Source organism: Kribbella amoyensis, assembly GCF_007828865.1.
Taxonomy (GTDB): domain Bacteria; phylum Actinomycetota; class Actinomycetes; order Propionibacteriales; family Kribbellaceae; genus Kribbella; species Kribbella amoyensis.
Genome location: NZ_VIVK01000001.1, coordinates 3734699 through 3846846, shown reverse-complemented (window position 1 = coordinate 3846846; position 112148 = coordinate 3734699). Strand labels below are relative to the sequence as shown.

Annotated in this window: 113 protein-coding genes and 1 pseudogene (2 of these 114 running past the window's edge); 45 read left to right on the top strand and 69 right to left on the bottom strand. The window is 70.7% G+C overall.

Annotated features, from left to right (window positions below; all coding sequences use genetic code 11):
- The 8 genes in view from FB561_RS18235 to FB561_RS18200 are tightly spaced (at most 5 nt apart) and all read right to left on the bottom strand, a layout consistent with a single transcriptional unit that may run on beyond the window.
- Positions 1 to 243, bottom strand: partial view of an SDR family NAD(P)-dependent oxidoreductase gene (locus FB561_RS18235; RefSeq protein ID WP_145808228.1) — the beginning only. It extends 495 nt beyond the left edge of the window; 243 of the gene's 738 nt are visible here — the first part of the coding sequence; its start codon is at positions 241 to 243; the stop codon falls past the left edge of the window.
- Positions 240 to 1133 (bottom strand): carbohydrate ABC transporter permease, encoded by an 894-nt coding sequence (locus FB561_RS18230; RefSeq protein WP_145808225.1) that lies wholly within the window; start codon positions 1131 to 1133, stop codon positions 240 to 242. The genes FB561_RS18235 and FB561_RS18230 overlap by 4 nt, the downstream gene beginning before the upstream one ends.
- A complete protein-coding gene (locus FB561_RS18225) occupies positions 1123 to 2037 on the bottom strand; it encodes a carbohydrate ABC transporter permease (protein ID WP_337692315.1) in 915 nt (304 codons plus the stop codon). Before FB561_RS18225 ends, FB561_RS18230 begins: the two co-directional genes overlap by 11 nt.
- Positions 2038 to 2039: 2 nt before the next feature.
- Positions 2040 to 2903 carry an SMP-30/gluconolactonase/LRE family protein gene (locus FB561_RS18220; protein ID WP_170284698.1) on the bottom strand — a complete coding sequence of 288 codons (864 nt, stop codon included), beginning with the start codon at positions 2901 to 2903 and terminating at the stop codon, positions 2040 to 2042.
- Positions 2900 to 3985: an enolase C-terminal domain-like protein gene (locus tag FB561_RS18215; protein WP_170284697.1), complete on the bottom strand. Its 1086-nt coding sequence runs from the start codon at positions 3983 to 3985 to the stop codon at positions 2900 to 2902. The genes FB561_RS18220 and FB561_RS18215 overlap by 4 nt, the downstream gene beginning before the upstream one ends.
- 5 nt (positions 3986 to 3990) lie before the next feature.
- Positions 3991 to 5196, bottom strand: a complete 1206-nt coding sequence (locus FB561_RS18210) for an ROK family protein (RefSeq protein WP_145808219.1) — start codon at positions 5194 to 5196, stop codon at positions 3991 to 3993.
- On the bottom strand, positions 5193 to 6518 hold the full coding sequence (locus FB561_RS18205; protein ID WP_145808217.1) for an ABC transporter substrate-binding protein: 1326 nt from the start codon (positions 6516 to 6518) through the stop codon (positions 5193 to 5195). Before FB561_RS18205 ends, FB561_RS18210 begins: the two co-directional genes overlap by 4 nt.
- Complete coding sequence (locus FB561_RS18200; RefSeq protein WP_145808215.1) at positions 6515 to 8038, bottom strand: sulfatase-like hydrolase/transferase; 1524 nt, start codon at positions 8036 to 8038, stop codon at positions 6515 to 6517. Before FB561_RS18200 ends, FB561_RS18205 begins: the two co-directional genes overlap by 4 nt.
- 196 nt (positions 8039 to 8234) lie before the next feature.
- Here FB561_RS18200 and FB561_RS18195 point away from each other — a divergent pair, with 196 nt between their 5' ends.
- The 5 genes from FB561_RS18195 (at position 8235) to FB561_RS18175 (ending at position 12409) form a co-directional block, all read left to right on the top strand.
- Positions 8235 to 9350 carry a sensor histidine kinase gene (locus FB561_RS18195; protein ID WP_145808213.1) on the top strand — a complete coding sequence of 372 codons (1116 nt, stop codon included), beginning with the start codon at positions 8235 to 8237 and terminating at the stop codon, positions 9348 to 9350.
- Positions 9347 to 9949 carry a response regulator transcription factor gene (locus tag FB561_RS18190; RefSeq protein ID WP_145808211.1) on the top strand — a complete coding sequence of 201 codons (603 nt, stop codon included), beginning with the start codon at positions 9347 to 9349 and terminating at the stop codon, positions 9947 to 9949. The genes FB561_RS18195 and FB561_RS18190 overlap by 4 nt, the downstream gene beginning before the upstream one ends.
- Before the next feature lie 120 nt (positions 9950 to 10069).
- Complete coding sequence (locus FB561_RS18185; RefSeq protein ID WP_145808209.1) at positions 10070 to 10954, top strand: ABC transporter ATP-binding protein; 885 nt, start codon at positions 10070 to 10072, stop codon at positions 10952 to 10954.
- A 27-nt stretch (positions 10955 to 10981) separates the two neighbouring features.
- On the top strand, positions 10982 to 11698 hold the full coding sequence (locus tag FB561_RS18180; protein ID WP_145808207.1) for an ABC transporter permease: 717 nt from the start codon (positions 10982 to 10984) through the stop codon (positions 11696 to 11698).
- 33 nt (positions 11699 to 11731) lie between these two features.
- Entirely contained in the window at positions 11732 to 12409 is a 678-nt protein-coding gene (locus tag FB561_RS18175; RefSeq protein WP_145808205.1) for a GOLPH3/VPS74 family protein, read from the top strand.
- A gap of 6 nt (positions 12410 to 12415) precedes the next feature.
- Here FB561_RS18175 and FB561_RS18170 read toward each other — a convergent pair whose 3' ends face one another.
- The 4 genes from FB561_RS18170 to FB561_RS18155 all read right to left on the bottom strand — a co-directional run bounded on the left by FB561_RS18170 (position 12416) and on the right by FB561_RS18155 (position 15008).
- Positions 12416 to 13264 carry a hypothetical protein gene (locus FB561_RS18170; protein WP_145808203.1) on the bottom strand — a complete coding sequence of 283 codons (849 nt, stop codon included), beginning with the start codon at positions 13262 to 13264 and terminating at the stop codon, positions 12416 to 12418.
- A complete protein-coding gene (locus FB561_RS18165) occupies positions 13261 to 13797 on the bottom strand; it encodes a SigE family RNA polymerase sigma factor (protein WP_145808201.1) in 537 nt (178 codons plus the stop codon). The genes FB561_RS18170 and FB561_RS18165 overlap by 4 nt, the downstream gene beginning before the upstream one ends.
- A 188-nt stretch (positions 13798 to 13985) precedes the next feature.
- Positions 13986 to 14498 (bottom strand): MauE/DoxX family redox-associated membrane protein, encoded by a 513-nt coding sequence (locus FB561_RS18160; RefSeq protein ID WP_145808199.1) that lies wholly within the window; start codon positions 14496 to 14498, stop codon positions 13986 to 13988.
- 36 nt (positions 14499 to 14534) lie between these two features.
- Positions 14535 to 15008 carry a TipAS antibiotic-recognition domain-containing protein gene (locus FB561_RS18155; RefSeq protein ID WP_145808197.1) on the bottom strand — a complete coding sequence of 158 codons (474 nt, stop codon included), beginning with the start codon at positions 15006 to 15008 and terminating at the stop codon, positions 14535 to 14537.
- A 140-nt stretch (positions 15009 to 15148) separates the two neighbouring features.
- Here FB561_RS18155 and FB561_RS18150 point away from each other — a divergent pair, with 140 nt between their 5' ends.
- The gene (locus FB561_RS18150; RefSeq protein WP_145808195.1) at positions 15149 to 17287 is read left to right on the top strand and encodes a hypothetical protein; all 2139 of its coding nucleotides are present in this window, start codon (positions 15149 to 15151) and stop codon (positions 17285 to 17287) included.
- A 54-nt stretch (positions 17288 to 17341) separates the two neighbouring features.
- Here the strand turns inward: FB561_RS18150 and FB561_RS18145 are convergent, their stop codons facing one another.
- Positions 17342 to 18037 carry a GOLPH3/VPS74 family protein gene (locus FB561_RS18145; protein ID WP_238334890.1) on the bottom strand — a complete coding sequence of 232 codons (696 nt, stop codon included), beginning with the start codon at positions 18035 to 18037 and terminating at the stop codon, positions 17342 to 17344.
- Between the two features lie 130 nt (positions 18038 to 18167).
- Complete coding sequence (locus tag FB561_RS18140; RefSeq protein WP_145808193.1) at positions 18168 to 18443, bottom strand: DUF1876 domain-containing protein; 276 nt, start codon at positions 18441 to 18443, stop codon at positions 18168 to 18170.
- Positions 18444 to 18692: 249 nt separating this feature from the next.
- Here FB561_RS18140 and FB561_RS18135 point away from each other — a divergent pair, with 249 nt between their 5' ends.
- The 5 genes from FB561_RS18135 (at position 18693) to FB561_RS18115 (ending at position 25259) form a co-directional block, all read left to right on the top strand.
- Positions 18693 to 19190, top strand: a complete 498-nt coding sequence (locus FB561_RS18135; protein WP_145808192.1) for a S26 family signal peptidase — start codon at positions 18693 to 18695, stop codon at positions 19188 to 19190.
- A gap of 1 nt (position 19191) precedes the next feature.
- Positions 19192 to 19719, top strand: coding sequence for a MauE/DoxX family redox-associated membrane protein (locus tag FB561_RS18130; protein ID WP_145808190.1), 528 nt, complete (start codon positions 19192 to 19194; stop codon positions 19717 to 19719).
- 5 nt (positions 19720 to 19724) lie between these two features.
- The gene (locus FB561_RS18125; protein WP_238334889.1) at positions 19725 to 21575 is read left to right on the top strand and encodes an ABC transporter ATP-binding protein; all 1851 of its coding nucleotides are present in this window, start codon (positions 19725 to 19727) and stop codon (positions 21573 to 21575) included.
- A gap of 334 nt (positions 21576 to 21909) precedes the next feature.
- Positions 21910 to 22455, top strand: a complete 546-nt coding sequence (locus FB561_RS18120; RefSeq protein ID WP_145808188.1) for a thioredoxin domain-containing protein — start codon at positions 21910 to 21912, stop codon at positions 22453 to 22455.
- 47 nt (positions 22456 to 22502) lie between these two features.
- Positions 22503 to 25259 carry an AfsR/SARP family transcriptional regulator gene (locus tag FB561_RS18115; protein ID WP_145808186.1) on the top strand — a complete coding sequence of 919 codons (2757 nt, stop codon included), beginning with the start codon at positions 22503 to 22505 and terminating at the stop codon, positions 25257 to 25259.
- Positions 25260 to 25274: 15 nt separating this feature from the next.
- Here FB561_RS18115 and FB561_RS18110 read toward each other — a convergent pair whose 3' ends face one another.
- The 3 genes from FB561_RS18110 to FB561_RS18100 form a co-directional block, all read right to left on the bottom strand.
- Entirely contained in the window at positions 25275 to 28169 is a 2895-nt protein-coding gene (locus tag FB561_RS18110; RefSeq protein WP_170284696.1) for a helix-turn-helix transcriptional regulator, read from the bottom strand.
- 67 nt (positions 28170 to 28236) lie between these two features.
- Positions 28237 to 29751, bottom strand: coding sequence for an MFS transporter (locus FB561_RS18105; protein WP_145808182.1), 1515 nt, complete (start codon positions 29749 to 29751; stop codon positions 28237 to 28239).
- 54 nt (positions 29752 to 29805) lie between these two features.
- The gene (locus FB561_RS18100; protein WP_145808180.1) at positions 29806 to 30132 is read right to left on the bottom strand and encodes a YciI family protein; all 327 of its coding nucleotides are present in this window, start codon (positions 30130 to 30132) and stop codon (positions 29806 to 29808) included.
- Between the two features lie 233 nt (positions 30133 to 30365).
- On the opposite strand from FB561_RS18100, the gene FB561_RS18095 reads away from it, so the two are divergent.
- Entirely contained in the window at positions 30366 to 31178 is an 813-nt protein-coding gene (locus FB561_RS18095) for a 2-oxo acid dehydrogenase subunit E2 (protein ID WP_202880650.1), read from the top strand.
- On the opposite strand, the gene FB561_RS18090 is transcribed toward FB561_RS18095, so the two are convergent.
- From FB561_RS18090 to FB561_RS18075, 4 genes are read right to left on the bottom strand one after another with little or no spacing between them, the layout of a single operon-like run.
- Positions 31171 to 31746 carry an Asp23/Gls24 family envelope stress response protein gene (locus FB561_RS18090; RefSeq protein WP_145808178.1) on the bottom strand — a complete coding sequence of 192 codons (576 nt, stop codon included), beginning with the start codon at positions 31744 to 31746 and terminating at the stop codon, positions 31171 to 31173. The two genes, FB561_RS18095 and FB561_RS18090, sit on opposite strands and share 8 nt — an antisense overlap.
- Position 31747: 1 nt before the next feature.
- Positions 31748 to 32662: a DUF6286 domain-containing Asp23/Gls24 family envelope stress response protein gene (locus FB561_RS18085; RefSeq protein ID WP_145808176.1), complete on the bottom strand. Its 915-nt coding sequence runs from the start codon at positions 32660 to 32662 to the stop codon at positions 31748 to 31750.
- The gene (locus FB561_RS18080; protein ID WP_145808174.1) at positions 32655 to 32837 is read right to left on the bottom strand and encodes a hypothetical protein; all 183 of its coding nucleotides are present in this window, start codon (positions 32835 to 32837) and stop codon (positions 32655 to 32657) included. The genes FB561_RS18085 and FB561_RS18080 overlap by 8 nt, the downstream gene beginning before the upstream one ends.
- A 52-nt stretch (positions 32838 to 32889) precedes the next feature.
- Positions 32890 to 33390, bottom strand: a complete 501-nt coding sequence (locus FB561_RS18075; protein ID WP_145808172.1) for an Asp23/Gls24 family envelope stress response protein — start codon at positions 33388 to 33390, stop codon at positions 32890 to 32892.
- A gap of 202 nt (positions 33391 to 33592) precedes the next feature.
- Between FB561_RS18075 and FB561_RS18070 the strand changes: the two genes are divergently transcribed.
- Genes FB561_RS18070 through FB561_RS18060 form a run of 3 tightly spaced genes read left to right on the top strand, consistent with a single transcriptional unit; the run spans position 33593 to position 35153 of the window.
- Positions 33593 to 34201, top strand: a complete 609-nt coding sequence (locus tag FB561_RS18070; RefSeq protein WP_145808170.1) for an RNA polymerase sigma factor — start codon at positions 33593 to 33595, stop codon at positions 34199 to 34201.
- Positions 34192 to 34767, top strand: a complete 576-nt coding sequence (locus FB561_RS18065; protein WP_145808168.1) for an Asp23/Gls24 family envelope stress response protein — start codon at positions 34192 to 34194, stop codon at positions 34765 to 34767. Before FB561_RS18070 ends, FB561_RS18065 begins: the two co-directional genes overlap by 10 nt.
- Positions 34764 to 35153, top strand: a complete 390-nt coding sequence (locus tag FB561_RS18060) for an Asp23/Gls24 family envelope stress response protein (protein ID WP_145808166.1) — start codon at positions 34764 to 34766, stop codon at positions 35151 to 35153. The genes FB561_RS18065 and FB561_RS18060 overlap by 4 nt, the downstream gene beginning before the upstream one ends.
- Positions 35154 to 35193: 40 nt before the next feature.
- Here the strand turns inward: FB561_RS18060 and FB561_RS18055 are convergent, their stop codons facing one another.
- Both FB561_RS18055 and FB561_RS18050 read right to left on the bottom strand, forming a co-directional pair.
- On the bottom strand, positions 35194 to 36534 hold the full coding sequence (locus FB561_RS18055) for an FAD-dependent oxidoreductase (protein WP_145808164.1): 1341 nt from the start codon (positions 36532 to 36534) through the stop codon (positions 35194 to 35196).
- A gap of 94 nt (positions 36535 to 36628) precedes the next feature.
- Positions 36629 to 36982: a DoxX family protein gene (locus tag FB561_RS18050; RefSeq protein ID WP_145808163.1), complete on the bottom strand. Its 354-nt coding sequence runs from the start codon at positions 36980 to 36982 to the stop codon at positions 36629 to 36631.
- A gap of 136 nt (positions 36983 to 37118) precedes the next feature.
- Between FB561_RS18050 and sigJ the strand changes: the two genes are divergently transcribed.
- Positions 37119 to 37988, top strand: coding sequence for an RNA polymerase sigma factor SigJ (gene sigJ / locus FB561_RS18045; protein WP_145808162.1), 870 nt, complete (start codon positions 37119 to 37121; stop codon positions 37986 to 37988).
- Positions 37989 to 38005: 17 nt separating this feature from the next.
- Here sigJ and FB561_RS18040 read toward each other — a convergent pair whose 3' ends face one another.
- On the bottom strand, positions 38006 to 38593 hold the full coding sequence (locus FB561_RS18040; RefSeq protein WP_145808160.1) for a TetR/AcrR family transcriptional regulator: 588 nt from the start codon (positions 38591 to 38593) through the stop codon (positions 38006 to 38008).
- Between the two features lie 90 nt (positions 38594 to 38683).
- Here FB561_RS18040 and FB561_RS18035 point away from each other — a divergent pair, with 90 nt between their 5' ends.
- Together FB561_RS18035 and FB561_RS18030 are read left to right on the top strand one after the other, a co-directional pair.
- Positions 38684 to 39121, top strand: a complete 438-nt coding sequence (locus tag FB561_RS18035; protein WP_145808158.1) for a hypothetical protein — start codon at positions 38684 to 38686, stop codon at positions 39119 to 39121.
- A complete protein-coding gene (locus FB561_RS18030; protein WP_202880649.1) occupies positions 39118 to 39612 on the top strand; it encodes a nitroreductase/quinone reductase family protein in 495 nt (164 codons plus the stop codon). Before FB561_RS18035 ends, FB561_RS18030 begins: the two co-directional genes overlap by 4 nt.
- A gap of 118 nt (positions 39613 to 39730) precedes the next feature.
- Here the strand turns inward: FB561_RS18030 and FB561_RS18025 are convergent, their stop codons facing one another.
- The 3 genes from FB561_RS18025 to FB561_RS18015 all read right to left on the bottom strand — a co-directional run bounded on the left by FB561_RS18025 (position 39731) and on the right by FB561_RS18015 (position 42256).
- Positions 39731 to 40918 (bottom strand): GDSL-type esterase/lipase family protein, encoded by a 1188-nt coding sequence (locus FB561_RS18025; protein ID WP_145808156.1) that lies wholly within the window; start codon positions 40916 to 40918, stop codon positions 39731 to 39733.
- 15 nt (positions 40919 to 40933) lie between these two features.
- Positions 40934 to 41497 (bottom strand): TetR/AcrR family transcriptional regulator, encoded by a 564-nt coding sequence (locus tag FB561_RS18020; RefSeq protein ID WP_145808154.1) that lies wholly within the window; start codon positions 41495 to 41497, stop codon positions 40934 to 40936.
- Positions 41498 to 41593: 96 nt separating this feature from the next.
- A complete protein-coding gene (locus tag FB561_RS18015) occupies positions 41594 to 42256 on the bottom strand; it encodes a TetR/AcrR family transcriptional regulator (protein ID WP_202880648.1) in 663 nt (220 codons plus the stop codon).
- Between the two features lie 151 nt (positions 42257 to 42407).
- Here FB561_RS18015 and FB561_RS18010 point away from each other — a divergent pair, with 151 nt between their 5' ends.
- The 3 genes from FB561_RS18010 (at position 42408) to FB561_RS18000 (ending at position 44891) form a co-directional block, all read left to right on the top strand.
- Positions 42408 to 43760, top strand: a complete 1353-nt coding sequence (locus tag FB561_RS18010; RefSeq protein ID WP_238334887.1) for an MFS transporter — start codon at positions 42408 to 42410, stop codon at positions 43758 to 43760.
- Positions 43761 to 43878: 118 nt separating this feature from the next.
- On the top strand, positions 43879 to 44082 hold the full coding sequence (locus FB561_RS18005) for a hypothetical protein (RefSeq protein WP_145808148.1): 204 nt from the start codon (positions 43879 to 43881) through the stop codon (positions 44080 to 44082).
- Positions 44082 to 44891, top strand: coding sequence for an amidase (locus FB561_RS18000; RefSeq protein WP_145808146.1), 810 nt, complete (start codon positions 44082 to 44084; stop codon positions 44889 to 44891). The genes FB561_RS18005 and FB561_RS18000 overlap by 1 nt, the downstream gene beginning before the upstream one ends.
- Positions 44892 to 44994: 103 nt before the next feature.
- On the opposite strand, the gene FB561_RS17995 is transcribed toward FB561_RS18000, so the two are convergent.
- Positions 44995 to 45822, bottom strand: a complete 828-nt coding sequence (locus FB561_RS17995) for an oxidoreductase (RefSeq protein WP_145808144.1) — start codon at positions 45820 to 45822, stop codon at positions 44995 to 44997.
- Between the two features lie 122 nt (positions 45823 to 45944).
- Here FB561_RS17995 and FB561_RS17990 point away from each other — a divergent pair, with 122 nt between their 5' ends.
- Entirely contained in the window at positions 45945 to 46487 is a 543-nt protein-coding gene (locus FB561_RS17990; RefSeq protein WP_145808142.1) for a TetR/AcrR family transcriptional regulator, read from the top strand.
- Positions 46488 to 46523: 36 nt separating this feature from the next.
- On the opposite strand, the gene groL is transcribed toward FB561_RS17990, so the two are convergent.
- The 9 genes from groL to FB561_RS17945 form a co-directional block, all read right to left on the bottom strand.
- Positions 46524 to 48215 (bottom strand): chaperonin GroEL, encoded by a 1692-nt coding sequence (gene groL, locus FB561_RS17985; protein ID WP_145808140.1) that lies wholly within the window; start codon positions 48213 to 48215, stop codon positions 46524 to 46526.
- A 14-nt stretch (positions 48216 to 48229) separates the two neighbouring features.
- Positions 48230 to 49255 (bottom strand): NAD(P)-dependent alcohol dehydrogenase, encoded by a 1026-nt coding sequence (locus FB561_RS17980; protein WP_145808138.1) that lies wholly within the window; start codon positions 49253 to 49255, stop codon positions 48230 to 48232.
- Complete coding sequence (locus tag FB561_RS17975; RefSeq protein WP_145808136.1) at positions 49252 to 49968, bottom strand: iron-sulfur cluster assembly protein; 717 nt, start codon at positions 49966 to 49968, stop codon at positions 49252 to 49254. Before FB561_RS17975 ends, FB561_RS17980 begins: the two co-directional genes overlap by 4 nt.
- A complete protein-coding gene (locus tag FB561_RS17970) occupies positions 49968 to 51011 on the bottom strand; it encodes an amidohydrolase family protein (protein ID WP_145808135.1) in 1044 nt (347 codons plus the stop codon). Before FB561_RS17970 ends, FB561_RS17975 begins: the two co-directional genes overlap by 1 nt.
- Positions 51012 to 51035: 24 nt before the next feature.
- Positions 51036 to 51410, bottom strand: a complete 375-nt coding sequence (gene mimD, locus FB561_RS17965) for a propane 2-monooxygenase effector subunit MimD (protein ID WP_170284695.1) — start codon at positions 51408 to 51410, stop codon at positions 51036 to 51038.
- Complete coding sequence (locus FB561_RS17960) at positions 51407 to 52582, bottom strand: ferritin family protein (RefSeq protein ID WP_145808133.1); 1176 nt, start codon at positions 52580 to 52582, stop codon at positions 51407 to 51409. The genes mimD and FB561_RS17960 overlap by 4 nt, the downstream gene beginning before the upstream one ends.
- Positions 52579 to 53652: an NADH:ubiquinone reductase (Na(+)-transporting) subunit F gene (locus FB561_RS17955; RefSeq protein ID WP_145808131.1), complete on the bottom strand. Its 1074-nt coding sequence runs from the start codon at positions 53650 to 53652 to the stop codon at positions 52579 to 52581. Before FB561_RS17955 ends, FB561_RS17960 begins: the two co-directional genes overlap by 4 nt.
- Positions 53653 to 53734: 82 nt before the next feature.
- Positions 53735 to 55384: a ferritin family protein gene (locus FB561_RS17950; protein WP_145808129.1), complete on the bottom strand. Its 1650-nt coding sequence runs from the start codon at positions 55382 to 55384 to the stop codon at positions 53735 to 53737.
- A 208-nt stretch (positions 55385 to 55592) separates the two neighbouring features.
- Positions 55593 to 55838: a hypothetical protein gene (locus tag FB561_RS17945; RefSeq protein ID WP_145808128.1), complete on the bottom strand. Its 246-nt coding sequence runs from the start codon at positions 55836 to 55838 to the stop codon at positions 55593 to 55595.
- Positions 55839 to 56030: 192 nt separating this feature from the next.
- Between FB561_RS17945 and FB561_RS17940 the strand changes: the two genes are divergently transcribed.
- The 4 genes from FB561_RS17940 (at position 56031) to FB561_RS17925 (ending at position 62299) form a co-directional block, all read left to right on the top strand.
- Positions 56031 to 57821 (top strand): sigma-54-dependent Fis family transcriptional regulator, encoded by a 1791-nt coding sequence (locus tag FB561_RS17940; RefSeq protein WP_170284694.1) that lies wholly within the window; start codon positions 56031 to 56033, stop codon positions 57819 to 57821.
- A gap of 121 nt (positions 57822 to 57942) precedes the next feature.
- Positions 57943 to 58479: a hypothetical protein gene (locus FB561_RS17935; protein WP_145808124.1), complete on the top strand. Its 537-nt coding sequence runs from the start codon at positions 57943 to 57945 to the stop codon at positions 58477 to 58479.
- 120 nt (positions 58480 to 58599) lie between these two features.
- Positions 58600 to 60009: a glucose-6-phosphate dehydrogenase gene (locus tag FB561_RS17930; protein WP_145808122.1), complete on the top strand. Its 1410-nt coding sequence runs from the start codon at positions 58600 to 58602 to the stop codon at positions 60007 to 60009.
- 163 nt (positions 60010 to 60172) lie between these two features.
- Positions 60173 to 62299, top strand: a complete 2127-nt coding sequence (locus FB561_RS17925) for a winged helix-turn-helix domain-containing protein (protein WP_145808120.1) — start codon at positions 60173 to 60175, stop codon at positions 62297 to 62299.
- 2 nt (positions 62300 to 62301) lie between these two features.
- On the opposite strand, the gene FB561_RS17920 is transcribed toward FB561_RS17925, so the two are convergent.
- The 7 genes from FB561_RS17920 to FB561_RS17890 all read right to left on the bottom strand — a co-directional run bounded on the left by FB561_RS17920 (position 62302) and on the right by FB561_RS17890 (position 73871).
- Positions 62302 to 63855 carry a GMC family oxidoreductase gene (locus FB561_RS17920; protein ID WP_145808118.1) on the bottom strand — a complete coding sequence of 518 codons (1554 nt, stop codon included), beginning with the start codon at positions 63853 to 63855 and terminating at the stop codon, positions 62302 to 62304.
- A 10-nt stretch (positions 63856 to 63865) separates the two neighbouring features.
- Complete coding sequence (locus tag FB561_RS17915) at positions 63866 to 65230, bottom strand: NAD(P)/FAD-dependent oxidoreductase (protein WP_145808116.1); 1365 nt, start codon at positions 65228 to 65230, stop codon at positions 63866 to 63868.
- Between the two features lie 95 nt (positions 65231 to 65325).
- A complete protein-coding gene (locus FB561_RS17910) occupies positions 65326 to 66363 on the bottom strand; it encodes a cytochrome d ubiquinol oxidase subunit II (RefSeq protein ID WP_145808114.1) in 1038 nt (345 codons plus the stop codon).
- Entirely contained in the window at positions 66360 to 67799 is a 1440-nt protein-coding gene (locus FB561_RS17905; protein WP_145808112.1) for a cytochrome ubiquinol oxidase subunit I, read from the bottom strand. Before FB561_RS17905 ends, FB561_RS17910 begins: the two co-directional genes overlap by 4 nt.
- A 103-nt stretch (positions 67800 to 67902) precedes the next feature.
- Positions 67903 to 70431: a helix-turn-helix transcriptional regulator gene (locus tag FB561_RS17900; protein WP_145808111.1), complete on the bottom strand. Its 2529-nt coding sequence runs from the start codon at positions 70429 to 70431 to the stop codon at positions 67903 to 67905.
- Positions 70432 to 70560: 129 nt separating this feature from the next.
- Positions 70561 to 72168, bottom strand: a complete 1608-nt coding sequence (locus FB561_RS17895; protein ID WP_145808110.1) for an MFS transporter — start codon at positions 72166 to 72168, stop codon at positions 70561 to 70563.
- A gap of 104 nt (positions 72169 to 72272) precedes the next feature.
- Positions 72273 to 73871 (bottom strand): MFS transporter, encoded by a 1599-nt coding sequence (locus FB561_RS17890; RefSeq protein WP_202880647.1) that lies wholly within the window; start codon positions 73869 to 73871, stop codon positions 72273 to 72275.
- Between the two features lie 185 nt (positions 73872 to 74056).
- Here FB561_RS17890 and FB561_RS17885 point away from each other — a divergent pair, with 185 nt between their 5' ends.
- The 4 genes from FB561_RS17885 (at position 74057) to FB561_RS17870 (ending at position 77140) form a co-directional block, all read left to right on the top strand.
- On the top strand, positions 74057 to 75241 hold the full coding sequence (locus tag FB561_RS17885; RefSeq protein WP_145808106.1) for an acyltransferase family protein: 1185 nt from the start codon (positions 74057 to 74059) through the stop codon (positions 75239 to 75241).
- A gap of 10 nt (positions 75242 to 75251) precedes the next feature.
- Positions 75252 to 75866, top strand: a complete 615-nt coding sequence (locus tag FB561_RS39005; protein ID WP_145808104.1) for a TetR/AcrR family transcriptional regulator — start codon at positions 75252 to 75254, stop codon at positions 75864 to 75866.
- Positions 75867 to 75933: 67 nt separating this feature from the next.
- A complete protein-coding gene (locus tag FB561_RS17875; RefSeq protein WP_145808102.1) occupies positions 75934 to 76518 on the top strand; it encodes an ArsR/SmtB family transcription factor in 585 nt (194 codons plus the stop codon).
- Positions 76519 to 76564: 46 nt separating this feature from the next.
- Entirely contained in the window at positions 76565 to 77140 is a 576-nt protein-coding gene (locus FB561_RS17870) for a mycothiol transferase (protein WP_145808100.1), read from the top strand.
- A 4-nt stretch (positions 77141 to 77144) separates the two neighbouring features.
- On the opposite strand, the gene FB561_RS17865 is transcribed toward FB561_RS17870, so the two are convergent.
- On the bottom strand, positions 77145 to 78074 hold the full coding sequence (locus tag FB561_RS17865; protein ID WP_145808099.1) for an AEC family transporter: 930 nt from the start codon (positions 78072 to 78074) through the stop codon (positions 77145 to 77147).
- 133 nt (positions 78075 to 78207) lie between these two features.
- Between FB561_RS17865 and FB561_RS17860 the strand changes: the two genes are divergently transcribed.
- Together FB561_RS17860 and FB561_RS17855 are read left to right on the top strand one after the other, a co-directional pair.
- On the top strand, positions 78208 to 78753 hold the full coding sequence (locus FB561_RS17860; RefSeq protein WP_202880646.1) for a YbhB/YbcL family Raf kinase inhibitor-like protein: 546 nt from the start codon (positions 78208 to 78210) through the stop codon (positions 78751 to 78753).
- 131 nt (positions 78754 to 78884) lie between these two features.
- Positions 78885 to 79460 (top strand): HdeD family acid-resistance protein, encoded by a 576-nt coding sequence (locus tag FB561_RS17855; RefSeq protein ID WP_145808097.1) that lies wholly within the window; start codon positions 78885 to 78887, stop codon positions 79458 to 79460.
- A gap of 10 nt (positions 79461 to 79470) precedes the next feature.
- Here the strand turns inward: FB561_RS17855 and FB561_RS17850 are convergent, their stop codons facing one another.
- Complete coding sequence (locus FB561_RS17850; protein WP_145808095.1) at positions 79471 to 79737, bottom strand: GNAT family N-acetyltransferase; 267 nt, start codon at positions 79735 to 79737, stop codon at positions 79471 to 79473.
- A gap of 12 nt (positions 79738 to 79749) precedes the next feature.
- A complete protein-coding gene (locus FB561_RS17845) occupies positions 79750 to 79989 on the bottom strand; it encodes a hypothetical protein (protein WP_145808093.1) in 240 nt (79 codons plus the stop codon).
- A 54-nt stretch (positions 79990 to 80043) separates the two neighbouring features.
- Between FB561_RS17845 and FB561_RS17840 the strand changes: the two genes are divergently transcribed.
- Positions 80044 to 80526, top strand: coding sequence for a winged helix-turn-helix transcriptional regulator (locus FB561_RS17840; RefSeq protein WP_145808088.1), 483 nt, complete (start codon positions 80044 to 80046; stop codon positions 80524 to 80526).
- A 169-nt stretch (positions 80527 to 80695) separates the two neighbouring features.
- Here the strand turns inward: FB561_RS17840 and FB561_RS17835 are convergent, their stop codons facing one another.
- The 7 genes from FB561_RS17835 to FB561_RS17805 all read right to left on the bottom strand — a co-directional run bounded on the left by FB561_RS17835 (position 80696) and on the right by FB561_RS17805 (position 87061).
- The gene (locus FB561_RS17835; protein ID WP_145808081.1) at positions 80696 to 81328 is read right to left on the bottom strand and encodes a class I SAM-dependent methyltransferase; all 633 of its coding nucleotides are present in this window, start codon (positions 81326 to 81328) and stop codon (positions 80696 to 80698) included.
- 37 nt (positions 81329 to 81365) lie between these two features.
- A complete protein-coding gene (locus tag FB561_RS17830) occupies positions 81366 to 81605 on the bottom strand; it encodes a hypothetical protein (protein ID WP_145808073.1) in 240 nt (79 codons plus the stop codon).
- Between the two features lie 44 nt (positions 81606 to 81649).
- Positions 81650 to 82735, bottom strand: a complete 1086-nt coding sequence (locus tag FB561_RS17825) for a baeRF2 domain-containing protein (protein WP_145808066.1) — start codon at positions 82733 to 82735, stop codon at positions 81650 to 81652.
- A 34-nt stretch (positions 82736 to 82769) separates the two neighbouring features.
- Positions 82770 to 83894: an NAD(P)/FAD-dependent oxidoreductase gene (locus FB561_RS17820; protein ID WP_145808059.1), complete on the bottom strand. Its 1125-nt coding sequence runs from the start codon at positions 83892 to 83894 to the stop codon at positions 82770 to 82772.
- A gap of 86 nt (positions 83895 to 83980) precedes the next feature.
- On the bottom strand, positions 83981 to 84688 hold the full coding sequence (locus FB561_RS17815; RefSeq protein WP_238334886.1) for a hypothetical protein: 708 nt from the start codon (positions 84686 to 84688) through the stop codon (positions 83981 to 83983).
- A gap of 290 nt (positions 84689 to 84978) precedes the next feature.
- Positions 84979 to 85776, bottom strand: a complete 798-nt coding sequence (locus FB561_RS17810) for a sigma-70 family RNA polymerase sigma factor (RefSeq protein ID WP_238334885.1) — start codon at positions 85774 to 85776, stop codon at positions 84979 to 84981.
- 118 nt (positions 85777 to 85894) lie between these two features.
- Entirely contained in the window at positions 85895 to 87061 is a 1167-nt protein-coding gene (locus tag FB561_RS17805) for an APC family permease (RefSeq protein ID WP_238335177.1), read from the bottom strand.
- A gap of 145 nt (positions 87062 to 87206) precedes the next feature.
- On the opposite strand from FB561_RS17805, the gene FB561_RS17800 reads away from it, so the two are divergent.
- Positions 87207 to 87644 (top strand): SRPBCC family protein, encoded by a 438-nt coding sequence (locus FB561_RS17800; protein WP_145808052.1) that lies wholly within the window; start codon positions 87207 to 87209, stop codon positions 87642 to 87644.
- Positions 87641 to 88471 (top strand): SDR family NAD(P)-dependent oxidoreductase, encoded by an 831-nt coding sequence (locus FB561_RS17795; protein ID WP_145808051.1) that lies wholly within the window; start codon positions 87641 to 87643, stop codon positions 88469 to 88471. Before FB561_RS17800 ends, FB561_RS17795 begins: the two co-directional genes overlap by 4 nt.
- 21 nt (positions 88472 to 88492) lie before the next feature.
- Here the strand turns inward: FB561_RS17795 and FB561_RS17790 are convergent, their stop codons facing one another.
- On the bottom strand, positions 88493 to 89332 hold the full coding sequence (locus FB561_RS17790) for an SDR family NAD(P)-dependent oxidoreductase (RefSeq protein ID WP_170284692.1): 840 nt from the start codon (positions 89330 to 89332) through the stop codon (positions 88493 to 88495).
- Positions 89333 to 89404: 72 nt separating this feature from the next.
- On the opposite strand from FB561_RS17790, the gene FB561_RS17785 reads away from it, so the two are divergent.
- Entirely contained in the window at positions 89405 to 90811 is a 1407-nt protein-coding gene (locus FB561_RS17785) for an FAD-dependent oxidoreductase (RefSeq protein WP_145808047.1), read from the top strand.
- Between the two features lie 55 nt (positions 90812 to 90866).
- On the opposite strand, the gene FB561_RS17780 is transcribed toward FB561_RS17785, so the two are convergent.
- Positions 90867 to 91694, bottom strand: a complete 828-nt coding sequence (locus FB561_RS17780) for an SAM-dependent methyltransferase (RefSeq protein ID WP_145808045.1) — start codon at positions 91692 to 91694, stop codon at positions 90867 to 90869.
- 491 nt (positions 91695 to 92185) lie between these two features.
- Between FB561_RS17780 and FB561_RS17775 the strand changes: the two genes are divergently transcribed.
- The gene (locus FB561_RS17775) at positions 92186 to 92419 is read left to right on the top strand and encodes a DUF397 domain-containing protein (RefSeq protein ID WP_145808043.1); all 234 of its coding nucleotides are present in this window, start codon (positions 92186 to 92188) and stop codon (positions 92417 to 92419) included.
- Positions 92420 to 92836: 417 nt separating this feature from the next.
- Here the strand turns inward: FB561_RS17775 and FB561_RS17770 are convergent, their stop codons facing one another.
- Entirely contained in the window at positions 92837 to 93025 is a 189-nt protein-coding gene (locus FB561_RS17770) for a hypothetical protein (protein WP_145808041.1), read from the bottom strand.
- A gap of 26 nt (positions 93026 to 93051) precedes the next feature.
- Complete coding sequence (locus FB561_RS17765) at positions 93052 to 93246, bottom strand: hypothetical protein (RefSeq protein WP_145808039.1); 195 nt, start codon at positions 93244 to 93246, stop codon at positions 93052 to 93054.
- Positions 93247 to 93869: 623 nt separating this feature from the next.
- On the opposite strand from FB561_RS17765, the pseudogene FB561_RS17760 reads away from it, so the two are divergent.
- A pseudogene (locus tag FB561_RS17760) lies at positions 93870 to 94553 on the top strand (helix-turn-helix domain-containing protein); the annotation flags it as partial.
- Between the two features lie 131 nt (positions 94554 to 94684).
- Here the strand turns inward: FB561_RS17760 and FB561_RS17755 are convergent.
- The 6 genes from FB561_RS17755 to FB561_RS17730 form a co-directional block, all read right to left on the bottom strand.
- Positions 94685 to 95311 carry a DUF2461 domain-containing protein gene (locus FB561_RS17755; protein ID WP_145808038.1) on the bottom strand — a complete coding sequence of 209 codons (627 nt, stop codon included), beginning with the start codon at positions 95309 to 95311 and terminating at the stop codon, positions 94685 to 94687.
- A 13-nt stretch (positions 95312 to 95324) separates the two neighbouring features.
- The gene (locus tag FB561_RS17750) at positions 95325 to 96014 is read right to left on the bottom strand and encodes a GAF and ANTAR domain-containing protein (RefSeq protein WP_145808036.1); all 690 of its coding nucleotides are present in this window, start codon (positions 96012 to 96014) and stop codon (positions 95325 to 95327) included.
- 147 nt (positions 96015 to 96161) lie between these two features.
- On the bottom strand, positions 96162 to 97295 hold the full coding sequence (locus FB561_RS17745) for an epoxide hydrolase family protein (RefSeq protein ID WP_145808034.1): 1134 nt from the start codon (positions 97293 to 97295) through the stop codon (positions 96162 to 96164).
- A 54-nt stretch (positions 97296 to 97349) separates the two neighbouring features.
- Positions 97350 to 97616: a hypothetical protein gene (locus FB561_RS17740; protein ID WP_238334884.1), complete on the bottom strand. Its 267-nt coding sequence runs from the start codon at positions 97614 to 97616 to the stop codon at positions 97350 to 97352.
- Between the two features lie 299 nt (positions 97617 to 97915).
- A complete protein-coding gene (locus FB561_RS17735; protein WP_145808030.1) occupies positions 97916 to 101020 on the bottom strand; it encodes a hypothetical protein in 3105 nt (1034 codons plus the stop codon).
- A gap of 66 nt (positions 101021 to 101086) precedes the next feature.
- Positions 101087 to 101494 carry a MarR family winged helix-turn-helix transcriptional regulator gene (locus FB561_RS17730; protein WP_170284691.1) on the bottom strand — a complete coding sequence of 136 codons (408 nt, stop codon included), beginning with the start codon at positions 101492 to 101494 and terminating at the stop codon, positions 101087 to 101089.
- Positions 101495 to 101567: 73 nt separating this feature from the next.
- Between FB561_RS17730 and FB561_RS17725 the strand changes: the two genes are divergently transcribed.
- Genes FB561_RS17725 through FB561_RS17715 form a run of 3 tightly spaced genes read left to right on the top strand, consistent with a single transcriptional unit; the run spans position 101568 to position 103411 of the window.
- The gene (locus FB561_RS17725) at positions 101568 to 101975 is read left to right on the top strand and encodes an ester cyclase (RefSeq protein WP_145808026.1); all 408 of its coding nucleotides are present in this window, start codon (positions 101568 to 101570) and stop codon (positions 101973 to 101975) included.
- Between the two features lie 45 nt (positions 101976 to 102020).
- Positions 102021 to 102422 (top strand): ArsR/SmtB family transcription factor, encoded by a 402-nt coding sequence (locus FB561_RS17720; protein WP_145808024.1) that lies wholly within the window; start codon positions 102021 to 102023, stop codon positions 102420 to 102422.
- Entirely contained in the window at positions 102419 to 103411 is a 993-nt protein-coding gene (locus FB561_RS17715; RefSeq protein WP_145808022.1) for a cation diffusion facilitator family transporter, read from the top strand. Before FB561_RS17720 ends, FB561_RS17715 begins: the two co-directional genes overlap by 4 nt.
- On the opposite strand, the gene FB561_RS17710 is transcribed toward FB561_RS17715, so the two are convergent.
- On the bottom strand, positions 103365 to 103883 hold the full coding sequence (locus FB561_RS17710) for a GNAT family N-acetyltransferase (RefSeq protein ID WP_145808020.1): 519 nt from the start codon (positions 103881 to 103883) through the stop codon (positions 103365 to 103367). The two genes, FB561_RS17715 and FB561_RS17710, sit on opposite strands and share 47 nt — an antisense overlap.
- Before the next feature lie 104 nt (positions 103884 to 103987).
- Here FB561_RS17710 and FB561_RS17705 point away from each other — a divergent pair, with 104 nt between their 5' ends.
- Positions 103988 to 104272, top strand: coding sequence for a DUF1905 domain-containing protein (locus tag FB561_RS17705; RefSeq protein ID WP_145808019.1), 285 nt, complete (start codon positions 103988 to 103990; stop codon positions 104270 to 104272).
- 44 nt (positions 104273 to 104316) lie between these two features.
- Here FB561_RS17705 and FB561_RS17700 read toward each other — a convergent pair whose 3' ends face one another.
- Positions 104317 to 105180, bottom strand: a complete 864-nt coding sequence (locus FB561_RS17700; protein WP_145808017.1) for an SDR family NAD(P)-dependent oxidoreductase — start codon at positions 105178 to 105180, stop codon at positions 104317 to 104319.
- 53 nt (positions 105181 to 105233) lie between these two features.
- Between FB561_RS17700 and FB561_RS17695 the strand changes: the two genes are divergently transcribed.
- Positions 105234 to 105818, top strand: coding sequence for a TetR/AcrR family transcriptional regulator (locus tag FB561_RS17695; RefSeq protein ID WP_145808015.1), 585 nt, complete (start codon positions 105234 to 105236; stop codon positions 105816 to 105818).
- Between the two features lie 3 nt (positions 105819 to 105821).
- Here FB561_RS17695 and FB561_RS17690 read toward each other — a convergent pair whose 3' ends face one another.
- The 3 genes from FB561_RS17690 to FB561_RS17680 all read right to left on the bottom strand — a co-directional run bounded on the left by FB561_RS17690 (position 105822) and on the right by FB561_RS17680 (position 109637).
- Positions 105822 to 107420 (bottom strand): ABC-F family ATP-binding cassette domain-containing protein, encoded by a 1599-nt coding sequence (locus tag FB561_RS17690; protein WP_145808013.1) that lies wholly within the window; start codon positions 107418 to 107420, stop codon positions 105822 to 105824.
- Positions 107421 to 107547: 127 nt separating this feature from the next.
- Entirely contained in the window at positions 107548 to 108951 is a 1404-nt protein-coding gene (locus FB561_RS17685; protein ID WP_145808011.1) for a sensor histidine kinase, read from the bottom strand.
- A 2-nt stretch (positions 108952 to 108953) separates the two neighbouring features.
- Complete coding sequence (locus tag FB561_RS17680; protein WP_145808009.1) at positions 108954 to 109637, bottom strand: response regulator transcription factor; 684 nt, start codon at positions 109635 to 109637, stop codon at positions 108954 to 108956.
- Between the two features lie 166 nt (positions 109638 to 109803).
- Here FB561_RS17680 and FB561_RS17675 point away from each other — a divergent pair, with 166 nt between their 5' ends.
- Together FB561_RS17675 and FB561_RS17670 are read left to right on the top strand one after the other, a co-directional pair.
- The gene (locus tag FB561_RS17675) at positions 109804 to 111594 is read left to right on the top strand and encodes an ABC transporter substrate-binding protein (protein WP_145808007.1); all 1791 of its coding nucleotides are present in this window, start codon (positions 109804 to 109806) and stop codon (positions 111592 to 111594) included.
- A 4-nt stretch (positions 111595 to 111598) separates the two neighbouring features.
- Positions 111599 to 112148: the 5' portion of an ABC transporter ATP-binding protein gene (locus FB561_RS17670; RefSeq protein ID WP_145808005.1), read on the top strand. Its footprint extends 431 nt past the window's final position; only the first 550 of its 981 coding nucleotides appear in the window; it begins with the start codon at positions 111599 to 111601; the stop codon falls past the right edge of the window.

Here is a 112148-nt window from a genome sequence, read left to right as displayed (position 1 = left end):
TGTCACCAGTCCGCAGACCTGACCGAGACCAGTCGCGGCCTCCAGCGCGCAGCTGATGGTCGACTCGTCGCGCACGTCGCCGACGACCCACTCCGTCGATCCGAAGACATCGAGCCCGGCCGGGCGGTCCACCAGGTCGACGCCGACCACCGCCCAGCCGTGTTTCGCCAGCGTCGTCACGACCGCTGAGCCGATCCCACCCCCGGCGCCGGTGACCAGGGCGACTGGTACCGGCGGGCTCATCCCTTCAGGCCCGAGGTGGCGACGCCGTCGACGATCCGGCGCTGGAACGTGACGAACAGGACCAGCGGCGGCACCAGCGCCAGGGTGCTCATGGCAAGCATCGGGCCCCAGGACGAGTCACCGGTGGAGTCGAGGAACTGCCGCAGCCCCAGCGGTACGGTGAACAGCTCGACGTCGTTCAGGTAGATGAGCTGCTTGAAGAAGTCGTTGTACGTCCAGATGAAGGTGAAGATCACCGTGGTCACCAGGGCCGGCCGCAGCAACGGGAAGACGATGTGCCGGTAGATCTTCCACGGCGAGCACCCGTCCAGCCGGGCCGCCTCGTCCAGCTCCTTCGGCAGCGAGCGGATGAACTGCACCATCAGCAGCACGAAGAACGCGTCGACGGCGAAGAAGTGCGGCACGAACAGCGGGTAGAACGTGTTCACCCAGCCCAGCTTGTTGAACAGGATGTACTGCGGCACCAGCGTGACGTGGGTCGGCAGCATCAGCGTGACCAGCATCGTCGCGTAGGCGATCCGGCGGCCGATGAAGTTCAGCCGCGCGAACGCGAACGCCGCGAGACTGCAGGAGAACACGTTGCCGATGATCGCCGCCACCGAGATGAACAGCGAGTTCTCGACGAAGATGCTGAACGCGGTGGAGACACCCTTCCAGCCCTCGGCATAGTTCGACGGCTCGAAGTGCCGTGGGATCAGGCCGGGCTGGGAGAAGATCTCGTCGGTCGGTTTGAAGGAGCTGGCCACCATCCACACCAGGGGATAGAGCATCACGAGGGTGACCACGACGAGCGCGAAGTGCGCCAGCAGCCGGCGGCCCGGTGCCCAGCGGCGGGTGGCCGGACGCGCCTCGGCGTCGTCGGAGATCGCGGTGAGTCGCTCAGTCGCCATAGTGCACCCAGTACCGGCCGAAGAGGAAGTTGACGGCCACCACGGCGCCGGCCAGCAGCACCAGCATCCAGGCCATCGCGGCGGCGTAGCCCATGTCGAAGTTCACGAAGCCCTCCTGGTAGAGGTACAGCGAGTAGAACAGCGTCGAGTCGGCCGGTCCGCCGGAGCCGTCGCTGATGATGAACGCCGGTGCGAACGCCTGGAACGACCGGATCAGTTGCAGGGTCAGGTTGAAGAACACGATCGGGCTCAGCAGCGGCATCGTGATGCTCCAGAACTGCCGGTACCGGCTCGCCCCGTCCACCTGGGCGGCCTCGTAGAACTCCCGCGGGATCTGCCGCAGGCCGGCCAGGAAGATCACCATCGGGGCGCCGAACTGCCAGACCTCGAGGGCGATCAGCGTACCGAGCGCGGTATGCGGCTCGGAGATCCACGACGGCCCGGTGATCCCGACCAGGGCGAGGATCTGGTTCACGAGGCCGTCGCCGTTGAACACTTTCCGCCACAGCACCGCGATCGCGACGCTGCCGCCGAACAACGACGGCAGGTAGATCGCCGAGCGGTAGAAGTCGAGTCCGCGCAGACCGCGGTTGAGGACGACGGCGACCGCGAGGGCGAAGGCGAGACTGAGCGGAGTGCCCACGACCACGTAGATCGCTGTCACCTTCAGCGACTGCAGGAACAACGGGTCGTCGCCGAACATCCGGCCGAAGTTGCCCCAGCCGATCCACTTCGGCGCGGTCAGCAGGTCGTACTTGGTGAAGGCGAGGTACAGCGACATCAGCATCGGTCCGGCGGTGAACGCCAGGAACCCGATCAGCCAGGGCGCCAGGAACAGCAACGCCCACCCGTTCTGGTACCTCGTTCGTCGCCCGCCGCGCATCGCCGGGAACGCAACAGCCACGATCACTCCTCTCCGACTCGTGTCAACTCGACCCCGACGGCCCCCACCCGCCCGGCGTCCCACACCCGCCCGGACTCCGGGAACCGCTGCAGTGCGGGAGCGTCCAGCCGCTTGGTCCCGGTGGTCACCACCAGCCGGTCCCGGTCGGGCCCGGCGAAACAACAGCTCGTCGTCAACGGCACCGGGACGTCGACCCGGTGCAGGACCCGTCCCGACGGCGAGAAGCAGGTGACGTGCCCACCACCCGCGAACGCGCTCCACAAGTTGCCGTCGACATCGACCGCGAGCCCGTCGGGTGCACCGTCCGACCCGTCGGCCTCGACCACCGTCCGCGGCTCCACCGGATCGCCGTCCGGACCCACGGTCCACGCGGTGATCCGTCCAGGTCGCGTCTCGGTCGTGTGCATGACCGTGCCGTCCGGGCTCCACCCCATCCCGTTGGGAATGGTCCCGCCGTCGATCACCTGACGGACGCGTCCGTCGGGCTCGCGGACGAAGTAGGCACCGGCCCCCGCGGTCCAGTCGTACGCCATGCTCCCGACCCAGACGCGTCCACGGGGATCGGTGACCGCCTCGTTCAGCCGGACGGCGTCCGAGTCCAGCAACCGGGTCCGCTCACCGAACCCGTCCACCTCGGACCACTCGACCAGGTCGGTGCCGAGTGCGACCACGTACGTCTTGTCGTCGACCGCGAGCGCTCCGGCGAGCGGTGCGCCGAGGTGCGTCGTCCGCGTCCTCCAGTCGGTGCCGTGGAGCGTCGCGTGGTGCAAGGTGCCACCGTCGATGTCGACCCAGGTGAGGGTGCCGGTCGCGGCGTCCCAGCGCGGGCACTCGCCGAGCGTCGACACGGGTCCGAACCAAGTCACAGCGCTTCCTTCGTCGTCGTCGGTCGGGTCATGGCCGTGCCGATCCCGATCCCCGGACCGATCGGCCGCAGGGTGCCGTCGAGCACCGTCTCGGCGGGTTCGATCAGGGTGAGCCGGTCCGCCTCGCCCCAGGCGTACTCGAGCCACGTGCCATCGCCACCGAGGGCGGCCAGGTGAGCGGCATGCGCGGTACCGACCGGGCCACTCGGGTTGTGGAAGGTCAACCGCGTCTCCCCCACGGCCTCGGCGATCCGGGCCACGCCGTCCGGTCCACCGGCATGCTTCGGATCGACGAGCCAGTACCGCAGCGCTCCGCCGGCACACGCTGCCGCGGCGACCACGGGATCCCACACGTGCTCCCCCGCGGCCAGTGCGAGCCCGCCCTCGGCGGCCGATTCCAGCCCCGATCGGTCAGCCACCAGGTCCTCGACCCAGTACAGCGCCAGCCCGGCCAGTTCCCGCGTCACCACGGCGAGGTGGTCGGCGGGCACCCGGTGATGGCAATCCACCATCAGCTGGACGCCGGCTGGGATCGCCGATCGCACCCTGGCCACCAAGTCGAGCGCGAACGCGATCAACCGCGTACCCGACAGCCCAGCCGCGTGGGCGTCCAGGAAGGGCGCCACCTTCACAGCCGTGAATCCGTTGCCTATCGCGCACAACGCCTCGGCGACGATCGCGGCCGGCCCGTCCGCACCGAACCGCCGGTTGAGATTGGCGTACAGCCGCACCGGCCGAGGTGCACCCAGCCCCAGGGACTCGGACAAGGCCCGCCCCTCGATCCGGGCGACCAGGTCGGCGAACGCGGCCTCGTACCCACCGAGCACGGTCGACCACAGGAACCCGTCACCGGCAAGGCGCCGCCGCACCAGCTCGTCCTGCATCGCGACCCGCGCCTTCTCCACCGGCAGGCCCGTGATCAAGAAACCCACCGACCGCGCCGCCGCGACCAACGCATCCACCGGCGCGCCGTCGGACAGTTCGCCGACGCCCCGGATGCCGTCGGCAACCACCTCGACCATCGTCCAGGTACTCCGGCGCGACGCTCGATGCGACCACACCACCGCGGACTCGACGTCCATCCTCATCACCCGTACCGCAGTTCGAGCAGCCCGGGCACGAACTCGGCCGGCGCCGCGTAGATCCGGTCCAGGACCACACTCGCGGCGGACACGGCCACGCCATCGGTACCGAAGGCGCTCAGCCGGACCACCGAGTCCACGTCGACCCGTCGCTTGTCCCGCAGGTACGCGCGAGCGCCCCGCTGGACCGACTTCAGGTACTCCGGTGCGTCGACCACACCCCCGCTGACGACGACCACCTCGGGATCGAGCATGTCGATCAACGTCCCGGCGGCCACACCGACCAACTCGGCCCGCGCCACCAGCAACCCATCGGCGGCGACGTCCCCGTCCCGCGCGAGCTGGACGAGATGTTCCAGGGTCCCGCGGGGACCGATCAGGTCGGACCGTCGGGCATGCGCGAGGACCGCCAGGTCGCTGGCCGCCCCGTGCAGACAGTCCCGCCGTCCGCACGAGCAAGGCTCCTCGGCGGCCACCCCGACGGAGAGGTGATCCACTGTCCCGGCCGCGGCGCTGTACCCCGGGAAGACGCGGCCGCCGAGGACGAAGCCGGCACCCACGACGTTCCCGACGAACAGCCCGATCAGGTCGTCCACGCCCTGGGCGCCGCCGAACCAGCGCTCGGCCATCGTCAGCGACCGGAAGCTCGAGTCGACCTCTGTCGGCAACCCCAGGCCGTCCGCGAGGACCTCGCGCAGCGGCACGTTCCGCCACCGCAGCACCCGGTGATCCCGGACCACCCCGGCCTCCCGGTCGACCCAGCCACCGGTGCTCGCGCCGACGCCGAGGACCGAGCCCGGGTTCCGGCCGATCAGCTCCTGGATCCCCTCGACGGCCTGCGCCACCAGGAGTTCGAACCCGCGCCGGCCCCGATGCGGCAGCCGTACCTCGGCCAGCAGGGTCCCGCGCAGATCCAGCAGGCACACCGTCGTCCGCCGGAGACCGAAGTGCACCCCGACCACGCGGTGGGTCCGCTCGTCCACCACCATCGGGGTCCGCGGACGTCCCAGCGCCCCGTGCCCCGACTCGGCCGGCAGCTCCCGCAGCAGGCCCGCCTCGGACAGCAGACTCGTCAGCTTCGTCATCGTCCCGGTCGCCATCCCGGTCCGCCCCGACAGCTCCGACCGTGCGATCGGTCCGTGCCGCATCACCGTCCGCAGGATCGCGGAGTAGTTCTGCTGCCGGACGTCGAACGGCTGGACCGATCTCACTTGAGGGCGGCCTTCGCGTCCGAGAAGAACTTGGTCACCGCCTGCGGCACCGTGCTCCTGCCGAACCCGACCACCTCGTTCACGTTCGGGAGCGAGGTCTGCAGCAGCTTGCTGGCGCCGGGCGGGTACATCTGCAGGGCGGCCGGGCCCTTCGACGCGACCAGCGCGTAGTTGTCCAGCACCAGCTTGTTCAGCCCGGTCGCCGACGACGCCACCTTGGTCCGGATGTCCGCCGGGATCGGGACGCCGCGCGCCAGCCCCATCGCGTTCGCCGCGTCCGGCTGGCTGGTCAGGTACTTCAGCATCGACACCGCGCCCTCGATGTTCTTGGACTTCGGCGAGATCGCGAACCAGCCGGCCGGGATGATGTTCGTCCCGGGCTCGGAGCCAGGTCCGCCGGACGGGAACGTGCCCAGGCTCAACGTGTCCTTGGTCAGGCTCTGCATCGACGGCAGGCCCCGCGAGGTGGCCGTCCCGGTGTACGCCGCCTTGCCGACCGTCACCGGGTCGTTCTGGAACCCGGTCGACGCGGCCGTCAGCGCCATCGGGACCGCGGCGCCGCTACCGCGCAGGTCCTGCCAGAGCTGCACCCACGCGGCCAGGTCGTCCTCGCCGAACCCGAGCGAGCTCCCGTCGGCGAACAACGCCTTGCCCCGGCCGCGCAGGAAGGACTCGAACGCGATCGCGTTACCACCGAGGTCCGCCGTGCCTGCCAGCTTGCGCCCGCTCTTGTCCCAGACCTCGGCCATCGTCGCCTTGTACCGGTCGAGGTTCCAGTCCGTACTCGGCGCGACCAGACCGAGACCCTTGAGCTTGGTGGTGTTGACGATGATGGCCGGCTGCGTCGCGGCACCGAGCAACGCGAAGTAGTACTTGCCGTCGGCCTTCGTCGTGGTGGCCACGTAGTCCGGCATCGAGTCCAGGCCGAGGTCGTCCTTGTACTCGTCCAGCGGCGCCACCGCACCACGCTTGATGTACTCCATCAGGTACGGCAGGTGGATCTGGAACACGTCCGGAGGGTTGCCCCCGGCAACGCGGGTCGCGAGCTTGTCGTAGTACCCGGAGAAGCCGGAGTACTGCGGGTTGACCTTCGCCGCGCCCTCGCTCTGCTGGTACAGGTCGAGGGCAGCGATCAGCTTCTTGTTCTGGTCGCCTTCGCCCCAGAACATCATGTCCAGCGCCGCGTCCGAGCCGCCGGAGGACGACTTGTCCCCGCCGCCGAGTCCGCGGGCGCAGGAGGAGACGGCGGCGACTCCGGCCGCCGCGGCCCCGAACCGCAGCAGCGATCGCCGGGAGAACTGGGTGCCGTTGATCGACGTCATGAGGTGCCCTTCGCTTTCGATGCGGGGACGGCGGATCCGTCCGTCGGGGTGACGCCCTTGCGGACCAGCGCCGCGGCGTCGGGCAGTACGTCGGCCACCTCGTCCGCCAGGAGCCCGGCCAGCAACGCTGCCGTCGACGCTCCCTCGGCCGTGGCCGCGATGTTGCGCTGCTCCCAGGGGTCGGCAGCCAGGTCGTACAACTCGGCCTCGTCGTGCGACCGGAAGACGTACCGGTGCCCGGCGGTCCGGACGGACAGGTTCAGGCTGTCCCGCGGGTACTGCCAGTCGGCCGCGTGGAACGGATCCCCGTTCCCACCGGGGCGGCCGTCGTGGAGCATCGTCTCGGCGGTGACGTACTCGCGGATCGGGGCGGCCGCGTCGTTGCCGAGCATGCTCGCGAACGACAGGCCGTCCCGCGGTTCGTCCCACCGGACACCGGCCAGTTCGCTCAGCGTCGGCGCGACGTCGACCAGGGAGACGAAGTTGGCGTTCCGGCTCTGTGAACCGTCGGGGTGCCGCACGATCAGAGGGACCCGCAGGTCTTCCTCGTAGTGCAGCCAGTGGCCCTTCTCCATCAGGCGATGCGCGCCCATCATGTCGCCGTGGTCCGAGGTGAACACGACCACGGTCCGATCCCACTCGCCGGTGTCCTCGAGGTACTGGCGGATCCGCCCGAACTGCGCGTCGACGAGCGCGCACAACCCGAGATAGTGGCTGGTGACCTCGATCCACCCCTGCTCGTCGAGCGCCTCGAAGTCGCGGGCGAAGTGCGACTCCCGGACCTCGCGCGGCTTGGTCGCGGTCCCGGTGGACCAGCTCTCCGGCAGTCGGACCTGGTCACGATCGATGAGCCGGTCGTACGGGCTGGGAACGAGCATCGGGAAGTGCGGTGCGTTCATGGAACAGACGGCGAGCCAGGGCCGGTCCGCCGGTCGCCGCTCGAGTCCGGCGAGGAACGTGTCGCACTGCCACGTCTCCAGGAACGAGTCCAGCGGAACGCTCGAAGTGGCGTACGGTCGCTCGCGCAACGCGGCGAGGTCGCTCGTGGTCAGGTTCTCGATGTGGTCGGGGTCGAACGTGTACCCACGCTCGCCGGCCCAGGCGCGGTAGTCCTCGATGTACCGACCACGGTCCTGCCCCCGGAGTACGGCGGGGATCGCACTCGTGTCGGCCCAGCCCATCCGGTCGGGCGTCGTCCCCGGAACGTGCCATTTGCCGTTGTAGTGCGTGTGATAACCGGCCGCGGCGAACGCCTGCGCGACCCCGGCCGACTGCAACCGCGGCTCGATCGGCCGCCAGTTCCCCAGTACCCCGTGGTGCCGCGGCATCAGCCCGGTCCACAGACTCGTGCGCGCCGGACAGCACAACGGGAACGGCGTGTAGCAGGCGTCGAAGACGGTGGACTCCCCCGCCAGCGCGTCCAGGTTCGGCGTCCGCGCGGCCGGGTTCCCGGTCCAGCCCATCGTGTTCCAGCTCTGCTCGTCGGCCATCACGACCAGTACGTTCGGACGATCGGCCACGCGGTCCACCTCGCTGCTCGAAGGCTTAACTTCCAGCTGAAGTTAATTAGCCGCGCGAGCCCTGTCAACAGCTCGGCGCCCATTAACTTCAACCAGAAGGAAATCCGAGCGGCACTGACTCCCGGACTGGCCCGGCCGGAATGTGACGCCACGTCACTAGGCCGACGCGTGGAACGGCGACATACTCTTGCGAACGATGACGAACGGATCGAAGGCGAAGCTGCGGCGGCTGAACCTGTCCATGCTGCTGCCGGTGGTCGCCGCGGCCGGGGTGCTGCACGTCGCGATCGACTCCCGGACCTGGTGGCACGCGGTGGTGCTCGGGGCCGGGGTCGCCGCGGGGGTGCTGGCCTTCGTCCGGTGGACCTCCGGCCGGGTGATGACCGTCGCCGTGCCGTGCCTGGTCGTCGCCGGCGCGGTCTGGCTGGCCGGGGCGACGGTGATCCACAGCGGCGGCGCGTTCATCGGGCTGCTCATCGTCGGCCCGCTCGTCGTTCCGGAGCTCGGCCGGTACCGCCGGGCCGCGGCGGTCGGGCTCGTGGTCCTCATCGCGGTGCTGGGGTCGGCGAAACTCTGGATCGCGCCGGACGGGTTCCGCGGCGACCTGATCGGGTACGTCGTCGTGCCCGCGGCGATCACCGCCATCGTGACCGGGCTGATGTTTCCCAACCACTCCTTCTACGACGTGGTCCGGGAGCTGGAGGAGTCGCGGGAGCGGGAGGCCGAGCTGGCGGTGATGCGCGAGCGGGTCCGGTTCGCCGGCGACCTGCACGACGTCCAGGGGCATACCCTGCACGTGGTCAAGCTGAAGGTCGCGCTGGCCCAGAAGATCCTCCGCACCGACGCCGATCAGGCCGAGCAGGAGCTGCGGGAGATCCACGCGTTGGTCGTCGACACGATCGCCCAGACCAAGGCGCTCGCGTACGGTCAGCGCCAGCTCAATCTCCAGGCCGAGTTGGAGAACGCGAAGAACCTGCTCGAAGCGGCCGGTGCCAAGGTCGTGATCGAGCGGGACGGCGAGCCCGATCCGGGCTGGAGCGACTCGTTGAGCCAGGTGCTCCGCGAGTCCACCACCAACATCCTGCGGCACGCACGCGCCAGTACCGTCCGGATCGAGCTGGGAGCGGCCGGGCTGGTGATCACCAACGACGGTGCCGAGCTGGATCGCAGCCCCGAGCTGCGGGGCCTGGCCGCGTTGCGGGAACGCGTCCTGGACAGCGGCGGTCGGCTCGTCGCGGACCAGCAGGGCGAGGAGTTCCGGACGGCCGTGACGTTCGGAACGCCGGCCGCGGACGGTGGTGGCTCGCGATGATCAGGATCGTGCTGGCGGACGACGAGGCCCTGTTGCGCAAGGCCCTGGCGAAGCTGTTGCCGATGGAGGCCGGGATCGAGGTGGTCGCCGAGGCCGCCGACGGCGCGGAGGCGGTGACCGCGACGGCACGGCACGATCCCGATGTGCTCGTGATCGACCTGGAGATGCCGGGAACCGACGGGCTGGACGCCGTGGCCGAGATCCGGCGGACCCGGCCGGACCAGGTGATCCTGATGCTGACCCGGCACGCCAAGCCAGGGGTACTCCGGCGGGCTCTCAAGCTCGGGATCCAGGGGTTCGTCAGCAAGTCTGCGGAACCGGCCCACATCGCCTCGGTGATCGGCATCCTGCACGACGGCCGGCGCTGGATCGACCCCGAGGTGTCGGCGCGCGCCGTGGTCGACGACAACCCGCTGACCGACCGCGAGCTCGACGCACTCCGGCTGACCGCCGAGGGGTACTCGGTGGCCGATATCGCGACCCGGCTGTTCCTTGCCGAAGGCACCGTTCGGAACTACCTCTCGAACGCGCTGCGCAAGACGCAGGCCAAGAACCGGCACGAGGCGGCCCGCTACGCCCGCGAGCACGACTGGCTGTAGTTCCCCTGCCCGGTCAGCAGACGTGTGACGTGGTGTCACAGTGGTGGCCCGACCGGAGTCACAAACGGCGGTGACGCAGCGGCACTGTGGTCACAAGGGCACTTCGGCTGAGATGGAGACATGCCCTCCACAGCAGTCATCGAAGTCGAAGGACTCAACGTCACCTACGGCGAGTTCCAGGCCGTCCGCGACCTCTCGTTCCAGGTCCGCAAGGGCGAGCTGTACGCCCTGCTCGGGACCAACGGCGCCGGCAAGACCTCCACGCTGGAGGTGATCGAAGGACATCGCACGGCGGCCTCGGGCTCGGTCGAGGTCTTCGGCCGCACCCCGCGGAACCGGCTGCAGACCCGGCCCCGGATGGGGATCATGCTGCAGGAGAGCGGGTTCTCCCCCGACCTGACCGTGCGCGAGACGGTGCACTTGATCGGCCGGCTCTCCCGGCGGACCGACGACGTCGACCGGGTCCTGACCCTGGTCGAACTGAGGCACAAGGCAACGACCCGGGTCTCCCAGTTGTCGGGCGGTGAGAAGCGCCGGCTGGACTTCGCCACCGCGGTGTACGGCGGCCCGGAGCTGATCTTCCTCGACGAACCGACCACCGGGCTGGACATCCAGTCCCGCGACGACCTCTGGGAAGCGGTCGACCGGCTCCGTGACGACGGCTCGACCGTCGTCCTCACCACGCACTATCTCGAAGAGGCGCAGCAGCGCGCCGACCGGATCGGCCTGATGCACAAGGGCAGGTTCCACCGCGAGGGAACGGTCCGCGAGCTGACCAGTACGCTCCCGGCGGTCATCACCTTCCGGCTCCCCGACGACGCACCCGCTCCCCCGTTGCGGGCCGGCCGGACCGAGCACGGCGCCTACCGCATCGAGACCTTCGAGCTCGAGCCGGACCTCCGGACGTTGCTCAACTGGGCACACAGCGCCGCCGTCCCGCTGGCCGAGCTCGAAGCCGGGCCGACCCGGCTCGACGACATCTTCCGGTCGATCGACCGCGCCTGACTCCAATCCCGCAGACAAGGATCGATCATGTTCGACATCGCCCTGAGCGAGCTCGCCCAGACCTTCCGCAACCGTTCCGTGCTGATCACCAGCTTCTTCATGCCAGTGGCCGCCAGTGTGTTCTTCATCTGGCGCCACGAGGTGTTCGAGACCGTCGGCCGCGGCTTCATCGCGGCCCTGGTCGTCTTCACCATCGCCGCCTTCGGCCTCTACGCCGGCGCCGTCACGTCGCTGGCCGCGCGCCGGCAGAACCTGTTCCTCAAGCGGCTGCGGTCGACCGCGGTCAGCGACGCCGGGATCCTGGTCGGCATGGTGCTGCCGGCCACGGTCATCGCCGTGATCCAGACGACGCTGATCCTCGTGGTCCTCGCGGCCGTGACGAACCGGCCCAGCGACCTCGTCCTGATGGTGCTGGCGTCGGTCCTGGTGCTCGCCATGATGATCGGCCTCGGGCTGGCGACGGCGGGCGTCACCCGCTCGCCCGAGCACGCCCAGGTGACGACGCTCCCGATCAGCCTCGGCGTGATCGCGATCGTGAACTGGGTCGCCATCACCGGGACCGATTCGCTGACGATGCTCAAGCGCCTGGCCCCGGGTGGCGCGGCCACCGAACTACTCACCCGCGCCTGGGACGGCGGAGTACCTGGCGCCGACGTCCTGGTGCTCGTCGCGCCGACGCTGGCCTGGGTGGCCGTCTCCGGAGCCCTCGCCCTGAAGTACTTCCAGTGGGAACCCCGCCGCTGAGCCCAGCCGACCTTGATCCCCAGGAGGACCACCATGACCAAGCCTGAGAATCCGACCCTCGCAGAGGACCTTCTGCTCCTGCTCTTCCAGCCGCGCTCCGGCACGATCGCGGGCGAGAACACCCTGTTCTACGTACTGGGTGGAGCGGTACTCGCCGACCTCGCGATGCACGGGTACGTGACCATGAACGAGCCCGGCGGCAAACTAGAGACCTTTGGGGACCAGGTCCCAGCCGATCCCAGCCTGCGCTCGGCCTGGGACACCATCGACGAGAGGCCCCGCCGGGTCCAGACCGTGCTCGCGACCATCGGCCCGGTCCTGCGGGGCCCGTTGCTCCAGCGGCTGATCGACCGAGGTGACCTCGATCAGGTCGAACGCAAGTCGCTGCTGGTCTTCACCAGGAAGGTGCTGACGGAGGGGACCACCGGGCGCCGGGAGGAACTGCTCGCGGCAGTCCGGGGAACCCTCGTGGACGGGGTCGAACCGACGGCCCGGGTGGCGGCGCTGGCGGCCCTGATCTCGGGCAGCGGCACGCTCCCCCAGTTCCACCCCGACATCCCGTGGAACTCCGCGGTCATCTCCCGCGCCATGGAACTCGAACAGGGGAACTGGGGCGCCCGAGCAGCCGCCGAAGCCGTCACCCGCACGATGACGGCCGTCGTCGTCAACAGCGCCGTCATCGCCACCACCGTGCCGACGAACAACGCCTGAGGTGGATCAGCGCAGCGGGTCGGTCGCCGGTCCGCCCTGGTCCGCGGCGGGGAACTGGGCCGTCACCCGGCCCGCGTCGTCGTAGGCGAAGACGTACGCATCGGCCGGGAGCCGGCTGCCGACCGGCTGGTAGGTCGCGACCGCCATCGTCCAGCCGGGGATGCCGGCGAGGCGGTACAGCTTGGCCTCGTAGTACCTGTCGCCGTCGGTGTAGATCACTCGCCGTGGCGCGCCGCGGAAGACGCTGGTCACCACCTTGTTGCCGGCCGCATCGATCGACGACTGGATCCCCGGCACGCGGTCGTCACCGAGGTTGGTGTTGCCGACCGTGCCGCGGCAGCCGAGCGGTTCGAAGGTACCGCCCGTCGTCGCGTCGTAGGCGGTGATGCACCACTGCGTCCCACGGGTCTCGAACCAGTACTTCGCCGCGATCGCGACCTTGCCGCGGATCGGTACTGTCCCGACCGGCTTCGCCCCGATCGGGCCACCCGGCGTCCAGGAGGTGCGGGCCTTCGGGATCGGCTGGCTGGAGGCGGTCCGGGGTAGCGTCTCCGGGCCCGAAGGCAGGCCGGACGACGCGCTCGCCGATGCCAACGGCTGCACCGACGGCTGCACCGACGGCGTCGCCACCGGGCCGGCCGGACCCGCGACCTGGGGTTCGCCTTCGTCGCCCGCCGCGGCCAGGAATCCGCCTACCGCGACCGATGCGACCGCCACCGACGCCACCGCCGTCGCGGCGACACCGCGGGCCCGGCGACGCTTCGCCCCGGCCATCAGGGTGCCCGGGTCGAGCCCCGGTCCGTCGTCGTCGCGCAGCGCCCGCAGCGCCCTCGTCTTCGTCTCCAGGTCGTTCATGCTTCTCCTCCTGCCATCGAATGCGCGAGTTCCGGGGCCAGCCGCAACTTCCCCAAGGCCCGCGCGGCCGTGCTCTTGACGGTGCCGACCGCGATGCCGAGCACGGCCGCGGTCTCGGCCTCACTGAGGTCCTCGACGTACCTGAGCACCACGACGGCACGCTCCCGCTTGGTCAGGGCGCCGAGCGCGGCCTCGACGTCCGTCCGCCGCTGCACGCCGAGCCCGACGTCCTCGACGGGCGGGGCCGGTGAGTCCAGGTCCAGTTCGGCCGGGCCGCCGACCGGGCGTTCCCGCCACGAGCGACGCCGCAGCCAGGACAGATGGTGGTTCACCACCGCCTGCCGGACGTAGCCGAACGGGTCGCCGAGCTCGATCCGGTGCCAGCGCAGGTACGCCTTCTCGAGCGCCGTCTGGACCAGGTCCTCGGCGAGGCGCTGGTCACCGCAGAGCACGTAAGCGAACCGGACCAGCCGCCCGGATTTCGCGGCGACGAAGGCCGTGAAGTCCTCGTCGCGCGCGGCGCCATCCGTCATCCGTCACTCCCTCAGTAGCCGTACGCCCTAAAGACGCCAGGCCCCGGCGGGAGGTTCTGTCCGGCCGCGGACTTTCAGTCCTCGGGGTACGGCATCCGCCGCCGCGCGAACGGTCACGGCAGATGAGCGAGCCGATCCGCCGTCCAGAAGACCTCGCCGACCGTCAGCTCTCCGCCGAGCTCGGCAGCCTACCGCCCGCCGAAGCGCCTGCGAGCCGGTCCGCCGAAGAGGTCGACGACCTGATCGAGGTTGGCGAACAGGAGGCTGCCGACGAGACCTGACGAGGCGGCGAGAGCTAGTTCGGAGGAGGAGGGGTCGCCTGGTGCGGAGGCGGTGAGGACGCCGGTCAGGGCGATCAGGAGCAAGGTGGCCTCGCGGAAGGCGGGGCCGGTCAACTCGTCGGGCCGCAGGCGGGCACCTCGTACCGCGATCGCGGTCAGCCACAGGAGCAGGAGGCTAGCGGCCGCGGTACCGGGGCGGGTGGATCCGAGGACGGGCGAGAGCGCGAGCAGCAGGACGACGGTGACCTCCGCGCCGGTCGTCAGCACAGCGACGCGGTGGGCGTACGCGGTGGGGACTCCCGAGGCGATCACCGAGGCCCTGTACTGGCGGAAGCCCGTGCGACCGACGAACTTGCTGCTCGACGAGACCAGGAAGACCACCGCCAGCAGTACGCTCGACGCGCTGTTCACCGCGACCATCCCGTGAGCCTCACAGGCGCCACTGTCATTGCTCTGTCATTCGGCTGTCCGGGGTGCCCAGCCGGCTCGGCAGGCGTTGGCCTTGATTGCTAGCTGCAACCATCCGGCCGCGCCCGGACGCGTGCTTTCCTCGAGTCCTTCCCGGAACCGCGGGTCCTGCACGTACAGGACGCTCTTGGCAACGTGGAACTCGTGGTCCATCGGGTAGAACCACCGGGAGACGTGCAACCGCTGTGCCTCCGCGACGTCCATCGCGTCCTCGCTGTCCGGACCGACCCCGGCGTCCATCAGTTCGGCGATGCGGGTGTTGATGACGGCACCGTCCGCGTTGATCCGCTGCCACTCCGCCTTGCCGTACCGGGCGACCCGGCGCGCGGATTCGGCGTACGCCGGGCTGTCGCCCCAACGGCGCTCGACCTCGTCGAAGGACGCTTCCGCCTGGTCCGCGAAATCGCCCCACACTTCCTGCTTCTCGGCGTCGGACAGCGGCGACTGGATGCGTCTGGTCATGGCCCGGGAGCCTAGGTGTTGCCGTTGCGGCAGCTTCAACCCCGATTCCGGCGGTCAGGTGTCCAGTTCCTGACGTCGTACTGGCGCCGGCTGCCCCGGGAGCGGAAGGGTTGAGGCAGTCGAGGGAACGGGAAGGGCGTATGACGAACAGCAACGCCGACAGTGACCGCAACACCGACAAGCTCGCCGAGGCGACCGGGTTCCAGGAGCAGGCGCCGTACGACGCTTCGATCGACCTGCGCACCGACTTCGTGATGGTGTACGGGTTGAACGACACCACGCCGGAGCGGATCGCGCGCTGGCGTGCGGCCGGGTACCGGGTGCACCTGATGACCGGGATCTCCTGGGGCACGTACCAGGACTACCTGGACGGCCGGTGGGACGGCTCGGACCACTGGGCCGACGCGCAGACCGCGGGGGACGGGTCACCGATCCTGCACGGCCACAGCACCGACATCCCGTACATGGTGCCGACGTTCGGCTTCACCGAGTACCTGGTGCGGAAGCTGCGGCCGATCATCGAGCTCGGGGTCGAGGGCATCCACCTGGAGGAGCCCGAGTTCTGGGCCCGGGCGGGGTACTCGGAATCGTTCAAACGGGAGTGGCAGGCCTTCTTCGGAGAGCCGTGGCAGCCCCCGCACAGTACGGCCGAGGCGCACTTCCGCTCCGGCCAGCTCAAGCAGCACCTGCTCTCCCGCAGCCTGGACCGGGTCACGTCGGTCCTCCGCGACGAGGCGCTCCAGCAGGGCCGCCAGGTGCGCTTCTACGTCCCGACGCACAGCCTGCTGAACTACACCCAGTGGCAGATCATCAGCCCCGAATCCCGGCTGCGGACGCTGCCCTCGATCGACGGCGCGATCGCCCAGGTGTGGACCGGGACCTCGCGGACACCGAACGTGTACGCCGGCAGGACCGCGGAGCGCACGTTCGAGACCGCGTACCTGGAGTACGGCATCGCGCAGGACCTGACCCGCGGGACGGATCGGCGGATGTGGTTCCTGCACGACCCGATCGAGGATCACCCGGACCGTACCTGGGAGGACTACCTGGCGAACTACCAGCGGACCCTGGTCGCGTCGCTGCTGCACCCGGGCGTCTCGCGGTACGAGGTGGCGCCCTGGCCGAACCGGATCTTCAACCGCCCGTACCTGCGCGAGGGATCCACCGAGCGGGAGCCGATTCCGCCGGACACGGCGACCAGCTACCTGGTCGCGATGAACAGCCTGCGCGACCAGGATCAGCCGGATGTGCGCTGGGCACCGGAGGGTGCGCGGATCGGGATCGTGCTGTCGGACACGGCGATGTTCCAGCGCTGGGCTCCCGGTGGCGAGAGCGGTCACTACGACGGCCTCCAGGACGCGCTGGCGCTGGAGGGTCGCGAGCAGCTGCACTTCTCCGACTTCTACGGTCTCGCGTTGCCGCCGTTGTGCGACGGGCAGCGGGTCTGCCCGGTCCAGCTGGAGAACGTGATCGACACGCCCGACGCGCTGGACGACGTCGACGTACTGGTGCTGAGTTACGAGTTCCAGAAGCCGCTGGCCCCGGGGATCCACTTTGCGCTGGCCGGGTGGGTCAACCGCGGCGGCAGCCTGCTGTACGTGGGCGACGGCGCCGACCCGTACCACGCGATCCGCTCCTGGTGGACGGGTCGCTACGACACCTGTGCCGACCACCTGGCCGAGGCGCTCGGCGCGGATCGCGGTCACGAGGGCGTCCAGCCGATCGGTCAGGGGCGCGTCCGCTTCCTCGCGTCCCGGCCGGCCGAGTTCTCCGAGTCACCGGAACGCGCTGCCGAGCTGGTCACGGCCCTCCGCGAACTGGCCGAGGCAGGCGGGCACAGCTGGGACTCCACGAACTGGCTCTCCGTCCACCGCGGGCCGTACCTCGTCGGCGCGGTCCTCGCGGAGGCCGGTGGCTCGCACGTCGTCGAGGGGACGTACCTCGACCTGCTCGACCCGCAACTCGGGATCGTCCGGCGCCGCGAACTCGGGCCGGGCGAGCTGACCTGGCTCCGCGACCTCGGCTACGACGACGAGCCCGTACTGGCCTCGGCCGGGCGGGTCGTGGACTGGCAGAGCGACCGGACCGGGATCACCTACAGCAGCGAGGCGCCGCGCGGAGTACAGGTGACCACCGCGCTCCGTGTTCCCGCTGAGCCGGCCGTGGTACGGGCCGACGGGGCCGAGGTCGGTGACCTGCGGTACGACGCCGGGGTCGGGGTGTTGTGGCTGCGGCATCCCGGTGAACCGACCGGGACCCAGGTCGAGATCAAGTTCTGAACCGTGGCGGGTACTCCGGCGGCGCACCCGCCGGAGTACCCGAGGACGGGCTGATCAGCCCCGCGGAAGGACGGCGGTCGCGACGACGACGTTGTTGACGATGGTCGCGGTGACCGTGCGAGTGACGGCTTCGGCGGCGGCCCCGGCGCCCCAGTTGCCCTGCTCGAGCTCCTTGGCCCGCGCGATCACGGGCGACGTCCAGGGGATCTCCCGGTGGAACTGCGGAAGCGTCCCGCTGCCCGAGAGCAGGGCCGCGAGGGCCGCGACCCGGGGCTCCGGTTCGGCACCGTCGACGAGGACCTTGCGGATCTGCTCGACGAGCTCGGCCCGGCGACCGGTCCCGCCGTCCTCGAGGACCGTCGACTCGAACACCCCGAGCTTCTTGCGGCTGGTCCGGCGGAGCTCGCCGCGCTCGACTAGCCGGTCGAGCAGCGGGGACCGCAGGTTCGGACCGATCGCGGCGAGGACGGTCTGGACGCCGCGGGGCTTCGCGGCCACGTAGTCCCAGCCTTGGCGGAGGATCTCGTCCGACGGCGGGCGGTCTTCGACGGCCGCCACCTTCGTCCCGACCCGGCCGGGCTCGGTCCGCACGTGGTCACCGAGCCCGAGGTCCGCGAGCACCCCGCCGGCCAGCGTGTAGTAGAGCGTGCCCTCCCCCGCGATGGTGCCGGAGTCCGGCTGGAACAACACCAGCAGCAGGTCCTCCGCCAGGATCGGGCCGTCGTAGGACTCGCCGGTTTCGTCCGCCACAGGTCGCACCTTCCCCGAGAAAGTTGCCGCCGACAACAGCAGCGGCCGGCACACGGACGACCCTAACACCCGGCCCGGCCTGGCGCCGGAACCCGCGATGGTTGCCGCCAGCCACAACCTGGACGCGCGGTCAGCTGGTCAGGTCGACGTGTTGTTTGGTGATCTGCTCGATGTCGGTGGCGGCGGCGTGGACCAGTTCGTGGGCGAGGTTGGACAACGCCCGGGCGACGGCCAGCTCGTCCCCGATCTCGGCCACCTCCAGGTCGTTCGGATGCCGGTGCGCGACGCCGCGGCCGACCAGGTGGGTCTTGTCGTTGGTCAGCAGCCGGGCCTCGGCGTGCGTGGTCCGCTCGTCGTCGTTCTCGTCGATGAAGACGTCGACCTTCCACCGTCTGCTCGCAATCATCGTCTCCCCCTCGGGCCGTCGACAGGTACTACCAGTCTTCGCGCGGCCGGCCGGACCCACGAGGGCCATCCGTCCCGACCCGGAGCGACCTTCGGCCCAGGGCGTGGCAGCGCGTCGGCTCTTCCTTCGAGCCGGTCCGCCGACCGCCGCCCACCCGGCCGGTGCGCCGCCGGAACGTGCGGTGCGATCGCGGTACGGCAGCACGGCGACAGCCCGGTGACAGGGCGCCTTGCCAGGATCACCGCTGTCATGGACATCCGAGAGCAAGACCCGCGCAACAACTCACCCAGCAGCGTGGTCGGCAGAGGTCTGCGGCTGTCGCTGCTCACGTGTGTGCTGGTCGCGCTGATCCTCGTGCGGCGAAGGTACGTCGCGGTCACGGTGGCCGGTCGGAGCATGGAGCCGGCGCATCGCGACGGCGACGTGGTCCTGGTCCGGCGAACCGGCCCGCAGAACATCCGGCCCGGTCAGGTGATCGTCGTGGCCTACCCGGACAGCGAGACCGCGGTACCGGGTGACCCGCCGTGGCTGATGAAGCGGGTCAGCGCCGTCCCCGGTGACCGGGTGGCACCTGGTCTGCCCGCGTTGGAAGCGGGCGCGCTGGTCCCCGCCGGGTGTCTGGTGCTGTTGGGGGACAACCCGAACGCGAGCCACGACTCCCGGCACCGCGGGTACTACCGGTCCGACTCCGTCCTCGGCGTGGTGGTGCGGCCGCGCCGGACGACCTCTTCCGGAAGCCGGTCGTAGCGTGGCCTACGTCGGATTCACCTGTGGCCTGGTGCTGCTGATCATCATGCTCGCGTCCTGTCTGAGCAAGCTCTGGGCCGGCTCGTTCGCGGACTTCGCGGCCAGTGTGGCGGCCGTACGGCTGGTGCCTCGCGAATCGGTCCGTGGTGTGGCGATCGCGGTCGTCATCGCTGAAGGTCTCGCCGTTGTCCTGCTCGCTGTCGGGCCACTCCGCACCCTGGGACTGGCGTACACGGCGGTGCTGCTCGTGGGTTTCACGGTCGTCCAGGTCGTCGTGCTTCGCCGAGGTGAGCGGGTCGCCTGTCGCTGCTTCGGCGCGAGTTCGGCTCCGATCAGCCGGGCGCACGTCGTCCGCAACCTGCTGATGCTCGCGGTCGGCGGAATCGGCCTGCTCGCGCCGGAATCAGCCACCGGTGACCCGGCCGGGATCCCGCTGGCCGCGCTCGTCGCCGTGGTGGTCGCCCTGCTGCTGATCAGGTTCGACGACCTGGTCTCGTTGGTGGCGCCCCGCCCGCGGCCAAGATCCTGACCGCCGTGACCACGCGGCGGATCCGCCCGGCCGATCCCCTGGCGGCTGCCGCGCTGTGCCTGCGAGCGGGGCCACCGCAGTGTGCGGCCCTGCTGATGCTGACGATCGCGGCCGGAACCCTTCCGGCGGCGGTCGTCTGGCTGACGAAGTACGTCGTCGACACCCTCGCGGCCGGTGCGCCCGCGGATGCCCTGGTCCGCCCGACCGCCGGTCTGGTCCTGGTCGGTCTGCTCGTCGCCGTCGAGCCGCACGTTTCCGGGTACCTTCGCGGTGAGCTGACCCGCCGGATCAGCCGGCGCCTCGAGCTGGACCTGTACAGCGCGGTGAACGGGTTCTCCGGCCTGTCCCGGTTCGAGTCACCGCGGTTCCTCGACCAGCTCAGGATGGCCACCCGGACCACCGGTGGCTCGATCGCGCCGGCCACCATCGGGCTGTTCGACATCGTCCGGAGCCTGGTGACGGCGGTGAGCCTGCTGCTCACCCTGGCCGCGATCAGCCCGGTGATGGCCGGGATCCTGCTGCTGGCGGCGGTCCCGGCGGTGGTCGCGGAATTCCGGCTGACCCGCAGTGCCACCGGGACGATGTTCAGCCTGACCCCGGAGAACCGGCGGCAGCTGTTCTACAACTCGCTGATGACGGACCTGTCGGCGGCGAGCGAACTCCGGCTGTTCGGTCTCGGCCGCTTCCTCGGCCGCCGGCTGGCCGGCACGATCGACCGGATCCATGCCGGCGAACGCCGGATCGACCGGCGGACCGCGACCGTCCAGGGCGGCCTGGCCCTGCTCGGCGCGACGATCTCGGCCGCCGGCCTGGCCTGGATCGTCGGCTCCGCCGCGACCGGCCGCCTCAGCCTCGGCGACCTCGCCGCCTTCATCGCCGCCGTCGCCGGGACCCAGTCGGCCCTGGCTGGCCTGGTGACCGGCTTCGCCGCGGCCCACCGGGCCCTGGTGATGTTCGGGTACCACCGCTCCGTCCTGGGGCTCCCGGACGACCTGCCCGAGCCGAGTACGCCGGTCCCGTTGCCCGCGTTGCGTCAGGGCATCGAACTCCGTGACGTCTGGTTCCGGTACGACGACGACCTGCCCTGGGTCCTCGAAGGCGTCACCCTGACCATCACGGCCGGCGAGGCGCTCGCCCTCGTCGGTCTCAACGGGGCCGGGAAAAGCACCCTGATCAAGCTCCTGTGCCGCTTCTACGACCCGACGATGGGCTCGATCCACTGGGACGGCGTGGATCTGCGGGACGTACGGGTCACCGACGTCCGGCGCCGGCTCGGTGTGCTCTTCCAGGACTACATGAGCTACGACCTGACCGCTGCCGAGAACATCGGCCTCGGCGACCTGGATCGCCTCGATGACCGGCCCGGGATCGAGGCGGCCGCCCGGAGCGCCGGGGTCGACGCCACGGTCCGCAGCCTCGGCCGCGGCTACGAGACGATGCTCAGCCGGTTGTTCCTCGCCGAGGAAACCGACGGCCGGACCGACGGCGGTACCTCCCTGTCGGGCGGCCAGTGGCAGCGGCTCGCGATCGCCCGGACCCTGATGCGGCGGGACCGTGACCTGCTCATCCTGGACGAGCCGAGCGCCGGGCTCGACGCGGAGTCCGAGCACCAGCTTCATCAGAGCCTGCGCGCCTTCCGGGCCGGGCGGACCAGCCTGCTGGTGTCGCACCGGCTCGGCACGCTGCGGGACGCCGACCGCATCGTCGTCCTGTCCGGCGGCCGGATCACGGAGACGGGTACGCACGACGAACTGATGAGCGCCGAGCAGAGCTACGCCCGGTTGTTCACCTTGCAGGCGAGCGGATACGGCGATGCGCGGGTGGCCGATCCGCCGGCGGGATCCACGACAGGGTGACGGCAGCGCGCCGACAGCACGTGCTGGACATACTGACCGCTCAGCCTCGAGAGAAGGATGTGAACCTGCGATGAGAAGTGCGATCGGTGCACTGGCAGACCGCCTGGTCACTGCTGTGGTTCCGCGATCTACGGCAGGGGCGTGCGCCTGCGGTGACACGTTCTGGTCCGCCTGCAAGGCCTACGCGGAATGCCCCTACGCCCGCAAGGCGCTGGTCCGGATGAGCTGCGACTGCAGGAGCTACACGATCATCCAGTGCGACTTCTGCTACTGAGCCTGGGAAACCGCCGGAATTGAACAGGCTGCCGTCCGCAGCCGTCGGGAGTTGAAGTCAATGGGTACTGCCGTCGTCGTTGTCGTCGCCGCGCTGGGCGTCGTCAACCTGTTGTTCTCGTTCGGCGTGATCCGCCGGCTCCGGGAACAAGCCGAGCAACTCGACCGGCTCGCCGGTGGCAGGGTCCAGGATCTGTTCACGCCGGCCACCACCGACGGCGCCGGGCTTGCCGGGTTCGCCGCCGACACGGTGACCGGGGACCGGATCACGGACAGCACGCTCGGGCCGCGGTACCTGGTGGCGTTCTTCTCTCCCGGTTGTAGTGCTTGCACAGTGCAACTACCTCTGTTCGTCGCCCAAGCCGGGCAGCCGGGCGGGCCGCGGACGGACGTGCTGGCGGTGGTCGTCGGTCCGGAGGCGGACGCGGGCGAGTACGTCGGCGCGTTGTCCGCCGTCGGCCAGGTCGTCCGGCAGGACGACGACAGCCACCTCGCCCGCTCCGTCTTCGGCGTCCGCGGCTTCCCGGCCTTTGCTGTGGTCGAGGACGGCCGTATCGTGGCCGAGGGGACCGCGGTCGCCGAGCTGGGGCTGACGCCGGTGTCCTGACCTGTCAGGGAATCGTCCGCCGACCCCGGAGGCTCTATCATCCGGGCATGGCTGCTACCAGCGTGCGGCTTCTCGGCGAACTGCTGATCGAAGTGAACGGGACCCGGGTCTCGCCGCGGGGCGAGGTCCAGCGGTCGCTGGTGGCCCTGCTCGCGCTCGCCGCCGGCCGCCCGGTCGCCGCCGCCACGCTGATCGAGCGGTTGTGGGGCGAGGAGTTGCCGGTGAATCCGCGCGCCACGCTGCACTCCGCGATGGCCAGGCTGCGGCGGACGCTCGGCGACACGGTCGTGACCCATCACGAGGGCTACGAGCTGGCGATCGCCCGGGCGGACGTCGACGCGCTCACGATGGCCGACCTGTTCGCCGCCGCCGAGCGGGAGGACGACCCGGCCCGCAAGCACAGCCTGCTGGGTCAGGGCATCGCCTGCTGGGACGAGCCGTTCGTCGGCGGATTCGTCGACTGGCTCGCCCAGACCGAGAAGGCGAGCCTGACCGAGTGCTACCTGACCGCGGTCGAGCGCTGGGCCGACCTCGGCCGCCGGCTCGACCAGCCGGACACCGCGTGCGCGCGCCTTCGCGAAGTGGTCGCGCAACACCCGCTCCGCGAGTCCCTCTGGTCCCGGTACCTGCTCGCGCTCGCCGCCGACGGCCGTCGCGCCGACGCGGTCGCGCAGTACGAACAGGCCTGCGCGTACCTGCAGGAGGAGCTCGGCGTCGGCCCTGGCGCGGAGCTGCGCAGCGCCCTCGCCGTGGTCACCGCGAACCCCCAGCCCGCGGAACCGGTCCAGCTGCGCCAGCTCCCGGCGGACCTGCCGCGCTTCTTCGGACGACAGGAGACCCTGGCCGAGCTGGACCGGCTGCTGCTCCGGTCGGACCTCGCTCCCATCGCGAACAAGGTCGTCGTCCTGCACGGTGAAGCCGGTGTCGGCAAGACCTGCGTGGCCGTGCACTGGGCCCATCACGCGGAAGGTCTTCCCGACGACGCGCACCTGTTCGTCGATCTCGCCGGGTACGCGCGCTCCAGCCCGCTCACCCCGGACGAGGCGCTGGACGAGATGCTGCGGGCGATGGGCGTGGACGGTCAGTCCATTCCCCCTTCGCTGAACGGGCGGAGCGCGATGTTCCGCTCGTTGACGGCGACCCGCCCGTTGGTCCTCGTCCTCGACGACGCCCGGAGTGCGGAGCAGGTCCGTCCGCTGCTCCCCGGCGGTTCGTCACTCGTCCTGATCACCAGCCGGAGCCGGCTCGACGGTCTCTCCGCGAGGGACGGCGTCCACCAGGTCGCCGTCCCCACGCTGCGGCCGGAGGAAGCGCGCGGCCTGCTGAGGACGATGATCAGCAAGCCGACCACGGCCGCCCACCTCGACCGGCTGGCCGAACTTTGCAGCGGTCTCCCGCTCGCGCTGGCGGTCGCGTCCGCGCGGGTCAACCGGCAACCGCGGCTCGCCTCCGCGGACGCGGTCGACCGGCTCGGTCTCGCCGAGGACTGGCTGGACCTGCTGACGGTGGCGGACGATCCCGCGTCCGACCTGCGCGCGGTGCTCGACAGCTCGTATCGGACCCTTGGTCCCGAGTGCGCGCGGCTGTTCCGGGCGTTCGGCGTGATCGGCCACCCACTGAGTACAGCGGGTGCCGCGGCAGCAGCGGACCTGGAGTTGCCGGCCGCCACGAAGGCCCTGTACCGCCTCACCGATCTGCACCTGGTGACCGAGTCGGCGCACGGCCGGTACGAGCAACACGCGCTGCTCTCCGCGTTCGCTCGCGAGAAGGCCGGCAAGGAAGACGGCGACGACGTCGTCACGAGGATCGAGGCCCGCCTGCTCGAGTGGTACCTGCACACCGTCCAGGCCGCGTCCGCCGCGATGGGCGTACCGGCCGGGCCCGGGTACGCCGCCGAGCCGCCGCCGGGGTGCCGGCCGCAGGAGTTCACCTCGTTCGGCCAGGCGATGACCTGGTACGCCACCGAGCGCCGGTACCTCGTCCACGCCGTCGTCGACGGGGCCCGGCGGGGTCATCACCGGACCGCGGCGCAGCTCGCGCTGAACCTGTGGACCTACCTCGAACAGATCTGGGACTTCACCGACTCGGCGAAGGTCCAGCAGGTCGCCCTGGACGCCGCGAAGGCGGCCGGCGATCCCCTGCTCGAAGCGTTCGCGGCCAACCAGATCGCGATCAGCGCGGGACGATCGGGCGACGCGCAGGCCGCCTGCGAGATGCTGCGCCGCGCGCTGGAGCTCTTTCGCCAGGTCGGGCACGCCGAGGGCGAGGGGATAGCCCTCGACAACCTCGGTCTGGCCCTGCGCCTGACCGGGGAGTACGACGAGTCCGCGCGCCGGCTCGAGGCCGCACTCGTGACGGCTCGGCGGGACGGCGACGAGCTCCGGACCGCGCGGCTGCTCAACAACCTCGCGGTGACGCAGCTCGCCCTCGAACGCTTCGACGAAGCGGCCGAGTCGGCGACCGAGGCCGTCCGGCTGCACGAGGCCGAGGACGACTGGCGCGGCCTCGCGTACGCACAGGACACCGCCGGGCAGGTCCGGCTGGCGCAGCAGCGGCCGGCCGAGGCGATCCACCATCTGGAGGAGGCGGTCCGGCTCGCGACCGAGTACCAGCTGGCCGTGACCAGCCTCGGGTCCCGGATCAAACTGGGGCACGCCCATTTCGGCGTCGGCAACGTCGAGGCGGCCCGCTCGGCCTGGACAGAGGCGCTGCGTCTGCACGACCAGCTCGCGCCTTGCGACCGCGAACGGCAGCAGGCGACCGGGGACGAGCTGCGCGAACTGCTGGCGAAGGTGACCGGCTGATCGAGCGGCCCCAGGTCAGGCCAGTCCGTCACGGTGCGCGAGCGCGGTCGCCTCGGCGCGGGAGTTGACCATCAGCTTGGCGAAGATCCGGCTGACGTGGGCACCGACGGTGTTGGGCGACAGGTACAGCTCGGCGGCGATCTGCCGATTCGTCAGGCCTCGCGCCAGGACTCGGAGTACCTCTCGCTCCCGCGCGGTCAGGCCATGAGCGCCCGGCGGCTCGGGCTCCTCCCCCGCGCCGAGTCCGGCCCGGCCGGCGAGCTCGTCGATGATCGTCAGCAGTGGCCCCACACCGAGCTCCTCGGCGATCGTCCGGGCCTGGTTGAGCCGGGCAACGGCACCGGCCCGGTTGCTGTTGGTCAACGCCGACTTGGCTCCGGACACCAGCACCCTGGCCAGGTGGTAGCGAATCCCGTTGTTGCGCCAGGCTTCCGCGGCCGCGTCCCAGTCGGCCACAGTCGCCGGTCCGGCCTCGGCGCGGATCGTGAGCAGGTACGGGCGATGGCCGGCGGACGGCTCACCCAACCGATCGACCAAGGCCAGCAGCGTGGTCCGCCGGGCCCGGATCTGGGCACCGATGGCCTGGTTCCGCGGCGCCGCTGCTTGGCGTGCCGTCTGGACCCGGAGGCCGTCGAGGACTACTTGGTAGACATCCGCGGGGACCCAGTGATCGCGGACCTCGAGGAGCCGCTCCACGCACTGGTCGGCGGCCTCGGGATCCCCGAGCGCGAGCTGCAGTTCGAGCCGGGCCAGCTCGGCGAACACCAGGTACCGGGCGGCCGACCGGCTCCGTGTACCGACCTTGCCGCTGACCTCGAGCAGGTCCTGCGCCAGCGCCAGTTCACCGCGTCCGACCGCGATCCACGCGCGAAGTCCCCGAACCGCCGCGTCGAACAGCGGCGGGATCTCGTCCGTGAGCAGCTCGTCCAGCAGGTCCGCCGCCTCGGTCCAGCGGCCGACCTGGAACTGGCAGACGGCGACGACCAGGGCCAGCAACGGACCGCGCGAACGCCGCAGGCCGGTCCGCTCCGCCTGGGCGTACGCCAGCTGGGCGATCGGCAGCGCGGCCTCGATCTGGTCGTCGGACATCAGCGCCCCGGACCACCACTGATGGATGGTGAGCTCGGTCTGCTCGTCACCGGCCGCGCGCGCATGCCGGATGCCGGCCAGGTAGTCGTCCTCGGCCCGCTCGACCTCCGCGGCGATCATCGCCAGCCGGATCCGGCCGGCGTGGCTCCAGGCCAGCCCGAGCGAGTCACCGGCCCGCCCGGCGAGGTCGGCGAGCTCGTCGCAGTACGCGCCGAACTCGCCGAACGCCTCCGTCGTCGCTCCCACCTGGATCGCGGAGATCAGGACCAGCCGCCGGACGTCGTCGTTCCGGCCCGGCCCGAAGAGGCCGAGCGCCTCGCGGATCGCTTCGTGACCACCCGCGTCGGTGCGATTGAGCAGCCGGGCCTGTAAGCAGAGCACCGTGGCCCGGCGCTCCGGCTGGGCGACGGCGTCGAGCGAGGCGAGCGCCTCCTCCGCGTGGGCCAGGCCCCGGCCGGGTGGACCACCGGCGACGGCCGCGGCGACCGCTCGTTCGAGGACGTCCACGCGTTCAGCGCCGATCAGCGCCGCGGCCCCCGGTACCGAGGACCAGTGGTCGAGCACCGTTTCCAGATGCCGGAGCTCCTCGCCGTACGCGGTCCGCCGGTGCAGCTGCCGGCTCGCCTCCCAGGCCGCCGTCAACGCCTCCTTCGGCACCCCGGCCGCCGCCCAGTGAAGGGCGAGCTCGGCAAGCCGGTCCGGGAGGGCCACGGCCGGCAACTCGGTCAATGCTTCGGCGTACCGTCGGTGGAGCTGCCGTCGCTCCGCCGGTAAGAGGTCCGTGTAGACGGCTTCACGAATCAGGTCGTGCCGGAGCTGGTACCCATCCTCGGCGACGACGATCTGGCGGTACTCGACGAGCGTTCGCAGCGCGGTGGACAACGCCTCGCCGGACAGGTCCGACACGAGTGGCAGCAGGCTGTCGGTCACGTGGGCCCCGCCGACCGCGATCGTCGCGAGCAGTTGCCGCGGCTCCACGGCCAGCCGGGCGATCCGGCCGAGCAGGAGGCCCCGAAGAGTCGTGGTCCCGAGATCGGTCGCGCCGCTGAGCGACTCGACGAAGAGCGGGTTACCGCCACTGCGCCGGTGGACCACGGCAGCGAACCACGGATCGACCGGCCGGCCCGTCACGGCCGCCAGTTGCTCGACGACCTCGGCACGGTTCAGCGGTTCGAGATCGAGCGCGACGACCTCCGACCGGCGGCGAAGCTCGCCCAGCAACTGCCGGACCGGGTGTTCCAGACCGAGTTCGCCGGTCCGGATCGTGCCGATGAGCAGCAGCCCTGGTCCGAGCAGGCTGCGCGCGAGGTGGACGAACAGGTCCCGGCTCGCGTCGTCGGACCAGTGCAGATCCTCGACCACCAGGACCGTCGGCCGCTCCTCGGTCAGCCGGGCGACCAGGGCCACGAACTCGCGCAACAGCCGGCTCCGCTCGGTGGCCGACTCCAGCTCGAGGAACTCCGGCGACGCGTCGGCCGCGTCCCCCGACGGACCGGCGAGCCACTCCGTCAGTCCCCGGCCGAGGACCGCTTCGCCCGGTTCCCGGCCCAGTTGACGGATCAGCCGGCGGAGCATGGTCGTGAACGCCGCATAGGGCACGCCGGCCGTGGCCAGCTCCAGGCACCCGCCGACGAGGACGAGCGGATCGCCGGGGAGTTCGCCGACCACGGCCTCGACCAGGCGGGACTTGCCGATCCCGGCCTCACCGGAGATCAGGACCGTGACGTTCTGCTCGTCCCGGGCCCGGTCGTACCCGGCGCGGATCGCGGCCAGCTCCGCTCCACGCCCGATCAGCTGCGAGCTGGTCGTCGTCCGTCGCACCTGGTGTCGTGCCCTTCCCTGAGCCGGTCGAGGCTCCATTGGACACGACGGTGCGCCGGTGCGGCAATCACGTGACGTCGGTGTGGCGGCGCAGCACCGTGAGCGTCAGCAAGGCACTGCCGAGCAGGAGGACCGCGCCCGCGATCGCCACCACCCGCAGCCCACTCGCGAACGCGGCCTTGGCCACCAACTCCATCTCGCTGCCGAGCTGCCCGGGGAGTTGCTGGGCGGCCGCGATCGCCGGCCCGACACCCTGCCGGGCCTGCGCCACCCATCCGTCCGGCAGCCCGGCTGGGAGGTTGCTGTCGAGCTGCCCGCGGTACACGACGGTGCCGAGGCTGCCCAGCGACGCGATGCCCAGGGCGATCCCGGCCTCGCTGCTGGTCTCGGACATCGACGCGGCCGACCCGGCCCGCTCCGGCGGCGCACTGGCGAGGACCAGGTTCATGGTCAGCGCCATCGGCAGCCCGATCCCGAACGACGCCAGCGCGAGCCCGGCGACGAGTGCACCGACCCGGCCGCTGCCGTCGGCACCCATCGTGATCAGCAGGCCGGCGGCGGCCAGGACCAGCCCGAGCGCCATCGTCTGCGCGGTCGACCGGCGCTTGGCGATCCGCGGAGCCAGGTTGAGCCCGATCACCATGGTGACGTTCTGCGGGATCAGCCAGAGCCCTGCCTGCAGCGGCGAGAGCCCGCCGACCACCTGCAGGTAGACGGCCGCCTGGAACGAGATCCCCGCCATCACCACCCCGGCGGCCAGCATCACGCCCAGCGCCGCGCTGAACCTGGGGAACCGGAACAGCCGCATGTCCAGCAGCGGGTCGGCCAGCCGGTGCTGCCGGCGCGCGAACGTGATCCCGATCGCCACCCCGGCCACGATCGCCAGCGCCGGCAGCGTCGCCCAGCCCGAGCGGGCCAGTTCCTTCAGGCCCCAGATCGCCGGCAGGATCGCGGCCAGCGAGAGCAGCACGCTGAGCAGGTCGATCCGCCCGGCCGACTCGTCGGAGTACTCGGGCAGCAGGATCGGCCCGAGGATCAGCAGCAGCACCATCACCGGGACGCCGAGCAGGAACACCGAGCCCCACCAGAACTGCTCCAGCAACACCCCGCCGATCACCGGACCGACCAGCATGCCGCCGATGAAACAGCTGAACCAGATCCCGATCGCCTGCCCCAGCTGGACCGGATCGTGGAACATGTTGCGGATCAGCGCCATCGTCGACGGCATCAGGCTCGCCCCGGCGATGCCGAGCAACGCCCGGGACAGGATCAGCAGTTCCGGGCTGCTCGAGTAGGCGGCCAGGACCGACAGGATCCCGAACGCCGCGCCGCCGATCAGCAACAGCCGGCGCCGCCCGATCCGGTCGCCGAGAGTTCCCATCGTGACCAGGCAACCGGCCAGCAGGAACGAGTAGATGTCCAGGATCCACAGCTGCTCGACGCCGTTCGCCCCCAGGTCGGCGCTCAGCTCCGGGAGCGCCAGGTAGAGCACGCTCACGTCGAGCGACAACAACAACGTGGGCAGGGCCAGGACGGCCAGCCCGATCCATTGCCGCCGGCCCCGCCCGGGGCGCGGCCACAGTCACTTCACTCATCAGTTCTTTCCCTTCGGTTCACCAGGTGGGCCGGGCGGGACTCAGAGCAACGGCCGGACCTCGACGGCACCCCGGCGCACGGCCGGGTTGCGGCGACCGACCTCGAGCGCGTGGTCGGCGTCCCGGGCCTCGATCACCAGGAACCCGGCCAGTACCTCGGCCGTCGCGGTGAACGGGCCGTCGGCAACGGTCTCGCCACGGACGGTGCGCGCGGCCGTACTCCCCTCCAGCGCGTAGCCGGAGACGATCTTCACGCCGAGCTCCTCGAGCTCGGCCCCGTGCCGCTCCTGCGCGGCCAGCTCCTCCGGCGGGATGTCGGCCAGAGCGGCCGGCGCCGGCAGGTACAACATGATGGCGAACTGAGCCATGAGCGTTCTCCTTCGTCAGCGGCCGGTCCCGGCCGCGGGGACCACGACGGCGAAGTGCCGCGCGGTACCCCGAGCCTCGCCGTCACCGGCACCCCGGCACATCACGTGAACAGGTGACCTCCGGGTCCGAAGAACGCCCGGTGAGTGAGGCCGAAGGTCCCGGTGAGCGCGGACCGATCGGCCCGTGCGGTACCCCGATCGGGCCGGGGATGCTCGGGACAGGAGGTGGATCCGTGCGTCACGTGGAGTCCAAGATCGTGCGCGTGCCCTGGGTACGGCAGCTGGTGATCGACACCGGCCGGGCCGCGCACCACCGGCACGCGATCCACGGTCTGTTCGAGGTCGACGTCACCTCAGCTCGGGATGCGCTGAGCCGACAGGGTCACGCGCCGTCGTTCACCGCGTTCGTGATCCACTGCGTGGCCCGCGCGGTCGCCGCCGATCCCGGGGTCCAGGCGTACCGCGATCTCCGGGGCCGTGAGGTCGTGTTCGACCAGGTCGACATCGGCGTACCGGTCGAGGTGGACGTCGAGGGGACGCCGTTCGCCTTCACCCACGTACTCCGCGACGCCGCTCGCCGCACGGTCGACGAACTCTCCCGCGAACTCCACCAGGTCAAGACGACTCCAGGCGACAGCCCGTCCGTCCGCAAGGCGTCATGGGCCCGGGCGTACCTGGTGCTGCCCGGCTTCGTCCGCGTCGGCCTGCTTGGTGGATTGCACCGATGGCCGTACCGGCAACGTGCTCTCGCCGGGACCGTCGGCGTGACCGCGGTCGGGATGTTCGGCGCGGGTGGTGGGTGGGGTATCGGGTTCCAGCTGCACACCTTGAGCGTCGTCGTCGGCGGCATCACCCGGCGCCCGATCCTCTTCCAGGGCAGGCTGGTCGAGCGGGAGTTCCTGCAGCTCACCGTCAGCGTGGACCACGACATCGTCGACGGCGCCCCCACGGCCCGCTTCGTCCGCCGGCTCCGCGAACTGCTGACCGCCGCCGACGGGATCGTCCCCGATCCGGCCAAGGGCGCCCGGGCACAGAAGGTCAGCTGACGCGCGGCTGGACGGCCGTCTTGTCGGCGCGAGCGACGCGGAGCAGCACCCGGTACCGCAGGTTGGGCAGGCCGATCACGCGGGACAGGTCCGTGACAACGCGGGAGACGGTTGTGTGGACGTCCTGAAGATCGGCGCTCGGCTCGACGGTGCACTGCAGCTCGGCGACGAGCTCGCCGCGATCCGCGACCACCCGGCCGGAGCCGTCCCGGATCTCGGGCCGCTGGGCCAACGTCGCCGCCGCGGCACCGACCGCCGCGTGAGCATCGGCGGACAACCGGCCGCTCCGATCGCCACCAGGCAACGAGAACCGGCCACCGACCCGGCGCGGGAGATGCCGGACGAGCCACCACAGCCCGAGCATGACCAGCACGACGCCCGCCGTACCCGTTGCCCAGGGCCACCATTCCGTCCCGGTGGGGTCGGCCGGGGCGTACACCTCGATCCGGTCGCCGAGGCCGGGCAGCTCGCCGTACCGCCAGGCGATCGCCAGCCCGCCGAGGGCGACGAGGACCAGCGCGACAATCGTGCCGATCAGCCGGTCGAGGACGACCACTCCGCGCCGCATGTCACTCCTCCCGGACCAGGACGCTCAGCCGCGGCGACGGGGTGAGACCGCGCAGCCGCTCCGTCACCACCTCGCACACTTCACCGCGTACCCGCTCCCGGTCGCCGAACGTTGCCGTCGTCAATCGAATGCGGCGTCCCTTACCGGTGGCGGATACCCCGGTCACCGAGTCGACCCGGGCCGCGCTGTTCGCCGCCAACCGCGCTGCGTCCGACGGGCGGATCCAGACCAACTTGGCCGCGTCGTCCACGACCAGATGCGTGCGTCGGCGGGGCTTCAGCGTCGCGACCAGCAGCACGATCCCGATGACCGCCACGGCGATCCCGGCCGGCAGCAACCAGCTCATCGGCTCCACCTCGAAAGTCTGCCCGAACCAGGACCGCGGGACCGCGGGACCATCGAGCAGACCGACGGCGCTCAGCATCTCCCCGATGAGCACCACCCCGACCCCGATCACCACCAGAGCCGCGCAAACCCCCACCCCCGAAGCCGCCGGCCCAGCCACCGGCCCGCGCGCCGCCATCACACCACCCGCAGCGCTCGCCACGGAGGCCGATTCGGTCGCGGGGGCGACGGCGATGACGTCCACGTCGACCCGGTCCACGCCGAGGCCGGTGAGGCGCTCGACGTCGGCCGTGACGTCCCGGCGTACCTCGGCCGCCACCTGGTCGAGGGGATGACCCCACGCCGCGGCGACCTGGACCTCGAGGCGGGTCCGCCGGCCCGCGATGACGGCGCGCGCCTTCGGCAGGCCGCGGCCGATCGCCGCGTTTCTCCGCAGCACCGCGCCGTGCTGCCGAGCGGTGATCTCGGCGATCCGCTCCACCGCGCGCTGGGCGATCTCCAGCCGGCCCCGATCACCCCCGTGCGCGACCGGGCCCGGCGCCTGGGCGGCGGGGAGAACAGTCTCAGCCACGACCGCGGCGGGAGAGCAGGTCGTCGAGACCCTTGCTGCCGTCGGACAGGAACCGGCCGACCGCGAACCCGACGGCGCCCAGCACCAGCGCGAGCAGGAACCCGGCGAAACCACCGGCCGCACTCGCGACGGCGATCAGCAGACCGGCGAACAAGCCGATCGTGGATGTACTCACGAACCCTCCTCCGTCATCACTGTCCTCGGCGCTGACCTGGTTCAGTCGCCGGTCACCGCACCCGGCGCTCGACCGGCGCCTCGTCGGTGTCCTCGGCGTCGTCCTCGCCTTCGAGGTGGACGTCGCTGACCGCGATGTTCACCTCGGTGACCTCCAGCCCGGTCATCCGCTCGACCGCGGCGATCACGTTGCCGCGGATCGCGGTGGCCAGGTCGGCGATGCTCACGCCGTACTCGGCGACCAGCTCGATGTCGACCGCCGCCTGCTTCTCGCCGACCTCGACCGACACGCCCTGGGACAGGTTGGTCCGCGACCCCGGGATGCGGTCCCGCAGCAGGCCGACGGCGCGCGCCGCCCCGCCGCCGAGCGCGTGCACCCCGGCGATCTCACGGGTGGCGATCCCGGCGATCTTGGACACCACCACGTCGGCGATCGAGGTCCGGCCGCCCGGCGTCCCGTCGACTTCGGTGCTGTCGGCAACGACCTCGGTACCGGCGGTCCCGGTACCGGTGGACCGCTTCGGGCCGGACTTCGTGGTCAGGGTTTCGGTCATCGGGGATGCCTTTCTGGTCAGCGGTCGCGCCCGGAGTTCGAGCCTTACGCCGGACAGACATCGCGACGACCGCAAACGTCACGGTCCCAGCGGAACTCTTTCCGGCGACTCCGCCGCACCTACGCCGGGTGCGTGATGTGTCTCACAGTTGGAGAGCCAGAACTCACCGTGACGTCCGGGCCCCTGTCGTCGTCTACCCAGCATGGGTGGCCTCCAGCAGTCCACGGCGACCGCGCCGAGCGGTGCGGTGACACGTCCAGAGGCGGTGGACCTCGACGAGGCGACGCTGGTGGCGCGGGCCCGGGACCGCGATCCGGTGTCGTTCGAGCTGCTGGTCCGCCGGTACCAGCGCCGCATCTACACGCTCTGCCTGCGAATGCTGAACGGCGCCACCGGCGATGCCGAGGACGTCGCCCAGGAGACCTTCGTGACCGCGTGGCGGCGGTTGCCCGAGATCCGCGACGACGCGGCGTTCGGCGGCTGGCTCTACCGGACCGCCACCAACAAGTGCCTCACCCTGCTCCAGCGCCGCCGGCCGACCCTCGATCTCGACGAGGACAACCCGCCGCCGGATCCGCGGCCGGGCGGCGACCCGGAGCGGACCGCGAGCAGCAGCGCCGCGATGCACGCGCTGTCCGAGGCTCTGCAGAAGTTGCCGCCCCCGCAGCGCGCCTGCTGGTTGCTCCGTGAGGTCCACGGGCGCTCGTACCAGGAGATCGCCGAGCTGGTCGGTACCACGCCCACGGCCGTCCGCGGCCGGATAGCCCGAGCCCGCGCCGAGCTCGCGGAGGTGATGAAGCCATGGAGATGAATCCACGGCCAGGGACTCAGCTCACGGGGACTCACCCGTTGCCGTGCGGCCGCACCGTCGAGGCCGTCTGGGACGAGCTCGAGTCGGCGCAGCACGATCCACACCCCGATCCGCATCTGGCCGACTGCCCGCACTGCCAGACCGCGAAGGCCGGTCTGGAGGAGCTCGCCGTGGCCACCGCGTTGCTCATCGACGAACCGGTCGACGTCCCGACCGGCATGCTGGACCGTGTGATGACCGCGGTCCGCGCCGACCTGAACCTTGGCAAGACCCTCCCGTTGTCGGCACATGTCGAGCTGTCCGTCCCCGCTCTCGCCGCCGTCCTCCGGTACGCCGTGGACGCGGTCCCCGGGATCCGGGCCAGGCAGTGCCGCGTCGAGCTCTCGGCCGACCGGGCGGACGCGATCGACGTCCGGATGACGGTCGCCCTGAAGTTCGGGACCGGCCAGGTCCTCGCTCTCGACGAAGCGCGCACCCGCGTCGCGGCCGTGGTCCGCGCCCAGGTCGGTCTCGCCCTCGACCGGCTCGACTTCGAGGTCGTGGACGTCTGGACGGAGCCCCGGTGAGCGCGGAACCACTCCGTCCGCACACCCCGCCCGACCGCGAGGTCGAGCGCATCGCCCTCGCCGAGGCGGCCGCCCAGGCAGCTCGTGCGATCCCGGGCGTCGTCCGCCTTCAACCAGGCCTCGTCGGCCTGCTCAAACAGCTCGCCGCCCAGACCTGGGAACGCGCCACCGGCCGCCCGGTCCCCGACGTGGCCGGCGTGGACGTCGACCTCACCGAGGACCGGCTGAAGATCGACCTCCGCCTGGTCGTCACCGCCACCCACCCGGCGGCCACCATCGGTGAGGACACCCACCGGGCCGTCACCAAGGCCGTCGAAGCCCGCACCGACCGGACCCCCACCGTCCGCATCCTCATCGCCGAGATCGAACTGCCCGGCGAGAGGTGAGCGGTCAGGGCTGGGCGATCGGTCAGGACTGGGCGATCGATCAGGGCTGGGCGGCCCGGATCATCGCGTCGCGGGGGATCAGCTTGATGCGCTCGCGGCCCTCGGCCTGGCCGAGGGTCTGCTCGTGGGCGTCGAGGCGGGTCCAGCCGTCGGCGTCGACGACGGTGGCGCCGCGGGCGGTGAGGTGGTTGAGGATGGCGTCCGGATCGGTCAGCTCGGGGCGGGGCAAACCGTCCAGATCTTCGAGCAGGCCGGCGATCGTCTCGGCCGCGTCGGACTTGGTGTGGCCGATCAGGCCGATCGGGCCGCGCTTGATCCAGCCGGTGACGTAGAGGCCGGGCAGGGGGACGTCGTCCAGGTCGAGGACCCGGCCGCGATCGTTGGGCATCACGCCGGCCTGGTGGTCGAACGGGAGCTCGGGCAGGTGCGACGAGAGGTACCCGACCGCGCGGTACACGGCCTGCACCGGGGTTTCGACGTACTCCCCGGTGCCGCGGACGGTGCCGTCGCCCTGCAGTTCGGTGCGCTCGGTCCGCAGTCCCTCGACGCGGTCGGTGCCGAGGATCTCGACCGGCGCGTGGCACAGGTGGATGTGGATGCGGTGTTCCGCGCCGGTCGGTTCGGCCTCGAGGTACTTCAGCAGGGTGTCGACGACCAGCCGGGTGCCCTTGCTGGAGCTGATCGCGCGCTGGCTCGCCGCGTCGATCTCGAAGCCCTCGGGATGCACGATCACGTCGACCGACGGGGAGTGCGAGAGCTCGCGCAGTTCCATCGGGGTGAACTTGAGCTGCGCCGGACCACGGCGCGCGAACACGTGCACATCCGTGGCCTGGTTGGCCTTCAGCCCCTGGTACACGGTGGCCGCGATCTCGGTCGTGAGCTGCTCGTCGGCCGGTTTCGCCAGCATCCGGGCCACGTCGAGCGCCACGTTGCCGGCCCCGATCACCGCGACGTGCCGGGCGTCCAGCGGCCAGTCCCGGGGGACGTCGGGGTGACCGGCGTACCAGCTGACGAAGTCGGCGGCACCGTGGCTGCCGGGCAGGTCGACGCCGGGGATGTCGAGGGCACGGTCCGCGATCGCGCCGGTCGCGAAGATCACGGCGTCGTAGTGCCGGCGCAGGTCCTCGAGCTTGAGGTCGGTGCCGAAGTCGACGTTGCCGAGGAACCGGATCCGGTCCCGGCCGACGACCCGGTGCAGCGCCTTGATGATCTCCTTGATCCGCGGGTGGTCCGGCGCCACGCCGTACCGGACCAGGCCGAACGGGGCCGGCAGCCGCTCGATCAGGTCGACGTGGGCCCGCTCGTGCTCCTTGGTCAGAATGTCGGCGGCGTAGATCCCGGCCGGCCCGGCGCCGACGACGGCGACTCGGAGGTCTCTCACGATTTCCCCAGTAGGTAGGTAAGGCTTGCCTAAGCAACGGTACGGGCCGGGATCGCTCGCCACCAAACCTTGAGATTCAGTTCACACGCCCGGATCAGGCCACCCGCAGGACGAAGACGAAGGTGGCGACGCACAGCGCGAGCATCCCGGTCGCGTTGGCGAAGAGGTTCCGCGAGTAGTCGTGGGCGCGCAGGTGCATGACGATCGCGACCACGAAGTACGCGACCAGGGCCGCGGTGGTCAGCACGGCGAGCGGCGTGACCCAGATCCCGAGGACCAGGCCGGCCGCCGCGGCCAGCTTCAGCGGCGTGAGCACCCACCACAGCCGCCGCGGGAACCCGACGTCGAGGAGACACTGCTGGACGAACCGGACCGGCTTCAGGCAGAGCAGTGCGTCGGTGAACTGGACGACGGCGAGGGCGGCGAGCGGCCACCACGGGTCGAGCATGGCAAGGTTCCTCTCGGGTCTGGTCGGTCCGGCGCGTCGATGACGGGACAGCTGGGCCGGACGTGACATGCCGAACGTCACACCTGGACCGCCTGCCCCGTCATCCACCGTGAGCACCGACAGAAACGGGAGCGGCATGGCCATCGATCCGCGGGTCTGGCAGCAGCAGCGCGGCTACCTGCTCGCGATCGCGTACCGGTTGCTCGGCAGCGTCACCGACGCGGAGGACGCCGTCCAGGAAGCGTTCCTGCGGCTGGAACGCGTCGACCTGGACGACATCGCCGAGCTCCGGGCCTGGCTGACCACGGTCGTGTCCCGGATCTGCCTGGATGAACTGCGGTCGGCCAGAGCCCGGCGCGAGACCTACGTCGGACCGTGGCTCCCCGAACCCTTGGTCGGCGTGGAGCCGCCGCTCGACCCGGTCGACCAGGTGGCCCAGCAGGAGTCCGTCCAGATGGCGATGCTGCTCGTCCTCGAACGGCTGAGCCCCGCCGAGCGGACCGCGTTCGTCCTGCACGACGTGTTCGGCCTGGAGTTCGCCGAGATCGCGGACATCGTCGGGCGGTCCGTGGTCGCGTGCCGCAAGCTCGCCTCCCGGGCCCGCGCCCAGGTCCGCGCGGGCGCCCCGCGGTTCGACGTCAGCTCGGACGACCGGCACCGGGTGATCGTGGCGTTCCAGGCGGCCGTCGAAGGCGGCGACGTCGAGGGGCTGGTCCGGCTGCTCGACCCGGAAGTGGTGTTCCGGACCGACGGCGGTGGCGTCGTGGCGGCCGCCCGCCGGACCGTGGCCGGCCCCGACCGGGTGGCCCAGCTGCTCTTCGGCCTCAACGACCTGTACGCCGACGCGAGTCAGCGGATGGCCGTCGTCAACGGTGGACCCGGCCTGGTGATGGAACGCGACGGCATCGTGATCGCGGTCGCCACCATCACCGTGACGGACGACGCGGTGACCGCGATCGACGTGATCGTCAACCCGGCCAAGCTCCGGCACGTCCACCCCGGCTAGGAGTTTGCCCCCAGCAACTACGCCGGCGACCAGATCGGCCGCAGCGGCGCGAGACCCTCCTCGACGTACTCCGCGATCGGCCGCTCACCGCCGTCCAGGTACCACTGCTCCAGCGCGGCGAAGTACCCGAACACGAGCGCGTTCGCCGCCACCCGCGCCTGCGTCTCGGTCAGCCGGCCGTGCCCGGCCATCGTCACGGCGATCCGCCGGCCGGCCCGGTCGAGGGTCGCGCACGCGGCCATCCGGACCGACGGCTGCTGGAAGAAGTAGCGGATCCGGCGCCACGGACCCGGCTCGGACCGCGGCGCCCCGTCCGGTGTCTCCTCGTACCGCCGCACGATCCGCACCAGGCTGCCGACCGGGTCGTCCAGGTCGAGCAGGTCGGCCAGCGCCGCCTCGCTCATGGTGTCGAACTCGTCGGCGACCAGCAGTCCTTCCTTGGTGCCGAAGTACCGGTAGACCGACGACGGCGAGACCTCCGCCGCCGCGGCGATCTCCTCGATCGTGACGGCGTCGAACCCGCGCTCGTCGAACAGATCGAGCGCGCATTCCTGGATCGTCCGCCTGGCCTTCTCCCGCCGGCGTTCCCGCAGCCCGGTTCCCATCCGCCGAGCGTACGAGATCGCCGGCTCGTTCAGCAAGTGACTCTCAAAAGAACTTGACTGTCCGCTAACCGCGTTCGTACAGTCACTCGCATGAGACAGTCACTTTCCGAAAAGTCTTCGGCCTCGTCGCCCGCGGTCCTGGCAGCGGTTGTCCTTTCCGTCGCGCTGACGGTGGCCGCGGTCATCGACCAGAGCGGCGGTCAGGCACTCGTCGAGCACGCCGAAGCCGCGTACGCGTCGTACGGCAAGGCGCCGTCGGCCGGCCTGCTGTACGGGCTGCTCCACACCGTTGCCGTCGTCAACGTTCTGCTGTGGCTGGTGGTGTTCGGGGTCGCCCGCTCGAAGCGCCGCGCCGCGGGCGTCCTGGCCGTGATCGCGGTCCTGATCTCGGCGAGCGTCGCGGTCGTGTTGCTGACGGCCTCCGAGTACGGCGAGCGCATCTTCCCGCCGCTGTGGGGCGTGCTCGCGATCCTGCCGGCCGTCGCGGGCGCCTTCGCGACCGCGCGTCTCTTCCGCCGCGCCAGTTGACGATCCCGCCGCGACGAACGGTCGCCGGCCGGCTGTACGAGGTCAAACGGCGGATGTACCGCGGCGGCCGGGCCGGCGCCGTGGCGCGGATCCTCAACCGCCTCTCCGCGAAGCTGTACGCGGCCGGCCTGCTCCTACCGAGTCACGCCGTCACCCTGGAAGTCACCGGCCGCCACACCGGCCGCCCGGTCCGCCTGCCCGTCGCGATCACCGAGTACGACGGCGCGCGGTACGTGGTCTCGATGCTCGGCCCGGACGCGCACTGGGTCCGCAACGTCCGGGCCGCCGGAGGCCAGGTCGCCCTGCATCGACGCGGCCGGACGGCCGCACGACTCGAAGAGGTACCGCCGGCCGACCGCGCCCCGATCCTGCGGCAGTACCTTGCTGTGGCGCCCGGTGCTCGGCCACACTTCCCCGTCGATCGACGCGCACCGCTGACCGCCTTCGAGGAGATCGCCGGCCAGTACCCCGTCTTCCGGATCCTGATCTAGTGCCCCGCGTCGGAAGTTGTGCAACAGAACTTCCGACGCGGGGCACTAGAGGCTCGGCGAAGTCAGTCAGCACGTGATCCGCGGGGGTCGCCTCGATCAGTTGTGATCGTTGCGGACGTCACGAACGCCAGCGCGCCGGATCGGTGCCGAAGGCTCCGTTGTTCGCGAAGGCCAGCTCCGCGAAGCGTTCGCCGATCAGGCGGTGGGTCGCCGCGTCGGGGTGCAACGCGTCCCGCAGCGGCAACTCGGTGGCGTCCGCCTCGCCGTACAGCCGGCGGCCGTCCAGGTAGTACAGGTGGGGATCCTGCTCCGCCCGCTGCGCCACGATCCGGGCCAGCTCCGCCCGGACGACGTTCAGCGTGAGCTTGCCGGCCGCCACTTCCGCGGGATCACCCTGCGCGCGGAACCGTACCTCGCCGGCGGCCAGCGCTTCGGGATCCAGGGCCGCCGGTCCTGGGGTGTCCTCGTGGATCGGGCAGAGGATCGACGACACCACCAGCAACGGGGTCGTCGGGTGACCCTCCCGCACGGTGTCGAGGAACCCGTGGACCGCGGGCGTGAAGGCCCGCAGCCGCATCAGGTCGGCGTTCACCACGTTGATGCCCAGCTTGATGCTGATCAGGTCCGCCGGAGTGTCCCGGAGGACGCGGGCGGTGAACGGATCGAGCAGGGCGCCGCCCCCGAAGCCCAGGTTGACCAGGTCCACCTTGCCGAGCGACGCGGCCAGCGCGGGCCAGATCGTCGACGGGCTGGTCGCGTTGGACCCGTGGCTGATCGAACTGCCGTGATGCAGCCAGACCGGGCGATCGCCGGCCGGCACCGCGGCGACGGGCGCATCGGTGCGCAGGGCGACGAGCTCGGTGGTCTCGTCGTGCGGCAGCCAGATCTCGACCGTCTTCGGGTCCGCGCTCAGCCCGGTGAAGCGCACCGTCCCCGGCGCCCCTGGCCGGGTCTCCCAGGTCCCCGCGGTCACGTCGATCAGCAGCTTGTTGCCGCCCGCAACCACACCCTGAGCGGCCAGGCGGCCGTCGACGAGCAGGTCGTACACGCCGTCCGGTCGCGGCGGTGCCCCGGCGTAGACCCGCTTGGTGGGCACGGAGTCCAGCTCGATCGCGGTGGCCGCGGTGCTGAAGACCAGGCGCACCCCGGACGGCTGGGACTCGGCCATCGCGAGCTGCGGATCCGCTGACTGTGCTCGGGCCGTCGCGGTCAGCCGGTGCGGCAGTACGCCGGTCCCGGTTCGCTCCAGTTCGATGACGCCGCGGAGCAGGTCGGCGGTGATGGGTGTGGTGATCCAGTCGGTCATGGTGATCCCCGTCGGTCAGGTCGGCCAGTTCGTGAGGAGGGCGTCGAGGGCGTCGATGATGCGGACCCAGGTCTCGTCGCTGTCGGGCGCGCTGTGACTGAACCCACCACCGAGCTCGAGACTGACGTACCCGTGGAAGACGCTGCCGAGCAGGCGGACGGCGTGCGTCTGCTCCGGCTCGGCCAGGTCGTACCCGCGTAGGATCGCCCGGGCCAACTCGGCGTGCCGTGGTCCCGCGCTCGCGGCCGCCGTCTCCGGATCGAGCCGGAACTGCATCGCGGCGTACCGGCCCGGGTGCTCGCGGGCATAGGAGCGGTACACATCCGCGAGGGCGGCGATCGCGTCCCGTCCGGACCGGCCGGCCAACGCGTCGGCGCCCTGGTCGGCGAGCTCTTCGAGGGCCAGCAAGGCGATCCGCGTCTTCAGGTCCTGCGAGCTGCGGACGTGCGAGTACAGGCTCGCCACCTTCACGTCGAACCGCCGCGCCACGGCGGACACGGTGACCTGCTCGAACCCGACCTCGTCCGCCAGCTCCGCGCCGGCCCGGGCGAGGCGGTCGGGCGTCAGTCCGGCGCGCATCCCACTCCCCTCTCTTTTCCTACACACATTCTGCATTTACCTAAAGCCTTTAGGCAAGGCAGAGCGTGCGCGCTCACACCGCGAACTCTCCGATGGTCAGCGAGCCGCCTGGGCGAGCAGCCCGTCGACGAAGGCGCGCAGGCCCTCGGCGTAGGTGTCCTGCGCGGCGAGGACCGGCCACTGGTTGCCGACGGCAGCGAGCTGCGGGACGTCGGCGGGATCGAGGTCCGCGAAGAAGGTGGCCTGGCCCGGCCGGTCGGGGTCGGAGTGGGCGCGGACGAGGATCTCGCCGACCGTGTAGTACCAGAGGCCGCGGAAGACGTGGACGGCCTGCTCCGGCGTACAGCCGGCGTCGACGGCACCGGCGACGACCACCTCCACCATCCGCACGGCCGGGGCGCCGAGCCGGCCGAGCAGCCCGTCGGTGGTGAGCACCTCGGCGGCCCACGGCCAGGCGGACAAGGAGTCGTGGATCACCACGGCTGCCGCGACGAGGCGGTCCCGCGGTTCGCTCGGCAGGTCGGCGACGACGGTCCGGTCGAAGTGCTCGTTGAGCAGCTGGATCAGCAGATCCTCGCGGTCACGGACGTGGTGGTAGAGGGTCGTCGGGCCGATCCCGAGCTCGGCGGCCAACCGGCGGACGGTGAGCTTCTCCCAGCCGTCGCGGTCGATGAGCCGGCGGGCGGCCGCCAGGATCTGGGCGCGGGAGGTGACCGGCGGGCGGCCGGTCCGGCCGGAGGCCGGTTTCGAACGAGGCACGGTCCCATCATGCTGGCTCACCCCACTCACGCGGTGCCACGGGCTTGACCGGTCGACAGCCGCCGGGACCCGGTGATACTTTTGGAACATGTTCCTAAAGTCTACCGCAGCACCTCCGGCCGTCGAGCGGGCGGGAGTGACACTCGCCGCCGTGGCCGTCGTGCAGTTCATGGTTTCGCTGGACCTGTCGGTCGTGAACGTCGGTCTTCCCCAGATCGCCGCCGGTCTCGGCTTCGGTGCGGCGAACCTGCCGTGGGTGATCCACGCCTACGCCCTCGCGTTCGGCGGGTTGCTCCTGCTCGGCGGCAAGGCCGCCGATCGGTACGGACGCAAGCGGGTCCTCCTGCTCGGTCTGGGCCTGTTCGGTCTCGCCTCGCTGCTCGGCGGGTTCGCGCAGGCACCCGGCCACCTGGTCGCCGCTCGCGCCGTTCAGGGAGTCGGCGCGGCCGCACTCGCCCCGGCCGCCCTGGCGTTGCTGACCGCAACGTTCCCGACGGGTCGGCCGCGCGTCCGCGCCTTCGGGGTCTGGAGCGCGATGAACGCGGCCGGTGGTGCCCTCGGCGTCCTGATCGGCGGACTGCTCACCGAGTACGCCGGCTGGCGGTGGGTGATGTTCGTGAACGTCCCGATGGCCGCTGTCGCCGTCGTCCTCGCGCAGCGCGGGATCAACACCGACGCCCGCCCGGTCCGTACCGGGCGCCCGGACGTCGTCGGTGCCGTCCTCGCGACCTCGGGGGTGACGCTGTTGGTGTTCGGCATCGTGCGCACCGATCGGTACGGGTGGACCTCGCCCGTCACCGTCACCACCGTGGTCGTCGCGGTCGCGTTGCTGGCCGGGTTCGTCCGGCTCGAACGGATCACGACCCGCGAACCGCTCATCCGCCTCGGCCTCTTCGCGCATCGCTCGGTCGCGGGCGCCAACGCGTACAACCTGCTAGTCGGTGCGGCGATGGCGTCGGCGTTCTACTTCGTTTCCCTTTATCTGCAACGGGTTCTGGGCACCGGTCCCGCGCTGACCGGGCTGCAGTTCCTGCCGTTCGCGCTCGGGGTCGTCGTCGGGTCCGTGCTCGCCATCAAGCTCGGGTACCGGGTGGCGCCGTGGATCCTGCTGGTCACCGGCGGGCTGATGACGGCCACCGGGTTCGCCTGGTTCGGGCTGATCAGCGTGGACGGCGCGTTCCTCACCGACGTACTCGGGCCGTCGATCTTCGCGAGCATCGGCTTCGGTCTTTGCCTCGGGCCCGTTGTCTCTCTCGCGACGGTGGGTGTCCCGCCGCACGAGGCCGGGACCGCGTCCGGCCTGCTCAGCAGCTCGCGTCAGATCGGCGCATCGCTAGGCCTTGCCGCGCTGGGCACCGCGGCCAACCACCGCACCGGCCAGAGCGACGCGCCTGCCGCACTCAACGACGGATACGCCCTCGGCCTCACCCTGAGTGCCGTCCTCCTGGTCGGCGCGGTCCTCATCGCTCTCACCGTGCTTCGTCGCGTGCCGGACAGCCGCTGAGCGATGGTCGACGGTCAGTTCCACCCTGATCGAAGCCGTTGACTCTGTCCGGGCCCGCTCGGAGACTCGGGGCAATCGATTTCGGATCGTCGTCCGCCCCGGCGAAAGGGTTCACTTCATGTCCCCATCCACTCCCTCCGACCAGACCCGGCCCGAACCGGCCGCGGCGCAACCGTCGCGGCGCCGGCTGTTGCTCGGCGTCCCCGCGCTGGCCGTCGCCACGGCGGTGGCCACCACCGTCACGACGCAGACCGCGCAGGCCGCTCCGCAGGCCAAGCCGCAGGTGTTCGAGTGCGCGGCCGACCTGCTGCGGGGGGCGTGATGGCGACGATTCCCTGGCTGGCCGACGTGCTGCGCGCGGCCGGCGTCGAGGTCGTTGAAGAAGGCAACTGGCAGGGCCGGGCGGTGGCCGGCTCGTTCAACCCGATCGGCGTGCTCTGGCACCACACCGCGGCCTCCACCTCCAGCCCGAGCAATCCGCATCCCGGCCTGAACGTCGTCATCAACGGCCGGCCCGACCTGCAGGGGCCGCTGGCCCAGGCGCTGGTCGACTACAACGGCGTCTTCCACGTCATCTCGGCCGGTCGCTGCAACCACGCCGGCCCGGCCCGGGTCAGCGGCCCGATCCCGGCCGGTGACGGGAACACCATGCTGATCGGCTGGGAGATCGACTACAACGGGGTCTCCCAGGAGATGAGCCCGGCGCAGTACACGGCGTCGGTCAAGGCGACCGCGGCCGTACTCGCCCGGCTCGGCAAGGACGCCAGCTTCGCCCGTGGTCACCGCGAGACCAGTACGACCGGCAAGATCGATCCGTACGCGATCAACCTCGACTCGATGCGCGCGGACGTCGCGGCGATCCTCGGTGACCCGGAACCGCCGCAGTACAACTTCTCCACCTACGGCACGGGCATCCGGGTCAGGTCCGACGCCCGGCTCAACGCCCCGGTCGTCACCACGCTGGCCGGGCCGACCCAGGTGTTCGTGCAGTGCCAGAAGCAGGGCGACACGGTGACGGCCGAAGGCCACACCAACAACTGGTGGTCCCGCCTGCGCGACCAGGGCGGCTACATCTCCAACATCTACATCGACCACCCGGCGGCCCAGCTCCCCGGCGTCCCCAACTGCTGAGGACAGCCCGATGAGAGCCGTTTGAGAGCACCACCAGCTTGACTCGTCCCCACAGGGGAGCCGCGGGACCGGATCCGTCCGGCCCCGCGGCATCTGTCGGAGGTCAGTAGTCGGTCGAATTGCTGAGACCGGCCCAGCGGGTGGCCTCTTCCGCACGGGCCTGGCTCGACTTCTCCGCCAGGGCGTAGGCGTCCTTGCCGAGAAGGAGGCGCAGGGGCGGCTCCTCGGTCGCGACGATCTCGAGGATGGCGCGGGCCGCTTTGGCCGGATCGCCGGGTTGGGTGCCGTCGACCTCAGCGCGGTACTTGTTGAGCTCACCGACCGTGGCCTGGTAGTCCGCGCCGACCTGGGCGAGCGTCATCGACGAGCCGCCCCAGTCGGTCCGGAAGGCGCCCGGCTCGATGATCGTCACCTTCACGCCGAACGGCTTCACCTCGTTGTTCAGTACCTCGGAGAAGCCCTCCACGGCGAACTTCGCGGTCTGGTACGCGCCCATCCCCGGCGTCCCGCCGACCCGGCCGCCGATCGACGAGAACTGCAGGAAGTGGCCGGACCGCTGCCGCCGGAACACCGGCAACGCCGCCCTGGTCACGTTCACCACGCCGAACAGGTTGGTCTCGATCTGGCCCCGGAAGTCGTCCTCGGCCATCTCCTCGATCGGCGCGCTGTTGGCCTGGCCGGCGTTGTTCGCCACCACGTCGAGCCCGCCGAACGCCGCCACCGCCTGCTCGACCGCGGACCGCGCGGCCGCCGCGTCGGTCACATCGAGCGCGACGGCCCGGACGGCGTCGCCGTACTCCTTCACCAGGTCGTCGAGCTGCTCGGGACGCCGCGCGGTGGCGACCACCCGGTCCCCGGTGCCGAGCACCGCCTCGGCCAGGGCGCGGCCCAGGCCCCGCGAACTGCCGGTGATCAACCAGGTCTTGCTCATTTCACTCCACCTTCGGCTAGGCTCTCCATCTGTCACATCAATGTAGCACTTATCTGATGAAGTGCTACTGAGATGTCGATTACGCCCTGCTTAACGCCACGGAGAGGTAGAGTCTGACCGCGATGAGAGCCGACGCCGCACGCAACCTGGACAAGATCCTCCGGACCGGGGCGCGCCTGCTGGCCGCCGATCCGGGGGCGAGCATGAGCATGATCGCCGCTGAGGCCGGGGTGGACCGGCGGACGATCTACCGGCAGTTCGAATCCCGGGAGGCGTTGCTGTCCGCGATCTACCGGGCCCGGTACGACGCGGTCGCGGTGGTCTTCGCCGAGGCGCGGCTGACCGAGGCACCGGTCGCGGTCGCCCTGCACCGGTACGCCGAGGGCATCATCACCGTCACCCGGGAGTGGCCGGTCGAGTTCCACCGGATGACCGCGGACCCGCCGACTGCCGACCGGCGAGAGGCTTTCGGCGAGCAGCTCGACGCCTTCATCCGCCGGGCGACCGAAGCGGGGTTGTTCCGCGCCGATCTCCCGGCCGGCTGGGTCGAGGCGCTGCTCCGCCAGGTGATCCGGACCGCCGCCGAGGACGTCCCCGACCTCGAACCGGCCCCCGCCGCCGACCTCGCCGTGTCCGCCTTGCTGCAGGGCATCGGACAGGCGTGAGCCGCCCTCGCTGACCGGACGGCTCACGTCGTCGGCTCAGCCGACCGACGGTCCCAGCCCGAGCGACTGCGGCGTACTGGAGTCCGGCGACGGCTGGTGCAGCCCTTCGTCGAGCGCGCCGAACTCGGTCATCAGCGCGGGACTCCCACCCCACGGCGTCTGCTCCTCGGCGATCAAGGTGTTTGTCGTGAGCAACAACCCCGCGACCGAGGCGCCGTTCTGCAGGGCCGACCGGGCCACCAGCAACGGATCGACGATGCCCATCTCCAGCATGTTCCCGTACCGGCCTTCCAACGCGTCGAACCCGTCGTCGGTCCCGAGCTGCGCCGTCCGCTCCAGCACCTCGGTGCCCGAGTACCCCGCGTTCGTCGCGATCAGGAACGCCGGTTCGCGCAGCGCCTGCCGGACGATGTCCACGCCGGTCGCGTAGTCGTCCTTCACGTCCAGGTCGTCGAGCGCGGACGCGGCGTGCAGCAACGCCACCCCGCCGCCGGCCACGATGCCCTCGGCCATCGCGGCCCGGGTCGCCGACAACGCGTCCTCGACCCGGTGCTGCAGTTCCTTCAGCTCGGCCGGCGTCGGCGCGCCCACCCGGATCACCGCGACCCGGCCGGACAACGCGCCGATCCGTTCGGTGAGGACGTCCTCGTCGACCCCGAACGTGGCCCGCTCCCGCTCGGCCCGGAGCTGGGTGAGCCGGAACGCCACCTCCTCCTCGTGCCCGGCCGCGGCGACGATCGCGGTCCGGTCGGCCGTGACCCGGACCTGGTCGGCCCGGCCCAGCTGCGCGACCGTCATCGTCTCCAGCGTGAACCCCGAGTGCCGGCTGTACACCGCACCACCGGTGATCGCGGCGATGTCCTCCAGCTTGTGCAGCCGCCGGTCGCCGAAGCCGGGCGCCCGGATCCCGACGCACTGGAAGATCCCGTTCACGTGGTTGTGCACCAGCATGCTGAGCGCCGTACCCTCCAGGCTCTCGGCGATGATCACCAGCGGCCGGGGCTCGCGCATGATCTTGTCCAGCAGCGGCATCAGCTCCTGGACCTTGGTGATCTTCTCGCTGCACAACAGGATGTACGGGTCGTCGAGCACCGCCTGCAGACTGCCGGGATCGGTCACCATGTACGGCGACAGGTACCCGTTGTCGAACTCGAACCCCTCGACGAAGCCGACCTGGACGCCGTGCGCCGGCGACTCCTCGACGGTGACGATGCCGCCGTCGCCGACGGTGTGCAGCGCCTTCGCGATGACGGCGCCGACCAGGTCGTCGTCGTTCGCCGAGATCGCCGCCACCCGGGCCAGGTCGTGCTCGGTCTCGACCGGGTGGGCGACCTGCTGCAACCGCTCGACCAGCCGGGCCACGGCCACGTCGATGCCGCGTTTCACCAGCACCGGGTTGCCGCCCGAGCCGATCGCCCGGATCCCCTCCCGGACGATCGCGTGCGCGAGCACGGTCGCCGTGGTGGTGCCGTCGCCGACGATGTCGTTGGTCTTGATCGCGGCCTCCTTCACCAGTTGGGCGCCCATGTTCTCGAACTGGTCCCGCAGGTGGATCTCCCGGGCGATCGTGACCCCGTCGTTGGTGACCACCGGCGACCCGGTGATCTTCTCCAGGATCACGTTGCGGCCTTTCGGTCCCAGCGTCGACTTCACCGCCTCCGCCAGCTGGTCCACCCCGGCGAGCATCAGCCCGCGCGCCTGCTCGCCGAACCGCAGTTCCTTGGCCATCGGTCCTCCAGTCGTTACGGAATGAGGATCGCGCGGCCGCGGACCCGGCCGGCGTCGAGATCGGCGATCGCCTCGGTGGCGGCCTCCAACGGGTACGTCCGGGTGTGCAGGGTGACCTTGCCGGCCTGGGCCAGCGCCATCAGCTCGGCCAGTTCGTTGTAGGTGCCGACGATGTTGCCGATGATGTTGCGCTCGGTGGAGATGATGTCCAGGGTCGGGATCGTCACCTGGCCGCCGTACCCGATCACGAAGTACGAGCCGCCCGGCGCGGTCATCGCGAACCCGTCCTGCTCGGCGCCCTGTTCGGCGACGAAGTCGAGCACCACGGTCGCCCCGGTCCCGCCGGTCAGCTCCTGGACCGCGGCCACCTGGTTGCCGACAGCAACGACTGTCTCGTCGGCGCCGAGCTGCTCGGCCAGTTTCAGCGCCTCCGGGTTGCGGTCGACGACGATGATCCTGGTCCCGGTCAGCGCGGCCAGGCATTGGATCCCGATGTGGCCGAGGCCGCCCGCGCCGATCACGACACAGGTGGTCCCGGGGGGCAGCAGCGGCAGCGCCTTGCGGACCGCGTGGTACGCGGTGATGCCCGCGTCGGCCAGCGCGGCCACGTCCTGCGGCCGGGTGCTCGGCTCCAGCTTCACGCAGGCCCGCGCCGACGTGAGCAGGTACTCCGCCATCCCGCCGTCGCTGTCGAGACCCGGGAAGGTGCTGACCTCGCAGTGCATGTCGTTGCCCGCGCGGCAGGCGCGGCAGAGTCCGCAGGTCGGGGTCGGGTGCAGGATCACCGTGTCGCCGGCCTGCACGTTGGTGACGGCCGAGCCGATCTCCTCGACCCAGCCGGCGTTCTCGTGCCCGATCGTGTACGGCAGCGCCGGGTGCATCGCCTCGGCCCACTGGCCCTCGATGATGTGCAGGTCGGTCCGGCAGACCCCGGCGCCGCCGATCCGGACGATCACGTCGAGCGGACCGCGCAGCGCCGGCTCCGGAACGTCCTCGAGCACTGGTTGCTGGTGATACCCATGCAGTCGAACGGCTCTCATCCCTCGTCCTCCTCCTCACCCGCACCGGTGGTTCCGTACCGGTGACGCAGCATCCCCCGGCAGATGCCGGTGTTGGCCTCGATCCCGACCCTGGAGGTCCGCGCCCGCGCCAGGTGCAACGACACCTCGGCACCGGTGATCGGTGCACCGGTGCCGGGGTCGACGAGCAGGGGCGCGGCGGGGTCGGTTCGCAGACCGAGTTCGGCCCGTCGCCGGCACAGCCGCTCCAGCTGGGCGGACGGGGGCGCGTCCCCGATCGTCATCGTCGCCAGCGCCGCCGGATCGAGTCCGGCGGCGACCAGCGGCCGGCACACCTGGTCGGTACCGGCCAGCACGGCCTTCGACAGGAACGTCCGCCGCAACTCGTCCAGTTCCCCCAGCGCCTCGCCCGCGAACGACACCGCGAACCCGGCCCGGGCCGCCACTCCGGCGTTGATCTCCGTCGACGCGAAGTGGTCCTCCAGCGCGACGTCGGCGCTGCGGACCTCGGGCAGCGCCGCCACCACGTCGTAGGCGTCGGCGACCATCAGAAAGGCGAAGTTGGGCGCACAGAAGTAGGTCGGCAACCGCAACCGGACCACGACGTCCCCGGCCGCCGACACGACGCAGGTCGAGACGAACCCGAGCGTCGTGATCGGCTCGTCGAGCTCCGGGTCCCGCACCGTGTCGAGCGCGGCGAGGACCCGGGACCGTTCCGCGACCGCCGCGGTCATTACTGCGTGACCAGCTTCGCGTCGTCCTGCGCGGCCGGCTTGCCGTACCCGAGCTGGTACTCCTCGGGCACCTCGAGCCCGTACAGCTTGGCGGCGTTCAGCCCGAGGATCTTCTTCTTGCCGTCCACGCCGAGCCGCGGGTAGTCGGCGTACTGCTCGTCGTCCGGGAAGTCCCAGTCCACGAAGCCCTCGACCTGCCACTTCGGCTCCCAGATGGCGTAGTCGCTGCCGAACGTCATCTTGTCCTCGCCGACCCAGAACAACAGCTCGCCCATGCACCGGGCGAAGAACCGCGGCCGCGAGTGCATCAGCCCGCCGACCACCACGGACAGCCCGGCGTACACGTTCGGCTCCTGCGTGGCCAGGTAGCAGAAGTCGTCGATCCGCGGGATGCCGGAGTGCTCGACGATGAAGTTGAGCTCCGGGAAGTCGGTGGCGGCGTGGTCGATGTCGGTCATGTCGAACGCGTCCTTGTCCAGGGGCCAGATCGTCGGTCCCTTGTGGGCATGGATGTTCTTGATGCCGAGCTCCTGGCAGGCCTCCAGGTACTTGTAGGCCTCCGGGTCGCTGAGCTTCCAGCCGCGCGAGCCCTGCCGCCACTCCGCGGTGTAGAGCTTCACGCCCTTGCAGCCGTACCGTTCGACGTTGTGCCGCAGGGTCTTCAGGCCGTCCTCACCCTCGCGCGGGTCCCAGCGGGTGTTGAGGACGAACTTGTCCGGGTACTTCTCGAACAGGATCGCGTCCCGCTCGGTGGTGTTGAAACCCTCCTTGTACCACTCGGCCAGATCGGTCGGCTGGAAGATCGCCACGTCGACATGGCCCTTGTCGAAGACGTCCGACATCAGGTCGTCCTCGGAGTACTTCTTGTACTTCTCCAGGGTCCACCTGGTGTCGTCCGGCCCCAGCCCGTGGTAGCCGTAGAAGCACTCGATCCACCCCTTGGCGTACTGCTCGGCGCCTTCGACCCAGTTGTCCTCGGCGGCGTTCCAGTAGTGCATATGCGTGTCGACCACGAAGTACTTCTCGCCGTTCTTCTCGTACATGGTCCCCTCCCGGCTTGCTCGCTGTCAGACGGCGGTGAGGTCGAAGCCGAGGTACTCGGCCGCGTCCTCGGGATTCGCGACCAGGATCGTCCGGTCGTCGAGATGGATCATCCGGCCGTAGTGCGTGGACATGTTCTCCTCGAACTCGGCCTGGTCGAAGTAGCCGGCGTCCTCGCCGAGCGCCTCGGAGACCTCGTCGTAGACGACCTCCATCTTGCCGACGGCATCGACCCTGATCATCGAGGGCAGCGGCGTCACGGTGACGTTGTCCTTACCGCCCATCACGTCCGCGACGACGACGCCGACCTGGTTGTTCATCAGGGTGAAGCCGCACCGGTTGGACGCTGTGTTGTCCGCCTTGAACGGGCTCTCGACGACTCCCTTGAGCGTGGTGGTCACTGTGCCAACTCCTTCGGTTCCTCGAGCCGCAGACTCGTCACGATGCCGCTGAAGCGGCTCTTGGCCCGGTCCAGGCCGTCCTCGAACCGCGGCGGCTTGGCGTCCGGCTGGGACCACAGCGGTTGCAGGGTCCGGGCGGCGCTGAGCGCCTGTGCGGTCCAGGTGGACATCCAGTCCTGCAGGATCGCGATGTTGTGGCCGGCGAACTCGCGGTCCGCGGTGAGCAGTTCGAACATCGCCGTGGTGTAGCGCAGGTCCCGCTCGGCGAAGTCGTACTCGGCCGCGCCGATCACCGTCGGGGTGACGAAGTCGCCGTTGCGCGGGGCGGCCTGCTGGATCAGCTGGCTGCGGAACAGTTCGCCGACGAGCGGCTCGAACACCACGTTCGCGGCGAAGATCGCCTCGCACCAGTCGTCGATCCCGGTCAGCCGCTCGGCCAGTTCGCGCACCCCCTGCCAGACCGGGTCGGAGTTCCAGGTCTGCAGGTGCGCGCTGCCGTCGAACCCGTCGATCTCCTCGGTCAGGGTCAGGTTGTAGAGCGCGAGGTCCTGGGCCGCGCGGATCCGGTGCATGCTGTTCACCGAGATCGCGTTGTTGTGCATGTTGGTCGGCGCCCGCCGGTTGGCGTTCGCGAACAGGTACAGGCCGAGGCCGTGGTCCACGTGCATCCAGGCGCCGACGTGCTGCTCGACGAACCGGACCCAGTTCGGGTTCCACTGGTCGAAGGCCTTCGCCTGCCGGGCCGACTCGATGTTCTGGGTGACCTGGCGGACCACGTTCGAGTTGTACCGGTAGAGGGTGAGCTCCCACTCCTCGTTCGGATCGCGGAACTCGTGCCAGCCGGTGGCCGGCCACTCCTCGACGAACATCCCGCCGCTGCCCGGTCCACGGTGCGGGCTCGGCTGGTCCGAACCCCAGGCCTTCAGCACGGTCCAGTCCATCGGGTAGCCGCCGCGGCCGTCGGAGAACCCGTACAGCCAGCCCTGGCTGAGGTAGTGCCGCGGGTCGGGCTGGACCTCGACGGTGACGTCCTCGTAGTGGCTCTGCTTGCGCTTCTGCGGCTTGTAGTAGTTGTACCGGCGGGCCTTCGAGTCCGGGAACTCCTTGGCACCGGCTTCGGCATCGGTGAAGACCGGCTTCGGCACGCTCCGCTCTTGCTGTGTGGTGGTCATCTGTTCTCTGCCTCCAGCACCTTCGAGTCACCGGCGTCGCCGGTCGTGGTGAACTTGTCGTAGTAGACGTGTTTGGCCGCCACCCCGAGCTGTTCCAGCAGCGGGATCGCGGCTTCGACCATCGGCGGCGGCCCGCAGACGTAGGCGTCCGCGCCGGTCAGATCGGCTTCGTGCTGTTTCACGACGTCGGTGATCAGACCGGCCTTGCCGTCCCACCCGTCGTCCTCGGCCGGCTCGGACAGAGCCGGTACGTAGCGGAACCGCGGCAGGGTGCGTTCGAGTTCCCGCAGCTCCGCCTCGAAGCAGAGGTCCCGGCGGGCCCGGGCCCCGTAGTAGAAGGTGGTCGGGCGGTCGATGCCGCGGGCCGCCATCGACCGCAGCAGCGACAGGATCGGGGCCATCCCGGCCCCACCACCGAGGAAGAGCAGCGGCGCGTCGGCGTTGTCCCGCAGGGTGAACACCCCGAACGGGCCGGACAGCTCGAGCCGGTCGCCGACCGCCAGCCGGGTGGCCAGGTGCTCGGAGAACAGCCCACCCGGGTACACCTTGATGACGAACTCGAGCAGCCCGTCCTCCCGGCTGGTCGGGTTCGCCATCGAGAACGACCTGGTCGCCTCCCAGCCCGGTACCCGGATGTCGACGTACTGGCCGGGGAAGTACTTCAGCTCACCGGCGTCGTCCAGCTTCAGCACGAGGTGCCGCAGGTCGTGGGTGACCGGGTCGTTGGCGACCACCTCGGCGGTCCGCTCCTGGATCGGGAGTCCGGAGCGGATCATCTCCTCGTCGTAGTTGAGCAGCTCGATCGTCAGGTCCTCGTACGGGTGCGCCCGGCACAGCAGCGTGTACCCCTCGTCCAGCTCGTACTCGGGCAGCGCGAACGTCGAGTACCGGTCGAGCTCGATGTCGTCGCCGTCGAGCACGAACGACTTGCAGGAGGAGCACTGGCCCTCCTTGCAGCCGTGCATCAGCATCACGCCCTGCTCGGCGGCGGCCCGCAGGATCGTCTGCTCCTCGTCGACCTCGATCTCGATCCCGACGGGCTCGAACCGTACGACGTGCTTGTCGCCCATGGCTCCCTCACGGCTGGTCGTCGAACGACGAGGTGGGAACGGGAGGACAGACGCGGCCGCCCTCCCGTCCGTGGACCACGGCTCAGGCGTCGACCGGCGCTCGTCCGGCGGGGCCGCCGCGGACGTAGCGGGCCGCGAACGCCGTCCGCTCGTCGTCGGTCATCTCGTTCAGCAGCACGTTCGGGCTCTGCAGCGGCGGGCACCGGCGCAGGTGGTCGAGCGTCCACATCTTGTCCGGGTTCAGGTCGAGGTGCGGTTGCGCGGTCATGGTCTTGCCGTCGTCGCGGACGAAGCCCATGTCCTTCACCACGTCGGCCCAGTTCCAGCCGTGGTAGAGCGTCTCCCACTCGCGGTGGCCGATCAGCTTGCCCATGTTCGGCGTCTGCCGGCCCTCGTACGTCGGCCGGAACGCGACCTCGTCGGTCCACCGGCACATCTCGTGGCAGTACGTCCGCCACTGGCCGTCGACCTCGGCCATCACCATGTCCTCGCGGACCAGGCACGGCACCATGCAGGTCCAGCAGCGGTGCGGGTACTCGTAGTCCACGTCCTCGAACACGATCGGGTGATGCCCGTTCGGGGTGCTGAGCCGGTTGTAGTTCTCCCACCACTTGCCGTACTTGTCGTACCAGCCGGGGTACTTGGACTCGAACCACTCGAAGTCCTTGTCGGTCATCGGGTCGATCCGCCAGTAGTTGGCCAGCCAGCCGGTGGCGAAGAACTGCGCGACCTCGTGCACGTACCCCTTGTTCCAGATCTGGTTCCACGCCTCCTCGATCAGGTCGTGCGGGATCTCCAGACCGTACTTCTCCAGCGGCACCAGGTAGCTGCGGTAGTAGTCGTCGTAGATCCACCGCCGCCACATCTCGGCGTAGCTCTCCCGGTCCTTGCGGCGGTCCTTGGTGCCGTACTCGATGAAGGTGCCGATCGCGGCGTCGACGACGCGGTGGTTGTTCCACCACGCGTAGCGCAGGTCGCGGGCCAGCAGCTGGTGGTTGTCCTCGTCGGCGAGCGCCATCAGCAGTGTCGCGTACCCGTTGCTGATGTGCCGCGACTCGTCGGACTGCACCGAGTGGAACACCGTCGGCAGCAGGTAGTCGCCGTTCGCGGCCGCCTCGGCGGGCATCGCGACGAACAGGGTGTTGGTGAACGCGGTCTCGGCCACGATGGTCAGGTAGATACTGGCCGCCGTGATCGCGTCGCCGGTGATGAACCCCTCGGCGAACTGCCGGCCGATCGTGCCGCAGTAGTCGTTCTGGAAGTTGCGCAGGCTGGAGTTGAAGCCCGCCGGGTCGATGTAGTTGTTCATGTACAGGCGCTTGAGGTTCTGCTGAATCGTCGAGTGCCGGACCTCGTCGATCATCTGGATCGCCTGGCCGTTGTGCAGCTCGGGGTTCGGCACGGTCCGGAACAGCAGCGGCATCGCCCGGGCCGCCGAGATCTCCGGCAGCGGGATGATGCTCAGGAACAGCTTCTGCCACTCCAGCCAGCGTTCCTGCACCTGACGGAACATGTTGCCGCGAATGGCGCCGTCGGAGGCTCCGTAGACGCGGTGGTCCTTCTCCTCCTGCATCGGGAAGTAGGACCGCAGCACCTGCTTCAGCGGGTCCTTCTTCTGCGCCTTCTGGAAGGAGTAGTCGGTCCCGTACTGCGAGACCGGCTCGTGGTACTTGGGCTCCCAGGACAGTTCCTGGATCTTCTGGTGGGCCTTTGCCACACTCTGGCGACTCATGGCACTCCTCACACTCGCTGTGGCCGACTGGTGTGGGCCGCCCGCCGTTCCGGCACCCCGTGTACCGGGCGCGGCCGAGTGACCAGGCAGACAGCGGACACTGGCCGGGCGCCCGCGCCTTGCTCGTAGTTGCAGTACATCGCCACCGGCCCGGGCGCCGAGGTCTCAAATTGAGAAGCCTTGCGGCCGGCCGGTGCTCGGCCGGCGATCAGGGCTCGCCGAGCACCGCGCGGCGCAGATCGGCCAGCTGGTCGTCGGTGTCGCGCAGGATCTTCGCGTTCCCCTCGGCGACCGGCTGGATGCCGAACGCGACCAGCAGCGCCGCGGCCGGCTCGCCCGGATGCCCGGCGGCGCCCAGGACGGGGTGCAGGCCCTCGTCGGCGAGGTGGTGGAAGACGAGGTTCACGACGGTCCACGGGTTGTACGTCTCGTCGGTCTGGTGGGGTTCGTCCATCGACGGCCTCCTCACTCGCTCCTCGCATCACAAGCCCGGCGCGGACGGCATCACAAGCCCTGGCGATCAGGGCGGTTGTCTCAATCTGAGACCACCGCGCCGGGGCGCCGACGGACTATGCTCGATGACGCGATACGACCGGTGCGGGGGGCCTGCGCCTTCGGGAGGTCTCCCCTGGCTTCGGGAGGGCCAGTGGACGAGCTCGCACCCTTGTCGGGCGACGACAGCCGCCGGGCCGCGAAGGCCCGGCTGCGCTTCCTCACGGCCGAACCGGTGCCGCCACGCGACGTCCGGCCACCGATCCTCGCGTCCTGGCTGCGGGCCCGCCGGATGAACCTCCCGGCCGACCGGATCGCCCTGCCGTACATCGCGGATCCCGATCCCGACCTGCCGCTCACCCGCAGTGCCCGGCCGGTGCTGCAGCGGTTGCACGAGCACCTGGCCGGCCAGCCGATCAGCGTCATCCTCACCGACAAGAACGGCCTCGTCCTGCGTCGCCTCACCGCCGACGCGCGACTGAGCAACCACCTCGACAAGGTGCACCTCGCCCCGGGCTTCAGCTACGCCGAGCGGTACGCCGGCACGAACGGCATCGGGACCGCGCTCGAAGGCGGCGGACCGATGCACGTCTTCGGCCACGAGCACTTCGCCGAGGACCTGGAGGACCTGGCCTGCGCCGGTGTCCCGATCAAGCATCCGGTGACCGGCAAGACCGTCGGCGCGATCGACCTGACCTGCTGGCGCAAGGACGCGGGCTCGCTGCTGATCGCGCTCGCCAAGACCACGGCCGAGCAGATCCGGGCCGCCCTGGTGACCGACAGCTCGGCGCGCGAGCTGGCGTTGCTGCAGGCCTATCTGCAGAGCAACCGCCGGTCCGGCGACATGGTGCTGGCGATCGACGAGGACCTGCTGCTGATGAACGCGAAGGCCCAGCAGAACCTCGACGCCGCCGACCAGCAGGCCGTTCTGGCGTACGCCGCCGAGCTGCTGGCCCGCGGCAGTACGGAGCCGATCAGTACCGAGCTGCCGACCGGGAGCCGGGTCCGGATCAGCTGCCGTCCGGTCGAGGCCGGTGGACAGCCCGTCGGCGGCGTCATCCACGTGGTGGCCCAGACCGTCGAGCTCGGCAAGGCGGTCGCCGGGAACCGGCCGCCACCGCGTCCCGGGCTGCCCGGGGTGGTCGGCCGGAGCGCGCCCTGGCTCGGCAGCGGCCGCGAGGTGGACAACGCGTACCGGGCCGGCCAATGGGTGGTGCTCAGCGGTGAACCGGGCGTCGGCAAGGTCGCGCTCGCCCGGGCCGCGCACCAGCAGAACAGTCCGGCGGGTTCGTGTCACGTGATCGACGCGGCGGCCGCCGGCGACACGTTCGGCCCCGACCTGGCGGCCGAGCTGGCCGACGAGGCCGTGCAGGCGTTGGTGATCCGGCACGCCGACCGGCTCGACGCGGCCGGGCTCGACGAGCTGGTGGGGGTGCTGTACGGCGTCCGCGAACGGCGGCCGTCGAACCCGCCGTGGGTCGCGATCACGTTGAGCGAGGACGGCGCGAACGATCCCGAGCTCGGCGACCTGCTGGCGTTGTTCCCGCTCACCGTCGAGGTCCCGCCGTTGCGGCACCACGTCGAGGACGTCCGCGAGCTGGTGCCGTTCTTCCTGGCCCAGTTGAGCCACGGCGACCTGACCTGTTCCCCGGAGGCGATGCACCAGCTGCTCCGGTCCGCGTGGCCGGGCAACACCGCCGAGCTGTACCAGGTCCTCACCCAGGTCGTGCAGCACCGGCGCCGGGCCGGCACGATCGTGCCCGCCGACCTCCCGGCCCGGCTGCAGGCGATCAGCCGCCGCAGCCTCAGCCAGCTGGAGTCGCTGGAGCGGGACGCGATCATCCGCAGCCTGGTCGACAACGACGGCAACAAGGGCCGCGCGGCCCAGTCGCTGGGCATGTCGCGGGCCAGCATCTACCGCAAGATCCACGCCTACGGGATCTGACCCCGGCGGAATCACCCCCTGCGGATGATGCCCGCCCCCGGCCCGGTACCGACGATGGAGCGACGGCGGCCGTGGGGTGCTCGGGGGCTGCCGATGATCCGGCAGGGAAAGGGTGAGCCTGATGGCCGTTGGACCGGTGCAGTTGTTGGTGCTGGGGTTCCGGCACCCGGACTTCCACGGGGAGATCATCGACGAACTGGAGCGGCTCCGGGCGAGCGACACGGTTCGGGTGATCGACGCGCTGGCAGTCAGCAAGGACGCCGAGGGCGCGATCGAGGTGAACCACCTCAGCAACCTCACGATGGACGAGGCCGCCGAGCTGGGCACCGTGATCGGCGCCTTGATCGGCCTCGGGATCGAGGGCGAGGACGGGATGGCGAAGGGTGCCGAGATGGGCGCCGCGGCCGCCGCGGACGGCATCGAGGTGTTCGAGGACGAGGCGTGGGACGTACTGGAGGACATCCCGAACGACTCGGCCGCCGCGCTGATCCTGCTCGAACACCAGTGGGCCGTGCCGCTGCGGGACGCGATCGCCCGGGCCGGCGGGTTCCGGATCTCGGACGGCTTCATCAGTCCGCTGGACCTGGTGGAGATCGGGCTGATGGCGGCCGACGAGGCCAAGGACCTGCACGAGATGGAGACCGCCGCCGCCCAGTGAGGGCCGGCGGCCGACGAAGGAGGCGACTCATGTTCGGATCCCGCAGAGTAGCCCGGCGGACGTCCCGCCGGACCGCGCGCCGCGTCGACCGGCGCCGGCGCTGAGACCCGGGGTGGACGGATGACGGCCAGGAACTCGGAGGGCAAGCAGGCGGACGTTCTCGTCGTGTTCGGCATCACCGGCGACCTCGCCAAGGTGATGACGTTCCGGTCGCTGTACCGGCTGGAGGCGCGCGGCCTGCTGAACTGCCCGATCGTCGGGGTGGCGGCGGACGACTGGACCCTGGACCAGCTCGTCGACCGGGCCCGGACCTCGATCGAGGGAACGGGGGTCCGGATCGACCCGGCCGTCTTCGACAGCTTCGCGGCCCGGCTCACCTATGTCAGCGGTGACTTCACCGACGCGGCCACGTACCAGCGGGTCGGTGACGCGATCAAGGGCGCCGAGACGCCGGTGTTCTACCTGGAGATCCCGCCGTTCCTGTTCGGGCGGGTGGTGGAGGGGCTGTCCGAGGCCGGGCTGACCACCAGCGCCCGGGTGGTGGTGGAGAAACCGTTCGGGCACGACCTGCGCTCGGCGCGGGCGCTGGCCGACGAGCTGCACCAGTACATCGACGAGTCGCAGCTGTTCAGGATCGACCACTACCTGGGCAAGATGGGGCTGGAGGAGATCCTCTATCTGCGGTTCGCGAACGCCATGCTCGAACCGGTGTGGAGCCGCAACTACGTGGACTGCGTGCAGATCACGATGGCGGAGAACTTCGGTGTCGAGGACCGCGGTCACTTCTACGATCCGGTCGGCGCGCTCCGCGACGTCGTGGTCAACCACCTGATGCAGGTGGTCGCGGCAGCCGCGATGGAGCCACCGTCCGGCGGTGACCCGACGACGCTCAAGGACTCCCAGGCCGCGCTGTTCCGCTCGGTCCAGGAGGCCGATCCGGCGCACTACGTCCGTGGCCAGTACGACGGGTACCAGAAGATCGACGGGGTCGCGCCCGGGTCGAGCACGGAGACGTACGCCGCGCTCCGGCTCGAGATCGAGAACTGGCGCTGGTCCGGGGTGCCGTTCCTGATCCGGACCGGTAAGCGGCTGCCGGTGACGCAGACCGAGCTGCGACTGGTGTTCCGGCGGCCGCCCCGGCTGGGCTTCGGGCCGGCCGGGCACCTGGTCGAACCGAACCAGCTGGTGGTCAAGCTCGACCCGGCCACCGGGATCCGGATCCGGCTGGACGCGCATCGCGCCGACCAGGCCCGGATCGCGCCGATCGAGCTGGACATGGAGTTCGCCGAGGAGGGCGGCGAGGGACCGACCCCGTACGAGGTGCTGCTGCAGGCGGCGCTGACCGGGAAGAGCACCAGGTTCACCCGGCAGGACTGCGTCGAGGAGACCTGGCGGATCATGCAGCCGTTGCTCGACGCGCCGACACCGATCCACGCGTACGCCCAGGGGAGCTGGGGGCCGGCCGCGGCCGGTGAGGTGGCGGACGGCTTCGGTGGCTGGCGGGCGCCCTGGCTGCCGGGACCGAAGTAGGTCCCCGAGTTCAGGATCAGGGCGTAGGGTCGGGAGGGTGCAGGGGCCGGACACTGGTTCGGGTGCAGCCTCCGTTCCCGCCACCGCACCGAGAGCGACCTCCGGGGGGCGAAACGAGAGGCCGAGAGGTCCGGCTGCCCGCGATCGGCTGGTGCCGCGGAGCGTGTTGGTCGAGCGTTTGCTGCGGTCAGCCGAGCCGGTCACCGCGGTCGTCGCGCCGCCGGGGTACGGCAAGACCACGCTGCTGGCGCAGTGGGCCGAGCGGTTCGGGCCGCGGGTCGCGTGGATCTCCTGCGAGCGCTCGGACAACGACCCGGTCGCGCTCTGGACCGGCATCATCGACGCGCTGGACCGGATCGCGCCGGTCGGCGATCAGGCGAGAGCGCTGCTCGCTGTTTTCGGTGGCGGTGTGGACGTCGTCCCCGGGCTGGTCGCGACGCTGAGCAAGTTGCCGGCCCCGGTGCTGGTCGTGCTCGACCACCTCGAGTCGATCACCAGCCCGCAGTGCCGGACGTCGATCGCCGAGTTCGCGTTCCGGGTGCCCGACGGCTGGCAGCTCGCGGTCTCGTCGCGGGACGCGCTGCCGTTGCCGCTGTCCCGGTTGCGGGTCGGCCGGCGGATCGTCGAGGTGGGGGTCGACCAGCTCGCGATGGGGTCCGAGGAGGCGGCCGCGCTGCTCCGGCTGGCGGGGGCCGAGGTGTCCGCGGCCGAGACCGACGAGCTGGTCCGGCGGACCGAGGGCTGGCCGGCCGGGCTGTACCTGGCCGCGCTGGCGATCCAGTCCGGCTCCCCCGCGACCGGGTTCAGTTTCACCGGGGACGACCGGCTCGTCGACGACTACCTGCACACCGAGCTGCTGACCCGGTTGCCGCGTGGCCAGGCCGAGTTCCTGGTGAAGACCTCGCTGCTGGACCGGATGAACGGCCCACTCTGCGATGCCGTTGTCGGGGGCAAGCAATCCGCCCGGATGCTGGAGGAGCTGGAACGCCGCAACCTGCTCGTCGTCCCGCTGGACCGCCACGGCGAGTGGTACCGGTACCACCATCTGCTCCGCGACCTGCTCCGCGCCGATCTGCGCCGCGGCGATCCCGACCTGGTCCGGGCGATGCACACCCGGGCCGCCGACTGGTACGAGGCGAACGGTCTGGCCGAGGCCGCGATCGAGCACGCCGACGCGGCCGCGGACACCGAACGGGCGACCCGGCTCGTCCTCGAACTGATGCAACCGGTCTGGGCCTCCGGCCGGGTCGACACCGTGCGGGCCTGGCTGCAACTGCTCGACAAGCGACCGCGCGCACCGCAGTACACCGCGGTCGCCGCGCACGGGGCGTTGATCTTCGCCTTGCTGGGAAGGGTTCGCGAGGCCGAGCGCTGGGTCGGCGTGGCCGAGAGCCTGCCGGTGACGGGGACCTTGTCCGACGGGAGTACGGTCGCCGCGACCCTGGCGTACATGCGCGCGAACCTGGGCCGGGCCGGGCCGGCGGCGATGCGGACGGACAGCGTCCTCGCGTTGGAAGGGCTCAGCTCGGCCAGTCCGTTCCGGGCCACGATGCTGCACTGCGAGGCGCTGTCGTGGATGCTCGAGGGCGATCACGAGCGCGCGGACGCCGGGTTCACCCACGCGTACGACGTCGCGACCGGCTTCGACATTCTCCCGCTCACCGCGCTGATCCTGGTCGAGCAGTCGCTGCTGGCGTTCGAGCAGGACGAACAAGCCGCGGCCGACGCCCTGCTCAAGCGTGCGGTCGACATCGTCGACACCGGCCGCTTCGACGGGTACTGGACCAGCGCGCTCGTCTTCGCGTCCGCGGCCCAGGCCGCCGTTCGCCGTGGGGAGATGCGAGCAGCCCGCCAGTACGTACGCCGTGCCGCCGCCTTGCGCCCGCTGCTCACCTACGCGCTGCCCGCGGTGTCCGTCCAGGCGCTGCTCGAACTCGCGCGGGCGTACCTGACCCTCGTCGACCCCGACGGCGCGCGGGCCGTGCTCGAACAGGCGCAGAACATCCTCCGCCGCCGCCCCGACCTCGGGACCCTGCCTGCCGCCGTCCGCAAGCTCCGGACCCGGGTCGACCAGATCACCGTCGCCGCGGCCGCCGGCGCATCCTCGCTGACCACGGCCGAGCTCCGGCTGGTCCAGCTCCTGCCGACCCACCTGTCGTTCCCGGAGATCGCCGACCGCCTGTACGTCTCGCCGAACACGATCAAGTCCCAGGCGAAGTCGGTCTACCGCAAGCTCGGCGTCTCCTCCCGCGGCCAGGCGGTCAAGCTGATGGCCGAGTGGGGGATGTAGTACTAGCCGAGTCGCTCCAGCAGGTGGTCGCCGACGCGGAGGCTGTTCGCGATCGCGGTCAGGGCCGGGTTCACGGCGCCGATGCTCGGGAAGAAGCTGGTGTCGACCACGTACAGGTTGTCCACGTCGTGCGCCTTGCAGTTGATGTCCAGCACCGAGGTCGCCGGGTCGTGCCCGAACCGGACGGTGCCGGCCTGGTGCGCGCAGCCCGCCACCGGGATGTCGTTCTTCATGTAGACACTGCGGGGAATCAGGTGGTGCGGGTGCATGCCGAAACTGCTGAGGTGCTTCTTGGTCCGCTTGTACAGCTGCTCCATCGGTTCCTGGTTGTTCGGGGTGTAGCTGAGGTGGACGTTGCCGTCGCGGTCCAGCGTGACCCGGTTGTCCGGATCGGGCAGGTCCTCGACCGAGAGCCAGAAGTCGACCGCGTGCTCGGCGACGTCGCGCAGCGCGAACGACGGGGCCAGCGCGGTCTCGACCGGCTTCTCCCCGCGGTACATCGGCGCCGACGACTTGCCCACCATCTGCAGGTTGCCCATCGGGTAGTCGAAGTCGGCGTCGCCGAAGTAGTAGTCGTTCAGCCCGAGCGTCTTCTGGAACCGGGTGTCGTTCTTCTCGGTCGACACCGCCAGGAACGCCCGGCTGTTGTGGAACACGTAGTTCCGCCCGACCTGGTCGGAGGAGTTCGCGAGACCGTTCGGGTGCTTGTCCCCGGCACTGGCGAGCAAGATCTTGGCCGAGTTGACCGCGCCCGCCGACAGCACGACCACGTCGGCGGTGAAGCGCTGCTCCGTACCGTCGACCTCGGCGACCACGGACGTCACGGTCCGCCCGGACGCGTCGGTCTCGAGCCGGCGGACGTGCGTGTTGCGGAGGAGGGTCACGGTGTCGTTCTCGATGGCCGGCCGGACCGCGATGACGTCCGCGTCGGACTTCGCGTGCACCAGGCAAGGGAATCCGTCGCAGGTCGCGCACCGGATGCACTTGCTGAACGCCGGGTTCGCCTCGTCCAGCATCACCCCCGACGGCGAGTGGAACGGGTGCAGCCCGACGGCGGCCATGTCGTCGAACAGCTGCTGGATCCGCGGTTCGTGCGACACCGGCGGATACGGGTACGGCGCCGAGGCGGGCGGGTCGGTCGGATCCTCACCGCGGGCCCCGTGCACCTGGTACAGCTGCTCGGCCAGCGTGTAGTACGGCTCCATCACGTCGTACCCGATCGGCCAGGCCGGCGAGATCCCGCCGTGGTGCTTGAGCTCGCCGAAGTCCCGCTCGCGCAACCGGTACAGGGCCGCGCCGTAGAACTTGGTCGCGCCGCCCACGAAGTAGTGCACCTGCGGCTGGAACGCCTTGCCGTTGCCGTCGAACCACTGGTCCGCCGAGATGTACCGGTTGGCGACGAAGACGGCGGCGGCGTCCCAGTTCTCCGCCTCCCGCGGCAGCCAGTCGCCGCGTTCCAGGATCAGGACCCGCTTCCCCGACGGGGCGAGCCGGTGCGCGAGCGTGCCACCACCGGCTCCCGATCCCACGATGATGACGTCGTACTGCTCGGGCATGCTGTCCTCCTCAGGAACGACCCGCCGTGGTGTCCGGGCCGGGCCGGTCGACGGTGATGTGTGGGACGTCCGCGGAGTCGTCGCCCCAGACGATGCGCTGCGGGGTGTCGGACCACTCGACGATCGCGGCGTGGTCGCGGTCGAAGTAGTCCCAGGCCCAGGACAGGAACGCGTCGGCCTTGCTGTGCGCGCCGCTGAGCAGCATCGCGTGCACCCCGAGCCAGGCGGCGAAGGCGACCGGGCCCTCGACCTGGTGCCGGTGCCGGCCGACCTCGGCGACGGCGGCGTTGCGGCCGATCATCGCCATGATGCCCTTGTCCTTGTAGCGGAAGGGTTCGCGCTTGTCGCCGCGGCGCTCGCGCAGGATGTTCTCGGCAGCCCACAGCCCCGCCTGCTGCGCGACCGAGCCCAGCTGAGGCAGGATCGCGCCGTCCTTCGCCGGGATGTTGGCCGCGTCGCCGACCGCGTAGACGTGGCTGTGTCCCTCGACGCTCAGGTCGGGCAGGACGTCGATCCGCCCGCCCCGGCCGGTCTTCAGCCCGGTGGCGGTCCCGATCACCGAGGCGGCCGACTCGCCGCCGCCCCAGATCACGGTCCGGGTCCGGATCGAGGTCCCGTCGTCGAGCTCGACCCGGTCGGCGTGTACGGCCGTGACCCCGGTGGTCAGCCGCGGATCGGCGCCGTCGCTGCTGAGCTTCTCGTGCGCGTACTCGTGCGACTTGTCGGAGAACCCACCGAGCAACGTCTTGCCGCGGTCGATCAGGACGATGCGCCCCGGCGTCGAGATCCGGCCGGTCGCCACCAGGGCGGCCATCAGCTCGGTGATCGCGCCCGAGATCTCCACGCCGGTGGGTCCGCCGCCCACCACGACGATGTCCAGCAGGCCGGCGTCGGCCCCTGCTTCGGACCCGGCCCGGACCATGTCCTGCAGATGCAGCCGGAGCCGTTCGGCGTCGGCCACCGAGTACAGCGGGAACGCGTGCTCGGCGGCGCCCGGCACCCCGAAGTACTCCGGTCGCGCGCCCGCGGCGATGACCAGGTCGGCCCCGCTGACCTGCTCGCCGCCGGCCAGCGTCACGGTCCGGTGCTCGAGGTCGATCCCGGTCGCCTGGGTGGTGCGGATCTCGACCGCCGGGAGCTCGCGGAAGATCGTCCGGTGCGGCCGGGCGATGTCCTCGGCGGGCAGCTGCGCCGTCGCGACCTGGTAGAGCAGCGGCTGGAACTGGTGGTAGTTGTTGCGATCCACCAAGGTCACGGCGATGCCCTCGTCACCGAGCTTGTGGGCGCAGGCGACACCGGCCAGCCCGCCGCCGAGGACGACGACGCGCCCGGTGTCGTCCCGGTCGGCGCCCGGCGCTGGAGTCGAGGCAGTCATCGCGGATCCTCCCTCTGCGGTCGCGAGTCCGATTCCAGGCTGGCGGCCGGAGCGGCCGGCCGAATCACCCGCGGCAGATGATTGACCCGCACGGATCAGCGCGCTGCGGGCGACCGGTCGCTGACGTCCTCGGCGCCCTCCTCCGGCAGCAACTGCCGCTCGTGCAGCAGGTAGAGCAGGACGAACCCCGGCACGACGAGGACGAGCGCCACACCGACGGCGACGAGCAACGCGGTCAGCGTCCCGTCCGGTGCGGCCGCCTCGGACACCTTCAGGCTCTCGGGCAACAGGTACGGCCATTGCGCGGCACCCCAGCTGCCGATGATCGAGGCGACCGCGAGGATCGCGAGGACGCGGGCACCCCGGGCCGCGTTCCGGACCAGCAGCACGAGTGCGCCGAATCCGCAGAGCACACTGAGGATCACCAGCGCCAGACCCCGCGACATCAGCCCGTCGAAGACGTACGAGGCCTTGGAATTCAGCACGATCAGGTCGACGCCCGCGACCACGGCGGCCACCACCGCGGTCACCACGGCCCGGCGCCGGAAGTACTCCACCATCGCGGTGTCGCCGGCCGAGCGGGCGTCCCGGACCAGGTAGACCGACGCCAGGTACGCCGCGACGACGACCGCGAAAACCCCGGTGACGATCGACGCCAGGTTCAGCCAGCTGTCGACCGGGTCGCCCGCCTTGCCACCCGCGGGCACCTGTCCCGAGGCGATGCCGCCCGCGATCGCGCCCATGCAGAACGGCACCAGCACGGACGACAACGCGAACCCGCCACCGAAGATCCGCCGGTACCGCAACGTCGCCACCGACTTGCGGAAGGCGAAGCTCGATCCACGCAGCACGATCCCGAGCGCGGCGAGCGTGAGCGGGACGTACATGGTCAGCATGATCGCCGCGTACGCCGGGCTGAACGCGGACCAGGTGACCACGAAGATGAAGATCAGCCAGACGTGGTTCGCCTCCCAGACGGCACCGATCGACCGGTCGATGACGGCGCGTGGCGCCGCGCCCTGCTCGGGTCCGCCGGCGGTCAGGTCCCAGAACCCGGCCCCGAAGTCGGCCCCGCCGAACACCGCGTACGCGGCCAGCGCGAGCAGCAGGACGACCGCGATCGTCGTACTCACGGCGCCTTCTCCTCGGTCTGCCCGCCGGTGCCGGCGGTGACCTGCTCGGGCGGCCCGTACGGGGTGTCGTGGTCGACGAACCCACCGGCCCGGCGGAACCGTTTGCTCATCGCACGCAGGACGGCGATCGTGGTGATGCCGAGGGCGACGTACAGCACCGCGACGACGATGAAGGTGATCCAGACCCCGGAGTTCTCGGTGGCGGCGTCCTCGACCTTCATGTAGCGGTAGACGATCCACGGTTGCCGGCCGACCTCGGCGACCACCCAGCCGGCCTCCATCGTGATCACGGCGAGCACGCCCGAGCAGGCCGCGGCCCGGAGGAACCACTTGCTCTGCGGCATCCGGCGCTTGATCGCCCAGCTGAGCCCGTACCAGACCGAGAGCAGGAACAGCGCCGTCCCGAGGCCGACCATGATGTCCCAGGACAGGTGGACGGTGTTCACCTGCCGGGTCGACGGCCGCTCGTTCGCCGGGACGGTGTCGAGCCCTTGGACCACGGTCGACTTGCCGGTCCCCGGGTCGGACAACCAGGACGCCAGCCCCGGGATCGCGATGCCGCCGGTCACGGTGCCGTCGTCGTTCAGCTTGCCCAGCAGGGTTTCCGGTACGTCTGAGCTCGTGGTCGGGACCAGCTCGATCGCGGCGAACTTCACCGGCTGGTTGTTGTACACCCAGCGGGCCAGCGCGTCGCCGACGCCCATCTGCACCGGCGTCATCACGGCGGCGACCGTGAACGCGATCAGGAAGCCGGTCCGGTGGTACCGGTCGGTGCGGCCGCGCAACATCCCGGCCGCGTAGACCGACGAGACCAGGAACCCGCCGACCAGGTACGCGGCGACCAGCATGTGCGCGGACTGCAACGGCATCGCGTCGTTGAAGATCACGCCGAGCGGATCGACCTTCACCACCTCGCCGTTGCTGTTCAGGGTGAACCCGGCCGGCGCGTTCATCCAGGCGTTCGCGGCGACCACCGAGACCGCGCCGAAGATGCCCGCGATGACGATCGGTACGCCGGTCCAGAAGTGCGTCCACGGCTTCAGCCGGCGCCAGCCGAAGATGTAGATCGCGACGAAGATCGCCTCGGTGAAGAAGAACAGGCCCTCGAACGCGAACGGGACCCCGAACGCCTCGCCCCAGGTGCCCATGAAGTTCGGCCAGAGCAGCCCGAACTCGAAGCTCAGCACGGTCCCCGTCACCGCGCCGACGGCGAACGTCACCGCCATGTACTTCGACCAGCGCTGGGCCAGCACCAACGCGTCCCGGTCGTCGTGGCGCAACGCCCGGTAGTTCGCCACCAGGGTCATGAACGCCCACGACACCCCGAGCGGAACCAGGATGATGTGACAGGCCAGCGTGAACGCCATCTGCGCCCGGGCCCACGGCACCGGATCGACGGCGGCCGCGATCGTCAGACTGGCAACGCCATCGAGCATCCGAGCCTCCCCGCGCACCGTGGGGCGGCCCCCGGGTGCCTCCGTGTGCCGAGTCTGTCCGGGCCCGCGAAGCGGCGGCATCACCCGGCGCGGGTGACTCGGGTCAGACCAGATGCAGGTCCCAGGCCCGCCGGACCGCCTCGTTGCGATTGGCGACCGACAGCTTGCGCAGGATCTTGCGGACGTGCGTCTTCACCGTGTTCACGGAGATGAACAGCTCGGCCGCGATCTCCTCGGTGGTCAGCAACGCCGCGAGGTGCCGCAGCACCTCGAGCTCGCGCTCCGACAGGTCCTCGATGATCGGGGCGGGATCGTCCCCCGGCCGCAGCACGCCGGCGGTCTGCTCCGGCCGCAGCCAGCCCGCGAGCGACCGCAGCGCGTGGTCGGTCCGGATCATCGCGCGGATCCGGGCCGAGGTGTGCGCGAACGGCCGGCGGATCCGTTCGCCCCGCGCCAGCGACAGCGCCTTCGCGACGTCGGCCCGGCCACCTCGGGTGTCCCCGTCGCCCCATTGCGTCTGCGCGTTCTCCAGCAACTCCTGCACCTGCTGGGAAACGGACACCGCGGGGTAGGCGTCGCCGACCGCTCTCGGCAGGCCGACACCGGCTGCCTCGATGTCGACAAAGCTCTGTAACCACTGGGTCGAAGCGACCGGGGATCTCAGCACGCACCGAGCGCCGACCCGGTCGCCACGATCGCGCATCAGGCGAGCCCGGAGCAGCGCGGACACGGAGCTCAGCAACGCGTCGTCGCGGGTCTCGTGCAGCCGGCGGGCCCGGTCGAGCGAACGCTGCGCCCGGCTCAGGTCCTGGCGTTCCAGCGCGACCCAGGCGTGCGCGAGATGGGTGGCCGCCGGACGGCGTTCGGCGACACACTCGCTCGCTAGTCGCTCGGCCGTGTCCGCCAGCCCCTGGCCTCTAGACAGCCGGCCACGGCAAACCTCGGCCAGCGCCAACGTGGCAACGGATCTGAGCCGCAGTTCCGCACAGTCCACGGCCGCCGCCGAGCGGACCGCGTCCCCGAGGACCGCGCACGCGCCGTCGAGGTCACCCGACCGCAGGTACGCCGTTCCTTCGGCGTTCAGCACCAACGCGTTGAGCTGCTGAAGTCTGCGGTCCCGGGCGACCGGGTGACGCGAGAGGTGCTCCCGCGCGATCCGGGCGGCCGCCAACGTGTCGTCCGTCCGGCCGGCCATGTCGGACAGGCGCGTGGTCACGACCGCGGCCGACAACGACCAGTCGTCGCCTGCTTCGTCGGGTGCGGCACAGCTCGCAAGACTGGTCCGCGCCGACACCAGGTCGTCCCGCCCGACGGCCAGTGCGGCGCGGACCAGCCGTACATCGGCGGAGTCCAGGTCCGGCATCGCCGCCAGACATCCGCCGAGCACGGAGCTCGTGGGCGGTGCGAGCAGCAGCTCCCCTACTCCACGGGCACTCACCACGAAACCGGCCGCGCGCACCCAGTCCTCCTGCTCGCAGGCGCGCCGGACGGCAGGTACCAGTTCCCCTTGGCCGGCCAGCCAATCGGCGGCCCGGCCGTGCAGTGCGTCGATCGCGGCGGGCATCGTCCGGGCGGCCTCGGCGCGGAGCAGATCGCGGAAGAGCGGGTGGATCCGGTACCACTGCGGCCGGCCGCGGATCGGCTGGACGAACGTGTTCCCGGCCGCCATCCGCCGGAGCAGCTCACCGGCGTCGGTCCGGCCGGTGAGCGCGGTCCCGAGGTCGGCGGTGAGTTCCTCGGCCAGGCTGACCTTGAGCAGGAAGTCCCGATCCGGCCCGCTGAGTCCGTCGAAGACCTCGGCCAGCAGGTAGTCGTCCGCCAGCCCGTCCAGCGGAGCGCGGTGCTCCCCCGACCGCAGCGCGAGCGCGGCCAGCCGGACCCCGGCGGCCCAGCCCTCGGTCCGGTCGAGCACCTGCCTTGTCGTGGCCTCAGGCACCTTCTTGCCCGGGTCCAGCATCGCCTCGACCTCCGGGCCGGTGAAGGCCAGCTCGTCGTGCCGGATCTCGGCCAGCGTTCCCTCCAGCCGGTACCGGTGCAACGGCATCGGCGGATCGGCGCGGGTCGTCATCAGGACCCGCAACCGCTCGCCGGCCGTGTCGATCAAGCGATCGAGCTGGTCGAAGACGGCGGCCCCGCGGACGTGTTCGGCGGCGTCGAGGACGAGGACCACGGGTTCGTCCAACCGCAGCAACTGCTCGGACAGCACGTCGACGTCACCGGCGCCCGCCCGGACCGCGTACGGGGTGCGGCCGGCATCGACCGAGACGTCGGCCAGCGCGTACCGCAGGTCCGCCCAGAACCGGCCGGCGTCGTCGTCGGTGTCGGCGAGCGACAACCACGCGACCGGACTCGACTCCGCCTGCCGCTTCGACCAGGTCGAGGTGAGCACCGTCTTGCCGGATCCGGCCGGTGCGCTGACCAAGGTGAACGGGTGCCGCTCGACCGCCTGGGACACCCGGTCCAGCAGGCGTTGCCGTTCGACCACCCGGAACGACTGCGCCGGTGGCCGGATCCGGCTGCCCGGCCGGCCCGTCCTCCGCCGGCGCACCTTCGGCCGGAGCTCGTCGAACGGTCTCAGGACGTGCGGTCCCGGTTCCCCGTCGGATCGGCCCGTGGCTCGCTGCACCGTCATCCCCCGGCCCCCTCAGTACTGCGGCAACTACCCTTCGCCCGCGAGGGCGGTCCCCGGCTCCGACTATGGTTTCCGGGGCACAGCCCGGCATCGCCCCGATGGGGTGAAACCCGGGGACCGCGGTCACCCTCACTTCGGCGGGCTGCCGGTGTCCTCGGCCTCGTACTGCGCGAGCAGCTCCTGCTCGCGGTCCCGGTGCGGGAACAGGAAGAACACGAGCAGCGCACCGATGACGATCGCGGTGATACCCGCGGTGTAGGCCCAGTCGGCGCCGTCCAGGAACGACGACTTCGCCGCGTCGACGATCTGCTGGGCGTACTGCGGGTACTGCTCGGCGGTCTCGGCCGCGCCGGCGAAGGACTTGGTCAGCTGGTTCTCCACGGTGTCGCTGACCTGCTGCCCGTTCGGCGCGGACGCGATCGTCGCGGCGAAGGCGGACGTGTACCCGGAGGCGAGCAGGGCACCGAAGATCGACTGCATGAACGCGCCGCCGAGATCGCGTTGCAGGTCGGCCGTGCCCGACGCCATCCCGGCCCGCTGGACCGGCACGGACCCGGTCAGCGAGTGCGACGCGGGCGTCCCGGCGAACCCGACCCCGATGCCGATGAAGGCGTACACGATCGCGACCTGCCAGTACGGGCTGTTGTCGGACCAGAGCAGCAGCATCCCGCCGAACGCGAGCAGCAGGAACACGTACCCGGCCAGCAGGGTGAAGCGTGCGCCCCGGTCGTCGACCAGCTTCGCCGACAGCCGCGCGACCAGGATCATGAACACGATCGCCGGCAGGAAGGCGGCACCCGCTTCGAGCGTCGAGTAGGCGAGCACGTTCTGCAGGTACTGCTGGCTGATGAACGCCGAGCCCATCAGCGCCCCGAACACGATGATGCCCGCGCACGCGGCGACCCAGAAGATCCGCCGCCGGGCGACGCGCAGGTCGTACAGCGGGTTCGCGGCCCGGCGCTGCCGGAGCAGGAACGCCACCAGGGCCACGACGGCGATCACGGACAGGACGAGCACCTGCGTGCCCTTGTTCGGTACCGGCGCGAAGTTGATCGCGAGGATCAGCGCGCCGACCAGGACCACGGACAGGATGCCGCCGAGGTTGTCGACCGGCTCGGTCGTCTCGTTGACGTGGCCCGGCACCAGCCAGACCGCCATCACCAGCGCCACCACCACCAGCGGCAAGGTGATCAGGAAGACCGAACCCCACCAGAACGACTCCAGCAGCGCGCCCGCGACGAGCGGACCCAGCGAGGCGATGCCGCCACCGATCGCGGACCACAACGCGATCGCCTTGGTCCGGCCCGGCCCCGACCACAGCGCCGCGATCAGGGCCAGCGTCGTCGGGTACGCGAGCCCGGCCGAGATCCCGCCGAGGACGCGGGCGAGGAACAGGACGGTGTCGCTCGGCGCGTACGCCGCGAGCAGGCAGGCCGGGACCGAGAGCACCATGCCGAGTACGAGCATCAGCTTCCGCCCGTAACGGTCGCCGAGCGCGCCGAGGTAGAGGACCGAGGCGGCCAGGCCGAGCGAGTACGCGACCGCGACCAGGTCCAGCGTCGTCTGCGAGGAGTCGAACGCCCGGCCGATCGCGGGCAGCGCCACGTTGGCCGCGGACAGGTTCAGGTTCGCGACCGCGGCGACCAGGATCAGCGCGAACAGGACCAGCCCGGCCCGTTTCGGCTGCACGTCGGCCGGCCTGGTGGCGGTCTCGGTACTGCGCGGCACGTCGGCCATTCCGCCCACCCCCTCGGTCCTGGATGCCTCCACCAGTACCGGGGCCGGTGCCCGCCCGGATCACCCAGCTCGGATGAGGTCCGCGGCGGCCACCCGGGTCCGGGTCAGCCCAACGGCACCGGGCCGTCCGGGCTGGACGGCACCGGGTCGGGGATCCGGACCATCCGGAACGAGTTCCCCAGGCCGAGCAGCGCGGCGCCGAGCGGGATGAGCAGGGCCACCTGGAGCGCGATCGGCCGGGCGTCGGTGTTGATCCGGAGAATCTCCTCCTGGATCGCCGGCGGCTCGTCGGCGAGCAGTTCCTTGAGCTGGGTGTTGCTCATCAGCTCGGCGTCGTCGTTCAGCGCCTGCGCGACCCGCTCCTTGTCGGACGGCGGCAGCACGGTGCTGTCGTCGGACAGCGAAGTGAACGTGAACGACAGCATCGCCAGCATGATCGCGCCGGTGAAGGCCAGCCCGAACGACAGCCCGAACGACCCGCCCGCCGAGTTCACCCCGGCCGCCTCACTGACCCGCTCCTCGGAGATCGGGCTGAGCGTGTAGTTGTTCAGCTGGGAGACGAGCAGCCCGAGCCCCGACCCGGCCACCAGCAACGGGACGACGAGGTACCAGCCGGAGTCGACCCGCGGGACGAGCGGCAACAGCCCGGCCACACCGATGGCGAGCAACGTGAACCCCCAGCGGATGATGCCGCTCGGCCGGCGTTTCCCGGCCTTCTTCCCGGCCAGCAGCGCGATCGCGAACATGCTCAGCGACAACGGCGCGAGCGAGAGCCCGGCCTGCATCGCGTTGTACTCCAGCACCATCTGCAGGTAGATCGGCAGCGCGATCATGGCGCCACCGAGCGCGACCTGCTGGAGCAACTGGCCGGAGATGCCGAACCGGAACGTGCGCACCCTGAACAGCTCCGGGTCGAGCAACGTCGCCTTCCCGGCCCGGTGCCTGCGGACCAGCCAGTACGCCAGCGCGGCCAGCCCGACGACGCCGATCCCGATCAGCAGCCCGACGTACTCGCCGCCCTCCTGCCAGACCAGGATGCCGAGCACGACGCCGCCCATCCCGACCACCGACAGCAGCGCCCCGACCAGGTCGATCGACCGCTCACCGGTGTAGGGCGCATCCTTGACCAGCCGGATCCCGGACAGGACGACCGCGATGATGACCGCCTCGAGCAGGAACCCGACGCGCCAGGACAGGTACGTGGTGATGAACCCGCCGAGCAACGGCCCGACGGCGGCGGCGATCGCGGCCGACGCCCCGACCAGCGCGTACGTCTGCCGTTGCGCGTCGCCCTCGAAGTTCCCGTGGATCAGCGACTGCATCGCCGGCAGCAGCAACGCCGCGCCGATCCCGCCGATCACGGCCCAGAACACGATGATCGCGGTCAGCCCTTGGGCCAGCGTCATCGCGATCGCGCCCACGGCGTACCCGAGCAGGCCGAGCACGTACGCGCGCTTCCGCCCGAACAGGTCGCCGATCTTGCTGCCGATCAGGATGAACGCGGCCGAGACCAGCGCCTCCAGCGCGATCGCGGACTGCACCCCGCTCACGGTGGTGTCGAGATCGCGCACCACCGACGAGATCGAGACGTTCATCAGTGACGTGTCCACGACCAGCACGAACATCGCCATCGCGAGCAACAGCGCCAATCGTCGCTGACCCGCCGACTCCTTGTGCACACCCGGTACCGCGTCCCCGGCCACGAGGCATCCCCTCCCCCATGACCCAGCCATCGGCGCAGCGACACCTTGGGGCACAGGCGAGACCGGGTCTCGCCTTCATGGTCGCAGCCGGTCGCTGCCCTGACCAGCAGTCAGGGTCGGCTGCGGGTACCGCTCGGGGCGCTTCCGGTCGCCCGGTCACGACGGCGCATCGTACGATACTGTCCATGTGGACAGTAAATAATCCAGTCGGACAGCGACCGGCGCGCGGACGCCTGCATTTCCTCGATCACCTGAAGGTCGCGCTGGTCGTGCTCGTGGTGCTGCACCACGCCGCCCAGCCGTTCGGGCCGCCGGACTGGTGGTACGTCACCGGCACGGACCGCTGGGAACCGCTGGGCCGGTTCACGGTGGTCAACGGCGCCTTCTTCATGAGCCTGTTCTTCGCGATCTCGGCGTACTTGCTGCCCGCGTCCTTCGACCGCAAGGGCGGCCCGCGGTACCTCCTCGACCGGTTCCGCCGGCTCGGCGCGCCGCTGCTCTTCGGGGTCGCGGTGATCATCCCGGCGCTGATGTACGCCCACTACCGCGTCTTCCGCGACTACCCGTCGATCTCCTTCGGCCGCTACTACACCGACGTCTACCTCGGTCTCGCCCCCGAGCCGGCCGGCTGGACCGGACCGAGCTGGCCCGATCTGCAGTTCGGGCACCTCTGGTTCATCGAGCACCTGCTCGTCTACGCGATCCTGTACGCCGTGTGGCGCGCCGTCGTCCGCCGGCGTCCCCGGCCGAGCACGGTCGAGAGTCCCCGGACGGCCGCGATCATCGGATTCACCGCGGTGCTCGGCCTCGGCACGTACGCGATCCGGATCACCTGGCCCGTCGACACCTGGGTCGGCATCCTCGACTTCCTCCAGGCCGAACCCGCCGACCTGGTCCAGTACGGCGGCTTCTTCCTCGCCGGGCTGCTCGCGTACCGCCGCGGCTGGTTCACGGGCCTGAGCAGTCGCGCGGGGTACACCTGGCTCGCCGTCGGCGTCACGCTCGCGATCGCCCACTACGCCGCCCTGCCCCAGCTAGCGCGGTACTACGCGCCGGGTGGCACCGGGATCCGTTCGCTTGTGTGGTCGGTGGTCGAGACGACGATGTGTACCGCGCTGAGCCTCGGCCTGCTCACCCTCTTCCGCGAACGCCTCAACCAACCGAACCGCTTCCTGCAACGTCTGGCCGCGGCATCGTTCACGGTCTACGTCCTCCACGTCCCGGTCGTCGTCGCCCTTCAACTCGCCACCCGCGAGCTCAGCGCGCCCCCACTGCTGAAGTTCCTCCTGGTCGGCTTCATCGCAGTCCCGCTGAGCTTCACGCTCGCCACGGGTCTCCGCCGAGTCCGCTATCTGCGGGCCTGGATCTAGACTCGGCGCGATGAGTGAGCCGCGTCCGACCGACCTGACCGCGCGGGCCCGGCTGCGGCTGGCGGCCCTGCACCTGTTCGCCGAGCACGGGTTCGAGGCGACGTCGACGCGCGCGATCGCCACCGAGGCAGGGGTTTCGCACGCTCTGCTGCGGCACCACTTCGGCTCCAAGGACGGGCTGCGCGCGGCCGTCGACGAGGACGTACTGGACACGTTCGACCAGGAGCTGGCCAAGTTCGAACCGGCCGGCGGACTGGCGGCGCTCGGCTCCGTCACGGCCCAGCTCTTCGGCTCGGACAGCCTGCGGCGCAACTACCTGCGCCGTGTCCTCCTCGAAGGCGGGCCTGCCGGTACCGCCCTGTTCCAGCGGCTGCTGACCGGCGCCGACGAGCAGCTCCGCACCCTCCGTGAGGCGGCCGGCCACGACTCCGCCGACGCGGCCGACACCCGCTGGGCGCCGTACCAGGCCCTCTTCCTGATCCTCGGTCCGATGCTGCTCGAACCGGTCATCGGCCCGACCCTGGACGCCCCGGTCTTCGACCCCGGGCCACTGGCCGAACGCAGCGCCGCCAACCAGCGGCTGATCACCCGCGGCCTGCTCAGCCCACCGGATCCGGCCGGCTGACCGGCCCGGATCGGCGGCGATGTCGAACGTTCGAGATCTTTCGACCGATTGCTACGCTGAGCCGATCATGGCCAGCCATCCCGCGGTCCCGGACTACGAGCTCGAGGAGACGATCGAGCTCACCACCGCCGAGCAGGTCCGCGCGATCGGCGACCCGCTGCGGACAACGATCCTCGGCCTGCTGCACGAACGCGCCGCCACGGTGACCGAGCTGGCGACCGCGGTCAGGCGCCCGAAGAGCACGGTCGCGCACCACGTCAACGTCCTCGCCGACGCCGGTCTGCTGCGCGTCGTCCGGACCAGGCGGGTGCGGGCCATCGACGAGCGGTACTACGGCCGGACGGCGCGGATGTTCTTCGTCGGGCTGGGCCGCAAACAGGCCGACGGCTCGAGCCTGCCCGGTGACTTCAACGACTTCGAGGTCGCGGCCCAGGAGTCCAGCGGCGCGTACGAGGCGGGCCAGCTGCGCGCGTTCCTCCGGCACGCCCGCATCCCCGAGGAACGCGCGGCCGAGTTCTGGGACCGGGTCGAGGGGATCATCCACGAGTTCGACAAGCTGCCGCGCTCGGGCGACACCTCGTACGGGTTCGCGATCGGGCTGTACCCGATGACCGGGTACCCGACGCTGCCACCGCGTCCGGACGAAGACTGACCCTTCCGGAAGCCGATCGTCCGGAAACAGTTCTACGGTGGTCACCATGACCACGCATGACGAGACCTCCCTGACTCCTTGGGAGCCGCCGCTCGCCGGGACCGAGGTCGAGCACCTGCTCGGCGCCCTCGACCGGTTGCGGGCCACCTTCCGCTGGAAGGCGGACGGCCTGGACGCCGCCGGCCTGAGTACCCGGATCGGCGCCTCCAGCATCACCCTCGGCGGACTGCTCAAGCACCTCGCGGCGCAGGAGGACTACACGTTCACCGCCAAGCTGCGCGGCGAACCGATCGCCGGACCCTGGACCGAGCTCGGCTGGAACGGCAGCAACGACTGGGAGTTCGAGTCCGCCGCCAAGGACACCCCGGCGCAGCTGTACGCGTACTGGGACGGCGCCGTCGAACGCTCGCGGGCGACCCTGGACGCCGCGATCGAGAACGGCGGCCTCGACCAGGAGGCCCACGTCAGCTCACCGGACGGCGTCCACGCGAGCCTGCGCCGACTGGTCTGCGACCTGATCGAGGAGTACGGCCGGCACACCGGTCACGCCGATCTCCTCCGCGAGGCCGTCGACGGGCACGTCGGCGAGGACCCGCCGCCTGGCTGGCGTCCGAGCGCCTGACCGATCAGCCGAGGAGTCCGCTGATCGCCATCATCACGGGGATCGCGAGCAACGTACTGGTGAGCACGGCACTCCGGGCCAGCCGCCGGCCGGTTCGGTAGTGCACGGCATAGACGTACACGTTCTGCGCCGTCGGCAAGGCCGCGAGCAGCGTCGGACCGAGCAGCTCGCCACCGTGCAGTCCGAGGACCCAGCGCCCGAACGCGTACGCGATCGCCGGCTGGACGAACGCCTTCAGTGCGACCGCGAGCGCGAGATCCGGTCCCGGCCCGAGCCGGATCGACTGACGCGCCCCGCTCAGGCTGAGTCCGTACGCCACCAACGAGACCGGGACCGCGGCCGCGGCCACCAGGTCGACCGGCCGGAGCAGGACCTCGGGGAGTTCGACGCCGATCGTGGCGACGAGCAGACCGAGCAGGGTGGCAACGGTCACCGGGTTGCGCAGTGGCCTCGTGAGCACGGCCCGCAGCGAGACGCGGCGCCCCGAACCCAGCCGATCGCCGTCCAGCACAGCGAACGCGACCGGCACCATCACGAGCAACTGGAACAGCACGACCGGCGCGACCAGGGCCCCGTCACCGAGCACGTACACGGCGACCGGGACACCGAGATTGCCCGCGTTCACGTACGACGCCGCGAGCACGCCGATCGTGGCCCGGCTCCGGTCCCGCCGCCAGAGCAGCACCGCGATCCCCAGGTACAACACCTGGACCACGAAGAGGCTGGCCAAGTTGGTCAGCAGGACCGGCGAGAAGATCGACCCGAGGTCGGCCCGCGCCACCGTGGTGAACATCAGCGCCGGGGTCGCGACGAAGAACGCCAGCCGGGACAGCACCAGCTCGTCCTCGGCCCGGAGCACGCGGAAGACGCCGACCAGGTAGCCCAGGACGGCGACGGCGACCAGCGCGGCGAACGCACCGACGACGGACGACACCCGCGGTCAGCGGCGCTCGGAGTTCGGTGTCACCGGGTCATCCTAGAGAGAGTCAGCAACCGCTTTCCCGCGAGTCCCGGATGCCGGGACGAGGGCCCTGGCCGGTTCGGGAGCACGGTGAGACGCTGGCAGGGTGCGACCGCACCTGGCTCCGGCGGTGCTCGCTGCCCTGGCGATCCTGGGCGGGTGCAGCGACACCCGCCCGCAGCCGGCACCGGAGGTGACCATGTCCGCACCGAACCTCATCACCGTGACCAGCCCGGCCTTCGGGGACTTCGACCGGATCCCGGCCAGGTACACCTGCGACGGCGCCGACGTCTCACCGCCGCTCGCCTGGCAGGACGTCCCGCCGGAGACGCAGGCGCTCGCGCTGATCCTCGACGACCCGGACGCGCCGCGGGGCACGTTCGTCCACTGGGTCGTCCTCGATCTCCCGCCCGACACGACCGAGCTGCCGGAGTCGTACTCGGGAACCTCGGTCGTCCAGGGCAAGAACTCGGCCGGCAACCCGTCGTACTTCGGACCGTGCCCGCCCAGCGGTACGCACCACTACCGCTTCACCGTGTACGCCCTGCCGGCCCCGACCGGGCTGAACCACGGCGCCTCGCTCGACCAGGCCCGCGAGGCCGTCTCCCTCGCCCTCGCCCAGGGCCGGCTGACCGGGTTGTACTCGCGCTGATCCGCCGGCTCGCGGGCACCGCGCACACCGATGCCGGCCGCAACGATCACGATCCGTGACCGGTGGTTGTCAACGACGCGAAACCGGCGAACGATGGAGGGGTCCGGGAGCCGGCGGAGAAGGGGACGGGGATGGATCGGGAGTGGTTGACGCTCGGCTGGAAGATACTCGTGGTCCGGGGCGCGCTCGCGGTGGTGTTCGGCATCCTGGCCATCGTCTGGCCGCTGGAGACGGCGATCGCGCTGGCGTTGCTGTGGGGATTCTGGGCGCTGGTGGAAGGGGTCGGCGCACTGGTGCAGGCGTTCCAGCAACGGTCCGGCGGGAACCGGTGGTGGCTGGCCGGGCTCGGCGTGGTCTCGCTGGTGGTGGCGTTCTTCGCGATCTTCCACCCCTCGACGACGGCGGTCGCGCTGACCTGGATCCTCGGCATCTGGCTGATCGTCCGCGGCCTGTTCGAACTCTTCGCCGCCTTCCGCAGCGACCTGCTGACCCCACGCTGGCTGCTCGTCCTCAGCGCCGTGCTCTCGATCGTGCTCGGCATCCTGTTCACTGCCAACCCGGGCGCGGCCGTGGTCGGGATCGCCGTCCTGCTCGGCGTGATGGCACTGATCTGGGGCGCCGTCTTCATCGCGATCGGCCTGGTGGTCCGGCGCGCACTCAACAACAGCGGCGGCACCGAAGCCGGGCCGGCGGTCGCCAGCGCCTGACCCTCAGGCCTCAGGCCGAGACCAGCGCGGTCCGGGCGGGGAGTACCGCGGGGACGAGGAAGGTGAGGAGCGCCCCGTCACGCTCGGTCCGCGGGCTCGGCCAGTACCGCCGGACGAGCCGCAGCATCTTGTCGTTGGCGGCGCTCACGACGAGCAGGAACCTGGTCGCCCCGGCAGCCCGGGCGTGTGCGGCCGCGGTCGACACCAGGTGCAGCCCGAGCCCGTTCCCCTGGTGCGGTTCGCTCACGACGACGGCGAGCTCGGCCGTCGAATCCAGGTCGCCGTGCGCCTACGCCCACATCACGTGACCGATCAACCGGCACTCGTGCTCGGCGACCCAGGCGGCCCCCGTCGGCCGGAGCAAGGGCTCCACCACCGACGGCCGAGGCGGACGCCCGACCGCGGTCTGGAAGCGGAAGTACAAGGTCAGCTCGGACAACCCGGCCAGCATGTTCGCGAGCGCGTCCCGGTCCGCCTCCACCGCGGGCCGGACGACTACACCGTCACGGCCTACCTGAGTCTGATTCACAGAGTCAGGTTCGCCGCACTGGCTGAGTCTGTCAAGCAGACCTATCCTCGAACCATGACAGCCGAGCAGACCCTGCCCGAGGCGATGCGCTGGTCCACCGCCAACTGCACCATCTCCCGCACGATGGAGATCCTCGGCGAGAAGTGGACGTTCCACGTGCTCCGCGAGGTCTTCCTCGGCGTCCGCCGCTTCGAGGACATCCGCGCCCGCACCGACATCCCCCGCCAGGTCCTCACCGACCGCCTCACCCGCCTGATCGACCGAGGCCTCCTCCACCGTGTCCCGTACCGCGTCCCGGGCCAGCGGGAACGCTCCGAGTACCGCCTCACCGAAGCCGGCCTCGACCTGTACCCGGTCCTGGTCGCCCTGGTCCAGTGGGGCGACCAGCACCTCCCGATCCCCGGCGGTCCGCCTCTGGTAGCCCACCACCGCGGCTGCGAAGCAGAAGTCCAGGTAGTCCTCCGCTGCCAAGCAGGCCACGAACCGACCCCGCGCGAAACAGCCTTCCGCCCAGGCCCGACCGCCCAAGAAGCCTGAAACCCCTTGAACACAAGAGATTTCTGAGAGAACCCAGCGAAAGTTGACGTGCGCAGGTCCGCCGACGTCACCCGCGGCCGGGTCCGCGAGCGAGCTCGCAGCTTGGTTGAGGCGGGTGGACCCGGCGGGCGATCTGCGGTGCTGGACGTGAGCGGGTGGAGGTTGGTTGTCAGGTGGGGTTTCCCGGGCGGTGGGCCCAGAAGAGGGCGTGGCCGCCGGTGCCTTCGGGGAGGAAGTCTTCTCGGTCGATCTCCAGACCTGCTTGCCGGATCCAGCTCCGGTTGGTGGCGGCGTCCCCGTGGCTCCACCACATCGGGGCTCCACCGCCGAGCCGGTTCTCTTCGGTACCGGTCCATTCGCCGTGCCCGGTGGTCGCCACGAAGTGACCTCCCGGCCGAGGCCAGCCAGCGATCCGGCCGAGCAGATCCTGCTGCTCGGCCAGCGGAAGGTGGATCAGCGCGAACAACGAGACCACGGCATCGAACGACGCTGGATCGAAGGAAGCCGTCATCACATCGGCGTGGATGAACTCCGCCGCAGGCACCTGCTCCCGCGCCCGACGGACCTGCACCTCGCTGAGATCGATCCCGACAACCCGGTACCCGGCGGTCGCCAGCGTCCGCGCGACAGGCACTCCACTCCCGCAACCGACATCCAGCACCGCCCCACCCACCGGTACCAGCTCGCAGATCTCACTCAGCAGAGCCTCGTACTTCGTCTCCGCACCGTAAACCTCGTCGTACCGCGCGGAAACAGCGTCGTACCCACGGCGAACCAAGTCCTTGGGATCAGTGGAGTCCACCCCGAGAAGTTACCGCCCAGCGAGCCCACGACGCGTACTACTCCTTCTCCTCGGCTCGGGCTTCGGCTCCGGTTCGGCCTGTGTAGCCGTCGTCGTCGCCGGCTGGGCGGCCTACGAACGTTTGGTTCTTTCCGGTGCCGGTGGTCGACTGGGCGTCGCCGGTCGGGTCGTGGCCGGCGATTCCGCCGGTTTCCCGGCTGGCGGCGACTCCGGTGTCGGCCGGGGCGTCGCCCTCGTTGATGCGGTGAGCGAACCAGCGCTCCTTCAGCTTGGCCAACCAAGCCATCCTCGTCCTCCGATCTCAGCGCGGCGCGGCCGCGGTCAGCTCTCGTGGTTGTCCCACCGCAGCAGGGCAGCCGCCGGCGTCCCCGCGATGGCGACCAGCGGTAGCGCCGTCACCTCCGCGCTCGTCAGAGCCGCCGCCGCGAGCAGTGCTTGGTCGGCGCGCACCGCTTCGTCTTCCGGTACGTCGCCGAGGACGAGGCCGGGGTGGTCCTTCGGGAGCAGCTCGTGGTCCGCGGCGCCGTCCGGGTCGAGCAGCAGCGTTTCCACCTGGCCTTGGACGAACGCGTCGGCCACGTCCCGGACCCCGGTCGCGACCGCGAACCCCTGACCGAGCCGGTCCTTCAGCCGGTGCACCAGTTCGAGCTGACGCGCGACCGCGTACTCCTGCAGCGCTTCGCGGATCGCCTGCCGCATCGCCTCGCCACCACCGTCGTCCGCGCGGCCACCACTGTCCAGCCGGACCACGGTCGCCTGAACCTTCTCCAGCCGGTTCAGCAGATGGCTCACGGAGCGCGCGTCGCCGGCGACCAGGACCAGCTTGACGCCCTCGCGTACCCGGCTCTCCACCTCGTCGCCGACCGCGTCGGCGTTCCGGCGCCAGACGTTCTCGGTCTCGTGCTGGTACCGCAGTGCCGACCAGCCGCCGACCGGGACCTTGTGCACGTGGTACGTCTCCCCGCCCGCCGTGGTCGCGAACTCGGGCTCGGGCACCTCCGACCGGTACACCGCGACGTCACCGCCGACGTGGTCGACCAGCGCCAGCACGAACCGGATGTTGCCCTGGGCAAGTCGCACCCAGCCGGCCAGGTCGGGCAGCGCGGACCAGCTCACCGCTGCCTGGTCCACCTGCCGGTGCACGAGCTCGTCGAACCGGACGCCGTCCCGGTTCCCGACCACGGTCCGGGCCTGGGGGGCGGGCTCGGCCGGGTTCTCGGCCAGCGGATCGGTCACCGCCCGGATCACCGCTTCCGGCGCACCTTGCCGATCCAGGTCCGAACCGGCGTCCCGGACCCTGAGTTCGTGCTCGCGTGCCGCCGTCTCGCTGTCGTGGCTGACGTCGAGCGTGACCGTGGCGAACGGACCACCGGCTTCGTACACAGGAGTCAGGCGCGAGATGTCCATGCCGCCCGGGTACCCGACGGACCTGCCGGGAAACTCAGCGGCCGAACAAACCGCGGACGAGGGGGCGGGTCAGGCCGCCGTCGGCGAGGCCCAGCTCGACCAGGTCGTCGAACACCTGCTGGTCCGCGGCCGCCGCCCGGATCCCCGCGTCGAGGACCCGGCCGGACTGGGTCAGCAGCGCGGCCAACGCGGTGTGGCGGAAGTGCCGGTTCAACGGCGAACTCAGCTGCCGGTAAGCCGTGCCCGCGCCGCGCCCGTCACCGTCACGGAGGGACCCGGCAGCCGCTCGTCCCGCCGACAGACCGGTGGCCACGGCGTAGTAGATGCCCTCACCCGTCATCGGATTCACCAGGCCGGCCGCGTCGCCGGTGAGCAGGACTCGGCCCTTCCCCGGGCGCCAGCTCCAGCTCGTCAGCGGCAGGTGGTGCGCCCGCCAGTCCGTACCGCCGTCCGTCGCACCCGGCAGCAGGTCCTCCAGCCGGTTCAGCAACTCGGTCCGGGTCGGGTGCTGGCGTCGTCCGGTGAGCGCTTCGCCGTACCCGACGTTGGACAGACCGTCACCCCGGTCGAAGGACCACGCGTACGACGGTTGCGGCCCTGGACCGTACACGATCGCCTGCTGCGCGGACCGGTTCGGCGGCGTCGGCGCATACCCCCGCAACGCGAGCGCAGTCGGACCACGGCGACCACCGGCGACCCGGCGTACGACGGAGTGCGCACCGTCGGCTCCGATCACGATGCGCCCCGTGAGCGACCCGTCCAACAGCACCGTGTCGCCGTCCACCCGCAGGTCGCGCACGCGATGCCGTACGAGCTGGGCACCCGCCGATCGAGCCGCCGCAACCAGGCGCTCGTCGAACACCGTCCGCGGCACCACCCAGGTCGGACGCGCGAGTTCACGGTCAACCGCCAGCGAACCCCGTTCGAGGCAGAATCGCCGCACGGGCGTCCAGTCGTCCAGCACCCCCGTCACCCCGACGTCGGCCAGCAGGTCGAGCACGTGCGGCGCGATTCCGTCCCCACAAGCCTTGTCCCTCGGGAAGTCCTCCCGGTCCAGCAGCAGCACCGACAACCGCGGATCCACGGCGAGCGCGCCCAAGGCGGCCGAGGCTCCGGCGGGTCCGGCGCCGACCACGACCACGTCCCAAACCGGCTTCACAACCCCTCCCCGTACACCAGGCGACCTCCCTAGTGTGCCCACGTCGGGCTCCGGTCATCCCGGCTCGCGCGAAGGGGTCCCCGCGATCAGCGGCCGGGGCGACGACCAGGACGGTGCGGGCGACGGGACGGCGGGACGACCGGGGCCCGGGTCCCGCGGGTCAGGCGCCGATCCGCATGCGCCGTCGGGTCGGCCGTGACCACCTCGCGCGGCTCCTCCAGGTCGACCACGCGCGGTGGCGGCGGTACGAACGGCTCCGGATCCGGTTCGTACCTCTCCTCCACCACCTGGACCGGCTTCGCGCGAGCGGCCGCCTCCTTGCTCGCCCGCGGCTTCGGGGCGGCGGCAGGTGCGGCGACCGGCGCCGGTACCGGCTTGCGGTGCCGCCGGTGGGTCCGCAGTTCAATGCCCAGGGCACCGATGAGGTTGCTCAGGACAACCGAGGTGAACCCGAGCGAGAGCACCAGCAACGCGGCCAGCAGGACCGCCTGGCCACCGGCCGCCCAGTTCGACGGATCGGTCCGGCGGATCGCCGAGATCATCGCCACCACGACGAGGTTGGTGATGCCGAGGGCAACCGCCGCGACGATGGTCCGGACCAGCACCCGCCGGTCCAGCTCGAGATCCTCGGCCGCCGCGACCAGGCCGGCCACCACCCCGGCCAGGACCGGGACCGCGTACACGGCGGCCAGTGCGGGACCCGGGCTCGCGACCAGGTAGAAGACGTCGAACACCACCGCGAGGCCCGCGAGCGCGGCCGCGAACCACACGATCATCGGCGGATACGCCCGCACAATGGCCTTCGCATCCGCCGGCAGACTCCGATACAACCGCTCCGGCAAAACGCCTTCCCCGTCCGTAGAACCCGACAGCTCATTCTGCCGGTCCCCGGCACCGTCGGTCACCACCTCGGCGGGCGAGTCGGCAGCGGAAACCACCGCGCGCTCCCGGCTCTGGCCCTTGAGGCTCGGCCGAATGGACGAGGATGGGCGACAAGCGATCGCTTCAGAACTCCGCACTCCGACGACGGACTGACCACCGCCGGCGACTGGTCAGGATCAGCCGCCGGCGTCGTGCATCCGGCTCAGGCCGCGGCCGGGAGCGGCGACAGCTTGGCGCGCAGGTCGTCGAGAATGCGGCGCAGCACCCTGGACACCTGCATCTGGCTGACGCCGATGTCCTTGCCGATCTCGGACTGGGTCCAGCCCTCGACGAACCGCAGCTGCAGGATCCGCCGTTCCCGCGGGCCGAGATCCTCGAGCACCGGCTGGAGCATGTCGACGGCCTCCAGCAGATCGATCGAGGTGTCCTCGTCCCCGGCGACCACGTCGGCCAGGGTGAGGTCGGCGTCAACGTCGGACGGCTTGTCCAGCGAGAGCACGTTGAAGCAGCCCTTCGCCGCCATCGCCTGCTCCACCTCGGCGAGCTCGACGCCGAGGTGATCGGCGATCTCGACCGGTGTCGGTTCGCGGTTGAGCAACTGTTCGAGTTCGGGCACCTTGGTGGCGATACTGCCCTGCATCTCCTGCAACCGGCGCGGGATCCGCACGGTCCAGGCGCAGTCGCGGAAGTATCGCTTGACCTCACCGCGGATGGTCGGGATGGCGAAACCGATGAACGGGGTGTCCGCGTCCAGCCGGTAGTGGTGCGCGGCCTTCACCAGGCCGAGGTACGCGACCTGTTCGAGGTCGTCGGCCTCGGCTCCGCGACCGCGGAACCGGCGGGCGATGCCCTTGGCCATTTCGAGGTTGAGTTCGACGGCTTCTTCGAGCAGCTGTTGCCGCTCCGTTTCGTCCGAGCACGCGGCCCTGCGTTCGAGAAGACTTCTGGTGGCCGCTTCGCGTGCGGCCCGATCGGCCGCCGTCGTGCACTGCACAGGCACGGGGTTACAAGGGGTGAACATGGGATGACCTCGCGACTATCAGTCACGGCGTGGCACATCTCTGGACCACAGTCACTACCTGAACTCACTCGTACCCATTCCCCCGGACCCCATGCATTCACCCCGTCCGGAGCCGATAGACGAGCGCACCGACCGCGAGGACCACCGAGCCGGCCACCACCGCGGTCCACGGCAGCGCGAAGGCGAGCACGACGCACCCGACGAGCCCCACCACCGGGACCATCCGAGGCGGGCGGCCCTCGTCGGGGCGCAGGGTCCAGGCGGACGCGTTCGCGATCGCGTAGTAGAGAAGTACACCGAAGGACGAGAACCCGATCGCCCCGCGCAGATCGGTGGTCGCCGCAACCACCGCGACCACGGCGCCGACCGCGAGCTCGGCGTGATGCGGCACCTGGTACCGCGGGTGGATCGCGGCGAGGGCCGTCGGCAGATGCCGGTCCCGCGCCATCGCGAACGTGGTCCGCGAGACCCCGAGGATCAACGCGAGCAACGACCCGAGCGCCGCGATCGCCGCACCGACCCGGACCACCGGAGCCAGCCCAGGTACGCCGGCCACCCGTACCGCCTCGGCGAGCGGGTCCGGCGAGGCGGCGAGCCGGGTGGGACCGAGCAGGGCGAGCAGGGCGACCGCGACCGCGGCGTACGTGATCAGCGTGATCGTCAACGCGATCGGGACCGCCCGTGGGATGGTCCGGCGGGGATCCTTCACCTCTTCGCCGAGGGTGGCGATCCGCGCGTACCCGGCGAACGCGAAGAACAACAACCCCGCCGCCCGCAGGATCCCACCCGGCCCCGCGTCCGCACCGATCCCGAGCCGCGCGAACTCAGCCGACCCGGACGCGAGCGAAACGGCCACCACGATCGCGAGCAGCACCAGCACGAACGCCACGACGACCCGCGTCAACCAGGCGGCCTTCTGGATCCCGCAGTAGTTGAGCCCGGTCAACGCGACGACGGCCACCACGGCGACCACGTTCTTGTACTCGGGCCACAGGTACGACCCGACGGTGAGCGCCATCGCCGCACACGACGCGCTCTTCCCCACGACGAACGCCCACCCGGCCAGGTACCCCCAGAACGGCCCGAGCCGCTCGCGCCCGTACACGTAGGTCCCGCCGGATTGTGGGTAAACGGCAGCCAACCGCGCGGAGGACGTCGCGTTGCAAAAGGCAACAACAGCGGCAACCCCGAGCCCCACCAACAACCCCGAGCCAGCAGCCCCGGCCGCCGGCCCGAAAGCCGCGAAAACCCCGGCTCCCACCATGGCGCCGAGCCCCACCACAACAGCATCCCGAACCCCAAGCGCCCGCCGAAGATTCTGCACCCCCGAAGCACACCACGACCACCACCAGGACCAACAGCCGCGGTCAGCGTGCGGATGAGCGTCGGGAGTGGGTACCGGCGTGGGTATGAGTGAGAACGAGTGTCTGATTCATGCGCCGGTGGAGGCTGTCTTCGCGATCCTCACGGACGGCTGGACGTACGCCGGGTGGGTGGTCGGCGCTTCGCGGGTGCGCGACGTGGAGGCCGGGTTCCCGCAGCCGGGGCACAGCATCCACCACTCGGTCGGGGTCTGGCCGTTGGTGATCGACGACAGCACCTCGTCCGAGCAGTACGAGCCGAACCGGTTCCTGCAGCTCAACGTCCGCGCCTGGCCGACCGGTGAGGGCCAGGTCGAGTTCGTCGCGACCGAGCAGGACGGTGGCTGTCACCTGACCATGCGGGAGACCGCGGTCAAAGGGCCGGTCACGCTGATCCCCGCCGCCGTCCTCGACCCGATTCTCCGCGCGCGCAACAACGAGACCTTGCGACGACTCAAACTGCTGGCGGAGAAGCAGGTCCGATGACCGTCGTCATCACCGGCGCCTCCAGCGGCATCGGCCGGGCGACGGCGCTCGCTTTCGCTCGTCGTGGCGACCAGGTCGTTCTGGCCGGCCGCTCCCGGACCAGCCTCGATCACGTCGCCCGGGAGTGCCGGGATCTCGGCGCCCCGGCCACGGTGGCGCCCACCGACGTGTCCGACCCGCGGCAGGTCGACTCGCTGCTCGACTTCGCGACCACCGGCAGCGGAAAGGTCGACCTCGTCGTCCACTGCGCGGCGGTCGTCGCGTACGGCCGGTTCGACGAGGTACCGGCCGACGTCTACGAACGCGTACTCCGGGTCGACGTCGACGGCACCGTCCAGGTCGCCCGCGCGGCACTGCGGCGGTTCGAGGACCAAGGATCCGGCCAGCTCGTCCTGTTCGGCTCGGTCCTCGGCAAGATCGCGCCACCGTTCATGAGCGCGTACGTGACGAGCAAGTGGGCTGTCCACGGTCTGGCCCGCGCCCTGCAGACCGAGTACCGCGACCGGCCCGCGATCCACGTCAGTCTGGTCGTCCCCGGCGCCGTCGACACCCCGGTCTACGAGCACGCCGGCAACTACGCCGGCCGGGCGGCCCAGCCACCACCCCCGGTGGCCTCCGCGGACAAGGTCGCCGCCGCCGTCGTACGCCTGGCGGACCGGCCACGTCGTGAGGTGAACATCGGCCTCGCCAACACAGTGATGGAACTCGGCTTCCGCTTCCTCCCCGCGGTCTACGACGCCCTGGTCACGCCGATGATGAAGCGTCTCGGCCTGACCCGCACCCCGGTCGGCCCGACCCCGGGCAACGTCTTCGAGCCGCGACGCTAGGGCCTTGTCGACCCGGTACACCTAGTTCTTCGTGGTCGCGTGCCGGGCGAGGACGTCGAACAGGCGATCCGGCAACAACCGCCGGACCTTGGGCACGAAGGTCGCGGCCAGCCCGGCCGTGTACCGCGTGTGCGGGCGCCGCGCACTCACCGCGTGCTCGATCAGATCAACCGCCTCGGCCGCCCCGCTGCTCTCCTTCCCCATCCGCAGCAACTGTTCCCGCAGCGCGGCCACCCGGCGCTCGTACCGCTCGTTCACCGGCAGCGAGTCGAGCCGATGCGCCGCCTTCGACCAGATCGGCGTGGCGATCGGCCCCGGCTCGACGATCGCCACCTGGATCCGGTCCGGCGCGAGCTCCTGCCGCCAGGCGTCGCCGATCGCCTCGATCGCGTACTTCGACGCGTGGTACGGACCCGCGAACTGCACCGCGACCAGCCCGCCCATCGACCCGACGAACACCACCCGGCTCCCGTTCTCCGACCGATCCCGCCGCAACAGCGGAAGGAACTGCTGCGTCACCGCGACCTGCCCGACCACGTTCACCTCCAGCTGATGCCGGAGTTGCTCGATCGGCAGGGTCTCCAACGGCCCCGCGACCCCCTCGCCCGCGTTGTTCACCAAGGCCGTCAGCCCGTCCGGGCCGAGCCCGTCGCCGACCTTCGCCGCCAGCTCCTCGATCGATCCGCCGTCGGTGACGTCGAGCAGTTCCACCGTGACCCGCTCCGACGTCTGCCGATCGAGGATCTCCGCGTCATGCCGCTGATGGACCCCGGCGAACACCCGCCACCCGGCCCGGTCCAGCCGGACCACGGCCGCAGCTCCGATCCCGCTCCCCGCACCCGTGATGACCACGCTCGGCATGGCGTACTCCTTGACTCGGCGATCCTCTGCGGTACCCGCATCTCGCCGGCCCATTCGGGTACCGGGGCCGCCATGACTGACCACGGATCGGTATGGCTGGCGACCGCCGCGCTCCCGGAGTACCCCGCCCTGCGATCCGACGACCAGGCGGAGGTGGTCGTGATCGGCGGCGGCCTGATCGGCCTGACCACGGCGCTCTACCTGGCCCAGGACGGCGCGTCGGTGGTCCTGCTCGAGGCCCGCCGCCTGGCCGGCCGGACGAGCGGCAACACCACCGGCAAGGTGACGTCGCAGCACGGCGCGATCTACGCGGACCTCCTCGACCGGCACGGCGAGGAGAAGACCCGCACCTACGCAAACGCGAACCAGGTCGCCGTCGACGAGGTGGCGGCGCTGGTCGACCGGCTCGGGATCGAGTGCGAGCTGACCCGGACCCCGTCGTACGTCTACTCCACCCGGCCGGAGAACACCCTGCGCCGCGAGGCCGACGTGGCGGCGTCCCTCGGTCTCCCGGCCACCTTCGTCGATCCGGCCGAGGTCGGCGTCCCGGCCCGGTCGGCGGTCCGGTTCACCGACCAGGTCCAGCTGCACCCGGTGCGGTACCTGGCCGGCCTGGCCCGCTCGCTGACCACGGCGGGCGGGCGCATCTACGAACACAGCCGCGTGCTCACAGTCGACGACCACGCGGACGGCGTCCAGGTCAGCACCGAGGACGGTCACACGGTCAAGGCCCAGCACGCGGTCGTCGCGACGCTGCTCCCCATCAACGTCACCGGCGCGTTCTTCGCTCGGACCCGGCCCAGCCAGTCCCACGGGATCGCGCTCACCCTGCCGGTGGCGGCGCCGGCCGGGATGGCGATCTCCGTCGACGCCCCGACCCGCTCGACCAGGCCCTGGCCCGGCGGCGGTCCCAACGGCCTCATCGTCGTCGGCGGCGATCACGAGACCGGGGACGGTACCGACACCGAAGCGGCGTACCGCGGCCTGGCCGACTGGGCCGGCTCACTGTGGAACTTCGCCGCGCGACCGGCCTACCGCTGGTCGGCCCAGGACTACGGCACTCCCGACCTGCTCCCGTACGTCGGCCGCTCTCCCGGCAGCAAGGCGACCTCCGTCGCGACCGGTATGCACAAGTGGGGCCTGACCAACGGGACCGTTGCCGCCGGCATCCTCCGCGACCTGGTCATCGATCGCGCCAACCCGTTCGCCGCCCTGTACGGCGCCGACCGGATCGGCGACGCCCACTCGGTCGCCAAGCTGGTCAAGGACAATCTCAAGGTCGGCAAGGAGTTCACCGCCGGGCACCTCGGCCACGCGCTGCACGGGAAGGTCAAGCCGGTGTGTACTCATCTCGGCTGCCCGCTGCACTGGAACGAAGCCGACCGCACCTGGGACTGCAACTGCCACGGATCGCGCTTCGGCGCGACAGGTGAGGTCCTCGACGGCCCCGCGACCAAGCCGCTCCCGATCGACGACTAAATGACAAGGCGCGCGTCACCAGGACGCGCGCCTTGCCTGGACCTGCTCGGGCCGGTCAGCCCTTCTTGGCGATCCCGGCCATCAGGATGCGCTGGTACGGCTGCAGCTCGTCGACGTCGGGGATGTCGGCGTCCGGGTCCTCGGGGAACCAGCGCGCCAGGAAGTCCACGCCCGGCGGGATGATCGGCAGCCCGAGGAAGTGCTGCTCGATCCGCTCCGGGGTTCGGATCCAGCCGTTGCCCAGGCTCTCCAGGCCGGCCTGCTCCATCGCCTTCTGCAGCGGCTCACCGGTGTCGACGAAGTCGGTGATGAACAGGTAGCTGCCCGGGGCCAGCGCGTTCATCAGCGTGCGGACCCACTCGTCCGGCTTCTCGTCGTCGTGGAAGTGCATGTGGATGCCGACGATCATCAGCGCGATCGGGCGGCTGAAGTCCAGGTGGTCCTTGATCTCCTGGTTGTCCAGGATGGCCTGCGGCTCGCGCAGGTCCGCGGTCACCACGATGGTGCTCTGGTTCGTCGCCAGCAGCGCGCGGCCGTGCGCGAGCACGATCGGGTCGTTGTCGACGTAGGCGACCTTCACCCCCGGGTTCAGCTCCTGCGCCGCCTGGTGCGTGTTCTTCTGCGTCGGCAGACCGCTGCCGATGTCGAGGAACTGGTCGATCTCCGCCTCGCGGACCAGGTACTGCACGCCCTTGACCAGGGCGTCCCGGTTGTCGATCGCACAGCGACCCGCGTCCGGCACGTACTTCAGATAGGTCGCCGCACCCTCGCGGTCGGCGGCGAAGTTGTCCTTGCCACCGAGCAACGCGTCGTAGACGCGCGCGATGGTCGGTTGGGAGGTGTCGAACTCCGGAGGTGCTTCCGGGCCGTCGGGAGTCGCCATCGGCGCAGCCTTCGTGTCGTAGGGAAGAAAAAGGTGCTCGTCATCGTAGTGCATCCACGAACCGCCGGGCGCCCGGATCGGCGGGGCCCGGAGTGTCCGCACGAGCCCATCCGAAAAGCCTGATTTCTCAACAAATCAAGGCGATCCGGCAAGCCACCACTCCTGCCCTCGTCGGCCGATCCGCCGGCCGTGGACGGCCCCGCGCGAACCGTTGCAGACGGCCGGTACAGCGCCGGCTGCCCGAGGACTCCCGAGACCGCCAGGTGCAGTCATTCCCCGGCGGCTCCGTTCTCAACCGCACGCCGGACGAGTCGCGGTTTTCGGCGCGCCGGAGCCGATTTCCATCACCCACCGCGATCGCCACGCCGAGGACCGGCGGGGACCCGGCGACGCTGCGTATTGGATCAGACACACGGCCCACAACCGTGTACGATGCAAATGCAAGCCCAAATGCACGTGCATATGCCAAAGACGTACGGAAGGTGCAGCTGATGACTGCTGTCTACAACGGCATGCCCGGCGACGCGATGAGCGAGCTGAACTGGCGGAAGAGTCAGCGGAGTGGCCCCAACGGCAACTGCGTAGAGGTAGCGAAGCTGCCGGGCGGCGGCGTGGCGATGCGGAACTCGCGTCACACCGACGGACCGGCCCTGGTCTTCACCCAGGCCGAGATCGAGGCTTTCCTCGGCGGCGTTCACGACGGCGAGTTCGACGACCTCGCCTGAGCGATCAACGAAGCAAGAGGCCCCCTCCCGGGCGAGCGGGAGGGGGCCTCTTCGCGTCTACGGACGAGTGCGGGCCAGGTCCGGGCCGAGGGCGCCCGGAACGACCTGACCGGGCCGGCGGACCGCTGTCGGCAGCGGGCATAACAAAAGGCCGCCCCTTGAGGAGGGAGACGGCCTTTTGCTGTGCCGTCCCCTGAGGACAGGGACGGCCCTTCGGACGCACCGGCCCCTGAGGAGAGGGTCGGCTTGCTGCACTGCCACTCCCTGAGGATGGAGAGCGGCTCGAGGTTCACCGTCCCTGAGGAGGGGGACGGCTTCTCGGTGGACGCCCCGCGGGCATGCGGGACGGTGGTGCCACCGTCGACCGGTCCCGATCACTGGGCCGGCCAACGGTCGATCAGTAAGAAAACAAGGGCTTCACTGCACCGTGAGCGGCCAGAGCTGCTCACTGCGCGGGAGCTCGGACGCCGAGCCACCGGCCGCGTTGTCGACGGTGATGCGCAGCCCGGTGAACTTCGGGGTCATCACCCGCTGGTACTTCGAAGCCCGATCCGGCTCAGCGACGTACTCGGCGATCAGGTGGTCCCCCAACCAGATCCGCACCATCTTTCGGCCTCCTGCTCGGTCTGTGGTCATGGCGTCAGGCTCACGATGGGGTCACCATCGAGCTGGCGGACGCCGCGCAGCCAGCCCTCGAAGGCCCAGCGCTGCTCCTCGGGGCAGCGCGCCACCAGTTCCTGGATCTCCCGCTCACTCAGCTCGTCGGGCGCCCGGCCGCTTGCGCTCAGGCTGTTGTCCTCGACGTGCTCGATGTCGTAGTTGCTCATCGACTCGGGTTCCCCAACCAGTCATGTCGGCAGCGAACTGCCGACGGTCTGTAGAACCGGCCTACCGGACCTCGCAGGTGTCACTTTTCGCGAGATCCAGCTCACCTTCTGTGCATGAATCAATCATGGCGTCGGCACGCTGCGAATGCAAGCGCCCGATGCACGTGCATCCGCACGTTTTTCAGTTGTGACCTCCGAACGGGCCTCCGCCGCCTCAGATCCGGGCTCCGGAGCGGCCGATCCCCGCGATTCCGGGCGATTCAAGCGGTTGATATGTCCTGACAAAGATGCTCACGGGCTAGGGTGTGCGGGGCCGGAGCATCACTGTCCGTGAACCTGCTCGAACCCACCGCCTGTGGCGGTCCGGGCACGCGCGGGCATCGGGGTCACACCGACGTCTTGCGCGTACACGTGCGCGGGCGCGCGGAGTAGGAGTGGTGGACCGGGCGCGGCTAATGTAAGAAGTTCGGCAGATCGGGTCGCCGGCGTGCGATGATTTGTCGGGCACGGGGAGACCTGTCATCGAGACGGAAGCTGGGGCGTCGGAGGTGAGTGTGACGGAGTCGGGCGCGCAAAGCGGGCCGACAGCGCTTCGCATCATCCTCGGAGCGCATCTTCGCCGGATGCGGGAGGCCGCCGGCATCACCCGCGCGGACGCGGGCTGGGAGATCCGCTCCTCGGAGTCCAAGGTCAGCCGGATGGAGCTGGGCCGCGTCGGCTTCAAGGAGCGCGACGTCGCCGACCTGCTCCGGTTGTACGGGCTGGACGACGAGGAGGAGCGGCAGCGCCTGCTCGCCCTCGCCCGGGACGCGAACAACCCCGGCTGGTGGCACCGCTTCGGCGACGTGCTGCCGAGCTGGTTCCACTCCTACCTCGGACTCGAGGCCGCTGCTCAGCTGATCCGTACCTACGAGCTCCAGTTCATCCCCGGCCTGCTGCAGACCCCGGAGTACGTCCGCGCCGTCGTCCAGCTCGGCCGCGGCCTGATCCCGGCCGAGGAGGTCGAGCGGCGGGTCACCCTGCGGGTCGAGCGGCAGGAGGTGCTCACCCGGGCGATCGACCCGGTCCGGCTCTGGGCGGTCGTGGACGAGTCGGTGCTGCGCCGGCCGATCGGCGGCACGAAGGCGATGCGGCTGCAGCTCGAGCACCTGATCGAGGCGACCCACGCGCCGAACGTCACGCTCCAGGTGATGCCGTTCTCGTCCGGTGGCCACGCGGCCACCGGCGGTGCGTACAGCATCCTGCGGTTCCCCGAGCAGGACCTGCCGGACATCGTCTACATCGAGCACCTGACCAGTGCGCTCTACCTGGACAAGCTCGAGGACCTGGACCAGTACACCGCGACGATGGAGGCCTCTGCGTCGCGGCCCCACCGCCGAACAAGACCCGCGACCACATCGCCCGGATCCTCAAGGACTTCGACGACTAGGGCATGGCCTCAGGCGTTGGCGGTGATCCACTCCAGGAACGGGGTGGTGGCGCGCCAGTCGGTCCGGATCTGGTCGAGCAGGTCGGCGGAGTGGATCACCGGCTCGAATCCGTACGACTTCGACAGCGTGATCGACTTGTGCCGGAGCAGCTCGATCCGCGGATGACCGGTGTCGTACCCGCGGGGCGAGGTCTTCAGCTTCTCGCCGCCGACCGTCCAGCCGTCGGCGGTCAGGCCGGCCAGCACCTTCTCCAGTTCGGTGCCGCGCCGTTCCTCGTCGATCGCGGCCCGGATCCGGGCCAGCCGATCGGCCGGTGCCTCGTAGAACCCGGCCCCGACCCGGACTCCGGGCGCGCCGAGCTGGACGTACCAGCCGGTCGACGGGCCACAGGCGATGAACGCGCCCTGGTGGGTCTTGTACGGCGTCTTGTCCTTGGCGAACCGGACGTCGCGGTACGGCCGGAAGATCTTCGCCGCGCCGAACTCGGGCTCGAGCGCGGCGAGCAGGGCCGTCATCGGTGCCCGCACCGACTCCTCGTAGACGTGCTTGTGCGCGGTCCAGTACGTCTTGGTGTTGTCCATCTCCAGGTCGTCGTAGAAGTCCAGCGCGGCGGTCGGGAACCCGGTGAAGCTCATGCCGCCACGATAGTCACACCGGCAGCCGCCGGGTCCGGACCAGGTCGTCGGCGACCACGCGGAGCTTGACGTTGTTGTCCTGGGAGTAGCGGCGCAGGATCGCGAACGCCTGGTCGCCGTCGACCGCGAACCGCTCCATCAGGATCCCCATCGCCTGACCGATCAGCTTCCGCGCGTCGACCGCCTCGACCAGGGTCTGCTCCTGCCGCGCGGTCGCCGTCGCCACCGCGGCGTGCCGGGCGAGGATCTGCGCGACCGCCTCGTCGTCGTCGTCGAAGGCGTCGACCTCGGTGCTGTACAGAGTGAGCACGCCGACCGCCCGCCCCGCGATCATCAGGGGCAGTTGCATCACGGTCCGCAGGCCCTCGGCCGAGATCTGCGCACTCCACTCCGGCCAGCGGGTCTCCAGTGCGGTGTCGCGGATCCAGAGCGTGCGGCGTTCGTCCTGGGCCGTGATCAACGGTCCCTCGCCCCGCTCGAGCTGGGCCGTGTAGATCCGCTCGATCACCGGGTCGGTGACCGCGGCGACCTCGAGCCGGCCGCGCTCCTGGAGGACGCAGCCGGCGTGGGTGCATCCGATCGCGTCGAGGGCGAAGGACAGTACTGTCTCGATCGTCTCCTCGACCCCTTCGGAAGCGTGCAGCTCCATCGCGAGCTCCGCGAACCTGTCGGCCGTACCGGTCGGGTCGAGCTGGTCGGTCACTGCTGTCCTCCTCTCGGATGTGGTCCTTCCATGATCCCCGATCGCGGCCGGTTTGCACCGGTCCGAGGCGGCCGTCGGCGCGGCAGGTTTCCGCTCACCGGCGGCCCGGCCGGCGGCGGCCGGCGGCCAGGTGGTTGCCGTCAGCACCTATCTGGGCGGGAGCCCGGCGAAGAAGGCGCGGATGTCGGCGACCAGGACGTCCGGTTGTTCGAGCGCGGCGAAGTGGCCGCCGTCCGGATATGTGGTCCAGCGGACGATGTTGTCGGTCCGGTCGGCGCGGTGCCGCAACGGGACGAAGTTGTCGTGCGCGAAGTCGGCCAGCGCGGTCGGTGTCCCGGACGGCTCCATCGGCCGGCCGTGGTGAGCGCGTTCGTAGTAGATCCGCCCGGACGAGCCCGCGGTCCCGGTCAGCCAGTACAGCATCACGTTGGTGAGCAGGTGGTCGGTGCCGATGACGCTCGCCGGGTCGGACCACTCGTGGAACTTCTCCGCGATCCAGGCCAGCTGGCCGACCGGCGAATCGGTCAGCGCGTACGCCAGCGTCTGCGGGCGCGTCATCTGCAGATCGGCGTACCCCCGCTTCCCCCGGATCCACGCGCGCATCCGCTCCCAGGACGCGAGGGTGCGGTCCCGCTCGGCCGGGTCGAGCGCGGCCAGTTCGCCGGCCGTCGGTTCGGTGGTCGCGCCGGCACCGGGGAGCAGGTTGAGGTGGACGCCGACGACCCGGTCCGGGTGGATCCGGCCGAGTTCCCGGGAGATCGCGGCGCCCCAGTCGCCACCCTGGACGCCGTACCGGCCGTACCCGAGGCGCTCCAGCAGGACGGCGAACGCGCGGGCGACCCGGTTCACCTCCCAGCCGGGCTCCGGGGTCGGTCCGGACAGGGTGAAGCCGGGGATGGTCGGCAGGATCAGGTGGAAGGCGGGATCCCCGTGCAGCAAGGGGCCGGCGATCTCGGTGAACTCCACGATCGATCCGGGCCAGCCGTGCGTGATCATCAACGGCAACGCGTCCGGATCGGGTGAGATCAGGTGGGCGAAGTGGATCCGGGTGCCGTCGATCTCGGTGACGAACTGCGGCCACTCGTTCAGCCTGGCCTCGGCCTCGCGCCAGTCGTACTCGTCCCGCCAGTACGCCACGAGCTCCCGCAGGCGGTCCCGCGGGACGCCGTACTCCCAGCCGACGCCGGGGAGTTCGTCGGGCCAGCGGACCAGGTCCAGCCGCCGGCGGAGGTCGTCCAGCTGCTGCTCCGGGACGGCCAGCCGGAAAGGTTCGATCGTCATGGCGTCACTGTCCACCCGTCCGGGGACACCGCGCACCGGATTTCCGGTGCGCGGTCAGACCGAGACGGAGCGGCGGTCGTTCAGGACCTTCAGGACGAGCGCCGCGATCAGGCTGAGCCCGCCGACGACGAGAACGATGGTGACCAGCGTGGCCGAGTTGTCCAGGCGGCCGTCGCAGGCCATCGGCGTGATGCCACCGGCCGGTACGAAGACCGAACCGCAAGTCGTCTCGCCCACCGCGATCGAGCGGAAGCCGAGCCCGAGCCCGCCGAGCAGCAGAACCACTCCGGCGATGCCGAGAATCTTGTTCAGTGTCGTCATGCCTGTGCCGACACCTAAATCCGCGGACCTGCCGACGGCAAGGTCCGACTGCCCCGTTGCACTACGTTCACTCCTGACCTCGACTGACACCTCTCCGAACTTACGGTCCACCGACCGTGGATCCACAACCCGGAAGCCGTCAGCAGCGATTCTTCACACAGTCCTTACTCAGGACAAACCTCCCCGTGACGATGGTCTCAGAGCACGATACGGCCGGTGACACCGACTCACCAGTGCCACCGGCCGATCACTTCGCGTAAGTGTCTCCCGCGTCAGGAACCGGCCTCGCGACGTCCCGGTCAGTTGGGGCCGGCCGGGGTGAGCGTGGCGATCAGGTCGCCCAAGGTGGCGAAGCCGGCGCAGCCAGGACCGCACGGGACGAGGGCGGCACGGAGGTCGTCGGTGAGGTCCTGCTGGCTGGCCTTCGACAGGGTCCAGCCGAGCGGTGCGGACAGCGACGGCTGGGTGCTCTGGTGGACCACGAACACCCGGCCGGCTACGCGCGGGTCGGTCCGCAGCTGCCGGCACTGCGGCGCGTCCGTGCACAACCCGCCGGGCGACACCACCTCGGCCGCGCGGGCGAGCATCGGCCGGCTCGCGGTCGCGTTGCCCTTGGCCGTGTACAGCTTGGTCACCGGTGGGACCAGGCTCTCCGGGATCTGGGTCCAGCCGATCGCCTGGTCCCCCGGCGTCCCCGGGATCACCCGGGAGTCCGGCGGCGCGTTGTCGTGGGTCGCGGTACTGAAGTCCGGGCCGGTGCCGTTCTCCACGTACACGACCAGCGGGACCACGAACTCACCCTTGCCCTCGGCAATCACCTGGTCGTTGTGCGCGCGGACCAGCGGCAGCCAGAGCGGGGCGAGATCGACGATCGTGCTCAGCCCGGTGTTGTCGGTGTACCCGCCGTCGACGAGTTGCGCCGCTTGCAGGTCGCCGCACTCCTCGACCACCCCGGACGGCGTGACGTACGGGAAACGGCTGGCCAGCAAGCCCGCCGTCAACGCCTGAATGTTGCCCAGGCACTCTTTCGCGGACCGGTTCCCCGTTCGGCCGTAGAGGCCCAGCAGGTCGTAGTTGTGCGCGCCCGCGGCCCCCGCGCCGCAGACGGGCGCGCCGCCGGACGACCGGCCGCCCGCACTCAGATCGAGCTGACTCAGCAAGGCGTTGCAGCCGTCCCGGACCGCGGTCGAGGTGAGTACCAGTTGCCCCGTCACCGCACCTTCGCCGGACGTCGCCTGGTCCACCTGATCGGGCAGGAAGTGGGTCCGCAGGTCTGCCAGTCGATGCTCCCAGGTCGTCTCCATCAGCTCGGCCCGGTCCAGCGGTTGCGCGGTCGGGGTGCGGTACGGCGAGGCCGCGTCGAATCGCAGCCCGGCGGCGCTCGCCAGCAGGTCACCCGACAACAGGGAGACCGAAGCGGCGCCGAGGGCCTCGTGTCCGGCGATCGCCTCGACCGCGGGCACCGGGCGGCCGCTGAACCGCGCGATCGTCACACCGAGCGCGCCACCGCTGGCCCCGGCCGAGAACAAGGCCACCCGCCGGCCGCATCCGTTGCCGGTGGCCCCTATCTTCGCCAGGGCGGACGCGGTCCAGTACGTCGCCCGGATGCCGCCGCCCTCGGCCGCGACCATCAGCATCGGCCGGATCGACAGCCCGGCGTCCACGGGATACGCGCACCCGCCGGACTGCGCGAGCCAGGCGTCGAAGGCCTGCCGCATCGTCGGCCGGGCCGGGACCGTCCCGGCCGCGGTGACCGGGTGGATGTCGGTCTTGCCACCGGCCAGTCCGGTCAGGATCAGCGCGACCACCAGCAACGCGATGATCGGGGTCGCCCGGCGCCGGAACACCCGCGGCCCGATCTGGAAGATCTCCGGCGGCTGCCGCTCCTGCGCGTAGACCACGATCACGCCGACCATCGTCACCAGCGTGGTCAGCGCGAGCATCGTGGCAGCCAGCACACCGAGCCCGTCCGCGACCAGCCGGGGCCACGCCGCGAGGAAGAGGAAGAGCACGATCGACGTGACCAGGAGGCTGATCCGCAAGGCCTTCCGCGGGGCACCGAGGACGGCCGTACTGCCGTTGACGTCCGTACCCGGTTCGGCGAGCCGACCGACGTACTGACGGACCGGTGTCGGCCGGCCGGACCAGGTCGCGATCGCGGCCAGCACCGGACGCGCCACCAGCCACGGCACGATCGCCAACGCGGCACCGACCAGCAACGCGAGCCACGGCGGCACGACGTACGAGGCGTCGAGGAGGCCGGCGAGTTCGAGGGCGGCGAGGCCGGTGAAGGCGCGCACCATGCCGAGCCCGGCCAGCGAGAGGGCGGCGATCGCGATCGCGTCTCCGGCCGCCATCACGTCGCGCGGGAACGTCGCGGTGACCGGGCGAAGTGGACGCGGACTGTGCTCGCCGTGGCGGTACACGAGGGCCGAGACGATCATCACCAGGACCGGGATCGCGCAGAAGACGACCAGCCGTGGCCAGAAAACGGTGCCGCCTTCGGCGAAGGCGATCACCAACGCCACCGCGAACAACAGCACCGGTCCGAGGGCCCACAACCGCAGGTCCTGCCGACGGGGACGCTGGTGCGCCAGGTCGTCCCAGAACGGCCAGTACCCGTCGCCGACGACGCGGCGTTGGGCCCAGTCCGCGCGGATCCTGCCGAGCACGAAGATCGCCGGCAGCAGCACCACGGCGTACACGAGTCCGGCCGCGGCCGCGTGCCACAGGCCGATCGGGGCGTCGAGCCAGCGGCGCTGGACGTCGGGCAGCTGGTCGAAGACGTTGCTGCCCGGCACGATCGCGAGCGCGGCCAGCGGCAGGAACGCCAGCAGGCTGAACCGCTGGATCCAGACGGCCCGCCAGATCCGCCGCAACGGGCCCGCCCGCAGCCTCGCGATCCCGGCCATCAGCAACCCGATCACGGCCAGCCACTTGAGCGTGGTGATCACCGCGACGACCGTCGGCCCGGCGGACGGTACACAGTCGGCGCCGGCGCACCGCTCGATCCCGAGCCAGATGGTGCCGACGTTCTCCAGCACGTCGAACGCGGCCAGCGCGACGACCAGCCAGCGCACCCACGAACGCGCCAGCTGCCACAGCGCGCTGGTGTAGACGACGATGAAGACGAAGTCGAGCACGAGGTACGCCGCGAGCAGGCGGCCCCAGTGCTGCAACTGATCGGCGTCGAGCACGGCGTGCCACCCGTCGGCCTGACCCCAGCTGCCCGGGCCGGCCATGGTGTTGAACATCCAGGAGGAGTCGTCGGCCGCGAGGAAACCGCCGGAGAGCAGGCTGATCTCGTTCAGCGCGAGCCACAGGACCGCGATGGCCGCGAGGTACCCACCGACCCGTCCGAACTCCACCGGACCGGGCGCGCCGTTCTGTGTCGATCCGCTCATCACAGACCCCCACTGGCTATATCGCCCCTGTCCTCACGACGTTACAGCCAGTGATCCGGCCACCGGCTACGAAGTACTGAGCCGTTGCTCCAGCTGGGCGAGGACACGGTCGACGGTGGCGACGTCCGCGGCCGGCAGATCGCCGAACAGGTCCTCGGCCAGGCGATCGGACTCGGCGTCCATCCGCCGGGCCGCCGCGGACCCCTTCCGGGTCGGCTTCACCAGCAAGGCGCGGCGGTCGTCGGCGTGCGCGGTCCGGACGACGAACCCGGACTGCTCCAGTGCGTCGACCAGCGTGGTCACGTTCCGCGGAGTGACCTGGAGCCGGTCGGCCAGCTGCCGCTGGTTCAACGGACCGTGCCGCGCGATCTCCCAGAGCGCCGTGGCCCGGGCCCGGGTCAGGCCGCGGGCGGCCAGCCCGCGGGCCATGTCGTCGGCCATCAGGATCGACACCGCGAACAGCCGGTTCAGCACCTCCCGGCCAGATGGTGTACTAGACTCATCATGTACCATGTTCACTAAATCGTACCCCGATCGAAGGACGCCGATGAGGACCCAGGACAACGTCGAATTGCTGCAGGGACTGTACAAGTTGCTCGCGAGTGGCGACCTGGACCGGGCCGCCGCGCACCTGACCGAGGACTTCGTCGCCCATCAGCCCGGCCGGCCCGAGCCCAGCCTCGGCCGGGACACCTGGCGGGCCGGCGCCCAGCACATGCTGGACGCCTTCCCCGACCTGCGGATCACGATCGACGACATCTTCGGCGCCGGTGACCAGGTCGTGGTCCGGCTGCACTTCGCCGGCACCCACCAGGGCCCGTTCCTCGAGATCCCGCCGACCCAGCGGCAGGTCGAGTTCGCCAGCCTCGAGCTGTACCGGGTCGAAGACGGCCAGGTCGCCGAGGAGTGGGTGGCCCCGGACATGCTGGGCCTGTTGCGCCAACTCACCAGCTGACCACCCGGCGTGACAGCGGGCGCGGGCGTGCCCTACCTTGGATATATGAAGAGTTCTGCAGATGTGCAGTCCGTCGACGGGTGCGCGGTCCGGCTGGTCGATCCGGAGCGGGTGCAGACCGTCCTGGCCAGGATGCCCGCCGAGGACGACGTCGTCGACACGGCCGACGTGTTCGGGCTGCTCGGCGACCCGCGCCGGCTGAAGCTGCTCGTCGCGCTGCTCGACGGGGAGCTGTGCGTCTGCGATCTCGCCGCGGTGACCGGGATGAGCGAGTCGGCGACGTCGCACGCGCTCCGGCTGCTGCGGGCGCACCGGGTCGTCTCGGTCCGCCGGGACGGCCGGATGGCGTTCTACCGGCTCGACGACGCGCACGTCCGGATGCTCGTCGACCTGGCCGTCGCCCACACCGAGCACACCGACGCCATCCACCCGGAGCGGGACCAGTGAGCGCCGGTCATGGTCACGGGCACGGGCACGCGGCGAACCCGAGTGCGGACCGGCGGCTGCTGAGCGGTGCGCTGGCGCTGATCCTCGGCTTCATGGCCGCCGAGGTGGTCGTCGGGCTGGCGGCCGGGTCGCTGGCGCTGATCACCGACGCCGCGCACATGCTGACCGACGCGATCGCGATCATGCTCGCGCTGCTGGCGATCCGGCTCTCCGCGAAGCCGCCGGCCGGTGGTTTCACCTTCGGCTTCAAGCGGGTGGAGATCCTGTCCGCCCAGGCGAACGGGATCACCCTGCTGCTGCTCGCCGCGTTCTTCGTGTACGAGTCGGTGCAGCGGATGATCCACCCGCCCGAGGTGAAGGGCGCGCTGGTCCTGATCACCGGGGTGGCCGGGATCGTGGTGAACCTCGCGGCGACCTGGCTGATCAGCAAGGCGAACCGGTCCAGCCTGAACGTCGAAGGCGCGTTCCAGCACATCCTCAACGATTTGTTCGCCTTCATCGCGACGGCGGTGGCCGGGCTGGTCGTCCTGCTCACCGGGTTCAGCCGGGCCGACGCGATCGCCGCGCTGGTGGTCGCCGCGCTGATGCTCAAGGCGGGGATCGATCTGGTCCGCGCCTCGGGCCGGATCTTCCTCGAGGCCGCGCCGGCCGGACTCGACCCGGCCGCGCTCGGCGCCGAGCTGTGCGCCGTCGACGGAGTCGTCGAGGTGCACGACCTGCACGTCTGGGAGATCACCTCGGGCGAACCGGCCGCGTCCGCGCACATCCTGGTCCGCGAGGGCCTGGACTGCCACCAGATCCGCGGCCGGATCGAGGCGGTCCTCGCCGACCGGCATCACCTGACCCATTCGACGTTGCAGGTCGACCACGCCACCGGCGATGTCCTCGAGGCTCACTGCAGCGACTCGCACGGCGCCGTCCACCGGCCGGTACCAGAGTCGGTCACAGCCGCTGGATCAGCAGCTGACCCGGCCACGCGGAGTCGTTGACCGGTACCTCGAACGCTTCCGCGCGGGTGAAGCCCTGGCCTTCGTAGTACCGGACCAGGGCACCGTCGCCGCCCGCGAAACAGTCCACCCGGAGCATCCCGACGCCCAGCTCCTTCGCGAGGGAGCGGGCGTGGTCGAGCAGGGCCGTGCCGATCCCGGTGCCCTTGGCCGCCCGGTCCGTCACGAGCAGGCGGACGTACAGCTCGGGCTCGGTGGCGGGCGGGACGTACGGGAGGGCCGCGCCGACCGCCAGCGCGCCGACGGCCCGGCCGTCGCGTTCGGCGATCCACAGCCCACCGTCCGCCGCGAATCCGGTGACCTGCTCGACCCGGCGCGGGTTGGCCGAGTGCCGTTCGGTGCCCCACTGATCGGTCCGCCCCTGCGCCACCAGCCACTCGGTCGCCCCGTCCAGCAGCTCCAGCACGCCGGCCACGTCGGCCGCTCCCCCGGCTCTGATCTCCACGCTTCTCATCCTGCCATCCACGATTTGCACCGAAGTTCGGTGCAGGATGTCGAAACGGGTGGCGCGGCTTCTACCTGTGAGGTGAAGGCACCGCGACGGACAAGGAGACCGAGATGAGCAAGCAGGCCGGCAAGCTGGACAAGCAGTTCACCGCACCGCTGCTGAAGAGCGACGCGAAGGGCGGCTGGACGTACCTGGTGATGCCCGGGTCGGCCGAGTACTTCGGGACCCGCGGGCTGGTGAAAGTCCGCGGCACGATGGACGGGGAGCCGTTCGAGAGCTCGTTCATGGCGCTCGGCGACGGTACCCACAAACTCCCGGTCAAGGGCGAGCTCCGCGACCGGCTCGGCAAGAATCCCGGCGACGAGATCACCGTGCACCTGAACGAACGCCTCTGACCCGGGGCCGGCAACCGCCGGCCCGGGTCGCCGCCGGGCCTGGCTCAGGTGGGCCAGGTGAAGGCGGGGTCGCGGGCGTAGTCGTCGCGGCGCCACTCCAGCGCGGCACTCACCATCGCGTGTGCGCCGGTGCCGATCACCTTGCGCAGCGCCGGTTCCGGCTCGTCCAGGAACGCCAGCAGCGCCTGTGCCGCCACCGCCGGCGACTCCTCGGCCGCTTCCGCGGACTCCGCCGGGGCCGACTCGGCGGCAGCTGCGATCTGCTCGGCGGTCGGGTAGGACGGCAGGCCGAGGATCGCCTCGCGGGTGCCGTCGTACGCCGGGTCGGCGGTGGTGAAGCGCATGCTCGAGCCGGCCCAGTCGGTCGCGAATCCACCGAGCTGGAGCAGGTGGACCCCGATCCCGAACGGCCGGACCTCGTCCGCGAGCGCCGCGCTCAGTCCCTCCAGCGCCCACTTGGTCGCGTTGTACGCACCGAACAACGGCAGATGCCCGACCGCGCCCACGCTGGACACCTGCACGATCCGCCCGGATCCGCGCGCCCGCATCGCCGGCAGCACGGCCTGGCTCACCCAGACCGCGCCGTACAGGTTCACGTCGAACTGGGCCCGCAGCTCCGCCTCGGACAACTCCTCGACCGCACCGACCAGCCCGTACCCGGCGTTGTTCACGACCACGTCCGGCGTGCCCACAGTGGCGACCACGTCGGCCACCACCGCCGCCACGTCGGCGCGGGACCCGACGTCGAGCCGGCGTGGCACCACCCGGTCGCCGTACTCCTTGACCAGGTCGTCGAGCACCCCGTCCCGGCGGATCGTCGCGACCACCCGGTCACCCCGCTCCAGCGCCGCCTCGGCGAACGCGCGCCCCAACCCCCGGCCGGCCCCGGTGATCAACCACAGTCTCATCTGCTCGACCTCTCCGCTTGAACTTCAACGAGACGGACCGTATCGTCTCGCCTATGAAAAGTCCAGACCAGCGCCGGCGCAGCGACCGGGCCCACAGCGCGATCCTTACCGCGGCCGCCGCTGCGGTCGCCGAGCTCGGCTACGCGAGGACCACCATCGAGGGCATCGCGGCACGGGCCGGGGTCGGCAAGCAGACGATCTACCGCTGGTGGCCGTCGAAGGGCGCGGTCGTGCTCGACGCCCTGATCGCCGAGCAACCGGACGTCGAGTGGCCCGACACCGGCGATCTCACGGCCGACCTGCGCCTGGTGCTGCGGGCAACGATCGCCGCGTTCGCCGACGAGGACACGTCGGCGACGCTGCGGGCACTGATGATCGACATGCAGCACGACCCGGCCCTCAGCGAGTCGGTGCTGACCCGGATGCTCCGCCCCCAGCTCGCCGCCACCCGACGCCGGCTGGTGGCCGCGCAGGAGGCGGGGCAGGTCGCCGCCGGACTCGACCTGGACGTCGCCGTCGAGGTGATCTTCGGGCCGATCTACCACCGCTGGATCCTGCGCACCCACCCGTTCGACGAGGCGTACGCGGACGAGCTCACCGCTGTCGTCGTCCGCGCCCTCGCCCCGCCGGCGCCCTGACCCTCAGGCCAGCGAGACCAGTTCGAGGTACTCGTCGGACCACAGGTCCTCGGTCGCGTCCGGGAGCAGCAGCACCCGGTCCGGCCGGAGGGCCTCGATGGCGCCCTCGTCGTGGGTGACCATGACGATCGCGCCCGGGTACGAGCCGACCGCGCCGAGCACCTCGTCGCGGGAGGCCGGGTCGAGGTTGTTCGTCGGCTCGTCCAGCAGCAGCACGTTCGCGCCCGAGTGGACCAGGCCGGCCAGCGCGAGCCGGGTCTTCTCACCACCGGACAGCACCCGCGCGGGTTTGTCCGCGTCGTCCCCGCTGAAGAGGAACGACCCGAGGACGGTCCGCACCTCACCGTCGGTCAACCCGGGGGCCACCGAGGCGAGGTTCTGCCGGACCGTACCGGCCAGGTCGAGCGTGTCGTGCTCCTGCGCGAAGTACCCGAGCCGGAGCCCGTGCCCGTGGATCACCCGGCCGTCGTCAGGCTGTTCCTGCCCGGCGAGGACGCGGAGCAACGTGGTCTTCCCGGCACCGTTGAGCCCGAGGATCACCACCCGGCTGCCCCGGTCCACGGCCAGGTCGACGCCGGTGAGGACCCGGAGCCCGCCGTACGCCTTCGTCAGGCCCGTCGCGCTCAGTGGGGTCCGGCCGGACGGGACCGGATCGGGCAGCCGGATCCGCGCGACGCGGGCGGCGCGGCGTACCGGCTCGAGGTCGGCGAGCAGCTTGTCGGCCCGGCGCGCCATGTTGCGCGCGGCAACGGCCGTGCTGGCGCCGGCCTGCATCTTCGCTGCCTGCGAATGCAGCACGGCCGCCTTGCGTTCCGCCGTACTACGTTCCCGCGCGCGCCGCCGCTCGTCCACTGCCAGCTGCTCGAGGTACTTCGCCCAGCCGGTGTTGTGCACGTCGATCGCGGCCCGCTGCGGGTCCAGGTGGAACACCCGGTTGACCGTTGCCGCCAGCAACTCACGGTCGTGGCTGATCACGATCAGACCGCCCGGGTAGCCGAGCAGGAAGGACCGCAACCAGAGCACGGAGTCCGCGTCCAGGTGGTTCGTCGGCTCGTCCAGCAGCAACGTGTCGTGCTCGGCGAACAGGATCCGGGCCAGCTCGACCCGCCGGCGCTGACCGCCCGACAACTCGCCGACCGGTTGCTCCATCGCCCGCATCGGCAACCCCACTCCGGCGGCCAGCCGCGCCGCCTCGGCCTCCGCGGCGTACCCACCGGCGGCGAGGAACGCGGTCTCGGCCCGGACGTACGCCGCCATCGCCCGCTCCTGCGCGGCCCCGGTCGCGGTGGCCATCGCGGCCTCCGCCTTCCGCAACCGCGCCACCGCGACATCGAGGCCGCGGGCGGACAGGATCCGCGCGGTCACGGTGATCGCGGGATCGGCGGCCTTCGGGTCCTGCGGCAGATACCCGACCGAGCCGGTCGCCTGGATCGTGCCCGCGGCCGGCCGCTCCTGCCCGGCGAGCGTGCGCAACAGGGTGGTCTTGCCGGCGCCGTTGCGCCCGACCAGACCGACCCGGTCGCCGGGACCGACGTGAAAGGTAACCTCGCCCAGCAACAGCCGGGCGCCAAAACGCAGTTCGACACCGCGTACGGTGATCATGACCAACACACTCCGTGATGACTAGAAGACGGACTCCACCTGCGAAAGCGGGTCGGTCAGCTAGACACAGAGGCAAGTAGCCATGCGCCCACGGTACGAGGTGACGCTCGGTGGCGCACGTGAATATTCAGGTGGCCGGCAGTTCGACGGTGAACCGGGCGCCGCCTTCGGGGCGTTTCCCGGCCTGGATCGTGCCCTGATGCCACTGGACGTGCCGGGCCACGATCGCGAGCCCGAGTCCGACCCCGCGGCCCCCGCCGGTCGGATCGGCGCGGCCGAACCGTTCGAAGATGCGGTCCAGGTGTTCGTCCGGGATGCCGGGACCGGAGTCGTCGACGGTGATGACGACGCCGAGGCCGCCGGCCGTGACCGTGACGCCTTTGCAGCCGCCCGCGTGGTCCTCGGCGTTCTCCACCAGGTTGGCCACGACGCGTTCCAGGCGGCGCTTGTCGGCCTGCAGGGTGAGCTGCTCGGCCTCGGGCTCCACCGTGGTGACCTGGCGGCCCGCGGTCGCGTCGGCGGCGGCGCGGACCAGGTCGGCGATCCGGACGATCTCGCGGCTGCCCTGGTCACCGCCGTCGTCGCGAGAGATCTCCAGCAGGTCGACAACCAGCCGGCGGAACCGGTCCAGGTCGTCGCCGAGCAGGTCGACCGGTTCGCGGACCACGGCCGGTAGTTCGTCGCGGTGGTTCTGGATCAGCTGCATCGAGTTCAGCATCGTCATCAACGGCGTCCGCAGCTCGTGACTCACGTCCCCGGCGAACCGGGCGTCGGCCGCGACCCGGCGTTGCAGGTTCGCCGCCGTCTGGTTGAACGACCGTGCCAGCCCGCCGAGGTCCCGGTCGTCCTCGGCCTGCAACCGCGCGTCCAGCTGGCCCCGGGCGACCTCCGACGCCACGTCGGTCAGCTTCGCCAGCGGCCGCAACGCGACCGTACTCGCGAGCCGTCCGACCGCGAGCCCGAGCAGCGCGGTCATGATCGCGGCCACGACGAGGGTGAGCTTCACCGTCCGCAGGGTGTCGTCGAGCGCGGTCATCGGGTGCCACTCGAAGTACGCCGCACCCGGCGGCGACAGCGGGACACCGACGGCCAGCACCTGCTGGCCGCTGACCTCCATCCGCCGGGACGCCGGCCGGTCGGCGCGGACCGCCGCCACCAGGTCCGCGGGCAGATCGGCCGGCCGGCCGGTCGCGGAGTACCAGGTGCCGTCGTAGAAGACCATCGACGCGGCCGAGTCCGTCGACGGCAGGGTGCTGAGCAGCCCGGCGATGTCGACGTCCCGGGCCGGGGCCGGACCGGAGCACTCCGGGGTCTCGCGGACCGGGCGGCAGGGCCGGCTCGGGCCGAAGATGCCGTAGTGCAGGGCGGCCGCGTTGTCGGCGGTCTCGACCTCGGCCGACGAGATCCGCTGGTCGATCAGGTGGCTCGACACCACGTTCCAGCTGACCACCGCGAGCACGACCGCGAATCCGAGCGCGAGCAGGCCGTAGGCGAGCATCACCCGCCCCCGCAGGCTGACCCGGCCGCGCACCGTCAGCTCACCAGTCGGTACCCGAGACCGCGGGCGGTGACGAGGTGCCGCGGACTGGCCGGGTCGCGTTCGATCTTCAGCCGCAGCCGGCGGACGTGCACGTCGACGATCCGGCTGTCGCCGAAGTACCCGTACCCCCAGACCCGGGACAGCAGGTGCTCGCGGCTACAGACCTTGCCCTCGGCCACCGCCAGCTCGACCAGCAGCTTGAACTCCGTCCGGGTCAGCGCCAGCAGTTCGCCGTCGCGGAGCACCTCGGCGGCCGGGACGTCGATCTCCAGGTCGCCGATCGCGAGCAGGTCGGCCTGCGGGGTGGTGGCCGGTTCGACCCGGCGGAGCAGGGCGCGGATCCGGGCCGAGAGCTCCTTGGCCACCAGTGGTTTGGTCACGTAGTCGTCCGCGCCCGCCTCCAGCCCGGCGACCACGTCGTGGCTGTCGGTCCGCGCGGTCACCATGATCACCGGGACGTCGCTGCTGCGCCGGATCTCCCGGCAGACGGCGAACCCGTCCCGGTCCGGCAGCATCAGGTCGAGCAGCACCACGTCCGGCGGTTCGCGGCGCAACGCGACCAGCGCCTCCAGTCCGTTGCCCGCTTCGGAGATCTGGTAGCCCTCGTCCTCGAGCGCGAGTCGCAGTACCCGGCGGATCCGGGGCTCGTCGTCCACCAACAGCAAGCTGTGCGCCACCCGATCAGTGTCACCCCCGAAGCGTTCGCGGCCCGATGACGTCTGTCATGACTTCGTCATCCGCCCGCGCCGGCTCGATGACAAGGCCATGACGCTTCGGTGACTCCGGGTCCGGCCGGCCCGAACGCTCCTACCTTCACCGGTATCGAGTCTCGGAGGAGGACGAATGGCCAGCAGACGGTACGTGACCGCGACCGTGGTCGCGGCTCTCACCCTCACCCTGGCGGCCTGCAGCTCCGGCAACGGGGCCTCGACCGCGGGCGGCTCACCGGCCGCCGAACCGGTCAAGGGCGGCACGCTGAACATGCTCGGGTCGGGCGACGTGGACTACATGGACCCCAACCTCAGCTACTACTCGGTCGGCTACCTGAACCTGCGGATGTGGAGCCGGCAGCTGTTCACCTACCCGGGTGAGGTGGGCGGCAAGAACACCACGCCGGTCGCCGACCTGGCCACCGAGCTGCCGACGGCCGCGAACGGCGGGGTCAGCGCGGACGGGAAGACGTACACGATCAAGATCCGCCCGGGCGCGCAGTGGAACACCTCGCCGGCCCGGCAGGTGACCGCGGCCGACCTGGTCCGCGGCGTCAAGCGGACCGCGAACCCGGTCCAGCCGTTCGGCGGGATCCCCGACTTCGCCGACCTGATCGTCGGCTACAAGTCGTTCGCCGACGGCTTCGCCAAGGTGGCCAAGACGCCGGCCGCGATCGCGGCGTACATCAACGACACGCCGTTGCCGGGCGTGGTCGCGAAGGACGACACCACGGTCGTCTTCAAGCTCACCCAGCCGGCCACGTACTTCGTCGACATGCTCACCCTGACGGCGTTCTCGCCGGCTCCGGCCGAGGTGCTGAAGTACCTGCCGGCCAGCACCGAGTCGGGCAACGCGTGGCCGTCCGACGGTCCGTACAAGGTGGACAAGTGGGTGCCGACGAAGTCGATCAGCTACTCGCGCAACCCGGCCTGGAACGCCGCCACCGACCCGGTCCGGAAGGCCTACGTGGACAAGATCGAGGTCAACGAGACGGTCAGCCAGGACTCGATCCAGCAGCAGCTGCAGACCGGGACGCCGACCGCGGACCTGGAGTTCGACGTCGGCCCACCGCCGTCGCAGCTGCCGGCCCTGATCAGCAAGAAGGACAAGAACCTCAACCTCGGCGAGACCGCGTCCAGCAACCCGTACGTGGTCTACAACACCGCCTCGCCGAACAACAACAAGGCGCTGGCGAACGTGAAGGTCCGGCAGGCGATCAGCTACGCGCTGAACCGTGACCACGTCATCCAGGTGTACGGCGGACCGACGGTGAACCCACCGCTGACCCACGTGCTCCCGGGCAACATCCTCGGCTCCCAGCAGATCGACCCGTACCCCTACGACCCGGACAAGGCCAAGCAACTGCTCGCCGAGGCCGGGCACCCGAACCTGACCCTGAAGTTCCTGTACCGGAACGCCTCCGAGGGCAGCAGCAAGGCCTTCCAGACGATCCAGCAGGACCTGTCCAAGATCGGGATCACGGTGGTCGGGGTCCCGTCGCCGAACGCGGACTTCTACGTGAAGTACCTGCAGGTGCCGACCGTCGCGCAGCGCGGGGTGTGGGACCTGTCGCTGGCCGGCTGGGGCGCCGACTGGTACGGGAACGCGGCGCTGTCGTTCTTCAACCCGCTGTTCTCCGGTGAGCCGTCGTTCCCGCCGGTCGGCAGCAACTTCGGGCTGTACGTGAACCCGGCGACGAACGCGCTGATCAAGCAGGCGATCGCGGCACCGGACACCGACCAGGCCGCGCAGTTGTGGGCCAAGGCGGACGCCCAGGTGATGGCCGACGCGCCGTTCTACCCGCTCACCAACCCGAAGAACGCGAACTACCACGCCGAGCAGGTGAACAACGCGGCCTTCGTGCCGTCGCTGCAGATGTTCGACCCGACCAACGTCTGGCTCAGCGCGGGCAAGCAGGGCTGATCCGATGGCGCTGCTGGAGGTCAGCGACCTGCGGGTCTCCTTCGACACCCCGGACGGCACCGTCCGCGCCGTCCGGGGCCTGTCGTTCACGGTCGACCGCGGCCGCACCCTGGCCGTGGTCGGCGAGTCGGGGTCCGGCAAGAGCGTGTCCACCCAGACCATCACCGGGCTGACCCGGGGCGCCGAGGTGTCCGGGACGGCGTTCTTCGACGGAACCGACCTGATCACCGCGGACCCGGCCACGCTGCGCCGGATCCGCGGTGCGCAGATCGGGATGATCTTCCAGGACCCGCTGTCCAGCCTGCATCCGCTGTACCGGGTCGGCTGGCAGATCACCGAGATGATCCAGGCGCACGACCAGGACGTCACCCGATCGGCGGCGCGGCGGCGGGCCGCCGACCTGCTCGGGCTGGTCGGGATCCCGCGGCCGGCCGAGCGCATCGACGACTACCCGCACCAGTTCTCCGGCGGGATGCGGCAACGCGTGATGATCGCGATGGCGATGGCGCTCGACCCCGCGTTGCTGATCGCGGACGAGCCGACCACCGCGCTCG

Coding starts and splice junctions, on each gene's coding strand:
- FB561_RS18215 (WP_170284697.1), bottom strand. CDS start 3,985: ATGGACGTCGAGTCCGCGGTGGTGTGGTCGCATCGAGCGTCGCGCCGG.
- FB561_RS17875 (WP_145808102.1), top strand. CDS start 75,934: ATGGCCAGCCATCCCGCGGTCCCGGACTACGAGCTCGAGGAGACGATC.
- FB561_RS18000 (WP_145808146.1), top strand. CDS start 44,082: ATGGCGACGATTCCCTGGCTGGCCGACGTGCTGCGCGCGGCCGGCGTC.
- FB561_RS17705 (WP_145808019.1), top strand. CDS start 103,988: ATGAGCAAGCAGGCCGGCAAGCTGGACAAGCAGTTCACCGCACCGCTG.
- FB561_RS17960 (WP_145808133.1), bottom strand. CDS start 52,582: ATGACCACCACACAGCAAGAGCGGAGCGTGCCGAAGCCGGTCTTCACC.
- FB561_RS18155 (WP_145808197.1), bottom strand. CDS start 15,008: ATGACCAGACGCATCCAGTCGCCGCTGTCCGACGCCGAGAAGCAGGAA.
- FB561_RS17945 (WP_145808128.1), bottom strand. CDS start 55,838: ATGGACGAACCCCACCAGACCGACGAGACGTACAACCCGTGGACCGTC.
- FB561_RS18005 (WP_145808148.1), top strand. CDS start 43,879: ATGTCCCCATCCACTCCCTCCGACCAGACCCGGCCCGAACCGGCCGCG.
- FB561_RS18035 (WP_145808158.1), top strand. CDS start 38,684: ATGAGACAGTCACTTTCCGAAAAGTCTTCGGCCTCGTCGCCCGCGGTC.
- FB561_RS18175 (WP_145808205.1), top strand. CDS start 11,732: ATGACCAAGCCTGAGAATCCGACCCTCGCAGAGGACCTTCTGCTCCTG.
- FB561_RS17775 (WP_145808043.1), top strand. CDS start 92,186: ATGACTGCTGTCTACAACGGCATGCCCGGCGACGCGATGAGCGAGCTG.
- FB561_RS17990 (WP_145808142.1), top strand. CDS start 45,945: ATGAGAGCCGACGCCGCACGCAACCTGGACAAGATCCTCCGGACCGGG.
- FB561_RS39005 (WP_145808104.1), top strand. CDS start 75,252: ATGAGTGAGCCGCGTCCGACCGACCTGACCGCGCGGGCCCGGCTGCGG.
- FB561_RS17780 (WP_145808045.1), bottom strand. CDS start 91,694: ATGGCGACTCCCGACGGCCCGGAAGCACCTCCGGAGTTCGACACCTCC.
- FB561_RS18040 (WP_145808160.1), bottom strand. CDS start 38,593: ATGGGAACCGGGCTGCGGGAACGCCGGCGGGAGAAGGCCAGGCGGACG.
- FB561_RS17920 (WP_145808118.1), bottom strand. CDS start 63,855: ATGCCCGAGCAGTACGACGTCATCATCGTGGGATCGGGAGCCGGTGGT.
- FB561_RS17935 (WP_145808124.1), top strand. CDS start 57,943: ATGGCCGTTGGACCGGTGCAGTTGTTGGTGCTGGGGTTCCGGCACCCG.
- FB561_RS17725 (WP_145808026.1), top strand. CDS start 101,568: ATGAGGACCCAGGACAACGTCGAATTGCTGCAGGGACTGTACAAGTTG.
- FB561_RS17690 (WP_145808013.1), bottom strand. CDS start 107,420: ATGATCACCGTACGCGGTGTCGAACTGCGTTTTGGCGCCCGGCTGTTG.
- FB561_RS17895 (WP_145808110.1), bottom strand. CDS start 72,168: ATGGCCGACGTGCCGCGCAGTACCGAGACCGCCACCAGGCCGGCCGAC.
- FB561_RS17915 (WP_145808116.1), bottom strand. CDS start 65,230: ATGACTGCCTCGACTCCAGCGCCGGGCGCCGACCGGGACGACACCGGG.
- FB561_RS17790 (WP_170284692.1), bottom strand. CDS start 89,332: ATGCCGAGCGTGGTCATCACGGGTGCGGGGAGCGGGATCGGAGCTGCG.
- FB561_RS17885 (WP_145808106.1), top strand. CDS start 74,057: ATGTGGACAGTAAATAATCCAGTCGGACAGCGACCGGCGCGCGGACGC.
- FB561_RS17905 (WP_145808112.1), bottom strand. CDS start 67,799: ATGCTCGATGGCGTTGCCAGTCTGACGATCGCGGCCGCCGTCGATCCG.
- FB561_RS17950 (WP_145808129.1), bottom strand. CDS start 55,384: ATGAGTCGCCAGAGTGTGGCAAAGGCCCACCAGAAGATCCAGGAACTG.
- FB561_RS18205 (WP_145808217.1), bottom strand. CDS start 6,518: ATGACGTCGATCAACGGCACCCAGTTCTCCCGGCGATCGCTGCTGCGG.
- FB561_RS18090 (WP_145808178.1), bottom strand. CDS start 31,746: ATGCGGCGCGGAGTGGTCGTCCTCGACCGGCTGATCGGCACGATTGTC.
- FB561_RS18065 (WP_145808168.1), top strand. CDS start 34,192: ATGGAGATGAATCCACGGCCAGGGACTCAGCTCACGGGGACTCACCCG.
- FB561_RS17825 (WP_145808066.1), bottom strand. CDS start 82,735: ATGGACATCTCGCGCCTGACTCCTGTGTACGAAGCCGGTGGTCCGTTC.
- FB561_RS17980 (WP_145808138.1), bottom strand. CDS start 49,255: ATGAGAGCCGTTCGACTGCATGGGTATCACCAGCAACCAGTGCTCGAG.
- FB561_RS18020 (WP_145808154.1), bottom strand. CDS start 41,497: ATGCGCGCCGGACTGACGCCCGACCGCCTCGCCCGGGCCGGCGCGGAG.
- FB561_RS17975 (WP_145808136.1), bottom strand. CDS start 49,968: ATGACCGCGGCGGTCGCGGAACGGTCCCGGGTCCTCGCCGCGCTCGAC.
- FB561_RS17870 (WP_145808100.1), top strand. CDS start 76,565: ATGACCACGCATGACGAGACCTCCCTGACTCCTTGGGAGCCGCCGCTC.
- FB561_RS17785 (WP_145808047.1), top strand. CDS start 89,405: ATGACTGACCACGGATCGGTATGGCTGGCGACCGCCGCGCTCCCGGAG.
- FB561_RS18150 (WP_145808195.1), top strand. CDS start 15,149: ATGACGAACAGCAACGCCGACAGTGACCGCAACACCGACAAGCTCGCC.
- FB561_RS17700 (WP_145808017.1), bottom strand. CDS start 105,180: ATGAGACTGTGGTTGATCACCGGGGCCGGCCGGGGGTTGGGGCGCGCG.
- FB561_RS17735 (WP_145808030.1), bottom strand. CDS start 101,020: ATGAGCGGATCGACACAGAACGGCGCGCCCGGTCCGGTGGAGTTCGGA.
- FB561_RS18025 (WP_145808156.1), bottom strand. CDS start 40,918: ATGACCGACTGGATCACCACACCCATCACCGCCGACCTGCTCCGCGGC.
- FB561_RS17745 (WP_145808034.1), bottom strand. CDS start 97,295: ATGACGATCGAACCTTTCCGGCTGGCCGTCCCGGAGCAGCAGCTGGAC.
- FB561_RS18075 (WP_145808172.1), bottom strand. CDS start 33,390: ATGACCGAAACCCTGACCACGAAGTCCGGCCCGAAGCGGTCCACCGGT.
- FB561_RS17970 (WP_145808135.1), bottom strand. CDS start 51,011: ATGTACGAGAAGAACGGCGAGAAGTACTTCGTGGTCGACACGCATATG.
- FB561_RS17955 (WP_145808131.1), bottom strand. CDS start 53,652: ATGGGCGACAAGCACGTCGTACGGTTCGAGCCCGTCGGGATCGAGATC.
- FB561_RS17675 (WP_145808007.1), top strand. CDS start 109,804: ATGGCCAGCAGACGGTACGTGACCGCGACCGTGGTCGCGGCTCTCACC.
- FB561_RS18195 (WP_145808213.1), top strand. CDS start 8,235: ATGACGAACGGATCGAAGGCGAAGCTGCGGCGGCTGAACCTGTCCATG.
- FB561_RS17740 (WP_238334884.1), bottom strand. CDS start 97,616: ATGACGACACTGAACAAGATTCTCGGCATCGCCGGAGTGGTTCTGCTG.
- FB561_RS18180 (WP_145808207.1), top strand. CDS start 10,982: ATGTTCGACATCGCCCTGAGCGAGCTCGCCCAGACCTTCCGCAACCGT.
- FB561_RS18050 (WP_145808163.1), bottom strand. CDS start 36,982: ATGCTCGACCCGTGGTGGCCGCTCGCCGCCCTCGCCGTCGTCCAGTTC.
- FB561_RS17720 (WP_145808024.1), top strand. CDS start 102,021: ATGAAGAGTTCTGCAGATGTGCAGTCCGTCGACGGGTGCGCGGTCCGG.
- FB561_RS18160 (WP_145808199.1), bottom strand. CDS start 14,498: ATGGTCGCGGTGAACAGCGCGTCGAGCGTACTGCTGGCGGTGGTCTTC.
- groL (WP_145808140.1), bottom strand. CDS start 48,215: ATGGCCAAGGAACTGCGGTTCGGCGAGCAGGCGCGCGGGCTGATGCTC.
- FB561_RS17930 (WP_145808122.1), top strand. CDS start 58,600: ATGACGGCCAGGAACTCGGAGGGCAAGCAGGCGGACGTTCTCGTCGTG.
- FB561_RS17855 (WP_145808097.1), top strand. CDS start 78,885: ATGGATCGGGAGTGGTTGACGCTCGGCTGGAAGATACTCGTGGTCCGG.
- FB561_RS18115 (WP_145808186.1), top strand. CDS start 22,503: ATGGCTGCTACCAGCGTGCGGCTTCTCGGCGAACTGCTGATCGAAGTG.
- FB561_RS18230 (WP_145808225.1), bottom strand. CDS start 1,133: ATGGCGACTGAGCGACTCACCGCGATCTCCGACGACGCCGAGGCGCGT.
- FB561_RS18185 (WP_145808209.1), top strand. CDS start 10,070: ATGCCCTCCACAGCAGTCATCGAAGTCGAAGGACTCAACGTCACCTAC.
- FB561_RS17765 (WP_145808039.1), bottom strand. CDS start 93,246: ATGAGCAACTACGACATCGAGCACGTCGAGGACAACAGCCTGAGCGCA.
- sigJ (WP_145808162.1), top strand. CDS start 37,119: ATGGCCATCGATCCGCGGGTCTGGCAGCAGCAGCGCGGCTACCTGCTC.
- FB561_RS17900 (WP_145808111.1), bottom strand. CDS start 70,431: ATGACGGTGCAGCGAGCCACGGGCCGATCCGACGGGGAACCGGGACCG.
- FB561_RS18120 (WP_145808188.1), top strand. CDS start 21,910: ATGGGTACTGCCGTCGTCGTTGTCGTCGCCGCGCTGGGCGTCGTCAAC.
- FB561_RS17755 (WP_145808038.1), bottom strand. CDS start 95,311: ATGAGCTTCACCGGGTTCCCGACCGCCGCGCTGGACTTCTACGACGAC.
- FB561_RS17995 (WP_145808144.1), bottom strand. CDS start 45,822: ATGAGCAAGACCTGGTTGATCACCGGCAGTTCGCGGGGCCTGGGCCGC.
- FB561_RS18170 (WP_145808203.1), bottom strand. CDS start 13,264: ATGAACGACCTGGAGACGAAGACGAGGGCGCTGCGGGCGCTGCGCGAC.
- FB561_RS17800 (WP_145808052.1), top strand. CDS start 87,207: ATGAGTGAGAACGAGTGTCTGATTCATGCGCCGGTGGAGGCTGTCTTC.
- FB561_RS17770 (WP_145808041.1), bottom strand. CDS start 93,025: ATGGTGCGGATCTGGTTGGGGGACCACCTGATCGCCGAGTACGTCGCT.
- FB561_RS17840 (WP_145808088.1), top strand. CDS start 80,044: ATGACAGCCGAGCAGACCCTGCCCGAGGCGATGCGCTGGTCCACCGCC.
- FB561_RS18140 (WP_145808193.1), bottom strand. CDS start 18,443: ATGATTGCGAGCAGACGGTGGAAGGTCGACGTCTTCATCGACGAGAAC.
- FB561_RS17795 (WP_145808051.1), top strand. CDS start 87,641: ATGACCGTCGTCATCACCGGCGCCTCCAGCGGCATCGGCCGGGCGACG.
- FB561_RS18135 (WP_145808192.1), top strand. CDS start 18,693: ATGGACATCCGAGAGCAAGACCCGCGCAACAACTCACCCAGCAGCGTG.
- FB561_RS18070 (WP_145808170.1), top strand. CDS start 33,593: ATGGGTGGCCTCCAGCAGTCCACGGCGACCGCGCCGAGCGGTGCGGTG.
- FB561_RS17710 (WP_145808020.1), bottom strand. CDS start 103,883: ATGAGAAGCGTGGAGATCAGAGCCGGGGGAGCGGCCGACGTGGCCGGC.
- FB561_RS17805 (WP_238335177.1), bottom strand. CDS start 87,061: ATGGTGGGAGCCGGGGTTTTCGCGGCTTTCGGGCCGGCGGCCGGGGCT.
- FB561_RS18100 (WP_145808180.1), bottom strand. CDS start 30,132: ATGGCTCAGTTCGCCATCATGTTGTACCTGCCGGCGCCGGCCGCTCTG.
- FB561_RS17695 (WP_145808015.1), top strand. CDS start 105,234: ATGAAAAGTCCAGACCAGCGCCGGCGCAGCGACCGGGCCCACAGCGCG.
- FB561_RS18165 (WP_145808201.1), bottom strand. CDS start 13,797: ATGACGGATGGCGCCGCGCGCGACGAGGACTTCACGGCCTTCGTCGCC.
- FB561_RS18190 (WP_145808211.1), top strand. CDS start 9,347: ATGATCAGGATCGTGCTGGCGGACGACGAGGCCCTGTTGCGCAAGGCC.